This is a genomic window from Sporosarcina gallistercoris, from assembly GCF_014836415.1.
GTDB lineage: Bacteria > Bacillota > Bacilli > Bacillales_A > Planococcaceae > Sporosarcina > Sporosarcina gallistercoris.
Genome location: NZ_JACSQY010000001.1, coordinates 288,357 through 403,699, shown reverse-complemented (window position 1 = coordinate 403,699; position 115,343 = coordinate 288,357). Strand labels below are relative to the sequence as shown.

The following is a 115,343-nucleotide window of genomic DNA, read 5'->3' as shown; positions in this document are numbered from 1 at the left end:
ATTCATCTGTCTGAGAGATCCTGAGAAAAAGTTTTTCATTGTCAATAATCGAGTACAGCCGAAAGAAGATGGAAATGAAGCCATCACACGTCTGCAGTATGCGATGAGGAAGTTCTTGAACAAAGAAACAACCTTGTTAGGGGCACTTCCTGAAGACGCTGCAGTCCATAAATCGGTGGTGGCACAACAGCCTTTCGTTAAACTTTACCCAAATGCACCGATTTCCCGAAGAATGAATGCAATTGCTGCTAACTATATTTCTTCAGGAACCGATATAGATAGTAAAGAGGGCAGTACGTTCCTTGGACAACTCAAAAAACTATTTGCGAGGGGACGTGGGTGATGGTGGTCGAAAACCTTTCCAAGAGAGTACTTATTGCTGATGACTCAGCCTTTATGCGCAAATTAATATCTGAAATCATCTCCTCCCATCCGTCACTTGAAGTGGTCGGTACGGCAAGGAACGGACAAGAAGCAGTCGACAAAGCTCGCCTGTTAAAACCGGACGTGATGACTCTGGATATTGAAATGCCGGTTCTGGATGGCTTAGGGGCACTTCAGCAGATTATGAAGGAAAATCCGTTACCAGTCGTTATGCTTTCGAGTACCACCAAAGAAGGCGCCGAGAATACGATCCGTGCTATGGAATATGGCGCTGTGGATTTCATTACCAAGCCTGGTGGAGCAATATCACTCAATTTACGTGATAGTGAAAAGGTTATTATAGAAAAAGTATTGGATGCATCCCAAATCGATATGGTTAAAATCCTTCCCCGCAGAGCGAATGCAACAATGTCCAACCCTTCTGTAGCGACAACTGGAACAAAATTGACGGTTTCACCAAAACGTTTGTTTGTTTCTCCTACTGAAGGAGCACTCCCACGCTCTGCGGTAAAGCAATTCATCATCATAGGTACATCGACAGGGGGACCAAGAGCACTCCAGCAAGTGCTTGTTTCACTTCCTGAAAATATCGGTGTCCCCATTCTAATTGTTCAACACATGCCTGCCGGATTCACGAAATCACTTGCAGATCGTTTGAACAGTTTAAGCGGCATCACTGTTAAAGAAGCTGAAAACGGAGAGCTCATTGAGAAGAATACAGCCTATATCGCACCAGGCGGCAAGCATATGAAAGTGGCCCGTGTAGGTGTGAGCTTCGCCATTCGGCTGGATGACCAAGATGCACCTCGTATGGGGCATAGACCAGCTGTCGATGTCTTACTCGAATCCGTGTCACAGTTCCCCGAACTCCAATTTGTAACTGCAATTATGACCGGGATGGGACACGATGGATTGCAAGGGATGAAAATACTTAAAGAACACTGCACTACGTTCACGATTGCTGAGTCTGAAGAAACGGCTGTAGTCTATGGCATGCCGCGAGCTATACAAGAAGCAGGACTCGCTGACATTTCAGCAAATGTACAAGATATCGGTAAGTTACTTTTAGAGCAGGTAAAGTCTTAAGGAGGCATTTTGATGGATACAAATCAGTACTTGGAAATGTTCCTGGAAGAGAGTAAAGAGCATCTCCAGGCGTGTAACGAACAATTACTAGAACTTGAAAAGAACCCGGATGATCTTGCGATTGTCAACGAAATTTTCCGAGCTGCACATACCCTTAAAGGGATGTCGGCAACGATGGGTTATGAAGACATTGCGAATCTGACACATAAGATGGAAAATGTCCTCGATGCAATCCGGAATTCCAAAATCCGTGTGACTTCTGAGATCCTGGATGTCGTGTTTGAATCTTCAGATGCACTTGAAGAGATGGTCATCGATATCGAAGAGGGTGGAAGCGGTAAAAAAGATGTTGAGAAATTAGTGATGATGCTTAACCAAATTGAGGCGGGCAAATCGCCATTGGAAGTTGTAGAAGAAAAAATGGTGGAAACAAAACCTGAAGAGGGAACGGCTGGACTCGTTTATGATGACTTTGAACAAACAGTAGTTTCCCAGTCTATTGAACAAGGTTTCAATGCTTTTGAACTTAAAGTCATACTGCGTGATGATTGCCTGCTGAAAGCGGCTCGTGTATTCATGGTATTTGAAATCCTCGAAAAATCCGGGGAAATCATTAAAACCTCCCCTACTGTCGAACGGTTGGAGAATGAAGAATTCGATAGTCAATTCACGGTCGTGATCGTTACCAAAGAAGATGCAGAAGTGCTACAAGCAAAAGTGCAGAAAGTATCTGAACTTGAACACGCTGAAATTCGTCCAGTCCAATTCCTTTCGTCCCATTCCGAGGCAGCCGTTACAACGGAAACAGCCGTTACAGCACCTGTTTCACAACCTGCCAAGCAGGCGGTTAAAAAAGAACCTGCTAAAGCCGAACCTGTTGCCAAGCGCTCTGGCAATTCCCATTCTGCCAACAAGACGATAAGGGTCAATATCGATCGCTTGGATGTGCTCATGAACCTATTCGAGGAATTAGTTATTGATAGAGGACGACTCCAGTCCATCGCTACGGAATTACAAAATGCTGAACTCAATGAAACAACGGAACGGATGACTAGAATTTCAGGAGACTTGCAAAATATCATTTTAAATATGCGAATGGTTCCTGTCGAGACGGTATTCAATCGATTCCCTAAGATGGTTCGCCAGTTAGCGAGAGATCTTGATAAAAAAATCAACCTAGAAATCATCGGGGCTGAAACAGAATTAGACCGTACTGTCATTGATGAAATCGGGGACCCTCTAGTCCACCTCATTCGGAACGCATTGGACCATGGAGTTGAAAGCCCGGCAGATCGCATTGCGGCGGGGAAACCTGAAGAAGGTACTGTTACGTTACGCGCATACCACTCCGGTAACCATGTCTTCATTGAATTAGAAGATGACGGGGCAGGCGTGAATCGCTCACGTGTGCTCAATAAAGCGATTGAGCGTGGCATCGTTACTGAAGAGATAGCAGAGACATTAACGGACAAACAAGTAGCAGAGCTTATTTTGTCTTCAGGCTTTTCAACAGCTGAAAAACTTACAGACGTCTCTGGACGCGGTGTAGGTCTGGACGTTGTTAAAAGTACGATTGAATCATTAGGCGGTCATATTTCGATTGACTCTAAAGAAGGCCAAGGCTCATTATTCCAAGTACAGTTACCGCTTACGCTGTCAATCATTTCAGTGATGCTGGTACAACTCCAGAAAGAGATTTTTGCAGTTCCTTTATCATCGATTATTGAAACTGCTATCATTCAAAATACGGATATTTTGAATGCACATAATCAGCGTGTCATCGACTTCCGTGGGAAAATTGTTCCACTCGTTGACCTTCGTGAGATTTTCGATACAGGACTTCCCGAACAGCCAGAAGAATTAAAGTCTGTCGTCATCGTTCGTAAAGGTGAAAGCCTAGCTGCACTTGTCGTTGACTCATTCATCGGCCAACAAGAAATTGTACTGAAATCACTCGGTAACTACTTACAGAGCGTTTTCGCACTATCTGGTGCTACAATCCTCGGAAACGGCCAAGTTGCACTAATAGTAGATTGCAACGCGCTCATAAAATAAGTAGGAGGGAATCCAATGACAGCTGTAACTGAAAATAAGGTTATGAAAACAATTGTATTTCAATTGCTCGACAAAGAGTATGCGATTGAAGTGGATGTTGTCCAGTCCATCGAGAAATTATTGCTCATGACAATCACGCGAATTCCAGGTGTGCCTTCATATGTTAAGGGAGTCATTAATTTACGTGGAATGGTGACGCCTATCGTTGATTTGCGGAATCGTTTTGACTTACCTGAAATGGAGTACAATGACAACACACGCATCATTATCGTGAATCTCGAAAACTTCGATGTAGGACTCATAGTGGACGATGCCAATGATGTAATTGACATTCCTGCAAACGTTCTAGAAGCGCAGCCGGAAGTGGTCGGTTCCGTAGAATCTGAATTTGTGGCAGGTGTTGCAAAGATTGAGAAACGATTACTCGTTATGCTCAACTTGGATCATGTACTGCGTCCAATTAGGAACGTGAATACGGATGAAAACTGATTTTAACATATCTGATATGCATTTAGATGTTCTCAAAGAAATCGGTAACATCGGGGCAGCACATGCGGCCACGTCTCTGTCCGAACTGCTTCAGCGTAAAATCGACATGCACGTCCCGAAAGTTGCGCTTGTATCATTTGACGATATGTTCGAACTTGCAGGAGGCAGTGAAAACGTAGTTGTCGGGATTTTCCTGAGGATTGAAGGAGACTTATCCGGAAGCATGTTTTTTGTGCTTCCGATCGAATCTGCTAATCGTTTTATTCGCCGCTTAGTAGGGGATGACCAATTTGACTTCTCTGCTCCGGACTCGACGGGGGAAATCGGAGTTTCCGCCATGCAAGAACTAGGCAATATTCTATCCGGATCGTATTTATCTGCCTTGTCCGACTTCACCGGTTTGAAGATTTATCCGACAGTCCCTTCGTTAAGTGTCGATATGGTTGGTGCTATTGTCAGCTTTGGCCTCATAGAAGTATCCCATTACAGTGACGAAGTCATCGTGATCGATACGAAGATTGTAGAAGACGAAAACGATAAAAGTGTGGATGGGCACTTCTTTTTACTCCCTGATCCACCATCTTACATCACGATCTTCCAATCATTAGGTGTAATGTGATATGGAAATGGTGAAAACAGTAGTCCGGGTCGGGATTGCGGATATGAATATTGTCCGGGAGCCAAACACCATTCGGACATCAGGTCTCGGTTCATGTGTTGGTGTTGTGTTGTATGATGAACGCCGGAAAATTGCTGGAATGGTGCACGTCATGTTGCCGGACAGTTCACTTGGTAAAGGGGATTCCATCAATGTGGCGAAATTTGCAGATACGGGCATTTATTCTCTAATGGAACAACTGAAAGCAGAAGGAGTCCGGCCGATGTCTTTGAAAGCGAAGATTGCTGGCGGATCCCAAATGTTTCAATTCGGCTCAGGGGATACCGTACGTATCGGTCCTCGAAATGTGGAAGCGGTGAAAAAAGAGCTTGCTAGACTTTCCATACCGTTGGTTGCTGAAGATACCGGAGGATCCAATGGCCGCACAATCGAATTCGATCCTGGAGTCGGAGCACTACAAGTCCGTACGGTGAACGCAGGTACAAAGGAAATCTAAAACGATGGCGCAGTGGTTTCAGTAAGTGAAACTACTGTTTTTTTATATGAAAATATGATTGACGTCCACTGTCTTTACTCCTAAAACTTTGATATAATGATTAGTAAGATCGTGTAGAAATATACATTGTTGCACGGAAGCGAGGGATTCTATGTCAAAAAAAGACATGACGGAGGAGACATATTGGGACCTATGGTTAAATAAAAGAGATCCTGATGCCGGAGATGCGCTCGTCCGTAAATATATGCCGCTCGTAAATTACCACGTCCAGCGTATAGGTTCCGGGTTACCGCGTAATGTTTCCAGGGACGATGTCAAAAGCCTTGGGTACCAAGGATTATTTGACGCACTCACTAAATTCGATCCAAGCAGGGACTTGAAATTCGATACATACGCTTCGTTTCGGATCCGTGGCAGTATTCTTGATGGATTACGGAAAGAGGATTGGCTGCCGCGTTCCTCGAGAGAGAAATCAAAAAAATTAGAAGAGAAAATCAGCAAACTGGAACAAAAACTGATGCGGACAGCGACACCTGAAGAGATTGCGGAGCATTCGGGGATACATGTATCTGAAGTTTATCAGACAGTCCAGGAGCATTACTTTTCAAGTGTCCTATCGATTGATGAACGGATGAATGATGACGAAGAAGATTCGGGGAAAAGTTTTATTTTGAAGGATGAAAAGACTGTAACTCCTGAACAGCACTCGGTTAAACATGAATTATTGGGAGAAATGATTCAAAAAATCAAAGACTTGAATGACAATGAACAACTTGTGCTGAGTCTGTTTTATTCCGATGAAATGACACTTACTGAAATTGGCGAAATTCTAAACTTATCGACGTCACGTATTTCACAAATCCATTCGAAAGCACTTTTCAAGCTGAGAAAAATTTTGCTGCCTGAAGTGCTGGATCGGGGGATACTATGAGCTTGAAATCGATAGAACTCCAAATTGCGATCCCGAAAACTTTTGATGCAGGGAAACTGACAGAACAAAAAAATCAGCAGTCCATGCTCAACCATCAGCAAGCGGCAGTTCAAACAGACCAACAAGTGATGAAACAGCGCAATACAGTCATCGAATCGGCTGAGTCCGAAAAAACCAGGAACTCAAGAGACTCTTCAAGTGAAGAAAAGTCAGAGGACAATGACCACCAGAACGCTTCTCGGCAAGAGAAACATAAACACGCAAGCCACCCTTATAAAGGTGGCTTCGTAGACTATACAGGGTGATGAAATGACAGCATTTTGGATTGCGGCACTTTGTGTACTGCAGATCGTTGGTTTCTATCTGATCGCTTTGCTGTACATGAGAATTTCAAAATTGGATAAAACCGAAAAGAGACAACAGCAACTTATGAAAGAAATGGAAGATAGCCTGGCGCTCTATATAACTGAAGTAAAAGAAGAAAACGATCGTTTAATCGATCAACTTACAAAGTTGCAGAAAAAACCGCAACCTGCTGAAATTCAATCTGAAGTTAAAGAATCACCGATTCCACAAGAGGATGAAGTGGCTGCAACGGCTGTTTACTTTACTCCTAAGCCACCCACTTCGAAAGTTTTGGATTCATACCGGTCCCAGCAGCAATCTAGGGGTGCAAACACTACGGATCGTTTCGCGGAACCGAAACAGGAGACTGAATTCGAAACGGTATACCGATTACATGATGAAGGATTATCGATGGATGAAATCGCAAGCCGGCTTAAAAAAGGTAAAACGGAAGTGGAGCTCATTTTAAAATTCAAAAGATAATTGTTGCATAAGTAATTAGGCTTGTGTTATATTAGAAAGTGGTATTACTACACACGTATATGGACGTATTGAGATGGTGCCGAAAGGTCGCTCGGCGGATGAAGTATGCGGAGGAATCCAACCAAACAGGAGGAAATAATTATGTCAGTAATTTCAATGAAACAATTGCTTGAAGCTGGTGTGCACTTCGGACACCAAACACGTCGCTGGAACCCTAAAATGAAGAAATTCATTTTTGTTGAGCGTAACGGAATCTACATCATCGATCTTCAAAAAACAGTTAAAAAGCTTGAAGAAGCTTATAACTTCATGCGCCAAGTCGGTGCTGACGGCGGAAAAGTACTTTTCGTTGGTACAAAGAAACAAGCACAAGATGCTATTAAAGAAGAAGCGGAACGTGCAGGCATGTACTACATCAACCAACGTTGGTTAGGTGGTACGTTGACAAACTTCGGTACTATCCAGAAGCGAATCAGCCGTATGAAACAAATTGAGAAAATGGAAGAAGACGGTACATTTGATGTTCTTCCTAAGAAAGAAGTATCTCAACTTAACAAAGAACACGATCGTCTTGTGAAATTCCTAGGCGGTATCCGTGATATGAAATCAATCCCAGACGTAATCTACGTTGTAGATCCACGTAAAGAGCGTATCGCTGTTGCGGAAGCTCATAAATTGAATATCCCACTTGTTGGTATCGTTGATACAAACTGCGATCCTGACGAGATTGACTACGTCATTCCTGCAAACGATGATGCAATTCGTGCGGTCCGCCTTTTGACAAGCAAAATGGCTGACGCTTTGCTAGAATCTAGACAAGGTGAAGACGAAGAAGCTGCTCAAGCAGAACAAACAGAAGCAGTTGCTGCAGAGTAACTGGAAAATCAAAGACGATAAGCGGCCAATCCCCTTATCGTCTTTTTTAGAGAAATCATCTAAAATCGTTAACTATTACTAGGAGGAATACAACATGGCAGTTACAGCTCAAATGGTAAAAGAACTTCGTGAAAAAACAGGCGCGGGTATGATGGACTGTAAAAAAGCGCTAACAGAAGTCAACGGTGATATGGACGCAGCACTTGACTTCTTGCGTGAAAAAGGTCTTTCTAGCGCAGCTAAAAAAGCAGATCGTATTGCCGCTGAAGGAACAACAACGATCGAAGTTTCCGGAAATGATGCAATCATCCTTGAAATCAACGCTGAAACTGACTTCGTTGCTAAAAACGAAGGTTTCCAAACGTTGGTTAAAGAAATTTCGGCTCACCTGCTAAAAACAAAGCCTGAAACTGTAGAAGCAGCTTTAGCTTCAACTATGGACAATGGTCAAGTTGTGGCAGATTACATTTCTAATGCAATCGCAAAAATTGGTGAGAAAATCAGTCTTCGCCGTTTTGAAATCCGTACAAAAACGGATAATGATGCATTCGGTGCTTACCTTCACATGGGTGGCCGTATTTCCGTTCTTACAGTACTTGAAGGTTCTAAAGACGATGAAGCAGCAAAAGACGTTGCAATGCACATTGCTGCTATGAACCCTAAATACATTTCACACGACCAGATTTCTGAAGAAGAAGTTGAGCATGAGCGTAAAATCCTTACTGAACAAGCTCTTAACGAAGGCAAGCCTGAAAACATCGTTGCTAAAATGGTTGAAGGACGTCTTCGTAAGTATTTCGAAGAAATCTGTGTACTTGACCAGGCGTTCGTTAAAAACTCTGATCAAAAAGTTGGAGAATTCGTTACTTCCACTGGTGGAAAATTAACAGAATTCATTCGTTACGAAGTAGGCGAAGGAATCGAAAAGCGCGAAGACAACTTTGCTGACGAAGTAATGAGCCAAGTAAACAAAGGGTAACTAATTTAACTCATACTAATGGTAGGGGACACATTTTGTGTTCCCTATTTTTAAGAAAACCAAGAAGATGGGGGATACATATGAACACACCTACCTATAAACGGATCGTGTTGAAACTGAGCGGGGAAGCTCTCGCTGGAGAACAAGGATTTGGTCTTTCCCCGGAAATCATTAAATCCGTTGCGATTCAAGTGAAAGAAGTGCTGGATCTTGGCGTTGAAGTAACAGTCGTAGTCGGTGGCGGAAATATTTGGCGTGGTAAAGTCGGCAGTGAGATGGGCATGGATCGCACGACTGCAGACTATATGGGAATGCTGGCTACGGTCATGAACGCATTGGCACTTCAAGACGCGATTGAAAAGTTAGGTGCTGAGTCTCGTGTCATGTCCTCAATCGACATGCGTCAAGTAGCAGAACCGTACATTCGTCGGAAAGCTATCCGGCATCTTGAGAAGAAACGCGTTGTCATTTTTGCTGCAGGTACTGGAAATCCATATTTCTCAACAGATACTACAGCAGCACTTCGAGCAGCTGAAATTGAAGCGGACGTCATTCTAATGGGTAAAAACAATGTAGATGGAGTCTATTCTGCTGATCCGATGATTGATAACACTGCTGTGAAATACGATCAATTGACGTACCTTGATGTGATTAGCAAAGGTCTGCAAGTGATGGACGCTACAGCTTCAACACTCTGCATGGACAATGATATCCCACTCGTAGTATTCTCGATTATGGAAGAAGGAAATATAAAAAAGGCTGTATGCGGAGAAACAATCGGTACAGTCGTCGGGAGGAACTAAATATGCCAAAAGCAGTTATGAATCAGACAACCGAAAGAATGGAAAAAGCTATCAGCTCACTTGGACGGGAACTTGCCTCAATTCGTGCAGGCCGGGCAAATGCTTCCCTACTCGATCGTATTTCAGTTGAGTATTATGGTGCACCGACACCGCTGAATCAGATGGCTGGAGTCTCTGTACCTGAAGCTCGTCTTATGGTCATTCAACCCTACGATAAGACAACTTTGGGCGATATCGAAAAAGCGATCTTGAAGTCGGATATCGGAATTACACCTTCAAATGATGGAAATGTCATTCGCTTAGCAGTACCAGCGTTGACTGAAGAGCGTCGTAAAGAACTTGTTAAAGAAGTTAAAAAAGACGCGGAAGAATCAAAAATAGCAATTCGCAATATCCGTCGTGATGCTAATGAAGAGTTGAAAAAACTCGAAAAAGATGGCGAAATCACCGAAGATGAATTACGCCGTCATAACGATGAAGTCCAAAAGCTAACCGATACGTACATCTCTAAAATCGATAGTATTGCCGAGGACAAAGAAAACGAAATTATGGAAATCTGAACATGAACTTTCTTTTTCGCTGGACGTCCTAACTTTAGGACGTCCTTTTTAACATGCAAGTTCTCCTGTATTTTGTTAGGATAAAGAGGATGAAGGATTTGAAACGTCGTCGAGTGGAGGAAAAATAATGTTCGATAAACTACTGCGAAAGAAGACGACGGCTGTCCCGTCGACATTACAAGAGCGGGTCACGATTGCGAAAGAGAAACCGATGCCAACTCATGTCGCCATTATAATGGATGGAAATGGAAGATGGGCGAAACAACGGAAACTTCCTAGAATTGCAGGTCACCATGAAGGGATGAAAACCGTTCGGAAGACCACTCTTTTTGCCAACGACCTAGGCATTCGGGTTTTGACGTTATACGCATTTTCAACAGAAAATTGGAAGCGTCCTAAACGCGAAATCGATTTTCTCATGAAGCTTCCAGGTGAATTTTTAAGTACGTATTTGCCGGAGTTAGTTGAGAATAACGTGAAAGTGGAAATGATCGGTAGTTCTGAACTATTGCCTGCCCATACAAAAGAAGCGATTCAGAAAGCGATGGAAGCGACAGCGGATAATGATGGAATGATCCTGAATTTCGCAATGAATTATGGAAGTCGTTTCGAAATTGCCGAAGCAGTAAAGAATTTAGCCCACCAGCTTTCAGAAAATCTTATTCAACTAGATGAACTAACTGAAGAGAACGTTTCGAGTGCGATGATGACCGCTCATCTACCGGACCCTGACCTTCTCATCCGAACGAGTGGGGAAGTCCGTCTGTCCAATTTCATGCTCTGGCAGTTAGCCTATGCAGAGCTTGCATTTACTGATGTACTTTGGCCAGACTTCAATGAGGCCAACATGCTTGACATTATAGAGGATTATCAAAAACGAAGTAGACGGTTTGGAAGTCTTGAAGGGGATGAAATCAAGTGAAACAACGGATACTAACTGCTATTGTAGCAGCTGCAGTATTCATTCCATTTGTTGTGATTGGAGGAATTCCATTCACCATTTTGGTCTATGCAATCGCAACAATCGGACTGTATGAACTGTTGAAAATGCAATCCATAAAATTACTTTCTGTCGAAGGTATCCTATCGTGGTTATTGGCAGCAGTTCTATTATTGCCTAACCCACTAGCGCTGCGTTGGCTTGGAACAGCTGGCTATACGAAATTAGAAGCCGCTTTTATCATTATATTGCTCTTATTGATCTATACTGTTCTTGTGAAGAATCGTTTTACGTTTGCCCATGCGTCCTTTTTGGTGATGTCAGCTTTTTATGTAGGTATGGGATTTTACTATCTCACAGCTACTCGTGATGCTGGTTTAGTGTTCATCATCTATGCGCTTGTCATTGTATGGACAACTGATTCTGGAGCATATTTTATCGGCCGTAAACTAGGAAAGAGAAAGCTGTGGCCGGATATTTCACCAAACAAGACAGTTGAAGGTTTTGTAGGAGGGATTTTGAGTGCTGTAATTTTCGCGGTACTATTTCAGCTTATACAGCCTGTCACGTCTACATTCCTCATCTTGATCGGTGTCACAATCGTTGCATCGATTATTGGGCAGCTTGGAGATCTTGTTGAATCGGCGTTAAAGAGAAATTATAACGTAAAGGACTCGGGAAAGTTACTGCCCGGACACGGCGGCATTTTAGATCGGTTTGATAGTTTGTTATTTGTTTTGCCGCTTCTTCATCTATTGCACTTTGTTAGTTAATGGAAAGGGATGTTTTTGATGAAAAAAAAGATCAGCCTTCTTGGTGCTACAGGTTCCATTGGTCTGCAAACACTCGAAGTGATTGCAGCTCACTCAGATCGATTTGAACTTGTAGCATTTTCTGCTGGGCGTAATATTGAGAAAGTGAGAGAAATTGCCGCTTCCCATAAGCCGCCACTTATATCCGTAATGGAACAAAAGGATGCCGAAACCCTGCAAAGTGAGTTTCCTTCTATACGCTTCCTTTATGGTGCTGAAGGATTGAAGGAAGTTGCAGCAAACACAGGCGCGGATGTTCTATTGAATTCTGTAATCGGGAGTGTGGGGCTTCAACCGACACTAGCCGCTATTCGTCAAGGGATTACAATTGCAATTGCAAACAAAGAAACACTTGTAGCAGCAGGTGATATTGTAATGGCAGAAGCAAAACGATATGACGTTTCTGTTTTACCCGTTGATAGTGAACACTCCGCTCTGTTTCAAGCGTTGAACGGTGAACAATCCAAATCCATCAGCCGTCTCATCTTGACAGCTTCTGGAGGAAGCTTCAGAGATTTAACACGTGACCAGTTAGCCAACGTTACATTGAAGCAAGCGCTCGCTCACCCGAACTGGTCGATGGGCAATAAGTTAACCATCGACTCAGCTACGATGTTCAACAAAGGGCTTGAAGTGATTGAGGCCCACCACCTGTTTAATATGCCTTATGACCAAATCGATTGTCTGTTACACAAAGAAAGTATCATCCACTCCATGATAGAGTTTGAAGATACAAGTGTCATGGCGCAATTAGGCTCTCCTGATATGCGTGTGCCCATTCAGTATGCATTGTCTTATCCTGAGAGAATTCCTATGGAAAATCCGCAACGCCTTAAACTTGAAGATATTGGAAAGCTGCATTTCGAGAAACTGGATCTAACTCGTTTTAAGGCTCTCGCTCTAGCTTACGAAGCGGGACGTATTGGAGGAACAATGCCAACTGCAATGAACGCTGCAAATGAAATGGCTGTGAGTCAATTCATGGCGGGACGTATTCCTTTCGTTCAGATCGACGAGTTGGTAGAACGAGCAATGGAACAGCATCAACCAATCCAAAAACCTGATTTGGAAACCATACTAGAGACGGATAAGCAAACTCGTAAAATTGTCCATTCCATGATAAAATAAGTTATTTAGTACAACAGCCAAGTAAGCTGAAAAGGTGGGTATAAATGGAGAATGTTATCTCGTTTATAATTATTTTTGGCTCATTAGTCTTTTTCCATGAGTTCGGACATTTTCTTTTTGCAAAAAGAGCTGGAATCATGGTTCGGGAATTTGCAATTGGAATGGGACCAAAGATAATCGGTATTCAAAAAGGTGAAACACTTTACACGGTGCGGTTACTCCCGCTTGGCGGATATGTACGTATGGCAGGCGAAGATTTTGATACAGTGGAATTGTTGCCTGGTTATCGTGTAGGATTAATATTAAACCCTCAAGACGAAGTGACTAAGATTTATTTGAATTCAAATGTGTCGAATCCGGATGTCTTATTTCTTGAAACAGAAGAAGCGGACCTCAATGATAAATTGTTTATAAAGGGGTATGATGACGAAGGAAGTCTCGTTCGTTTTTCAGTATCCAGAACTGCTGTAATATACGAAAAAGGACAGAAGACCCTGATTGCTCCAAAAGATCGCCAATTCGACTCGAAACCTTTGATGGGGAGATTCCTGACGATCCTGGCAGGACCGGTCTTTAACTTCATACTGGCGTTTTTTATCTTTGTTGCACTCGGTTTACTGAATGGTGTACCAACAAACGAACCTATTATTACGGAAGTTCAAGCAAACAGCCCAGCTCAAGCAGCAGGTATTGAAAAAGGTGACTTTGTTAAATCCTCTAATGGTGTAGAGGTGAACACTTGGAATGAATTCACAGAAACGATTCAAGATAACGCCGGGCAAACAATAAATCTAGAAGTTGAACGTGATGGAGAACTTGTCACTTTACAAGTAACGCCAAAAGAAATGAAAGAGGCAGGGCAAAAACAAGGTCAGATCGGTGTTTACTACACAAGTCCAGTGGAGAAAAACCCATTGAAAGCCATTGCTTATGGTGCACAGCAAACTTGGTTCTGGATTGCGAAAATAATTGAACTGCTCGGCATGCTGGTTACAGGTCAATTTACGCTAGACGCATTATCTGGGCCGGTAGGTATATACAAAGCTACAGAGGAAGTTGCGCAGTATGGTATTTTCAATCTCATGAATTGGGCTGCCGTATTGAGCATTAACTTAGGGATAATGAACCTTCTACCGCTTCCGGCGCTAGATGGCGGACGGTTGTTGTTCTTCTTGTTTGAAGCATTGCGTGGAAAACCGATTGATCGACAAAAAGAAGGTATGGTTCACTTTGTAGGAATTATGCTGCTCATGTTACTCATGCTTGTCGTAACATGGAATGATATCCAAAAGTTCTTTTTCTAGAAATGATGATCTTTTCGATCAGAGAGTAACGGAGGCGACGCACCATGAAACAATCAGGTGTATTCATACCTGCTGCTGAAACTTCAAGTAACTGTCTGGCAGATCAGCTTCTCACTCAATCAGGTTATGTCCAGGAAACATCTGAAGGGATGTATGCCTACTTCCCATTAGCAGGAAAAGTTTTGGAAAATATTAAACGTGTGATCAGGGATGAAATGGAGTCAGCGCGGGTTCTTGAAGTGGATCTCCCGTATGAACAATTCCAACACGCGACAGGAAAATCAGATGAAATGATTTTACTGTCTTTCATTGCAAAAGAAATCATAAGTGCTGAGCAATTACCGATTTCGGTATTTCACATAAAACAGCACGTCAGGGAGGAGCGGAGCCCTCTTCAAGATTCCAGTCTTCTGTATGCTAAAGAATATTCGCTGATGAGTGGATATTCTTTTCATACAGACACCGTTGAAGCGAAAGAAAATGGCGAGACACTTCTCTCGGTCTTTTCAACGATTGTGAATAGGGTAGGAATCCCCTATCAGGTGATCGAATCCCAAAATGAAAATGGAAGAATTGAATACGAGTTCATCGCCTTTACCGGGTGTGGCAAAGAAACATTTGCACAAAGTACGAATTCTACTTATACGTCAAAAGCAGAGCTTGCAGAAGCTGTCCAAGAAGAACTTGAGGAACCGAAAAAACTGAAAAAAGCTGAGAAAATTAGTGGGCTTGGTAAAGAAATCGTTCCTCTTGCTGAAACGCTTGGGTTAGACTGCTCACAAACCATCCAAACATTCCTGTATGACATCGATTCAGAGCCAACACTCATTCTAGTCCGTGGAGATCACGAGCTGAATGAGAAGAAATTGAAGAAATTATTCGGTACTTCCGCTATCAGGTTATTAGATTCGGAAGAAATGGAAAAAGTGTTAGGTGTTGAACTGAATTCGATGGGACCAGTACAACTACCTTTTGGTTTGCCAGTTTATGCTGACTATGGTATATCGTCCATTGTGAATGGAATTTGTGGAGCAAACGAAAAAGATACTTTTTTGGTGAATGTGAACCCGGATCGTGATTTTGCAGTCGATCATTACGTGGATATTCGTGTAGTGAAAGAGGGAGATACTTCCCCTGACGGAAACGGTACGTTAACATTTCGTCAAGGTGTTACATTTGCGCGGATTATTGAACCGGAACCAGTATTCAGTAAAATCAATGTTGCTAACAAGGAGCCTCTGGAAATATTAACGGGGTATTATTATATGGATTTGACGCGTCTATTCGCAGCAACTGCTGAACATTACAGTGATTCACTCGGATTGAAATGGCCGATACAACTTGCGCCATATGACCTTCATTTATTGATTGAAGATATTGAGGATGAAAATCAGCAGCAGCTAGCTGAAGAAATTCACTCTGTCATGAATGGATATCGGTACCGTGTGCTATTCGATGATCGAAATGTAAGCGCCGATAGTAAGCGTAAAACATCAAATCAGTTAGGTGTTCCTGTGAAGATCGTAGTTGGGGATGATGCTGCCGATGGGATGGTGGAAGTCACTTATCGGACGATGGGTGAGGCAGTCAGCATGCGGAAAGAAGAAGTGACAGAAAAGCTTCAGGAATTTTTCAGAACAGAGTAAAGACACGGGAAGGCCGATTTTCGGTCCTTCCCTTCTTTTTACGGAAAAGGAGAGACGTATGGACGCTAAAAGAAAAATGTCAATGTTGCTCCAGCAAATTGGACTGACGGAAGATGCGTTTGTCATCCATTTTCAAGATGCAGAACTGGAACGTATTGATATCTACAAAAAATCCAGGGTGTGGCAATTCACTGCAACTCTGGAAAAACCATTGCCTTTTGATGTGTTCCAGCTATTCCGAAAACGAGTTGAACAAGCCTTCGCCAATATTGCTGCGATCCGATTGCAAATCAGTACGAAAACAGAAGTGCATGAAGAGGAAACGATTCTTGCCTATTGGCCAGCAATTATGGATGAGTTAGGTGATGTATCTCCTCCCATACGGGAAGTACTTACTGCGCAAAAACCGGTGTTATCTGGTGATAAAATCACGGTTTGTTGTGTCAACGATGTGCAGCAACGGACATTGAAAAATAAGTATGGTCAACTTATTTCAAATGTGTATGAGTCCTTTGGATTTCCAAGGATCTATCCTGAGTTCATAATTTCCGATGCCCCAGTCGAAGAAGAGCAGGCACGCGTCGCATTTTTCGAAGAGCGTAAAGCGGAAGAGGTCGCCTATGCCCAAAAAGCCTTAGAAGCGATGCAACAACGGGAAACTACTAAGAAAGATGGCGGGAGCGCACCAGTTGGTCCGATTTCTTTCGGTACGCCGATCCGTGCAGACGAACCACTCCTAGAGATACAACAAATCCAGGATGAAGAACGTCGTGTGACAATCGAAGGATATGTGTTCGATGCTGAAGTGAGAGAACTGCGCAGCGGACGGTCATTGCTAACCTTGAAAGTAACGGATTACACAGATTCCATCCTAGTGAAAATGTTCTCCCGTGACAACGAAGATGCGGACCTGATGAAAGCACTCACGAAAGGAAAGTGGGTGAGAGCTCGCGGAAGTATTCAAAATGATACTTTCGTCCGCGACTTGATCATGATGGCTCAAGATATTATGGAAGTTGCTCCAGTAGTAAAGAAAGACAAAGCCCCTGAAGGAAGAAAGCGTGTTGAATTGCATACACATACGAAGCTGAGTCAAATGGATGGAGTCTCTTCTGCAGGAGCACTCGTTGCGCAAGCGGCCAAATGGGGTCACCCTGCGATTGCAATTACTGATCACGCGAACGTCCAAGCTTTCCCGGATGCTTATAATGCAGGGAAGAAGCATGGCATAAAAGTCTTGTTTGGCTTAGAAGCGAACCTTGTGGATGATGGTGTACCAATCGTATACGACGAACAGCATCGGTTTCTTGAAGAGGATACGTATGTGGTCTTTGACGTTGAGACAACAGGACTGTCTGCTGTGTATGACACAGTGATCGAACTTGCTGCAGTGCGTGTCAAGAATGGAGAAATCGTAGACAAGTTTGAACGTTTTTCCAATCCTCATCATCCTTTGTCGTCTACAACGACTGAGTTGACAGGCATTACCGATGATATGGTGAAAGACGCGCCGGAAGTTTCAGAAGTGATGGTGGATTTCATTGAGTTCATTGGTGATTCCATTCTAGTCGCACACAATGCTTCGTTTGATATGGGCTTCTTTTACGAGTCCTGTAAGAAATCCGGCATTGAAACAATGGATTATCCCACAATTGACACATTGGAATTAGCTCGTCTTCTGTACCCGGATCTCAGAAATCACCGTCTCAATACATTAGCTAAAAAGTTCGATATCGATTTGACCCAGCATCACCGGGCCATTTACGATACGGAAGCGACTGCTCATCTGTTTGTCAGACTGATGAAAGATGCCGCTGAAAAAGGCATTACGTGGTTGGACGACTTCAACAAGAACGTCGGTGAAGGGGACGCTTATAAGCGTTCAAGACCGAATCATTGCACGCTGCTTGCTACGAGTGATGAAGGATTGAAGAATCTATTTAAGCTCGTCTCTTTCTCTCATATGGATTATTTTTATCGAGTACCAAGAATTCCAAGGTCGTTACTCGTGAAATACCGAAAAGGGCTTCTTGTCGGTTCGGGGTGCGACAAAGGTGAAGTATTTGAAGCACTTATGCAAAAATCGATCGAAGAAGCAGAAGAAGTGGCTGGATTCTATGATTATTTGGAACTTCATCCTAAACCAGTCTATAATCACCTGATTGAACTGGATCTCATTCGCGATGAATGGAACCTTGAAGATATTATGCGTAAAATGATTAAACTTGGTAAAAAGACCGGTCTGCCCGTAGTAGCGACTGGAAATGTGCATTATATCGAAGAAACAGACGCTGCCTATCGGCAAGTATTGGTTCGTTCTATGGGCGGTGCGAATCCGATGAACCGTCATGAACTCCCTGCTGTCCATTTCAGGACGACAGATGAAATGCTTGAGGAGTTTGCATTCTTAGGACCTGAGACAGCAGAGCAAATCGTGATAGATAATCCACTTGCTATTGTCGACAGGGTCGGAGATGTCAAGCCGATCAAAGACGACCTTTATCCACCTGAAATCGAAGGTGCGGATGAAGAAGTGCGTCAACTCACGTATACAATGGCACATAAAATCTATGGTGAGACGTTACCGGAAATTATAGAGGCTCGCATCGATAAGGAATTGAAATCGATTATCGGAAACGGTTTTGCGGTGATCTATTTAATCTCTCATAAGCTCGTTAAGAAATCATTGGATGATGGGTATCTAGTAGGGTCGCGTGGTTCGGTAGGTTCTTCACTTGTCGCAACAATGATGGAGATTACTGAAGTGAACCCAATGCCGCCCCATTATGTATGTCCAGCGTGTAAGCAGTCCGAGTTCTTCTCGGATGGGTCCGTAGGTTCTGGTTTCGACTTACCGAACAAAAATTGTCCGTCATGCGACATCCCTTATACAAAAGATGGACATGATATCCCGTTTGAAACGTTTCTTGGATTTAACGGAGATAAGGTGCCGGATATCGACTTGAACTTCAGTGGTGAATATCAAGCGAAGGCACATAACTACACGAAAGAACTGTTCGGGGAGGATTATGTGTACAGGGCTGGAACGATTGGCACGGTCGCGGAAAAAACGGCTTATGGCTATGTCCGGGGATATATGAACGACAATGCTATCAATTTGAGAGGTGCTGAAATTGACCGCCTTGTTCAAGGGTGTACAGGTGTTAAACGGAATACCGGTCAACACCCTGGCGGCATCATCGTTGTCCCGGATAATATGGAAATCTATGATTTCACGCCAATTCAATTCCCGGCAGATGACGTCGGCTCGAGTTGGAAAACAACTCACTTCGACTTCCACTCCATTGATAATAATTTACTGAAACTTGATATTTTAGGGCATGATGATCCGACGATGATTAAGATGCTGGAAGATTTGTCGGGGATGGATCCTAAAACGATTCCGCCGGATGATCCTGGTGTGATGGCGTTGTTCAGTGGGACAGAATCACTCGGCGTAACAGAAGAGCAGATTAACTGTAAAACCGGGACACTCGGAGTACCGGAATTCGGTACTCGATTCGTCCGACAGATGCTTGAAGAAACGAAGCCATCAACGTTTTCGGAGCTCATCCAAATTTCCGGGTTGTCTCATGGAACCGACGTATGGCTTGGCAATGCACAGGAACTGATTCAGAACAAAACGTGTGTGCTTGCTGAAGTAATCGGTTGTCGTGACGATATTATGGTGTACTTGATCTATCAAGGGCTGGAACCGGCGATTGCATTTAAAATCATGGAGTCTGTTCGTAAAGGTAAAGGACTGACACCTGAATTTGAAGAGGAAATGAAGAAAAACAAAGTTCCGGCATGGTATATCGCATCTTGTAAAAAGATCAAGTACATGTTCCCGAAAGCACACGCCGCAGCTTATGTACTAATGGCATTGAGAATCGCTTACTTTAAAGTGCACCATCCAATTATGTATTATGCAACGTATTTCACCGTCAGGGCGACGGATTACGATTTGGCGACAATGATTAAAGGATCGGCGTCCATCAGAGTGAAAATCAAAGAAATCTATGACAAGGGATTGGACGCATCACCGAAAGAAAAAAGCTTGGTGACTGTCTTGGAGATTGCATTGGAGATGTGCGAACGCGGATTTACATTTGCAAAACCGGACTTGTACAAATCATCGGCTACTGAATTCATCATCGAAGGCAATACACTGATTCCGCCGTTCAACGCCATTCCATCACTCGGTACAAACGTTGCGAAAACAATTGTAGAGGTCAGGGATGATGGTGAATTCCTTTCAAAAGAAGATCTTCAGCGTCGAGGACGTGTATCCAAAACCATTACGGAATATATGGATGCGCTTGGGTGCTTGGAAGGAATGCCGGAAATGAATCAGCTTTCATTGTTCTAACTAATAGTCCCAACTCTTTGTTGAACAATTGGCTGGAATCGAGACCGGGATAAAGCATGCATTCGCAACGGAAGTCAACGTGTTCTACTGCGAGCATTTTGATAATTTGCGCGGGCTATGAACGTATGGTATAATGGAAACAACTTTTGCTATAGTCTTACGCGAAAAGAGTGGGATTCCCCGCTCTTTTCTGTTGTCTGCCGTTATTATGCAAGCAAATTACAACCTGCAAGGGAGGGGTAAGATGAGTAAAATTACAGAGGAAGTCGAAACATTAGTACTCCCGATTGTTAAGGAGTTAGCGCTTGAACTAGTCGACATCGAGTTCTTGAAAGAAGGAAGAGATTGGTTCCTACGCGTCTACATCGATACGCAGGAAGGCAATATCGATATAATGCAATGTGCACAAGTGAGTGAACGTCTAAGTGAAGAACTGGATCGTACTGATCCGATTCCACAGAATTACTTTTTGGAGGTTTCTTCTCCAGGCGCAGAACGACCGCTTAAAAAAGAACAAGATTTTGAAAAGGCGGTTGGTCAGTACGTTTATATAAAAACCTATGAGCCGGTTAAAGATATGAAAGAATTTGAAGGGCACCTGTTAGTCAATGAGCCAGATGCTATTGAACTTCAAATCCGTATTAAGACCCGTACATTGACAGTCAGAATCGAGAAGCAAAAGATTGCCGTCGCAAGATATGCAATCGACTTTTCTGCATAATTGAATAATCAGGAGTGATGAACATGAGTAGTGATCTTCTCGATGCATTAACTGCATTAGAAAAGCAAAAAGGGATTTCTAGAGAGGTACTTGTGGACGCTATAGAAGCGGCCCTCGTAACTGCGTACAAACGCAACTTCAATCAAGCTCAAAACGTGCGTGTTGACTTGAATTTGGGTGTAGGCACCATTAAAGTCTTTTCGCGTAAAGATGTAGTAGCAGAAGAAGTGGAAGAAGATCGTCTGCAAATTTCGCTTGAAGATGCATTGCTGATCAATCCGGCGTACGAAGTTGGTGACATAGTGGAGCAAGAAGTGACGCCTCGCGACTTTGGTCGTATTGCTGCGCAAACTGCGAAGCAAGTCGTTACTCAACGTGTCCGTGAAGCAGAACGCGGTCTTATCTATGAGGAGTATATCGACCGTGAAGACGACATCGTCAATGGGATTGTAGAGCGCTTTGATGCACGTAATCTGTATGTAGGCTTAGGGAAAGTGGAAGCAGTACTTCCTATGACTGAGCAGATTGCATCTGAAAAGTACAATCCGCATGACCGCATCAAAGTGTACATTACAAAAGTGGAGCGCACTTCACGCGGACCGCAAGTGTTTGTTTCTCGTACACATCCTGGACTGTTACGCCGTCTATTTGAAATGGAAGTTCCTGAAATCTTTGAAGGAATTGTAGAAATCAAATCGATTGCAAGAGAAGCGGGCGACCGTTCAAAGATTTCCGTCTTTACGACGAACGAAGAAGTGGATCCTGTCGGTTCTTGTGTGGGTGCACGTGGAGCTCGAGTACAATCCATTTCCAATGAACTTAACGGTGAAAAAGTGGATATCGTCGAATGGTCAGAAGACCCGGTTATCTTTGTTGCGAACGCTCTAAGCCCTTCCAAAGTATTGGACGTTCAAGTTAAGGAAGAGGATCGTTCCACAACTGTTGTCGTGCCGGATTACCAATTATCGCTAGCGATTGGTAAGCGAGGTCAAAATGCACGGTTAGCTGCCAAATTGACTGGCTGGAAAATTGACATTAAGAGTGAAACAGATGCCCGTGAACTAGGGATCTATCCACGATTCGAAGAAGAACAAACGCACGCTGAATTCGTTGATGAGTCTGAGCTAGTAGATGTCTATTCAGATGAAGAGACATCACTTGACTCGACGGAAGAATCCGAAGAACTCGATACAGAGTCAATCGACTTGTATCAAGACGATCAGCAATAAGAAGTGACGAAAGGGTGCATACGCATGGCAGTCAATAATAAAAAAGTGCCGTTGCGCAAGTGTGCAGCTACCGGCCAAATGTTTCCTAAGAAAGATATGTTCCGCATTGTCCGCACAAAAGAAGGCGAAATCTCAGTCGATTTGACTGGCAAGAAGTCTGGTCGCGGAACCTATGTATCGAAATCTGAAGCAGCTGTGGAAAAAGCGCAAGCGACTCGTGCTATTGAAAGTCAATTGGGCAAAGCTGTTCCGGAACAAGTGTATGCGGATCTGTTGCATGCGATCCGGAGAGAGGCCATTAAATGATTTCTAATGAAACTAAGATTTATCAACTGCTAGGATTAGCAGCTCGAGCAAGGAAACTGACAACAGGTGAAGAACTTGTAGTTTCCGAAGTGCGGGCACAAAGTGCAAAACTTGTTATACTATCAGAAGACGCATCTGACAATACGAACAAGAAACTGTCGGATAAATGTAATAGCTACAACGTTGAGAAGCATGTTTTCGGGAGCCGCGAAGCACTCGGGCATGCAATCGGTAAAGAGTCGCGGGTCGTCCTCGCGGTAACGGACAGCGGTTTTGCTAAAAAGCTGTCCTCGCTCCTCAACGAATTATAACGGGGGTGGGCTAATGACGAAAATACGTGTACATGAATACGCGAAGAAGGTTAACAAATCAAGCAAAGAAGTCATTGAAGAACTAGGTAAAATGAATGTGGATGTTACAAACCATATGTCGATGATCGATACTAGCTCTGCAGAAAAATTGGATAAAAAGTTTTCATCTGCGAAAAGTGCTCCATCGAACAATCAAAGTACTCCTCGTGCACAAGGGCAGAACACGAATCGTACACAAGGCCAAACGGGTAATCGTCCACAAGGCCAAGGTGGCAATAGCCGTCCTCAAAGTCAAACAGGCAATCGTCCGCAGGGCCAAGGCGGAAACCGTCCACAAGGTCAAACAGGAAACCGCCCACAAGGACAGACGGGTAGCCGTCCACAAGGACAAAACAGCAACACTCGTCCGCAAGGTCAAACAGGCAGCCGTCCCCAGGGGCAGAACAGCAGTCGTCCGCAAGGGCAATCTGCCAGCCGTCCACAAGGGCAAAGCAGCAGCCGTCCAGCAACGGCTGGTGGCCAGAGCACTCCAGCTTCAAGTGGACAAAATCGTCCTAACCAAGGACCATCTTCCCAAAACCGTCAAGGCGGAGGCGGCAATCGACGAGGCGGACGTCCGCCGGCGCGGGGCATTAACCAAGGACGACGCAGACATCGTCCTGCGAACCCGATGCCTAGAGTGGAAAAGCCGTTACCTGAAAAAATCACATTTTATGAAACTCTTTCTGTTGGAGAACTTGCGAACAAGCTAGGTCGCGAACCATCAGAAATCATTAAGAAGCTATTCCTTCTTGGTGTAATGGCTACTATTAACCAAGAGCTGGATAAAGATGCAATTGAACTCATTTGCGCAGAGTACGAAGTGGAAGTGGAAGAGGAAATCCGCATCGACGTAACAGATCTTGAAATTTATTTTGAAGATCCTGAATCAGATGAGGAATCAGTTGAAGATGATACAAAAGCAATCGAGCGTCCTCCTGTTGTTACCATTATGGGACACGTTGACCATGGTAAAACAACATTACTCGATTCCATTCGGAACACGAAAGTCACTCAAGGTGAAGCGGGTGGTATTACGCAGCATATCGGGGCTTACCAAATCAATTCCGGAGGTAAAAAAATCACGTTCCTCGATACACCTGGACACGCAGCATTCACAACAATGCGTGCACGTGGTGCAAAGGTTACTGACCTTACCATCCTAGTCGTAGCTGCTGATGATGGCGTTATGCCGCAAACAGTCGAAGCGATCAACCATGCCAAAGCTGCTGAAGTTCCTATTATTGTAGCAGTGAATAAGATGGATAAGCCTACAGCTAATCCGGATCGTGTCATGCAAGAATTGACAGAGCACGGGTTAGTCTCTGAAGCATGGGGCGGAGATACAATTTTCGTTCCGATTTCAGCATTAAAAGGTGAAGGGATCGATCAGCTGATTGAGATGATTCTTCTTGTCGCTGAAGTTGCTGAATTGAAAGCGAATCCTTCCGTCCGTGCTAAAGGTACGGTCATTGAAGCACAGCTTGACCGCGGCCGTGGTGCAGTAGCATCGTTACTCGTTCAAGATGGGACCCTTCGCATCGGCGATCCGATTGTTGTCGGAAACACATTTGGTAGGGTCCGTGCGATGATCAATGATGTAGGTCGTCGTGTGAAGGAAGCCGGGCCATCTGCTCCGGTTGAAATTACAGGCCTAAGCAACGTCCCTCAAGCGGGTGACCGTTTCGTCGTCTTCAAAGATGAGAAAACTGCTCGTCAAATCGGTGAAAGCCGTGCTGTCGAAGCGATTCAAGAACAGCGTACTGAAAAGACGCGTGTTACATTGGATAACTTGTTCGATCAGATGAAAGAGGGCGAAATGAAAGAATTGAACCTGATTGTCAAAGCAGACGTTCAAGGTACTGTGGAGGCAATGGCAGCTTCATTGATGAAGATTGACGTAGAAGGCGTCAATGTTAAAATCATCCATACAGGTGCTGGAGCAATCAACGAATCCGATATTTCGTTAGCAGCTGCATCCAATGCAATCGTCATTGGATTCAACGTGCGTCCAGACGTCAATGCAAAACGTGCTGCCGATGAAGAAGGCGTGGATATTCGTCTGCACCGTGTCATTTATAAAGTTGTGGAAGAAATCGAATCCGCAATGAAAGGCATGCTTGACCCTGAATTCGAAGAAAAAGTCATCGGGCAAGTGGAAGTTCGTGAAACATTCAAAGTCTCTAAAATCGGTACAATTGCCGGAAGTTATGTAACTGATGGTAAGATCACAAGAGATTCTGGCGTTCGTATTTACCGAGACAATATCGTCATTTTTGAAGGAGAACTCGATACGTTGAAACGCTTCAAAGATGATGCAAAAGAAGTCGCTAAAGGGTATGAATGCGGAATCACGATTAAGAACTTCAATGATATTAAAGAAGGCGATATCATCGAATCCTACATCATGCAGGAAATTAAGCGCGCGTGATTGTTTACGCAGAGTGTTCGTTCATCATTCCAATGGCGGCTTCTCTGAAAGATAAACGGTCCGTGCTTAAACGGATGATAGATCGTGTTAAAAATGGGTATAATGTTTCTATCTCTGAGTTGGATCATCAGGATCTTTGGCAACGGACTACGCTTGGCGTCGTTGCGGTTGCCTCTTCTACGGAAGCTGCTGAACGTGAAATCCATCGAGTTCAGCGATTTCTTGAGTCCAATCCGGAATGGGAACTAACTGCAATACAAATCGAGTATCCAGGATAGTGAAGCGGGGTGAAACTCCATGTCAATGCGTGTTAATCGAGTCGCAGAACAAATGAAAAAAGAACTCGGTGATATTATAGGCCAACGTTTGAAAGATCCTCGCATTGGTTTCGTCACAGTGACCGATGTGGAAGTAACGGGTGATCTTCAACAAGCGACAATCTATATTTCTGTTCTCGGTAAAGACTCTGAGAAAGAAGCGTCACTAGAAGGGCTTAAGAAAGCAAAAGGATTCATCCGCTCTGAGATCGGAAAAAGAATCCGTTTGAGAAAAACACCAGAGATCGATTTCGCGTTTGATGAATCCGTCGCATACGGCAACCGAATCGAATCACTTCTTCGAGATGTGAAAGAAGACGAGTCGGGCAATTAAACAAAAGGGATCGGTATCCAAATGGATTTCCGATCCCTTTTTCTTTTTACATAGCTTATGAAACAACATCTAAAAGGAGGCGCTGAAATGGACGGAATCCTGCCGCTGTGGAAAGAAAAAGGGATGACCTCACATGATTGTGTTTTTAAATTACGGAAAATCCTCCGCACGAAAAAAGTGGGACATACCGGTACGCTTGACCCGAATGTAGAAGGTGTTCTTCCGATTTGTATCGGTTCAGCCACTAAAGTTGCATCATATATTACGGATTCTGGCAAAGAGTACATTGCTGAAGTGTCGATCGGAACAGCGACTGAAACGGAAGACGCTGATGGAACCGTAGTTGAGAAGAATCTATCGGAGAAAGTGATCACCCGTAAACAAGTATTGCAAGTATTAAGTTCTTTAACCGGCCATATTACACAGATTCCTCCTATGTATTCTGCAGTTAAAGTGAATGGAAGAAAATTGTATGAGTATGCAAGGAAAGGAATCGAAGTGGAGCGTCCAGAACGCAGCGTACACATTCATGAAATCGATTTGCTCAGTGAAGATGAGCAGTTCCAAGGAATCGAACCTCGCTTCACCATTAAAGTCCGTTGTGGAAAAGGGACCTACATACGTACACTTGCGGTCCAAATTGGAGAGCGTCTTGGCTATCCTGCCCATATGTCACACTTAGTCAGGACAGCTTCAGGGTCATTTGTGCAAAATGACTGTCTCACACTTGACGAAGTCCGCAATATGCAGGAATCAGGTATCCTCGAACCGTTTTTACGACCTTTGGAAACGGCTTTGGACGACATCGTTGAAGTGCACGTGGAAGACAATGCAGAGTTACTGACAAAGATTTTAAACGGTCAAGTCCTTCCGCTTCATCCGATATTCGATACAGAGCCCGAAGCAGTATTTTCCGAACATGGTAGAGCCATTGCAGTATACGCACCGCATCCAGAGAAGGCCGGACTCATGAAACCTGTGAAAATGTTCCTTGCGAATAGAGGAGAAGAGGGTGAAAATGTTGGAAACAATTGAATTGCAAATTGATCTGGGAGTTCCGCAGATTTCAGACAAGGAATTCTCATTAGCCATCGGTTTTTTCGATGGCTTGCACAAAGGCCATCAGACGGTCATACAACGAGCGATAGACACTTCGAAAAAACTGGGTATTGCCCCAGCAGTCATGACATTCAATCCGCATCCATCTCATTTGTTTGCTAGTGGAAATGGAAAGATTGGTTACATCACTCCTTTGGAAGAAAAACAGCGGATCTTGAGTGACATGGGAATCGATACGTTATTTATCGTTACATTCGATCAAAACCTTGCCGATTTGACTCCTGAAGAATTTGTTGTACAAGTGTTGAAAAAATTGAATGTGCGTCATGTAACAGCTGGGTTCGACTTCACTTTTGGTGCTAAAGGAAAAGGGGATATGGAACAGATGACTTCGTTATCAAAAGGAGTTTTTGGCACAACGAGCGTCGGAAAAGTAGCTGATGGTGATGAAAAAATTTCGTCCACACGCATCCGTAAATTACTGGCGGACGGGGATGTAGCAAAAACTGCAGCATTACTTGGCAGACCTTTCCGTTCCATCGGCATAGTAGTCGATGGGGACAAACGTGGAAGACAGCTTGGTTTTCCAACAGCAAATATGATTCCAAGTGAAGAAGTCATAGTGCCACAAAACGGCGTCTATGCAGTGCAGTTCACAGTTGATGGAACTCGTTATGACGGAGTTTGTAACATCGGTGTAAAGCCTACCTTCGACCATCCCGATGAAGCACGTAAAACAATCGAAGTGAATGTTTTCGATTTTGAGGGAGATCTGTATGGCAAACAGGCTATTGTTGACTGGATCGATCATATCAGGCCTGAACAGAAATTCGATTCAATCGACATGCTGATCAATCAAATCGCCGAAGATAAAGAAACAGCAAAAAAGATTCTTGCTAAAAAAGTCTAAGGTTGCAGTCATTTGTCGTGCATGCTATGATAGGGGAGTGTACAATGTACACGAACCTTTCCTTGGCTTAGCGATTCACCAACGCATGCTTGGGACTTGGGGATATTAAAGAATGGGAGGTGACTAGGATGGCTATTACACAAGAGCGTAAACATGAATTGATCAACGAATTCAAAACTCATGAAAACGACACAGGGTCTGCAGATGTTCAGATCGCTATCCTTACTGAAGAGATCAACAACTTGAACGAGCACTTGCGTACACACAAGAAGGATAACCACTCACGCCGCGGTCTTTATAAGATGGTCGGTACACGTCGTCGTCTTTTGAGATACTTACGTGAAACAGAAGTTGCACGTTACCGTGATCTAATCGCTAAACTCGGCCTACGCCGTTAATATTGACAACCGAAAAAGCGGGCTTTGCCCGCTTTTTTCTATGCAAACGGATGCCAGTGTAACTATTGGAATTCGTATATCCCATCACTTAATGAAATATTTCGCAAACCCTTGCTTAATTTGATACACTATTACGTAATACATACTACGTATTCAATGGATGTAACTCGAGAGGAGATCAATCATGACAGAACACAAAAAGTTTACAATGGATTGGGCTGGCAGAGAGCTCACCATCGAAACAGGGCAACTCGCTAAGCAGGCAAACGGGGCTGTTCTCGTACGTTACGGAGAAACGACAGTACTCTCTACTGCGACAGCTTCTAAAAAACCGAAAGCATTGGATTTCTTCCCTCTTACCGTGAATTATGAAGAGCGTCTCTATGCTGTTGGTAAAATCCCTGGAGGATTTATCAAACGTGAAGGACGTCCCTCTGAAAAAGCGATTTTGACGAGCCGACTAATTGACCGTCCAATACGTCCACTATTTCCAGATGGATTCCGTAACGACTTGCAAGTCATTTCACTCGTGATGTCTGTGGACCAAAACTGTTCATCGGAAATGGCGGCAATGTTAGGATCATCTCTTGCAATTTCTATTTCGGACATTCCATTTGATGGCCCGATTGCAGGTGTTCAAATCGGCCGTGTCAATGGAGATTTCATCGTGAATCCTACTCAGGAACAACTGGAAGCAAGCGAACTCGATTTAGTAGTCGCTGGTACAAAAGACGCGATTAACATGGTGGAAGCAGGCGCGAAAGAAGTATCTGAAGATATTATGTTGGAAGCGATCATTTTTGGGCATGAAGAAATTAAAAAGCTCATTGCTTTCCAAGAAAAAATCATCGCTGAAGTCGGCAAAGAGAAGATGGAAATCGAATTGTTCGAACTCGATCAGGATCTTGTTGCTACGATCAAAGAGAGCTGTAACAGTGATTTAGTACAAGCAATCCAGACTGAAGAAAAACATGCGCGTGAAGAAGCGATCACTGCTGTGAAAAACGAAGTGATTGCTCGTTACGAAGAGAACGAAGCGGATGATGCGACAATGAAACAAGTCCGGAACGTTTTGGAGAAGCTTGTTAAAGACGAAGTACGGCGTCTTATCACGGATGAAAAAATCCGTCCGGATGGTCGGGGACTTGAAGAAATCCGTCCACTTTCATCAGAAACAGGCATTCTTCCTAGAGCCCATGGTTCAGGTCTATTTACACGTGGACAAACTCAAGCGCTTAGTGTGTGTACATTAGGAGCGCTCGGCGAAGTGCAAATTATTGATGGCCTTGGACTTGAAGAAACGAAACGGTTCATGCATCACTACAACTTCCCGAACTTCAGTGTTGGAGAGACAGGACCGATCCGTGCGCCAGGACGTCGTGAAATTGGACATGGTGCGCTCGGTGAACGTGCATTGTCTACAATTATTCCGGATGAAAAAGACTTCCCTTACACGATTCGTCTTGTAGCTGAAGTACTCGAGTCCAATGGCTCCTCATCACAAGCTTCAATTTGTGCATCTACAATGGCAATGATGAATGCGGGTGTTCCAATCAAAGCTCCGGTTGCAGGGATTGCAATGGGACTTGTGAAAAAAGGAGACAACTATTCGGTGCTTTCTGATATCCAAGGAATGGAAGATCACTTGGGAGATATGGACTTTAAAGTAGCCGGTACTTCCGAAGGGATCACTGCGCTTCAAATGGACATTAAAATCGAAGGTCTTTCACGTCAAATTTTGGAAGAAGCGCTGACTCAGGCTAAAATCGGACGTATGAAGATTCTAGGTCATATGCTCGAAACGATTGCCCAGCCTGCACAAGAACTATCAAAATATGCTCCTAAGATCATAATGATTCACATCAATCCAGACAAGATCCGCGATGTGATTGGACCAGGCGGAAAAGTCATTAACAAGATCATTGAAGAAACCGGTGTGAAAATCGATACTGAACAAGATGGTACGATCTACATTTCGTCTCCGGATTCTGAGATGAACGACAAAGCGAAGAAGATGATTGAAAACATCGTCCGTGAAGCAAAAGTCGGAGAATATTACATGGCAAAAGTGAAACGCATTGAAAAATTCGGTGCATTCCTTGAGTTATTCCCAGGAAAAGATGGTTTGCTCCACATTTCCGAAATCCAGGAAGAACGTACAAAAGCTGTGGAAGACGTAATGAAATTGGGAGACGAATTATTCGTCAAAGTCATTGAAATCGACAACCAAGGCCGCGTTAACCTATCCCGTAAAATTGTTATCAAAGAAGAAAAAGAAAAAGCGGAACAACAAGGCGAGTAATTTCATTCGCAGAAGCCTCCCTCCCACAGTTGTGAGAGCGAGGCTTTTTTGTTTACGTACAAAAGGGAGGCAACACAATGGTTACCATTCAAACACTGGATAATGGCGTGAGAGTTGTTAGTGAATCCATTTCTCATGCTCGTTCTGTATCGCTAGGAATATGGGTTAAAGTAGGATCTGCTGAAGAGTTGGCAAGTGAGGAAGGCATTGCACATTTCATTGAGCATATGCTCTTTAAAGGTACTGCGTCACTTACCGCAAAAGAAATCGCGCAGCAATTTGATCGTTTTGGTGGAGACATCAATGCATTTACAACAAAAGAAGCAACTTGTTTCTATGCTACCGTTTTAGAAGACCGCGCAGAAGACGCAGCACGGATTTTAGCGGATATGCTATTAAATTCCAAATTGGATGAACAGGAGATGGCAAAAGAAAAATCCGTTATTATCGACGAACTCGCATCTGTTGAAGATTCACCTGAAGAAGATGCGGATGAACGATTATGGGCACTCATGTATCCAGACCACGCTATCGGAAAACCGATCGGTGGTACATCTGAGCGTGTCCAGTCTTTCACAAGGCAGGACCTTGTCTCCTTCATGGATTATTTTTACACACCTGATCGGATTGTTATCTCTGTTGCGGGGAATTTTAATGACTCCCTTCTGCAGACAATCGGGCAATTATTTGGTGATTTCAGCAAACCGGTTCCAAAAGAGGAACGTCGAACAATAGAATCGGCCAACTTTATAAGTGGTGAAGGACGGAAAGAAAAAGATATCGAGCAGTCACATCTATTTTTGGGCTATCCTGGTCTCCCTCTGAAGCACCCTGACATATACAGCTTAGCGTTGCTCGATAGTATTCTTGGAGGCACAATGTCATCGCGTTTGTTCCAAGAAGTAAGGGAGGAAAAAGGGCTGGCGTATTCGGTTTACTCCTATTATGCTTCTCATGCTAGAGAAGGGGCATTCGTTATTGGGTGTGCAGCTTCTCCAGAAAATGAAAAACTGTTATTTGAAACGGTCCAATCTGTGATAAAGGAAATCATCGAACATGGAGTAACTGCAGACGAGCTCAGTAATGCGAAAGAACAAATGCGGGGAAGCTACTTGATCGGGTTGGAGAGTACTGAAGCAAGAATGCACCGCAATGGTAATAACGAATTGATCCTCGGTGAGCACCGCTCGGAGGAAGAAATCATTGCTCGGATCCAAGCTGTTACGGCAGAAGATATAGCAGCGATGGCAAAATCTTTGTTAGGAAACAAACCTGCAATCTCCGTTCTGTCTCCGAATCAGAACTAATCAAACGGATTGTCAGCTTTTCACATGTTGAATCATAGACTGGTGGTAAAGAGACTAGGAGGAATGCATGTGTTATTGTCTGAACTCGCTCAAAAAGAGCTGATTCAAGTGGAAGAAGGTATCCGTTACGGATTTTTAGCGGATACGGATTTGTTATTCGATCGCTCAAGCGGTGCGATCATTGGATTTGAAATACGTGATCGTGCGAGTAAAATTCCGTTTCTCCAAAAGAAAGAAACATCAAAGCAATATATTCCGTGGAGTGAGATTGTATTGATTGGCGAACATCGTATTTTATTTGGCCGCACTCATTTCCTGGAAGGGGCAGATTTTGATGAGTGAAGCGCGTTGGCTGTTGATTGGTGCTGATCGACGAATTGAAGAATCTGCACGTCTGTTCATAGAAAAAGGGTTGGATGTTACTGTTCACTTAAATGATGAAGTATCAGATGAGCTTACCGACAAGATTGCCAAGATTCATCCCACTCATATCGTGTTCCCGATACAAGGGTTGAAAGGAATACTCGACACACAGCGATTACCTGAAAGGACCCTGTTTTTTACAGGCATTCTATCTGAAATCCAGGAAATCGAAATAAAGTCGGCCGGGCATATCGTATCCAGCTATTTGAGTGATGAACGATTTGTTTGGAATAATGCCCGACTTACGGCAGAAGGTTTCGTAAAAGACTTTTATCAGGAAACGAACACCCCGATCGCAAACACCCATTTTCAAATTGCTGGTTTTGGAAGAGTAGGAAGAATGCTTGCGCACGTACTTCAGGCAGCAGGGGCGGAACTGACGATTTTTGCGCGTTCAGAAGCTCAACTCGGTGAAGCCGAAGCGTTGGGATTTGCAGTGGAGAACTTATCGCACGATATTGATTTTAAACCGGGATATTTAGTCAATACCATTCCAGCTCAATGGCTTACGCTGCAGCCAGAAGATTCTCTGCGTGTGTTTGATCTGGCATCTAAGCCCGGGTGCCTAAAGCCCGGAAAGTCCTCTGCATACTATACGTTACACCTCGGACTGCCAGGTAAACACTTCCCGCAAAGAGCGGCAAGCTATTTGGCAGATACAATTTTGAGGATGTGCAGAGGAAAGGAGTAAAAAAATGCTTGAAAACAAACGTATTGGCCTCGGGATTACAGCGTCCCATTGTACGTACGAAGAATTGTTACCGATGATTACGAAACTTCAAGACGCGGGTGCGACGGTAGTGCCTATCATTACTCATTCTGTCCTCACAGCAGCTACCCGATTCGGTACTGGAGAAGAATGGATCGAAAAGATTGAGCGGGCAACGGGAGAAAAAGTTATTTCTTCGATTGCAGGCGCTGAACCTTTTGGGCCATCCACTCCCGTCGACTGCATGATTATCGCTCCACTCACAGGGAATTCGATGAGCCGTTTTGCGAACGCTGCCACGGATTCTCCTGTTCTCATGGCTGCAAAAGCTACGTTACGAAATCATTCACCTGTACTTTTAGGAATCTCAACGAACGATGCCTTAGGGTTGAATGCCGCAAACCTAGTCAAACTCTTGAACATGAAAAATGTGTTCTTCATCCCATTCGGTCAAGACGATCCCTTCAAAAAACCGAACTCACTCATTAGCGATTTTTCATTAATTGTTGAAGCGGCAGCTGCTGCAATTGACAAGCGACAGCTTCAGCCTCTTTTAATAGTACATTCTTCTGGGAAATAAACCTCCCGATTATTCATTGTTATGGTATAATTCCTGCAATACGAAATATTGGTGTTCTCATTTAACGAGACATCGTGTTAGATAAGGAGAATCATTATGCAGACTTATACGATTGCGATTGTTGGTGCGACAGGTGCAGTAGGTGCCAAAATTCTTGATAAACTTATTGAACGGAAGTTTCCGTTTCGTTCAGTAAGGTTGTTAGCATCTTCACGTTCAGCAGGAACAGTTATTCAAGCGGGTGGAAGATTATTCACGATCGAGGAAGCGAAACCAGAGTCATTCAATGGCGTCGATTTTGCTTTTTTCAGTGCGGGTGGGGCTATTTCAGAGCAATTAGCAGCTGAAGCCACTCGTCGAGGAGCGATTGTGATCGATAATACAAGCGCGTTCAGAATGGATGCTGAGGTTCCACTCGTGGTCCCTGAAGTGAATCCGAAAGCATTGGATACCCACAACGGGCTGATCTCAAATCCGAACTGTTCAACAATTCAGATGGTCGTTGCCCTGAATCCTATAAAAGAAGCATTCGGCATTAAGAAAATCCTCGTATCTACGTACCAGGCGGTTTCTGGTGCAGGAGCGGATGCCATTTTAGAGTTGAAATCCCAAAGTGGACAATTTGACAGCAGAGCGGAAAATTCAGCGTCACAGCTGCCGAGTGCAGGTGCCAAACGGCATTATCCTATAGCGTTCAACGCGATTCCGCAAATCGATTCTTTTGATGACATGGGGTATACGAAAGAAGAGTGGAAAATGATCAAAGAAACAAAGAAAATTTTCAATGATCCTTCCATCGCCGTTTCTGCCACGTGCGTAAGATTGCCAGTCGTCACAGGGCATTCTGAATCGGTTTATGTGGAGATTGAAAAAGAAGGAATTTCAGCTGAGGAATTCAGCCGGGCGATTGCAAAAGCACCAGGCGTAGTCATCCAAGATAATCCTGCAACACAAACGTACCCAATGCCGCTTTTTGCAGAAAACAAGGACGATGTCTATGTTGGACGCATCCGGAAAGATCCAGATCATCCTAGAGGCTTCCACTTGTGGATTGTCGCGGATAACTTGCTGAAGGGCGCTGCGCTGAATTCTGTTCAGATCGCAGAACAGCTCCTGAAGAACCGCGAAGCACAAAACAACTAGATAACTGTAAAGGAATGGTGCGAGTGAAGTTAGGTTCGATTGGTACAGCGATGGTCACACCGTTCAACGAAGATGGTAAAATTGACTATGAAGTGACAACACTTCTGATAAATCACTTAATCGATAACGGAACAAATTCGCTCATTGTCAATGGAACGACTGGAGAATCACCTACTTTGTCAGAAGAAGAAAAAGAGCGGTTGCTCGTTCATACGATTTCGATCGTGAATGGACGGATCCCTGTCATTGCTGGTACAGGAAGCAATGATACCCAAGCTTCCATACGGGCGACGAAACGAGCCGAACTGCTTGGTGCAGACGGTGTCATGCTTGTCGTCCCTTATTATAATAAGCCCGATCAAAACGGAATGTACGAACATTTTAAAACAATTGCAGAAAATACATCACTTCCGATTTTGCTTTACAACATCCCTGGGAGGTCGGGGGTGAATCTGTCCGCAGAAACAGTGATTCGATTATCAAAAATAACGAACATTGAAGCAGTGAAAGAAGCGAGCGGAGACTTGGCACAAATGGCTGCAATTATTGAAGGAACAGACGATACTTTTAGTGTCTACAGCGGGGATGATGCGCTAACATTACCGCTGTTGGCAATTGGGGGAGAGGGAGTCATTTCTGTATCTTCACATATTGCAGGACTTGAGATGCAGCGTATGATCGCCGATTTTCGTAATGGGAACACCGCCAGTGCTGCGACACATCACCAAATACTCATGCCTCTCTTTCATGCTGTATTCTCAAAACCTAATCCGGTCCCCATTAAATATCTTTTGAAAAGGGCTGGTCTTCCGGTGGGAGATGTACGACTTCCTCTTGTCGGAATTGCAGGTGAGGATACTTATTTGAACCTTACAATGCAAACGTTTAAACAACAATTCGATTCGAAAAGGGAATAGCCGGCGAGACTGCCGGCTTTTTTTGTTTGTGCAGAACTGCTCCGTCAAGTATAATGAGAACTAGTCGTTTAGCGCGGGAATTTTTTATAGGAGGAAACAATGTGACTAAAGTCAAAAATGAAGTAATTAAAGTCATTCCGCTTGGCGGAGTGGGAGAATTAGGGAAGTCGATGTATGTGGTAGAAATCGACGATGAATTATTTGTTGTCGATGCGGGCCTGATGTTCCCGGAGGAAGAAATGCTGGGAATCGATTTCGTAATTCCGGATATGACGTACCTCGAAGAAAACAAAGATCGTGTCAAAGGGATTTTCTTAACACACGGACATGAGGATGCAATCGGAGCAATTGCGTATTTACTTCAAAAGGTACAAGCTCCAGTTTACGGTTCGAAACTAACACTTGCTCTTGCGAAAGAGCATTTGAAAGTGATGCCTGCCCCTACTAATGTGAAGTTCTTCGAAGTGTCTACGAAGAGCCGCATGAATTTCAAACAGACATATGTGACGTTTTTCAATACGACTCATAGTATTCCAGATGCACTTGGCATCGTGTTCCATACGAGTGAAGGAGCAATCGTTCACACTGGAGAGTTCAAATTTGACCAGGCGGCTAAAGGGCCTTATAAGCCTGATCTTGGGAAAATGGCAGCTCTTGGCGAAGAGGGTGTATTCATTTTAATGTCCGATTCAACTGAAGCTGAGCGTCCTGGTTATACAACATCGGAAACTGTAGTCGAAAACCAACTATCAAAGACTTTCTATGGTGCTGAAGGAAGAATTCTAGTGGCAGTCTACGCTTCGAATTTTCTTCGGATCCAGCAAGTATTAGATAAGGCTGCTGAGACAGGTAAGAAAGTGGCTGTTGTCGGGAAAAGCTTGGAAAGCTATTTTGAAGTCGGTGTAAAACTAGGTTATTTGAATGTGGGCGAGGATATCGTTGTTTCTGTGAAAGATATCGGGAACTATGACGATAGCGAAGTCGTTATTATCTTAACGGGCAACCAAGGTGAACCGTTGGAAGCACTTGAAAAGATTGTTCGTAAACATCATCGGGATATCCGTATTAAAGAAACGGATACGGTATTGATAACTGTGACGCCGTCACCAGGATCGGAAGTCTCCGTCTATTCAATGATGAACGAACTTGCGAAAACAGGGGCAACGGTATTGACGTCAGCCCGCAATGTCCATGTTTCAGGGCACGGCAGTCAGGAAGATCTCAAAATGATGCTCAATCTGATGCAGCCAAAGAACTTCATTCCGGTGACGGGTGAATACAGAATGCTGATTGCACACTCGAAACTTGCACAAGAGGTCGGTATGCGCAAAAACCAAATCTTCATTGCCGATAAAGGCGATATCGTTGAATACAAGAATGGTAAGATCCGTATGAGCGGCCGTGTTACTGCAGGAAATATCTTGATTGACGGAATTGGTGTAGGAGACGTCGGGAATATTGTCTTAAGGGATCGTAAACTCCTATCTCAGGATGGAATCTTTACAATCGTCATTACATTAAGCCGCAAGCAAAAGAAGATTGCAGCAGGGCCGGAGATTGTCTCCCGTGGATTTGTCTACGTTCGTGAATCCGAAGAGTTGTTAGAAGAAGCATCCAATCTGATCCGTAAAATTGTAGAAAAATATGTGAATAAAGAAACGTTTGAATGGACAAACATTAAACAAGAGATCCGAGACACCCTCAGCTCTTATTTGTATCAGCAAACGAAGAGACGACCAATGATCATTCCAATTATTATGGAGTATTGATCAAAAGATTCTACTAAAGGATTTCCTTGCCGTCAGGCAGGAAATCCTTTTTTCGCAAAAAGGAGGTACAGTATGTCTAAGAAAGTCTCAAAAAAGAAAAAGAAACGGGCAGCCAGTAAGAAAAAAGGGAAATCCCCTTTAAATCCGCTTTTATTCGAAGTAATCGGATTAGCGATGCTTGCACTGGCTGTCATCATGATTTTTGAATTCGGAGTCGTAGGGAGAGGACTAGGCTCATTCGGTAGATTCCTATTCGGAAATTGGCATGCAGCTTTGCCGTTCATCCTGATTGTCCAAGCGTTACTGTTTATGGTGAAACGAGGAGAACTTGGTTGGAAAAACCGGATTGTCGGAGGAAGTCTCTGCATACTCGCAAGTCTGCTCTTATTCAGCCATATTTTGTTATTCAAAGAACTGTCTGCTAGCCGTGTCCTCATGACAGATTCTGCACTCAAGGAAACATGGAAAGTACTTATCTCAAATGGAGGGATTAGTACTAGAAGTGGAACGCTTGGAGGCGGCATGATTGGAGCCGTCCTATTTGCGATGTTCTATTCGCTCTTCGATTCTGCAGGTGCTACAGTCGCAGGCGTATTGCTGTTATTGACAGGGCTGATTCTCATCTCAGGGAAAGCGCTGGCGCCCTATCTTGCTGAGTGGTTTCCCCGTGCATTTTCATCAGTTAAACAGAAGTTGAAAGGCATTAACTTGAGGACTGCACCTAAAGCGGTACCGGAAAAGAAACCAAAACCAACTCGTGCCACACGCTCAAGCAAGCACCAGAAGGAAAATAGTCAAGAAAGTGAACCAGTATTGCGTCCTATGATTACCGTTCCTGAAGAGGACGAACCCTATGTTCAGCCGATCATATCAGCATTCAATGAGCGGAATGATGAAGTGGAAACGCCAGCTGCAAAAGATACGGAACCTTTACCGCGTTCAGACATGCAGGAAACTGATACTGTGGAAGTATCCAAAAATCCCTACCAAGGTGTTTCTGGGGAAGAGGAGAACGAATCGTATCAATTGCCATCGTTCAACTTATTAAAACAGCCACCTGAAAATGACCAATCAGGAGAATACAATGCAATTCAAGCGAACGCGCAAAAGTTGGAGCGGACATTTCACAGTTTCGGTGTCAAGGCACGTGTTACACAAGTCCATTTAGGACCTGCTGTAACTAAATATGAAGTACTGCCGGATACCGGCGTGAAAGTGAGCAGGATCGTCAGTTTGGCGGATGATATTGCGCTGGCATTAGCAGCAAGTGGAATCCGGATTGAAGCACCTATTCCTGGGAAATCTGCCGTAGGGATTGAAGTTCCGAATACATCAGTTGCAGTCGTCAGTTTACGGGAAGTGTTGGAAGCGAAGGAAAATAACCGGCCCGATTCTAAACTGCTTATTGCATTAGGACGGGATGTTACGGGAGAAGCGATGCTCTCGGAATTGAACAAGATGCCGCATGTGCTTATTGCGGGAGCCACTGGCAGTGGTAAGAGTGTTTGCGTAAATGGAATTATCATAAGCATTATTATGAGGGCCAAACCCCACGAAGTGAAAATGATGATGATAGATCCTAAAATGGTTGAATTGAATGTCTACAATGGGATCCCCCATCTATTGGCTCCTGTCGTCACTGATCCAAGGAAAGCGGCGCAAGCGTTGAAGAAAGTCGTGTCTGAAATGGAAAGACGCTATGAGCTGTTTTCCCATACAGGTACAAGGAATATCGAAGGCTATAACTCTCATATTGACACATGGAATGAAGAAAATGAGGAAAAGCATCCGAAAATGCCCTATATCGTCGTCATTGTGGACGAGCTTGCAGATTTGATGATGGTTGCATCCAATGACGTGGAAGATGCGATCACACGACTCGCTCAAATGGCGAGAGCTGCAGGCATCCATTTGATAATCGCAACACAGAGGCCTAGTGTAGATGTCATTACTGGAATTATCAAAGCGAATATTCCATCCAGAATTGCATTCGCGGTCTCATCTGCAATCGATTCCCGGACGATTCTCGATAGTGGCGGCGCGGAAAAACTTTTGGGCAGAGGGGATATGCTCTTCCTTCCGGCTGGTGCTTCCAAACCAACGCGTGTTCAAGGGGCTTTCGTTTCTGATCGGGAAGTGGAAGCTGTCGTCGACTTTGTCATACAACAACAAAAAGCGCAGTATCAGGAAGAGATGATCCCTTCAGAAATCGATGATGTGCCTCAAGATGAAGAAACAGATGAGCTTTATGACGATGCGGTGCAATTAGTAGTGGAAATGCAAACTGCTTCTGTTTCCTTATTACAAAGACGTTTTCGTGTAGGGTATTCACGAGCAGCACGTATTGTCGATCAGATGGAAATGCGCGGTGTTGTAGGGCCGCCTGAAGGCAGTAAGCCGAGACAAGTTTTAGTAGGAAAAGATTCAGCAGACATGTAGCACAGGAATTTGTCAGATTCAGGACAATAAGCAAGGATTGAAAATGTTTTTTTTGAAACGATGTTTATTTTCTCTTCATTAAATGTTATAGTATGGGTGAATAGAACGATGTTAAACATCAGAGGTCTGACCTCGGCCGGAGGGAGATGGGTTGATGATAAAGGCAGACCAAAGACATTTATATGTCCAAGTCATCGAGCATATTAAGCAGGACATTGAAGCCGGCGTGTTTAAAGAAAATGAAAAATTCCCTTCGGAGTTTGAACTGGCTAGGACGTTAGGTGTAAGTCGTGCGACATTGCGGGAAGCGCTCCGTGTATTGGAAGAAGAGAAAATCATTGTTCGTAAACACGGAGTGGGGACGTTTTTGAAAGCGCGTCCATTATTCACTTCAGGTATTGAAGAGCTATCTAGTGTTTCTTCCATGATCCGTGCAGCCGGTATGGAACCCGGAACGATTTTCCTTGAAGTTTCCGACACACTTGCAACTGAAGAGAGTATGGAAAAGTTCGATTGCCACAAGGAGGACTCCATTGTTACAATTAAAAGAGTTCGAACCGCAGACGGTGAACCCGTCGTATATTGTGTGGACCAAGTAAACAAAAAGAATCTTCAAACGGAAGCGACAGCTCTGATGAAGCATTCGATTTTCGATGCGCTGGAAAAGAATGGGGAAATTCACATTACCCAAGCGATTGCGCATATTGAACCTGTAGGATACGACCAAGAAGCATCTTCCATACTTAGGTGTGGTGTGGATGTCCCATTGCTTGTATTGCTACAAAAACACTACACGGAAACTGGTGAAATGGTCTTGTATTCCAAGAACTATTTTCGAGCTGACAAATTCAGCTTCCATGTGGTCCGGAAACGGGTATAAGGCGATTTCGCCATAATCATACCAACATATAAATGGGGAGGTCACAAAATGAGTAAACGCAGATTTGGTCTTGCACTGTCCCTTGTACTTGCTGCAGGTACAGTTTTGGGAGCTTGTGGTTCAGACAAAGAAGAAAGCAAGGGTAGTGACAAAGGTTCATCTTCTGACGGAGGCAATGCATCTGAATTCTCTCTAGCAATGGTCACGGATGTCGGCGGTATTGACGACAAATCGTTCAACCAATCCGCTTGGAAAGGTATTCAGGATTTCGGTTCTGAAAACAGCTTGAAAAAAGGCGACGGAGGATTTGACTACTTGCAATCACAAAGTGATGCAGACTATACAACAAACCTTAACGCGCTCGCTCGACGTGATTTCAACTTGATCTTTGGTGTTGGATTCCTTATGGAAGATGCAATTGATACAATTGCTCAACAGCAAAAAGATACTGAGTTTGCAATCATTGATGGTGTTGTTGAACAGCCAAACGTAGCAAGCGTACTCTTTAAAGAACAAGAAGGAGCTTACCTTGCAGGTGTTGCTGCAGCTCTAATGACTAAATCCGATAAAATCGGTTTTGTTGGTGGTATGGAAATTCCGGTAATCGAACGTTTTGAAGTTGGTTTCCTTGAAGGTGTTAAAGCCGTTAAGCCGGACCTGAAAGTAGACGTTCAGTACACAGGTGCATTTGATAAAGCGGAACTAGGTAAAGCAGCTGCAAACCGTATGTATTCTTCAGGCGTAGATATTATCTTCCACGCAGCTGGCGGCAGCGGTAACGGTGTATTCAGTGAAGCGAAAGAACGTAAAACAGCTGACAAGGATGCATATGTATGGGTAATCGGAGTTGACTCTGACCAGTACGACGAAGGTCAAGTTGGAGACGATAACGTAACATTGACTTCAATGTTGAAGCGAGTTGACAACGCAGTAAACGATATCGCTAAGCTTTCTAAAGAAGGGAAATTCCCTGGCGGCGAAACAAAAGTTTACGGGTTGAAAGATGAAGGTGTAGCACTTGCAGATTCACGCGGTGCGATTCCTGAAGACGTACTTGCTGAAATCGAGAAGTACAGCAAAGATATTTCCGATGGTAAAGTCGAAGTTCCAGGTGAAAAGTAAGAGGACTCTCAATGAGAAGAATGAGGGCCGGTTCATACCGGCCTTCGTTATTTTTGTATACATAACCAAAAGGGAAAATACTTAAATTGCCAGACTAAAAGGTTCTTTTTGGAATCTTTTATTGTGTTAATTTAACAAACTAAATTAGTAGAAACTATAAGCAAGGAAGTGAGATCAGTGGAATACGTCATCGAGATGCTGAATATTAAAAAGAAATTCGGCACTTTCTATGCGAATAATAATATTACTCTTCAGTTGCAAAAAGGCGAGATTCATGCGCTTCTCGGCGAGAATGGTGCAGGTAAGTCAACATTGATGAACGTATTATTCGGTCTATATCAGCCAGATGGCGGAGAGATTAGAGTCAAAGGAAAAAAAGTGGACATCACAGATCCTAATGTAGCAAATGATTTAGGCATCGGGATGGTTCACCAACACTTTATGCTTGTTGAGAATTTAACAGTGACTGAAAATATTATCCTCGGCAGCGAACCTACCAAAATGGGTATGCTTAACATCAAAGACTCTGCAAAGAAAGTAGCGGAAATTTCGAAGCTGTACGGATTGGATGTTGACCCGCATGCAAAGATTGAAGACATATCGGTCGGGATGCAGCAACGTGTTGAAATTCTGAAAACACTTTATCGCGGAGCGGAAATTCTGATTTTTGACGAGCCGACAGCATCCTTGACGCCACAGGAAATCGATGAATTAATCAGAATCATGCACAAATTGATCGAAGAAGGAAAGTCGATCATTCTCATCACTCACAAACTGCAAGAAATCATGTCAGTTTCAGATCGTGTAACGGTCATCCGCAAAGGGGAAGGAATCGGAACGGTTACAACTGCTGAATCGAATCCTGAAGAACTTGCAACGCTAATGGTTGGACGTCAAGTGACGTTTAAAACAGAAAAAGGTCCATCTCATCCTACAGAAGAAATTTTGAAGATTGAAAACTTGGTCGTGACAGATTATCGCGGTATTGAAAAAGTGAAAAACTTGAACCTTTCCGTTCGTCGGGGTGAAATTGTCGGTCTAGCTGGAATTGATGGCAACGGCCAGTCCGAGTTGATCGAAGCGATTACAGGACTCCGGAAAGTGAAATCCGGGAAAATCATAATGGGCGATAAAGACGTTACGAATAAGAACCCTAGACAAATTACCGAAAACGGATTAGGTCATATCCCGCAAGACCGTCATAAACACGGACTTGTCTTGGATTTCAGTGTCGGATACAATGCGGCATTGCAGTCTTATTATCAAAAACCGTATTCTTCTAATGGTCTTATGAATTACAAGGAAGTAACAAAGCATGCGAACAAACTAATTTCGGATTTTGATGTTCGGACGCAAGGTGAACACGAGCTTGCTCGTGCTCTTTCCGGAGGAAATCAGCAGAAGTTGATCATCGGCCGCGAAGTGGACCGGAACCCTGATCTGCTGATTGCAGCACTTCCTACAAGGGGTCTGGACGTAGGTGCAATTGAATTTATCCACAAACGGCTAATTGAACAACGTGATCAAGGGAAAGCGGTTCTTCTAATTTCGTTTGAGCTTGATGAAATAATGAATGTATCCGATCAGATTGCTGTTATTTATGATGGCGCAATTGTCGACACGGTAATTCCTGCTGAAACGAGTGAACAAGAACTCGGTCTGTTCATGGCAGGACATAACAAAAGTGAAATTGTTGAAGGCAGTGACGGTGCTGTATTGAAAGAAGGTGATGACAACCATGTCTAATCGATTAATAAATGTGCTCGTTCCCGTAATTTCAATTATTCTCGGATTACTAGTCGGAGCGGTTGTCATGCTTGTTAGTGGCTACGATCCAGTGGCTGGTTATAGTGCGCTTTGGAACGGTATTTTTGGAGATTCCTATGCAATCGGGGAAACCATTCGTCAAATCAGTCCATATATCCTTGCTGGACTAGCGGTTGCGTTTGCTTTCCGGACCGGCCTATTCAATATCGGAGTGGAAGGTCAGCTAATCGTAGGTTGGTTTGCAGCGGCATACGTCGGTATGGCTTTTGAATTGCCGAAGATCATCCACTTGCCACTTGCATTGTTAGCGGCTGCAGCGGCAGGAGCTCTTTGGGGACTGATTCCAGGTATACTGAAAGCAACATTGAAGGTCCACGAAGTAATCGTCACGATTATGATGAACTATATTGCATTGCATTTAGTCAATGCACTTATTAAGGTTGTAGCTGATGGCGGATTTAAAACGGATAAAATCCAAGATACCGCATCACTACGATCAGATTTCCTTTCTGAGCTAACAGATTTTTCAACGCTTCACTACGGGATCTTTGTAGCACTCTTCATGGTATTCATCATGTGGTTCATCCTGGAAAGAATGAAGCTGGGATACGAATTGAAATCAGTAGGATTCAATGAAAATGCTGCACAATATGCAGGTATGAGTGTTAAAAGAAATATTGTGATGGCCATGGTCATTTCAGGAGCGTTCGCTGGTCTAGGCGGCGCGATGGAAGCCCTTGGAACATTCGGTAACATGTCTACACGTGCAGGATTCACAGGAATCGGCTTTGACGGAATTGCAGTTGCTTTGTTAGGTGCAAATACTCCACTTGGCGTAGTTTTCGGAGCAAGCTTGTTCGGTTCGCTTAAATATGGAGCAAACAATATGCCGAATGCTGCTAATATCCCGATTGAAATTGTATCAATTGTCATTGCGTTAATCATCTTCTTTGTAGCATCTGGTTATGTTATCCGCGTTGGATTACAACGAATTGGCAAGAAAAAGGAGGCGAAGTAAGATGGGTGGCTTTCTCGATATACTATATTTCATCGTTCCAATATCGATTGCTTACGCTGCGCCTCTAATTTTCACCGCGATTGGCGGTGTGTTCTCTGAACGCTCGGGTGTCATCAATATTGGTCTCGAAGGACTGATGGTGATGGGGGCGTTCGTAGGAATCGTCTTCAACCTGTTTTATGTAGATACGTTCGGAGCGTGGACGCCATGGGTGTCAATTTTAGCTGCAATGCTCGTATCGGCAATTTTCTCCCTCATGCACGCAGTCGCTTCGATTTCTTTCCGTGCCGATCAGGTCGTATCGGGTGTTGCGATTAACTTGCTAGGGATAGCAATTGCTTTGTTCTCAGTAAAAATGATTTATGGAAAAGGACAGACTGACTTTATCCAGAAAAAAATACCGCGGTTCAATATTCCTTTTCTGCAGGACATTCCGGTAATTGGACCCATGTTCTTCAAGTCAGTTTATGGTTCCTCCATTTTAGCTGTTGTCGTTGCAATCCTTGCCTGGTTTATCATCTTTAAGACGCCATTCGGTTTGCGTCTCCGTTCTGTAGGAGAACACCCTATGGCAGCGGATACGATGGGGATTAAAGTCAAACGGATCCGTTATATTGCCGTGATTATTTCCGGCGGACTCGCTGGTATGGGTGGCGCTGTCTATGCACAAACCATGACAAATGATTTTGGACACGCGACAATCAATGGTCAAGGATTCATGGCATTGGCTGCTATGATCTTCGGAAAGTGGCATCCGATCGGTGCGATGGGAGCAGCGTTGTTCTTCGGCTTTGCTCAAGCACTTGCTATCAGTTCTTCCGGCATTCCATTCATGGAAAATGTGCCGTCTGTATTCTTGTATATTTTGCCTTACGCACTTACGATTATTGCGCTTGCTGGATTTATCGGAAAAGCGAATGGACCAAAAGCCCTTGGAGATCCATACATCAAAGGATCCCGATAATCATTTACTGCCCGAATTGTCCGTCCTAGGACTCTTCGGGCAGTTTTTTGATGAAACCATTCACTTGTATGAGAACGTTTGGAAATGTATAGTGAAGTTGGAAAGAAGCATACTACTTGAACACGCAAATTGCGTGAGAATCATACCATATACTTATCCTAGAGATCGAGGTGTTTTTTTGCATGTTCCATAAAACAGAACTTCAATCTGGCGTGAATTTGTACACACGTCAAACTGCGCAGTTTAAAACTGTAAGTGTAGCCATTAAATTCACAGCTCCTTTGACAGAAGAAAGTGCAGCGGCGCGTACAGTACTTGCCAATGTGCTGGAGGATTCATCTGCACAATACCCGACACGGACAAAATTGCGGCAAGCGCTGGAAGAACTATATGGCGCTGTATACTATACAGACACAAGTAAAAGAGGGAACGAGCATATCTTTACGATTTATGCGGAGAGCGTAAACGAAGAGTATTTGCGCAATCCCGATGTCCCTGTCTTCGAGCAGCTACTCACACTCGTTACAGAGAGTTTGTTTAAACCGAATTTGAACGATGGCGTTTTTGACGGAGCAATAGTAGAAAGAGAAAAACAGACAGTTATTGATCGTATTGGATCCGTCTATAATGATAAAACCCGGTATGCAAACAAGCGGATGCTTGAACTGATCCGCTCAGGGCAGCCAGCATCACTATCCGCTTCCGGAACGGAAAAAGCGGTCTCGGCTATAACTAAGGAGTCTTTAAAAACAACGTACGATCAGATGTTGAACGAAGATACGATCGACATTTATATTCTTGGAGACGTAGATACAAAACAGTTGACAGAGCGTGCACAAACACTCTTCCCTTTTACACAAAGGACCCGCAAATCCATGCCTGCTGAAGCTGGGAAACAGGACGGGTATGTCCCGACTGTCAAACATATCCGTGAAAAACAAGATATGAAGCAAGGTAAGCTGAATATGGCATTCAGCACTCCTGTAGGTTTCAAGCATCCCGATTACCCGAAAATGCAGATGATGAACGGCGTATTAGGTGGATTCGCCCATAGTAAGTTGTTTATCAATGTTCGGGAGAAAGAGAGCCTTGCTTATTATTGTTCAAGCTCATATGCGTCTCATTATGGATTGCTTTATGTCATGTCAGGAATTGATGCTGAACAAGAAGAAAAGACAGCTGCGCTGATTGATCAACAGATCGAAGCGCTTAGAGATGGGGATATTTCCGACTTGGAAATTCGCCAAACGCTTGCGCTATTGTCAAACAGCATCCGTAGTTCATTCGATTCTGCTAAGGGGCAGATCGAAATTTACGACCAGTATAAGTTATTGGATGAAAACTTTACTGCAGATAAGCTTATTGAAGAATGGGAGCGCGTAACGAAAGAGGATATCCAGCAAATGGCTGCGGTACTGACGAAAGAAATCACATATCTTCTTTCCGGAAGGGAGGCAATGGACCATGAATAAAATTCATTTTGATCAATTGCAAGAAACACTCTATCATCAGAAACTTGATAATGGGCTTGACGTGTATGTTCTGCCGAAAGAAGGGTTCTCAAAGACGTATGTGACGTTTACAACGAAATATGGTTCCGTGGACCGGTCTTTCATTCCTCGTGGCGGTAAAGAACTTGTAACGGTGCCTGACGGGATTGCACACTTCCTCGAGCACAAAATGTTTGAGAAAGAAGATGGAGATGTGTTCCAGCAGTTCAGTGAAAACGCAGCTGCAGCGAACGCATTCACTTCCTTCACCCGGACATCGTATTTGTTTTCATCGACATCCGAGTTATATGAGAATACGAAGACGTTACTCGACTTTGTCCAACAACCGTACTTCACCGAAAAAACGGTTGAGAAGGAAAAAGGGATCATCGCTCAAGAGATTACCATGTATGATGACCAGGCGGATTGGCGACAATACTTTGGTACTATCGAAAACTTGTTTGAAAATCATCCAGTCCGTATCGACATTGCTGGAACTGTGGAAACGATTCAAGACATTACAGCGGAGCATCTATATGAGTGTTATGAAACATTTTATCATCCATCCAATATGGTGTTCTTTGCCGTAGGGAACGTGGACCCTGATAAAATGCTGAAGTTTGTAGAGCAAGATCAGCAAGCGAAAACATTTGAAGCACCGGAGCCTGTAGTTCGCAGTTTCCCGGATGAGCCTGATCACGCTGCCAAAAAACGTAGTGAACTGTACATGGACGTAGCCAAACCTAAGTTAATGGTAGGAACAAAGTGCCGTCATACCGATATGTCTGGAAAAGAAATGCTGGTCCGGGAATTGGCATCTGATGTGACGCTGGATATATTGTTCGGAAGATCTTCTGAGTTCTATACGAAAGCCTATAATGAGGGCTTGATCGATGAAACGTTCTCTTATGAGTTCAATCTGGAAAACGGATTCGGTTTTGCAGCGATTGGCTCTGATACTGAAAAGCCGGAGGAGTTAGAAAAGCTGATAATAAATGTTCTTGAGGATGCGAAAAATAACTGGTCCATTACAGAAGATCAGCTTGAGAGAATTCGCAAAAAACGAATCGGATTATTTATGAGAGCCTTGAATTCCCCTGAGTATATCGCAAATCAGTTCACGCATTACAACTTCAATGAGATGAACTTGTTTGACGTCGTCCCGGTATTGGAAGGGTTAACAACAGATCAGCTGAAAGCTGCCTTTGAGGATCTTTATTATGAAGATGGTCAAACGATTATGACAATCCATCCTTCGGAGCAATCGAAGTGAGTACTCGACGCCGTGCCCTTGTGCTCGGTGCGTCTGGTGGAATCGGCGAAGCTATCTGCAAAAAGATGGCATCAGAAGGCTGGTCTTTGTACATGCACTACAATAGTGGGGATGATATGATTCAACAGCTTCAAAAAGAGCTAACCGCAAACTATCCGTCCAGTGATTTTCAATATGTCCATTCAGATTTTGGTCAGTTAGGGGCAGCTGAACGTCTGGCTGCCCAGTTGACTGATGTGTCTGCTATTATTGTAGCGAATGGGCAATCGATGCTGAAACTCTTATCAGAAACAACGGAACAAGATATGGAGTCGTTATGGCGAGTGCACGTCCAAAATCCAGTCCGTCTGATTAGTTTACTTTCTGCTGGGTTGCGTTCTTATACAAGATCGTATATCGTCTTTATCGGCTCGATATGGGGCAACACGGGAGCAGCGGGTGAAGTGATGTACTCAAGTGTCAAAGGTGCCCAGCATGCGTTTGTGAAAGCTTATGCAAAGGAAGCAGCGTATGGCGGAATACGCGTCAATGGAATTGCACCTGGCTGGATTGAAACAAGGATGAATGAAGAAATTCCGGAAGATGAGAGACAAATGGTCATGGAAGAGATTCCGCTAATGGTCCCTGGAAGACCTGAAGAAGTAGCCGATCTTGTCGTTTTTTTAACGAGTGGCAAGGCTGATTATATGACTGGGGAGATCCTGAAGTTGAATGGCGGCTGGTATATCTGACCAGTTCATGGTCAACCGGATCTCCTTGTTTTAGTTTTTCGCTTTCACTCATGGACTAATTCAGCTATTATAGAAACTAAGCTGTTGTTTTTTGCGTCCTATCCAATGAATGGTGAACAGACGAAGGAGGGATTCCGTTGGGTGAGTGGTATCTGGAATACAAATTACAAGTGAATCGTCCCGGTCTTTTGGGAGATATTGCTACACTGCTTGGGATGCTCCGAGTCAATATTGTCACTATCAATGGAGTGGATGGCGATACACGTGGTATGCTTGTGCGGACAGAAGACGATGACCAAATCAGACGGTTTGAATTGATCGCTTCAACCATGGAGCAGATTGAAATCCGTAAAATCAGGGAACCGAAGCTGCGGGACGTTCTCGCTGTACGGCACGGACGGTACATCCAGCGTACAGTCGATGAACGGAAGACTTTCAGATTCCTCCGAAGCGAGTTAGGAGTTCTTGTCGACTTCATGGCGGAAATCTTTAAAACAGAGGGCCATAAGCTTGTCGGGATCAGAGGAATGCCGCGGGTCGGCAAAACTGAATCTGTCGTCGCTGCCAGTGTCTGTGCAAACAAAAAGTGGATTTTTCTTTCGTCCACGATGATTAAACAGACGGTCCGCAACAGTTTAATGGGTGATGAATTTTCAAAAGATAATATTTTCATTCTAGATGGTATTGTTACGAGGAACGCGGAAGATGAACGTCATATGCAATTAGTTCGTGAAATGATGCGACTCCCTTCAACTAAAGTTGTTGAGCATCCTGATATGTTCGTCCAACACTCGGAATATTCAATCGAAGATTTTGATTACATTATCGAACTGCGTACAACACCCGATCAGGAGATTACATACGAGGTCATCCAAAACAACGGATTGACTTCTGGCCGTGATGGCGCGGGCGGCTTAGGGATGTTCAATTTTTAAAACAGGCAGGTGATAAAGTTGTCCGGTTTAGGCGATCGCCTTAAAGAGGCGAGAAAAGCAAATGGATATACCTTGGATGACTTACAAGCAATTACTAAGATTCAGAAACGGTATTTGGCTGGAATTGAAAACGAAGACTACAGTATGATGCCAGGCTCTTTTTATGTGCGGGCATTCATTAAGCAATACGCTGAAGCGGTTGGGTTGGAAGCACAAGAAATGTTGTCATTGTACCGTGAGAACGAATCTTCGGAACAAATGAAAGAAGAGGAAATTCAACGCAGTGCTCCCCAGTTGTCACAAAAAGCAGGTTACATGAAATCTGGCAGAATGAATGAAGTTCTTCCTAAAATCATTACCGCCCTGTTCATCATCGTCATTCTTGCTGTCGTTATATTTCTTTATAAACACCAGGCGAATACTCCGAAACCTGAAGAATTAGAGACATCCGATGAGATTACAGTTGATAACAACAAACAAGATGAACCTAAAACTGATGTGAATAAAGATGAAGAGGGTAAAGATACTTCGGCTAAAGATGATGAGCCAGAAGAACCGGAAGAGAAACCTGAGGAAGTACCAGCACCTGAACAGACGCTTACACAGGGCGCTGTAAACGGGCCAACAACAACGTTTGCGCTGGAGAAATCAGACACCTTCACATTGTCCATCAAAGTGAAAGATGGCGGAGAATCATGGATCGGCGTTACCAATCAAAACGGTCAGGAACTTCTACCCAATGGCGCGCGTGTCATGAAAAACGGGGAAACAGAGGAACTCGATTTGACAGACCAACAGTCTGCCAGAGTTCGTGTAGGGCGAACTCAATTTACAGAAATTCTTGTAAATGGAGAGCCGCTTACTTACCCGAATGATACGGTCACTCAAAATATTATTATTGAATATAAAAAATGAAAATAGTCATCTGCGAAGATGACTATTTTCTTTAAGCCCTGCTGAAAGGCAGGGCTTTTCAAAGAGTAAATCTAACGAAAAGAGGGTGCTTAAAACATGAACTTGCCGAATAAAATAACCGTTTCGCGCGTTTTGCTAATTCCTGTATTCATCGTATTCATGTTAGCTGACTTCGGTATGGGGAATCTTACTATCGGAGGAACTGAACTATCTATAGAACAATTCATAGGGGGACTGCTATTCATTTTCGCTTCTGTAACGGATTGGCTGGATGGATACATTGCCAGAAAACATAACTTAGTTACCAATATGGGGAAGTTCTTGGATCCCCTTGCAGACAAATTACTTGTCTCTGCGGCATTCATCATCCTGGTTGAATTCGGATTAGCACCTTCATGGGTTGTCATTATTATCATTAGCCGTGAATTTGCGGTTACCGGATTACGGCTTCTATTAGCAGGTGAAGGGGAAGTAGTAGCTGCAAATCAGCTAGGGAAAATTAAAACAGTCACTCAAATCCTGGCGATTTCATCGCTGTTGTTGAATAATATCTTCTTTGAAGCCATCAACGTTCCTTTTGGCACAATCATGTTATACATTTGTCTCTTCTTTACAATATGGTCGGGATTGGATTATTTCATGAAGAACAAGCACGTTCTTACGAAATCTATGTAAAGGGGCAGATCGATTATGCGAGCAGAAATCATAGCGGTCGGATCAGAGTTATTGCTCGGTCAAATCACCAATACAAATGCCAAATTCATATCTGCTGAACTTGCTGATATCGGAGTGGATGTACATTATCAAACTGTCGTTGGTGATAACCCCGCACGCTTGGAAGAAGCAATCCGGATTGCTGAGGAGAGAGCGGATCTCATCATCTTCTCGGGTGGACTAGGACCGACTAAAGACGATCTGACAAAAGAGACCATTGCCAGACATATAGGGGTTGAACTGGAATCCAACAATCAGGCGTTGCTGTCGATACAAGCTTACTTTAAGCGGACAGGAAGACACATGACAGAAAATAATAAAAAACAAGCCTTAGTCCTGGAAGGCTCGACAGTCTTGGAAAACCGGTTCGGGATGGCGCCTGGTATGGCGATTTCAGCAAATGAAAGAACGTACTTGCTATTGCCCGGTCCACCGCATGAACTGGAACCTATGTTCAGGGATGAAGGCATTCCATACTTACAGCGTCTTTCAGGCATTCAGGAAATAATTGTTTCTACTGTTGTGAAATTTTTCGGGATCGGTGAAGCGGAACTTGAATACAAAGTGCAAGGCTTATTGGCCTCCCAGACGAATCCGACCATCGCTCCTCTTGCTTCAAAAGATGCGGTCACGCTTAGGGTCACAGCTAAAGCCCGTACAGCAGAAGACGCCCGCCAATTAATCGAGCCGGTTCTATGTGAACTGCATAACCAAGTTGGCGAGTTCATATATGGAACGGATGACGATACGCTGTCTTCCAAAGCTGCTTCTTTACTAACGGGGGCGGGTCTCACGATTTCGGCAGCAGAAAGTTTAACGGCCGGACTCTTCACATCATTGCTTGCAGAAGAACCAGGGATCAGCGCCTCGTTAAAAGGCGGCATGACAGTTTATGATATAGAGGCGAAAACGAAGCAACTCGGAGTCGATTCACAACTGTTAGAGACCTATGGTACAGTCAGTGCTGAATGCGCAGAAGCGTTAGCAGAGAAAATCCGTGACCGGTTCCAAACGGACATCGGCATCGGTTTAACAGGTGTTGCAGGACCGGATACACACGATGGACAGCCTGCAGGAACGATTTGGATTGGGCTTTCTTACAAAAAGAAAACAGAGTCCTACAAACTTAGATTATCAGGAGCTCGAAACACCAATCGTTTACGCGCAGCGAACTTTGCCCTTTATTATCTCATTCGTAAATTGGAATCTGAAAAGAGTTGAATTAGAAATATCGCTTCGATTCTCAATTAAAATTCAAATATCGAGTGATTTCTCAATTAAAATGAGGATTTTCAATTAAAAATAGAATACTCGTTCGCTTTTTTCTTGTTTATTTTTCTCATAAGGAGTATAGTAGAGACAGATAGAAAACACCTTGAAGGAGGAATCATTTTTGAGCGAACGTAAAGCGGCTTTAGATCAAGCACTTAAACAAATAGAGAAACAGTTTGGAAAAGGCTCTGTCATGAAGCTCGGTGAGAAGACCGATAGAGAGATTTCCACATCATCAACTGGTTCATTGGCACTTGACTCAGCATTAGGAGTTGGCGGGTATCCTAGAGGACGCGTCATTGAAATCTACGGACCTGAGAGTTCAGGTAAAACAACTGTTTCACTTCACGCAATTGCAGAAGTACAAGCTGCAGGTGGAACAGCTGCTTTTATCGACGCGGAGCACGCGCTGGATCCTGTATATGCCCAAAAACTTGGAGTGGATATCGATGAGCTCCTATTATCACAACCGGATACAGGAGAGCAAGCATTAGAAATCGCTGAAGCTCTCGTACGAAGTGGTGCAGTCGAGATCATTGTTATCGACTCTGTAGCGGCTCTCGTTCCGAAAGCGGAAATTGAAGGGGAAATGGGAGACTCACACGTAGGTCTGCAAGCACGTCTGATGTCCCAAGCATTACGTAAGCTTTCCGGCGCTATTAACAAATCGAAAACGATTGCTGTCTTCATTAACCAGATCCGAGAAAAAGTTGGAGTCATGTTCGGTAACCCTGAAGTTACACCAGGTGGACGTGCCCTTAAATTCTATGCATCTGTACGACTTGAAGTCCGTCGTGGGGAAGCTATCAAACATGGTAACGAAATCATGGGTAACAAAACTAGAATCCGTGTTGTAAAAAACAAAGTTGCTCCGCCTTTCCGTACAGCTGAAGTGGACATCATGTATGGAGAAGGAATTTCAAAAGAAGGCGAAATCGTCGATTTAGGTGTTGAAGTGGAAGTCGTTCAGAAGAGTGGAGCTTGGTATTCTTATGAAGGCGAACGCATGGGCCAAGGCCGTGAAAATGCAAAGCAGTTCTTAAAAGAAAACCCAGCAATCCGTTCGGAAATTTCAGATAAGATCCGCAGCAGCTATGGACTTACTAGTGATAACTACGTAATTGCCGCACACGAGTCAGAGGATGACGATGAATTAGAGTTGTTTGAAGAAAAGGAATAACAAATTACTGCATGGTCCTGAGCCGGCTTTCCTCATTGAGGGAGTGCCGGCTTTTCAAATGGATTTCACATCAATTGAGCTCCCACTCTGCATTAGAGAATCATAGTCTCATCGCTTCTCCCGTCTTGACATGGGAATATGACACCGATACAATTAGAGTTGTATAATTCTCACCATTTGAAAAGAATTTGGCGGTATGTTGAAAGTTGATGTACAAGCCGACTGAAAATGAAAAAATAAGCAAGAGGAGGTGACCTGAATGGGTACTATTATCATCTCCGCTTTGCTCGGTCTCATCGTCGGTGCAGTTGTTATGTTTGTTTACAACAAAAACGTGAATGAATCAAAAGTGACAGGTGCTAAGCACTCCGCCGCATCAATCGTTGAAGAGGCGAAGCGCGAAGCGGAGGCATTGAAAAAAGAAGCACTTCTTGAAGCGAAGGATGAAAATCACAAATTGCGCGTTGAGGCAGAAACGGAAATCCGTGAACGAAGGACAGAACTTCAGAAACAGGAAAACCGGTTATTGCAGCGGGAAGAGAATATGGACCGCAAAGATGATTCTCTCAACAAGCGAGAAGCAAGTCTGGAGCGTAAAGATGACGCGCTATCCGGACGACAACAGCATATTGAAGAGATGGAACGCAAGGCGGAAGAGCTGGTTGCTACGCAGCAGACTGAGCTTGAGAAAATTTCAGCTTTGACACGTGATGAGGCAAAACGTCTGATCCTGGATGATGTGGAAAGAGAACTTACTACAGATATCGCAGTGATGACAAAAGAGTCCGAACAACGTGCGAAAGAGGAATCCGAAAAGAAAGCACGAGAAATCCTGTCTCTAGCTGTCCAGCGATTCGCAGCAGATCATGTGGCTGAAACGACAGTATCCGTCGTCAATTTGCCTAATGATGAAATGAAAGGGCGAATCATAGGCAGGGAAGGGCGGAATATCCGTACTCTCGAAACTTTGACCGGAATTGACCTGATTATTGACGATACACCAGAAGCGGTTATTCTATCTGGTTTCGATCCAGTCCGACGAGAGATTGCAAGGCTGGCACTCGAAAAACTTGTAGCTGACGGAAGAATTCACCCAGCTCGAATCGAAGAGATGGTGGACAAGGCTAGACGTGAAGTGGACGAGCTCATCCGTGAAACGGGAGAGCAGACAACTTTCGATATCGGTGTCCATAATTTACATCCCGACCTTATTAAAATTCTAGGTCGCTTGAAATTCCGTACTAGTTATGGGCAAAATGTATTGAAACACTCTACAGAAGTTGCGTACCTTGCTGGATTGTTAGCAGCGGAACTCGGCGAGGATGTTACGTTAGCACGTCGTGCCGGTTTACTTCATGATATTGGAAAAGCGATTGATCATGAAGTGGAAGGCAGCCACGTGCAAATCGGTAAAGAACTCGCAGTCAAGTACAAAGAACATCCAGTTGTCATTAACAGTATCGCTTCTCACCACGGTGACGAAGAAGCAACATCGGTTATTGCTGTACTTGTTGCTGCAGCAGATGCATTATCAGCAGCGCGACCGGGTGCACGAAGCGAAACACTTGAAAACTACATCAGACGTCTCCAGAAACTGGAGGAAATCTCCGAGTCTTACGAAGGCGTTGAGAAATCATTCGCGATTCAAGCAGGTCGCGAAGTTCGAATTATTGTACGTCCCGACATCATTGATGATATTACAGCCCATCGACTTGCTCGTGACATTCGTAAACGGATTGAAGAAGAGTTGGACTACCCAGGGCATATTAAGATTACGGTTCTCCGGGAGACCCGATCGGTTGAGTACGCAAAATAAGGGAAAAGGCTTCCTGCTGCATGCTGGAAGCCTTTTTCTTTTTGGAAATGAGGAAAAGAAATGAAAGTGTTATTTATTGGAGATATCGTCGGTTCGCCTGGAAGAGATATGGTTTTTGACTACCTTCCCCGTTTGAAAAGAAAATACGAACCAGATGCAGTGATCGTCAACGGTGAAAATGCTGCGTCGGGAAGAGGGATTACAAAAGCCATTTTTGACGATTTGCTCCGTGCTGGAGTGGATGTTGTCACAATGGGAAATCATACGTGGGATCACAAAGAGATTTATGATTTCATCGACGAAACGGATTCACTGATCCGTCCAGCAAACTTTTCAGAAGAAGCACCGGGTCAAGGAATGACTTACATTGACCGCGGTGGCGTCCAATTGGCTGTCCTGAATTTGCATGGACGTACATTTTTACCGCCACATGACGATCCGTTCAAAAAAGCAGACGATCTCATAAAAGAAGCGAAGGAAAGAACCCCTCTTATTTTTGTCGATTTCCATGCAGAAGCAACGAGTGAAAAAATTGCAATGGGCTGGCACCTTGATGGGCGTGCGTCTGCGGTTGTTGGGACACACACCCATGTCCAAACTGCGGATAGTCGGATTCTTCCAGAGGGAACGGCCTATATTACAGATGTAGGCATGACAGGTCCATACGACGCAATTTTAGGTATGAAGAAAGAAGATGTCATTTATCGATTCCAGACAAATATGCCTGTCCGTTTTCAAGTGCCTAAACAAGGAAGAGCTCAATTGAACGGCGTCATTATTGACATTGACAATCAGACAGGACGTGCACGTTCCATAGAACGGGTGATGATCAATGAAGATTCACCGTTTCAGTCTTGAATTGAGCGTCTAATTGTTCCATCCCCTTCATAGGATAGTGCATGGAGAACTGCATTCCATACACTTTTTCTTACAAGGAGGAAATACCATGAATCCATTAAAAGTATCATCTCGCTCGAATCCTAATTCAGTCGCAGGCGCTCTCGTTGCAGTCATTAGAGATCAAGGGTTTGCTGAAATGCAGGCTGTAGGTGCAGGTGCCTTAAATCAGGCAGTGAAAGCAGTCGCGATTGCACGTGGCTTTGTAGCTCCAAGTGGGAGTGATTTGATATGTGCACCGGCTTTTGCAGATATTGAAATTAATGGAGAAGGCCGGACTGCCCTGAAATTATTCGTCGAGAAAAGAACGCGACAGCAAGCGTTATGAAACCGAAACTGTGGAGTATTTTCCTCCGCAGTTTTTTTCTGTGACAAATGGGGGACAATCCCTTATGTTCGTATACAGATGTCAATCCCTTCAGTATAATGAAGGTACCTACTGTTTGGTTTCGACTAGATGAACAGAATCAAGAGAGGGGCTCATCACATGAACGAAGAACAACGGCTTGCGGGGCAAGCACCTACGACAACAGAAAAAGACTACAGTCAATATTTCCAATCCGTCTATACGCCGCCATCTTTAAAAGAGGCTAAAAAGCGAGGCAAAGAAGAAATTTCTTATCATGATGATTTTATGATTGATGAACAATTTCGCGGAATGGGAATCGGACGCAAGTTTTACATACGGACATATGGCTGTCAGATGAACGAACATGATACCGAGGTCATTGCCGGGATTTTAGTAGGGCTTGGGTATGAACCGACAGATACAGTCAAGGATGCGGATGTCGTTCTCTTGAATACGTGTGCAATCCGAGAAAATGCCGAAAACAAAGTGTTCGGTGAACTTGGACATTTGAAGCCGCTTAAACTTGAACGTCCAGATATGCTGATCGGTGTATGTGGATGTATGTCACAAGAAGAATCAGTAGTCAATAAGATCCTCAAAACGTACGATCAAGTAGACATGGTCTTTGGAACGCATAATATCCACCGGCTGCCTGAAATTTTACGCGAAGCATACTTATCAAAAGAAATGGTAGTAGAAGTATGGTCAAAAGAAGGCGATATCATTGAAAACCTTCCTCGCGTACGAAAAGGGAACATAAAAGGGTGGGTCAATATCATGTACGGTTGTGATAAATTCTGCACCTATTGTATCGTTCCTTACACGCGCGGAAAAGAACGCAGTCGTCGGCCGGAAGATATTATTTTGGAAGTCCGTCAGTTAGCTGCAGCTGGCTATCAGGAAATCACCTTACTCGGTCAAAATGTCAATGCTTATGGAAAAGACTTTGAAGGCGAGAACTATCGATTAGGGGATCTGATGGACGAACTCCGCAAAATCGATATTCCCCGAATCCGTTTTACGACAAGTCATCCGCGTGATTTTGATGATCATCTCATCGAAGTACTCGCTAAGGGCGGCAATTTAGTGAATCATATTCACTTACCGGTTCAATCCGGCTCGAGTGAAATCTTGAAACTGATGTCTAGAAAATATACAAGGGAGCACTTCTTGGAACTCGTTTCGAAGATTAAACGGGCAATACCGGATGTCACGTTAACAACGGATATCATTGTCGGATTTCCAAATGAAACCGAAGAACAATTCCAAGAAACCATTTCGTTGTATAATGAGGTTGGGTTTGACATGGCCTTCACTTACATCTATTCTCCTAGAGAAGGAACACCAGCTGCCAAGATGGAAGATAATATTCCACTGGAAGTGAAGAAGGACCGACTTCAGAGACTGAACAAAGTCGTCAACGATTTCTCAGCGGCTGGGATGAAACCCTATCAAGGCAAAATCGTGGATGTGTTAGTGGAAGGGGAAAGTAAACGCAATAAGGAAGTACTCTCTGGCTATACCGAAAAAAGTAAATTGGTGAACTTCAGGGCGCCAGCGAATGTCATAGGTAAAATTGTTCAAGTTCGTATTACAGAAGCGAAGTCTTGGTCACTTGACGGAGAATTTATCGGAATAAAAGAAAAGGAAAAGGTGATGTTATAATGGAAAAACTATATACAAAAGAAGATATTATCGAAAAGTCAAGAGAGCTTGCGCATATGGTCGCAAACACGGAGCAAGTGGAATTATTCAAGAAAACGGAAGCGCATATCAATGAAAACAAGAAAGTGCGAGAGAAGATTGCAAGCTTGAAGTCACTACAAAAGCAAGCCGTCAATTTCCAGGAGTACGACAAAGAACGTGCCCTTGGCATTATAGAGAAGAAAATCGAGCAGATCGAAAATGAAATCGACGAGATTCCACTAGTTCAAGAATTCAAGCAATCTCAAAATGATGTAAATGATTTACTGCAACTGATTGCTAATACGATTTCCAATCGGGTAACTGACGAAATCATCGAGTCTACAGGTGGGGATGTACTAAAAGGCCAAACTGGATCTTACGTACAAAGCACACAGCATAAGCCTTTATCCTAACTTTCAAGTCGGGGGAGAAAAATTCTCCTCCGATTTTTTCACTTTCTGGGCTCCTGTTGCATAGGATGTAAAGAAGTCCACGAAGGAGGAAGAAAACTGAAGAATCTACGACAAGTCGTTACGAAGGCAGTGATTGCAAAAGGGAAGCAGCGTACAGAAAAGGAAGTCACGCTCCTTCCGCCAAACCGCCCTTCCAGTATTCTTGGCTGCTGGGTCATCAATCACACCCATAGTGCCAAAAAAACTGGCTCATCCATTGAAGTAACCGGTAAATTTGATGTCAACGTCTGGTACTCTCATCACGATCATTCCAAAACTTCAGTATTCACGGAGACAGTGACGTACAAGGACAAAATACGTCTGCGCTATCGGGATGAACCCTCGTCTTCAAAAGAAGAAATTCGCGTCGAAGTGCTGCAGCAACCTAATTGCACAGAGGCAATCATTTCGGATTGTAAAGAAAAATTCCTAATCAAAGTGGAACGGGAGCTCGTGGCGGAAGTGATCGGTGAAACAAAGGTCATGATTACAGTCCATCCAAATGACTTTGAAGAAGAGTGGTCCTTCGATGATGAATCCTCACACCATCAGAGCCATGCAAACGAAGGCGGTTCAAGAGCAGCAAAAGACAATTCGCAGTTTTAAAGCCGAAGCTTGTTTTCGGCTTTTTTTCTTTTTTAAGGAATGAAAGCTACAGCTCTTTCGTAAACGATAGCAGCGATCTTCTGTTATACTTAAGGAATACTATTTAGGCTGTGAGGGAAATAGAATGACAACACATACACCAATGATGCAACAATATTTACAAATAAAATCTCAATACGAAGACGCCTTCCTCTTTTTCAGATTAGGTGACTTTTATGAAATGTTTTTTACGGATGCGACGGAAGCATCTCACATACTTGAAATTACATTAACAAGCCGTGAAGGGGGAGAATCTGGAAGAATCCCAATGTGCGGGGTGCCTTACCATTCTGCTCAAGGCTACATAGAAACACTGGTCGGCAAAGGTTACAAAGTTGCGATTTGTGAGCAAACGGAAGACCCGAGACACGTTAAAGGAATTGTGAAACGGGAAGTCGTAAAAGTCATCACACCGGGGACAATCACTGAAGGTAAAAATATCGACGCACACTCCAATCATTTCATAGGATCATTCGATCGGATTTCTGAAAACGTTTGTGCGTTTGCATATGTGGACCTGGCAACCGGTGAAGGTACAGTGGAACACATTCAAGGTGACGAAAGTGCGCTTGCTGCTGCAGTGGAGTCTCTTGGTATGAAAGAAGCAGTTGTCGATGAACAAATGCAGCTAATGCTCGGGGATATCAGTCAAAATAAAGGAATTGTCTTATCTCTTTGTGACCGGGAACTTTACGAACCTCATGGAAGAGAACTCTTCGAAGCGATACCAGAAATGGCAACAGGTGCGTGTCAACGTCTTATCGCCTATCTTCAGCAAACACAAAAGACAAGTTTGGAGCACTTGCAGCCCTTTAAGTTTCTAGCCCGGGAATCCAAATTGACGATTGACGCCAACTCCATGCGGAACTTGGAGCTTGTGCAATCGATCCGTTCTGGAGGGAAAGAAGGAACATTATTCTGGTTGCTTGATGAAACCAATACCGCTATGGGTGCACGTAAATTGAAAACTTGGATTCGCCAACCGCTCGCAGACCGCTTAGCAATCGAGCACAGATTGGAAACGGTTGCCGAGCTGATCGATGCATACTTTTTAAGAGACGATCTAAAGCAAGCTCTGCGTGAAGTGTATGATTTGGAGCGATTGGCAGGAAGGATTTCAATGGGAAGCGCGAGTGCCCGAGACCTTGCACAGTTACGCAATTCACTTCGAACAGTTCCTGCTTTGAAACAACAGCTAGCAGAATCCGGCCACTCTAATTTAGTGGAGTTTTCAAAGCGGATCCATCCATGTGAAGGCCAATGTGCAGTGCTGGAGTCGTCTATTGCTGAGGCACCCCCTCTTTCAGCAAAAGAAGGAGGCGTCATCAAAGATGGATACAATGACAAGCTGGATACGTACCGGGATGCCTCCAGGAACGGTAAACTCTGGCTTGCTGAACTAGAACAGACAGAACGGCAGAAAACCGGTATTAAAGGATTGAAAATCGGCTACAATCGAATTTTCGGCTACTTCATCGAAATTACGAAATCCAATTTGCATCTTGCGGATTTGACACGCTATGAACGTAAACAGACATTGGCAAACGCTGAGCGCTATATAACACCGGAGCTGAAAGAAAAAGAAGAACTGATCCTAAGTGCAGAATCCGAAAGTCTGGATCTCGAGTACACATTATTTGCGGAAGTACGGGAACAAATGAAGCAAGGGATCGAACAAATCCAGCAACTTGCTTCTGTACTAAGTGAATTGGATGTTTTGCTCGCGTTCGCTGAAATCTCGGAATCACAAAGTTATGTGAAACCCATTTTCTCAGAAGATAAGTCGCTTGATATCCGAAACGGGAGACATCCAGTCGTCGAAAAAATGATGGACCACTCGCTTTATGTACCGAACAGCTGCAAGTTAGCTGATGATGCCAACATGCTATTAATCACCGGTCCTAACATGTCTGGTAAAAGTACTTACATGCGACAAGTCGCGTTGACGGTAGTCATGGCACAAATCGGTTGTTATGTTCCTTGTGAGTTTGCATCACTGCCGATCACTGACCAAATTTTCACGAGAATCGGTGCTGCGGACGATTTGGCATCAGGACAAAGTACATTCATGATGGAAATGCTGGAATCTCAACAAGCGATATTGCATGCCACAGATCGAAGCCTATTGCTGTTCGATGAAATCGGAAGAGGAACCTCCACATACGACGGTATGTCATTAGCGCAAGCGATGATGGAATACATTCATGACAAAATCGGTGCCAATACACTGTTCTCAACACACTATCATGAATTGACCGCTCTCGATGAACAATTGGACAGACTTGCGAATGTCCACGTTGCAGCTATGGAACAGGAAGGGAAGGTCGTATTCCTTCATAAAGTGATGGCCGGTCCGGCAGATAAAAGTTACGGAATCCACGTTGCAGAACTTGCGGGCTTACCGTCTGATTTACTACAGCGTGCGAGGGAATTATTGGAAGGCTTTGAGAACCAAAAAACTACTGAAAATATCCAACTTCCATCGAGTGAACAAATAAGTTTCTTTGACTTACAATCCGAAGAACCAAGTTCTATGCAATCTGTTGAAGAAATAGAAATTCTTAAGAGTCTGAAAGCTATGGATTTAGCAAATACGACACCGCTTCAAGGGTTGCAGCTACTATTTGAACTAAAAGCCAAACTGAAGTAAGGAAGGAGTGAACCGATGGATATCATTAAGGTGATGGACGAACCATTAGCAAATAAAATTGCCGCTGGAGAAGTTGTAGAACGACCTGCATCCATCGTGAAAGAGCTGATTGAGAACTCAATCGACGCAGGGAGTACAACGATTGAAATTACATTGGAAGAAGCAGGATTGACGAGTATCCGTATAACGGATAATGGAAAGGGTATGACAACGACAGATGCAGTTCGAGCGTTTGAGCGGCATGCAACGAGTAAAATCGATAATGAGCATGACCTGTTTAGGATCCGTACGCTTGGTTTTCGCGGAGAGGCGCTTGCCAGTATCGCAGCTGTTTCGAAAGTGCATCTTTGGACGTCTGACGGAGTTAGCGGTACGGAAGTGGATATTGAAGGCGGAAAGGTCATGAATCATCGTGCGGCATCCCTCCGTCAAGGAACGGATATTACAGTGTCACAAGTATTCTTCAACACACCTGCTCGATTGAAATACATGAAAACCATCCAAACTGAACTAGGTCATACGATTGATCTAGTTAATCGACTTGCAATCAGCCACCCGGATATTGCATTCCGTTTAGCTCATGGTCAGCAACTATTATTGAAAACGTCAGGATCGGGTAACTTGCAGCGCGTATTATCCGATGTATACGGGATTACGGTAGCTAAAAAAATGATTCCTTTTCAGGCTGAAAATTCAGACTACAAAGTGAGTGGTTATGTGACGTTACCTGAAATGACACGAGCGTCTAAAAACTACATGACCGTCTTGGTTAATGGCAGATGGGTTAAAAGTTATGCTGTGAATAAAGCTGTTTTGGAGGCATTGCATACGTATTTGCCGATTGGCCGGTTTCCAATCATTGTATTGCGTGCAGAAGCGGATCCATATCTGACTGATGTCAATGTTCATCCTTCAAAGCAATACATTAAAGTGAGTAAAGAAGGAGAACTTTTAGCTGCGGTGCGTGAAGGTGTCCATGCGGCAGTGAAGAAAGCGATCATTGTTCCCGACGCAATCGTGAAGGAGAAGAAAAAAACCATTACACCTAGCGTGCAGGAATCGTTTTGGAAGCATCCCGAACGCAGAGCGGAACCAGTACAAAGTTTTCAAACGACAAGTAATTATCCTCCCCGACAACAGCCTTCTTGGACAGTCGGAGAGCAATCCTCAAGGGAGGATTCGACAATCGACCCGGACGGACAGGCGCAAACTGTTGAGGCCAGCGAAACAGCTAATGCTGATGAAGAATTTGTTTCATTCGGTAGTCAAGAGGAAGTTGCAAAACCTCTCGATCACTCCGAACCGAAATCATCATTTCCGAAGCTTTTACCCGTGGGACAAGTCCACGGTACCTATATCGTGGCACAAAATGAGGACGGCTTTTATATGATTGATCAGCATGCTGCACAGGAGCGCATTAAGTATGAGTATTTCCGTACGAAAATCGCAGAAGTGGATCATGAAGAACGTCAAATGCTGTTAATGCCTTTGATTTTCCATTACTCAGCAGATGAGCAACTGAAGATAGAAGAACGGCTGGATGCATTAGAGGATGTAGGCATTTTCCTTGAACAATTCGGACCTTCCTCATACACCGTAAAAGAATACCCTTCCTGGTTCCCTGCTGCTGAGGCCTCTTCGATTATTGAAGAAATGATTGAACAAGTTTTGCATACCCGGCAAGTGAACATTGCAAAATTACGGGAAGACACGGCAATTATGATGAGTTGTAAAAAATCCATTAAAGCGAATCATCATTTGACTATGGAGGATATGAACCGCTTACTGGATGATCTCGGAAAGTCGGAAAATCCGTATACATGTCCCCACGGCCGACCTGTATTAATTCACTTCACAACGTATGAACTTGAAAAAATGTTCAAGCGAGTGATGTAAAGGAGGAGGAATGGAGATGGACGAACAGCTACTTACGATGTCTGATGGCGCTATACTTGATACCTATACTTTGAAACCTTCTGGAACTCCGCGCGGACACATGTTTCTTGTTCATGGCATGGCCGAGCATATAGGTCGATATGAGTTAGTGATGAACGAGCTTGCGCAAGCGGGATACGTTGTAACAGGTTTTAATCAGCGAGGTCACGGCCCGCGAGCACAGGATTATGACCAACTTGGTGATTTCGGAGATGGAGTTACGTTTGATCGATTGGTTGAAGACGTGCTTGAAGTGATGGATGCCTTAAAAGTGGAGAATCCTGACTTACCTCGTATCTTGTTCGGGCACAGTATGGGATCGTTCGTTGTACGTCGTTTTTCACAAAAATATGGAGCTGAAATTGACGCGCTCATTTGTTCAGGAACCGCTGGAAAACCTGGCTTGACAAGAGTAGGCGGAAGTCTATTAGCTTCCATCTTATCCATCAAGGATGGTCCCGATGCACCGAGTGACCTTCTCGATTCCATTGGTTTTGGCGGATATAACAAAAAAGTCGCTAACCCGGAAACGAAGTTCGATTGGCTTTCTACAGATCGACAAACCGTACATGATTATATTGAAGATCCCCTTTCAGGTGCGGTATCCACGAATCGTTTTTTTTACGTCTTATTTGACGGATTAAAACGAATCAGTACGACATCCGCTTATGGATCCGTTCCTAATAAACTGCCTATACTTTTGTTTGCAGGGACAGAAGATCCTGTAGGAAATATGGGGAGTGGAATTTTTGAGGCAGCAAAAATGTACACAGATGCTGGCGTTGAAAACGTCACAGTGCATCTCTTGGAAGGCGTAAGACATGAAGCTTTGCAAGGACCTTCCAGAGAACCAGTTTTGAATATGATGAAGCAGTGGGTGGAGAAACTATGAATCATTCAGCGGATGTAATAGCGATTGCGGGTCCGACAGCTTCAGGAAAGACCGCCCTTGCAGTGGGGCTTGCTCATTGTCTTGGTGGGGAAGTGATAAATGGGGATGCGATGCAAGTCTATCGAGGTCTGGATATTGGAACAGCTAAAATCACCTCGGACGAGATGGAAGGAATTCCACATCACTTGTTTGATATCAAATCTCCGACAGATATGTTTTCGGCAGCGGAATATCAGCAAATCGTCCGTGAAAAGATTTCAGAGATCCAATCCCGTGGAAAACTTCCTATACTAGCTGGGGGCACTGGATTATATATGCAGTCCGTGCTTTTTGACTACCGGTTCACAGAAGCAGCCGCCAATCTGGAAGTACGGAGCCGCCTAGAAGACGAGCTCGAAACACTAGGTGCTAAGCGTTTATATGAACGCCTGCTTCAACGAGATCCCGTGAGCGCTGAGAAAATTCATCCGAACAATCACCGGCGACTCATAAGGGCTTTAGAAATCCTGGAAGTGAGCGGTGAGACGAAAGCGAATCACGAAGCGGATCAAGGGGCAACACCGATGTATCGTTCTTTCATAATCGGACTCGAGCTGCCAAGGGAGCTCCTATATGAACGGATTGACCGGCGTGTCGACCTCATGCTGGAAAAAGGATTATATGATGAAGTGAAAGGTTTATGGGAACAAGGGATTCGTGATGTGCAGGCCGTTCAAGCGATTGGCTACAAAGAATTGTATCAAGCAATTGAGGGCACGCTGCCTATAGTGGAAGCTATTGAACTCATTAAAAAGAATACACGCCATTATGCTAAACGACAGATGACTTATTTCCGCAACAAGCTTGAAGTCAATTGGTATGACGCCACAATTGAGAAAAAACAGCTAGTTCAGAAAATATGTGACGAAGTAAAGGGATTTCAGTTGCAAATAGCGAATACAAAAAGCAAGCATTAATTGCGAATAAGAACTGTGGGGGGAAGCAAGATGGCAAATGCCAATATGCAAGATACGTTTCTGAATTCACTCAGAAAGAATAACACGTTTGTAACTATTTTTTTGACAAATGGTTTTCAGTTAAAAGGGATGATTAAGTCGTATGATAACTATACAGTTCTCTTAGAATCAGACGGCAAGCAACAACTCATTTATAAGCACGCAATTTCAACATATGTTCCCGCAAAACCGGTTATCCTGAAAGATGAGCAATAAAAAAAAGGCCATGATGGCCTTTTTTATTTTGTCAATAAAGAGCGCTGAGGCAGCTGCCAGTGAAACTTGATGGATAACATCCGTAAAGCCGCTGTAACGACTAGGAGAACATAAAGGGCAGCATCATGTATATACGTATCAAATCCTACAATCAGCCCAGCCAGTGCAGCCCATACCGCATATATGTCACTTTTAAAGACGAGAGGCTGGCGTCCTGCAAGTAAGTCACGAATGACTCCTCCTCCTGCACCAGTTAGAACCGCAGCGGCTACTACAGCAAACAGGGACATTTCCATTTCAACAGCCATTAAGGCGCCTTGGATTGCAAAGGCGGCCAGCCCGACTGCATCAAAATAAGATCCCCATCTATTCCACGTCTTCAGTAAATATCCTGAAAAGAAAAAAATGACTGCTATGAGGATTGAAGCAACTGTAAAAAACAGTTCCTGTCCCCATAGGACCGATACGGGCACCCCGATAAATACGTTACGGACTGCTCCACCGCCAAATGCAGTTACCATTCCTAAAATATAGACTCCAAACATATCAAAATCTTCTTCCATCGCCACAATCGCACCTGATATCGCAAAAGCAGCTGTACCGATCAGACTAAACACATCCCATGTCACTTCAAAGATCCCCCGTTCAACACGTTTTAAGAGTAACTGAATGCGTCTTCCGTTTACCGAAAGCGTTCTACCTGCTAAAATGGACAATGAACCTAAGGTATAGATTGGAGCATCCTGAATGAGTATACAGCAATTGAACGATGAAATCTTAAATCGTGCAGAAAAAATCGAAACCGAGCTACAACCTTTTGCAAAAGCTACAGAACGCATCGCCTTTTTGAACCAAAAGAAAGTGTTGGCGGCGTTTAGAAAAAATCAAGTGAGTGACTTTCACTTAAGCGGTTCCACGGGATATGGATATGATGATGCCGGCAGAGAAGTGCTTGAGCAATTATACGCCGATGTATTCGGTACGGAAGCAAGTTTAGTACGCGGTCAAATCATTTCAGGAACTCACGCGATCGCAATCAGCCTTTTCGGCGTTTTGCGTCCAGGAGATGAATTGCTTTATATCACAGGGAAGCCCTATGATACATTGGAATCGATCGTATCAGGAGGGGGGCAAGATACTGGGTCTTTGCGGGACTTCAACATTGGCTACCATCATGTGGATTTGCTGGAAGATGGAACTGTCGACTTTGAGGAGGTGGAACGACGAATTACTCCTCACACAAAAATGATCGCGATTCAGCGCTCAAGAGGATATGCTGATCGACCATCGTTCACAGTATCTGAAATTGCTGACATGGTGCAGAGAATAAAAGCGAACCATCCCGAAATTATTATATTTACAGACAACTGTTATGGTGAATTCGTCGAAGAGCTGGAGCCGACTGATGTAGGCGTGGATCTTATGGCAGGATCATTGATTAAAAACCCAGGTGGCGGTCTTGCTCGCACGGGAGGGTACATTGCTGGCAGAAAAGATTTGATTGAAAAATGTGGGTATCGTATGACGTCACCTGGTTTAGGTGCTGAAGCAGGCGCATCGCTTGATACGTTGCGGGAAATGTACCAAGGCTTTTTCTTAGCCCCCCATACCGTGAGCCAAGCTGTAAAAGGTGCTCAATTCACTGCAGGAATGCTTGAATCCTATGGGCTTGTGACATCTCCTCATTTCTCTGTCCAACGTACAGATTTAATTCAATCGGTCTCGTTCCAAAATGCAGAGCAAATGATTGCATTCTGTCAAATGATCCAAGCGAACTCGCCGATCGATGCACACGTTAGCCCCGTACCATCTTATATGCCAGGCTATGCAGATGATGTGATCATGGCAGCAGGTACTTTCATCCAAGGTTCCAGCATCGAGTTGACAGCTGATGGCCCTATACGTCCGCCTTACACTGCATACGTCCAAGGCGGTCTCACTTACGAACATGTAAAAGTAGCTATCCTCTCTTCGATCGAACGCCTGATCGAACTTGAACTGATCAAGCCATAAGGCGGATGAGGGAGTGGCTGTGAATGGATTGTAAAGTTGAGCAAGTGCTCATAAATCACGGAAACCGCTCATAAACTCGAGAAACCGCTGATAAATCATGAAAAGTGCTCATAACCATACTCAGCCCTGCCGAGCAGCATGACCTCCACCAACTATAAAAAACTGCGTATCCGTCATCAGCTGATGACGGATACGCAGTTTTTATTTACAAAATTAGTGGATCGTCCGATAAACACCGACGACCTTACCGAGAATCGATACATTCTCAATGATTATAGGATCCATTGAAGAGTTTTCTGGCTGCAAACGGAAGAAGTCTTTTTCTTTAAAGAAACGTTTCACTGTTGCTTCATCTTCCTCAGTCATTGCAACCACAATTTCCCCGTTGCTGGCAGTATGCTGCTGTTTCACGACAACGCGATCACCATTTAAAATACCAGCTTCAATCATACTGTCCCCTACAATTTCCAACATATATAAGTTATCCTCCGAAGTCCCGAATGTATCTGGAATCGGAAAATATTCTTCGATATTTTCAATTGCAGTAATGGGAATACCTGCTGTTACTTTACCGACCAAAGGAACATGAAGGACGCCTGTTTTTAACTCGTCCATTCCATCCTGATCCAAAATTTCGATAGCGCGGGGCTTCGTGGGGTCACGTCTGATGAGACCTTTGCTTTCCAGTCTAGCTAGATGGCCATGAACAGTTGAGCTGGAAGCAAGTCCGACAGCTTCACCAATTTCCCTGACGGAAGGCGGGTACCCCTTTTTTTGAACTTCGTCTTTAATGAAAGTCAGGATATCCTCCTGTCTTTTGGAGATCTTTTTCAATATGTTCACCTCTTCACTTTTTTTGCAGCGGACGTTGCTCTGCGGGATGTTTCTATGAAAATAGTATAACAGGTGTTCGTACGCATAGCAAACAAAGGTTCTAATTTTTAGTGTTGACATACAAACCTTTGTTCGCATATAATAAAAACATAGAACCGAACGTACATTCTGAAAGGGGAAATCATCCATGGTACTAATTAAGAAAAATAAAAATATCGTAGCTGCATTCGTATTGTTTTCAGCACTTACATTCGTCCTAATCCACAAACTTTCTGTTCCACAAGACATTATAGAAGTAACTGTCGTTGAAGGGGATACGCTTTCTGAACTAGCAGAACGCTATGCAGGAGACACGGCTCCTGATCGTTGGATGCGGGAAGTGGCGACACTGAATAATTTAACTGATTCTGATATTATTGCAGGGGAAGACCTCAAATTGCCTGCTCATATCGATTTGGAGGTTGACGACACTCGCCTTGTTCTGGCGGAGGAGGAGAGATAATGGGCAAAAGAGGCAATTGCGTCTTGTATTGTAGAGTAAGTACAGAAAAAGATACTCAAGAGCTTTCACTCTCACGCCAATATGAAGAACTGACAACGTTGGCGGAGACATTGGATTTTAACATAGCTGCATCATTTTCTGACAAACACAGTGGATATGAATTGGATCGGGATGGTTTATTGGATCTATTGGACCTTGTCAAAGAGGACTCCATCGATGCTGTTCTCATTCAGGACGAAACCCGACTCGGCAGAGGTAATGCACGTGTTGCAGTTTTACATCTCCTTGCAAAAACGAATACTTCCGTCTTTACGAATCATGACAATGGCCCATTGGAATTGAACGAAATGGACTCCATGCTTCTTGAGATACTAGCGATAGTTGAGGAATATCAGCGTAAGCTGCACAACGCTAAAATTAGACGGGGGATGAAACGGGCGGTTGAAGCAGGATACCGGCCTCAACGTAATTTACGCAATCAAGGTAATACGGAAGGCAGAGAACGTGTTGAGGCACCTGTTTACGAGATTGTTTCATTGCGTGAAAAAGGACTGACATTCGAAGAAATCACTTCTGTCCTTAAAGGACTTGGTCATCACGTGAGTAAGGCGACAGTACATAGGCGGTATCAAGAACATATTGCACAACAGGAAGGCTAATTGGTTGCACTTCCTTCCGATTTTGTTTACGTTCTTATTGACGAAGTCGAACTGGAGGGAACGTTATGTTAGAAGAAAATAAGATAAAACGTATTAATGAACTTGCCAAAAAGGCGAAAACATCAGGTCTTTCCATTGAAGAAGCGAAAGAGCAATCCCAGTTGCGCAGTGAATATTTGAAAACTTTCCGTTCCACAATGAGAGACACCATCGAAAATGTTAAAGTGGTGGACCCTGATGGAAATGATGTAACTCCTGAAAAAGTGAAAGAAGCTCAAAACAAGAAGTTTCTAAACTAAGCACTACACCATTCTTTCTGACCGCAGTTTGTATTCCTGCGGTTTTTTCATTACAATGAATGAGGAATCTAGTTTAAATAACAGAATTCGAAAGGGTGTAATTACCGATGACCAACACTATTGATCAACTGGCGATTAATACGATCCGGACTTTGTCGATCGACGCTATCGAAAAGGCAAATTCGGGCCATCCAGGCCTTCCTATGGGTGCTGCACCAATGTCGTATGTACTTTGGACACAGCATATGCACCATAATCCATCAAACCCATCTTGGTTTAACCGGGATCGTTTTGTATTATCGGCGGGGCACGGCTCGATGCTGCTCTATAGTATGCTCCATTTAAGCGGTTATGATCTGCCGATGGAAGAGCTGAAAAACTTCCGTCAGTGGGGATCTAAAACACCAGGCCATCCTGAATACGGTCATACAGCTGGAGTCGAAGCGACTACAGGACCGCTAGGACAAGGTATCGGAATGGCTGTCGGTATGGCAATGGCTGAAAAGCACCTTGCGGCCACGTACAATAAGCCAGGTTATGAGATTGTCGATCATTATACGTATGCTCTTTGCGGTGATGGAGACTTGATGGAAGGTGTGGCAGCTGAAGCAATTTCACTCGCTGGTCACCTGGAATTGGATAAACTCATTGTTCTCTACGACAGTAATGACATTTCACTAGATGGTGAACTGGATATGTCTTTCACAGAGAAAATACAAAAACGTTTTGAATCCTATGGATGGAATTACATTCATGTTGAGGACGGAAATGATACAGCTCATTTGTCTGAAGCAATTGAACAGGCTAAACGTAATACGGGCGGCCCGACACTGATCGAAGTGAAAACTGTCATCGGATATGGCTCGCCTAACAAATCGGGTAAGTCGGATGCTCATGGCGCACCTCTTGGTGAAGATGAGATGAAACTGACAAAAGAAGCGTACAAGTGGACGTTTGAAAAGGATTTCCACGTACCTGAAGAAGTGTATGAGACATTCAAGACTTCTGTACAGAAACTTGGTGTGGAAGCTGAATCCGAGTGGAACAAACTGTTCGATGCTTATGCGAATGAGCATGCCGAACTTGCCACACAATTGAAAAATGCTATTGATGGAACAGACAAAGCTGCAGTAGAAGAGCATCTGCCTGTTTATGAAGCAGGCAAGTCCGTTGCAACGCGTTCCGCTTCAGGTGATGCCATCAATGCGATTGCGAAGGCTCTTCCATCATTCTTCGGAGGCAGTGCAGACCTAGCGGGTTCTAATAAAACTGCTATCAAAGGAGCAGGAGACTTCCTTCCTGGTAGTTTTGAGGGTCGCAATATTTGGTTTGGAGTCCGCGAATTCGCCATGGGTGCTGCTTTGAATGGAATGACTCTTCACGGTGGTCTGAATGTATATGGAGGAACGTTCTTCGTCTTTAGTGATTATGTACGTCCTGCAATCCGTCTATCTGCCTTGATGGGCATTCCTGTAACCTATGTATTCACTCATGATAGCATTGCTGTAGGTGAGGATGGCCCTACACACGAACCAGTTGAGCATTTGGCTTCTCTTCGTGCAATGCCAGGCCTGTCAGTGATTCGACCTGCTGACGCTAATGAAACTTCAGCAGCTTGGAATTTAGCTGTCACTTCAACGGACAAACCGACAGTTCTTGTACTGTCCCGACAAAACTTGCCGGTACTTGAAAAGTCAGCAGAATTTGCATCCTCAGGAGTCAGCAAAGGTGCGTATACCGTATCTCCGTCTAAAGCTGATAAGCCGGAAGCAATCTTGATTGCTACAGGTTCCGAAGTTAGCCTTGCAGTTGATGCACAAACTGTACTGCTTGAAAAAGGGATTGATGTCTCAGTTGTCTCTATGCCTTCTTGGGACCGTTTTGAAGAGCAGGATGCAGCGTACAAAGAACAAGTACTTCCTAAAGCAGTTACAGCACGTCTTTCACTTGAAATGGGTTCATCCCTAGGCTGGCATAAATATGTCGGAAATGATGGTGACGTCCTTGCGATCGATACGTTCGGAGCAAGTGCGCCAGGAGAAACCGTCATGAAAGAATACGGATTCAGTGTCGAAAATGTTGTTACAAAAGTATCTACTATGCTAGGTAAATAAGTTATGAAACTACGTAAACAGAGGCGAATTCAGCCTCTGTTTTTATTGTTTACACAACCCTTTATTTTTTATGCGGCCTGAGTTATCAAAGTTTCCATTGATTTATTTAAATAATTTGACATTTCGACATAAATAGTGATGTTCCATTCCGGGAAATGACAGCCTTTGCGGAAACCCTCCTGTACGATAATGTAAAGGAGTGGTCATACATGCGAACATATGGAATTTATAAAATCAAAGAAATGTACCAAACATTTGTCCTTGGACGTGAAAGGCTGCTATATGATTTACTGAGAGCAGATGGACGGGAGAATCACTTACAGGAAGTCCGATATTTATGCGATCGATTAGAAATTAGAGATGTAGAGCAAGCAATTATGAGTGAACTCGGAAAGAACTTCCATACGGTGGAAGCTGGAGATATGAAGTATACACTGACGCATCCATTGAAAGGCACGATTGATATCGGATTTTCCTCCCATGCTTTACATGCGGTTTGTCACGGGTCCCGAATGCTCGATTTAGATTTGTTCGTGGCCCTCTCCAGTGTGGAAGACCGATATTTCGCAATCATGGATGAAGCTGGCGAGTGGGGCTGGCTAAAACCGGTAAGGTATACATCTTCTCCATTAGAATCTCAATATGTATTCGTTTGATTAATCGCTTGTCGGAAAATATAATGTTAAATCCACTTATTCTGCAGCAGAAAACGTGAATCTGCTAACTGGGACGTTGCGTACTGGGGTTCGGATGCTGTATAATCCTTCTTGGTGGAAACACTTGGACTATTGCAGTAGGGGAGGTAGTACGTATGACTGTTTGGTGGATCGTTGGAATTATTGTTGCACTCGCAGCAGGAGTTGCCCTTGGTTTCTTCTTAGCTCGTCAATATATGATGAAGTATTTGAAAGATAACCCACCGATTAATGAAGATATGCTCCGAATGATGATGATGCAGATGGGGCAGAAACCTTCTCAAAAGAAAATCAATCAAATGATGGCTCAAATGTCTAAAGCATCTGAAAAAGATGCTAAGAAAAAGAAAGAAAAGCGTTGATATAATACGTGATTACGGCACTATGTCTGATAAAAATAACAACACCCGTTCAATGTAGTGACATTGAACGGGATTTTTTAATTCAAAAATCCATATTTCCTTAAGAATCGTTTGACCGTTGCTTCATATTCTTCCGGATTTTCATTAAAAGAACGGGCATGTGCACCTTTCGGGAAAAGTTTGATGGATTTATCCCCGTTTTTATGCGCATATAATTCTTCCGTCATGCTAGGCAGGATGAAATCATCTTCCAAACTATGAATGAAAAGCATCGGGTGCTCAACCTGAGCGATGACTTGTTTCGGCGATACCAAAGAAGTTGTATACCCATCCCGGATTTTTAGAAAGATGTTAGCGATTCGAATGACCTTCGCCGTCCGCAGCGGTGTAGTCGTTTTCAATATATGAAAAACCTGATCCGTGAAATCTGAAAAAGGGCAATCAGCTATATAAAAATCTGCTTCTTCCGGATAGGTCCCCGCTGTTAAAATCATCGTTGCTGCTCCCATTGACTCGCCGTGGATTCCGAGCAGTGCTCTTCGGCCTATACGCTCACGGACTGCTTGAATGATTGCTCGTAGATCCATTTTTTCATAGAACCCGAAACTCGTCGTTTTCCCGCCTGACTCACCATGACGCCGATGATCATAAACGACAGAATTGAATCCGAGACGTTCGAACATCCGTGCAAACTTCATGGAATTAATTTTGTTTTCAGTGACACCGTGGCAAATAATCACCGTTCTTGTAGTATCGAGCGGACGCAGATAGATAGCATGAAGTAAATAACCGTTAGGCGATTGAATGCGCATTGTCGTTTTCGGAACTGTCTCATACCAGTGCGCATCGAATCGCCTCGCGATGGATTCCCGTTTTAATACAACCTCTGCATCTTTGATTTTGAGAAACATCAAACGATTGGTAGCTAGGATGCCAAACGCTGTGATTACAGCAGTCGTAATGAATGTGACCCCACCTGTGATTGCAAGCAGTCGCTTTCTCAATAGATTCAGCTCCTTAAATCCTTCCGTTTTCATACAAACGGTACATGCCGGTCTCGATAGGGCGCGACACATGCGGCGCGATTATCTCAACTGCTTCACACACTTGTTTAACGTCGATACCTGTGGAGATACCTAGCGAATCGAGCATGTTCACCACATCTTCGGTCGCTACATTTCCTGTGGCACCGTCAGCAAATGGACATCCGCCCAATCCTCCAGCCGCCGTATCGAAACGATCCACTCCTGCTTGTAAAGACGCAAAAATGTTTGCGAGTGCCATTTTTCTGGTGTCGTGGAAATGAGCAGTTAGCAGAACTGAAGGAAATGATTGACGAAGTCGCGTGAAAAGCTCGTAGCTCTCGACAGGATTGGCCATCCCGACCGTATCTGCCACACTAAGTTCGTCTACTCCTAAAGCGACAAATTGTCTGCAAAGTTCGATACAGTCATCCACTTCGATTTTCCCTTCATATGGGCAATAAAATGCAGTAGAAATACAAGCGCGGACAAAAACACCTTCTTCTTTTAGCTTCAATAGAACAGGAGTTAGCGTCTCGACACTCTCAGCAGTCGTGCGGTTAATATTTTTCTGATTGAATGTATTACTGACACCTACAAAAACTGCGATGCTTTTAGCACCCGAATCTTGAGCGTATGCTACACCTTTCGCATTCGGTGCTAAGACAATCGAGCGTTCCGCTAAATCAGCCTGCTCCATAATCTCTCGTGCATCGCTCATTTGAGGTACCCATTTAGGGGATACGAATGAAGTGAGCTCCATTTCTGTGACGCCGGCTTTCTTTAATTGACGGATAAATTCGAGTTTTACATTTGTTTCAACCTGATTCTTCTCATTTTGCAATCCATCCCGTGGTCCAACCTCGATAATTGTCACTTTTTTTGGTAAACTGAACATACTATCCCTCCTACAGCCTATTCTAACGGACTGTAGCAGATGCAGGCAATTCATATGTGGGAATGTTCTGTATTTCATAAGGGGCGAGTCACGTAAACACAAATAGGGGGAATCACAATGCCAGAACAAATCGTAATTGCGAGTGCTGTTAGAACACCGATCGGCTCATTTTTAGGTACATTGAAGAATGTGAGTGCTACAGAATTAGGCGCTCTTGTCATTAAAGAGGCCGTAAACAGGGCTGGGCTGTCAGGATCAGATGTGGATGAAGTCATTATGGGGAATGTGCTTCAAGCAGGTCTAGGCCAAAATCCGGCTCGCCAGGCATCGATGAAAGCTGGACTTCCTGAACAGGTGCCAGCGATGACGATCAACAAAGTCTGTGGTTCTGGTTTGAAAGCCGTCCAGCTTGCACGGCAGGCGATTTTATCAGGTGATGCAGAAATTATCGTTGCGGGCGGAATGGAAAGCATGAGTCAGGCTCCATTTGTTTTGAAGAATGCACGTGAAGGTTTTAAGATGGGCGATCAGAAAATGGTAGATACTATGATTTCTGACGGTCTTTGGTGTGCATTCAACGATTATCATATGGGCAATACTGCCGAAAACCTGTGTGATCGTTACGAGTTATCACGCGAAGAACAAGATGAATTCGCTGCAAACTCACAGAAAAAGGCATCAGCGGCTCGCACTGCTGGAAAGTTCATAGATGAAATAGTTCCAGTTGAAATACCGGTACGGCATGGTGAACCTATCGTGTTTGAAGAAGACGAATATATTAAAGAAGGTACAACTGCTGAGAAACTTGCCAAACTTCGTCCAGCGTTTAAAAAGGATGGAAGTGTGACTGCTGGCAACGCTTCCGGTCTGAATGACGGAGCTGCTGCATTAGTGATCATGTCTAAGTCCAAAGCCGATGCACTAGGTATCACACCGCTTGCTACCATTACTGCGAATGCAAATGCAGGTGTCGATCCAGCAATAATGGGAATAGGGCCAGTACAAGCAGTGTCAAATGTATTGAAGCGTGCAAATCTCGCTTTAGAAGACATGGACTTGATAGAAGCGAACGAAGCCTTTGCAGCGCAATCGCTTGCCGTCGATCGCGAATTGAAGTTCAATCCCGAAAAATTGAATGTCAATGGCGGGGCCATCGCACTCGGACACCCTATAGGTGCTAGCGGTGCGCGAATTCTCGTGACATTGTTACATGAAATGAAAAGACGCGGCGCAAAACGTGGTCTAGCTACATTGTGCATTGGCGGCGGTCAAGGTGTAGCGACGATTGTCGAGCGACCGTAAGAAGAAAAGAGGAGAACAACAAATGGCGAAAAAAAGAAATCATCAACGTCCGGAAAGTAAACCGAAAGATGATGGAGCACTCCTTCTAGCAGATGCATTAGGGGAGGATGTGCTTTCTAAACTGAAAATCGCGAAAGAAGAACTTACTCAAGTGGAAGCCAAAGCTGAAGAAGCTCGCAAGGAGCTGGCCATCAAAGAGAAAAAAGAACGGGAAGCAAATAAAAGCTTTGCTGAATTACTGGACGAATACGAAGGGAAAACACGTAACTATTAACGAACAGAACCGCATGTGATTTTTACGTGCGGTTTTGTCAGTAAAGAAAGAAGAGATGAAATGATTATCCGTGATGTCATCATTCGGAAACTGGAAATGACGATGAAGAACCCATTTTCAACAAGCTTCGGAACGATGCAGACCCGACAATTCCTAATAATTGAAGTAGTCGATGAAAAGGGGAATAAAGGCTTTGGAGAGGGTGTTGCATTTTCCATTCCCTGGTATACAGAAGAGACCACAAATACTTCCATACATATGATCCGGGATTTCTTAGTTCCGATGTTAAAAGGAAGGACGATTCAACATCCCGACGAAGTGAATGGAGTTTTCAAATCCATTCGGAAAAATAATATGGCGAAAGCAGCGGTGGAATGTGCAGTATGGGATTGCTGGGCAAAACGTCAAGGGATCACACTAACAGAAGCAATCGGTGGAAAGAAAGAAAAAATTGACGTTGGGATCAGCATAGGACTTCAATCGGATTTCCAAGCGCTTGCTGAACGGATCCACCAGAGTTTGGAATCAGGATTTAAACGGATAAAGGTGAAAATAAAACCCGGACACGATATGAAGTTACTCTCGGAAATCCGTGAACGATTTCCTGACGTCCCACTTATGGCGGATGCCAATTCCGCTTACACATTGGATGACTTGGAGCTTCTGAAAAAGCTGGATCAGTTCAACTTGTTGATGATTGAACAGCCTCTTGCATCAGATGACATCGTGGATCATGCGACGTTACAAAAGCAAATTCGAACACCTATTTGTTTAGATGAAAGTATCCTATCTGCTGAGGATGCACGAAAAGCGATTCAGCTCGGTAGCTGCGGTGTCATTAATGTCAAAATAGGTCGTGTCGGAGGGATGACAGAGGCAAAACGTATTCATGATATTTGCCAGGAATCAGGAATTCCAGTCTGGTGTGGAGGTATGTTGGAAGCCGGTATAGGGCGAGCGCATAATATCGCACTCACCACATTACCGAATTTCACACTTCCTGGAGATACAGCAGGTTCCTCTTCGTATTGGGAGCGCGACATCATTTCTCCAGAGATCACAGTGGAAGATGGGACAATCACGGTATCTCAATTGAATGGAATCGGCTACGAAGTGGACTTGAACGAAGTAGAACGTCATACCACCCAACTTTTTGAAATTCGTCTGTAAAAGAAATACACATATTTTTTCTGTTTTTGTCCATACTGTCTGTAAACAGATATGGAGGAGAGACAAATGAAGAAATTTTGGATGGTATTCGCTGCCTGCTTACTGATGCTTTCGCTTGCTGCATGTGGTAAAAAAGATAAAAATACGGAGAATCAAACGAATGATACTGGGGTTGTAGAGAATGAAAATGATACGACGACAGATATGGACGGAACGAACGATGACACTGCTGATGATAATACCTTAAATGATCAAACTGTGGAGAATGCAGATGAAATTGCAGATGCTGTCGCAAGCTTGGAAGAAGTCGATCATGCAAGCGTTCTTAAGATGAACAACAGTGCATATGTGGGGGCAACACTTAAAGAAGGTGCTACAGCCACCAAAGAGCTGGAGGATAAAATTGCGGATAAAGCCAAAGAAGCAGGGGCAGATACTGACAAAGTATATGTATCCACAAACCCTGATTTCACGAAACAGATTGATGATTACAGTGATAAAATCCGAAATGGCGAACCTGTCGAAGGATTATTTACTGAAATCGGTGACGCCTTAAAGCGAATGTTCCCAGACGCTCATTGACCAAAAAAACAACCCGTCACTCAAATGTGACGGGTTGTTTCATTACATTGTTTTTACATATGATGGCGAAAGCTCTGTTATCCATTGAAGTGTATCTTCTTCATCGCCTAGTTGTATTTTCGTTAGCGTATCATAGATTTTCTTAGAGAGTGTACCCGTTTTACCATCATTTATAGTCATGATATTACCATTCCAGTTCAATTCACCGACTGGGGAAATTACAGCTGCTGTACCTGTTCCGAAAACTTCTTCCAGTTTACCGGCTGCATGTGCTTCAGCTAATTCTTGCATGGATATTTTGCGTTCTGTCACTGGGATGTCCCAGTGTGCCAGCAGCTGAATAATGGATTTACGTGTAATCCCTTCCAAGATACTCCCATTAATGGCAGGGGTGATGACTTCACCGTCGATCTTGAAGAAAATGTTCATACTTCCTACTTCTTCTACATACTTTCGCTCTACACCATCGAGCCACATGACTTGTGAATAGCCTTGTGCACTTGCGGTTTCTTGTGCTTTCAATGCAGACGCGTAGTTTCCAGCTGTTTTCGCACCGCCCGTACCGCCTTTGACAGCGCGGACAAATTCATTTTCCACTAAGATTTTAACAGGATGGATCCCTTCCTCATAGTAAGAGCCGACTGGAGATAGGATAATATAAAATTGATAAGTGGTCGCCGGAGCAACGCCTAAGAAAGCTTCCGTTGCAATGACGAAAGGACGAATGTAAAGGGAATTCCCTTCTAACTTAGGGACCCATTCTTCCTCAACTTTCAATAATTCAAGAAGTCCTTCGATTGCTTTCGCTTCATCCACTTGAGGCATGCAAAGTCTGTCTAATGAACGGTTCAGTCGTTTGAAATTTTCCTCGGGGCGGAAAAGACGAATGGAATCATCTTTTGCACGATATGCTTTCAACCCTTCGAATACTGTCTGGCCATAGTGGAATACGATGGCAGCAGGATCGAGAGAAATCGGTGCGTAAGGGACAATACGATGGTTTTGCCAACCAATCCCTTTGAAGTAATCTGCGATGAACATATGATCTGTGAAGTGCCGCCCAAATACAAGATTCTCTTCGTTCGGTTTTTCTTTACGGGAATCGGTAAGGTTGAAATCAATCTTAGATGTCGTCATGGCTTATTTCCCCTTTTCAAATAAAAGTAACTTGCAATTGATATATCGAATACTGCCATTATACGCCATTCTAATCAAAATGAAAGAATAGTCCGTATATTAATTTTATTACAATTTTGAAAACGATTACAGAGTCCTTGGTTTGAGGAAACTTGGCGACCGTTGTACACTGTAATTGAGAATAGGAGGGAACGCAGTTGGAACAGATCATTATAATAGGATCCGGAATCTTAGGATCATCCACAGCGTACGAACTTGCAAAACGTGGGGCCTCTGTAACAGTAATTGACCGAAATGATCAGGGAAGTGCGACGAGAGCAGCAGCTGGAATTATTTGTCCCTGGTTATCTCAACGCAGAAATCAGGACTGGTACAAACTTGTCCGGAACGGTGCTAAGCATTATAAAACCCTCATTCCTGAACTTGAAGCGCTCGGGGAGACCGAAACAGGTTACCGTCAAGTAGGGGCAATCAGTTTGTTTGCAGAGGATAGTAAACTTCAAAAAGCATACGAACGTGCGCTCACAAGAAGGGAACAAGCACCTGAAATCGGTGACATAGTAAAACTGACTCAAGCACAAACTAAGCAGTATTATCCTCCGATTGCGGAAGGATTTCAATCGATATACATATCCGGAGCTGCTCGTGTCGATGGACGACAACTTCAACAAGCATTGATCCGTTCTGCAAAACATTTCGGAGCAGTATTTCTGGAAGGAAGTGCAGAACTCCATAAAGACACAAACGGATCCATACAAGTTGTCTGTAACGGACAGATTCATGACGCTGACAAGATTATATTGACAACAGGTGCATGGCCTCCTGTATTTGGTCCACTCAGTATTCGTCTGAACGTTCGTGGTCAGAAAGCGCAAATTGTGCATATGGATCCACTCGATGAAAACAGTTCGAATTGGCCGGTTGTAATTCCACCGGGCGATCAGTATCTACTGTCACTTGATGACGGGCGAGTGATCGCTGGTGCGACACATGAAGATGAACATGTGTTTGAACCGACAGTCACGGTAGGCGGAGTTCAAGAAGTGTTATCAAAAGCCCTGAACGTGGCTCCAGGTTTGGAACATGCTGAATTGGTGGAAGTACGGACCGGGGTTCGTCCATTTACTCCAGGATTTTTACCTATCATTGGTCAATTACCTGAACATTCTTCTGTTTTAATCGCAAATGGACTAGGAGCATCCGGACTAACAGCCGGGCCTTATTTAGGGAGATTGCTAGCACAGCTGACTCTAGGTGAAGAGATGGAGCTCGATCTGTCACCGTATTCGGTAGAGCAAGCCATTGAACATCTTTAAAAGAATCCGCTAACATTTTTCGGGTTTCAGAATAGGTCTTGTTTTCTTGTTAGAGCATGCTATACTAAAGTCAAAATCGAATACATTCACTCATATAATGGCGGAAATATGGTCCGCAAGTTTCTACCGGTTTGCCGTAAACAAACTGACTATGAGGGCAACGGACTTGAGTAAATCTGGAGAACGACTACGGATTTTCGCTTGTTTACATCTGGTGAATGATTAGCCGTGATGACCTTTGCTCCACTCATAGATATGATTGGATGCGCGGGTCATACGGCTTTTTTGTATGTCCGCCATATCATTGAGGAGGAAATGCAATGCAACTGTTAAAAGATAAGATTATGAAAGAAGGAAACGTGTTACCAGGAGATGTCTTGAAAGTCGATTCCTTTTTGAATCACCAAATAGATGCCGAACTGATGCAAGCAGTAGGTAATGAGTTTGCAGAAAAATTCGCAGATGCAGGCATCACCAAAATCTTAACATTGGAGTCATCAGGGATCGCTCCTTCAGTTATGGCGGCTCTTCAGCTGAAAGTTCCAGTAGTGTTTGCACGTAAGAGAAAATCATTGACTCAGAACAGCAATCTATATAGCGCTTCTGTTTACTCCTATACAAAACAGGAATCCAACGAAATTTCGGTATCTGAAGCACATATCAATTCACATGATACATTGCTGATCATCGATGATTTTCTTGCAAATGGACAAGCGGTTCTGGGGTTATTGGAAATTGCAGAACAAGCAGGAGCGGCTACTGCAGGAGTGGGAATTGTTATAGAAAAAGGATTCCAACCAGGCGGCGCAATGTTGCGGGAAAAAGGACTTCGTGTAGAATCATTGGCAATTATTGAATCACTTGAAAACTTGCAAATCACTTTCAAGGAGGCTGTCGAACAATGAAAACGACGCTTCTAGGAATCCAACATCTATTAGCGATGTATGCGGGTGCCGTTCTCGTACCGCTCATAGTAGGCGGCGCAATCGGGCTTACACCCACTCAACTCACCTATCTCGTTTCTGTCGATATATTAATGTGCGGTGTCGCCACTCTTCTGCAAATTATGACAAACCGTTATTTTGGTATTGGACTTCCTGTTGTGCTCGGTTGTACGTTCACAGCTGTATACCCTATGATTGATATCGGGACAAAATTTGGATTATCTGCAATTTATGGATCGGTCATTGCATCCGGGGTTATTATTGTGCTCATAAGCGGATTCTTTGGTAAGCTTGTCAAGTTTTTCCCACCAGTCGTTACAGGTTCCGTCGTAACAATTATCGGAATTACACTAATTCCAGTTGCAATCAACAACATGGGTGGTGGACAGGGGGCAGCTGATTTTGGCTCAACTACTAATATCCTGTTGTCTTTCGGAACACTTGCATTCATTGTTCTCGTATACCGCTTTTCCACAGGATTTTTACGGGCGATAGCTATCTTAATTGGCCTGGTTGGTGGAACTATCGCAGCGATGTTCATGGGTGTAGTGGACTTCTCAGCTGTGGGTGAAGCATCCATGTTTCACGTAGCTCAACCGTTTTTCATCGCAACACCAACATTCCATTGGCAGCCGATTTTAATCATGACAATTGTTGCAATGGTATCTCTCGTCGAGTCAACAGGAGTATATTTTGCACTCGGTGATATTTGTGAAAAAGACATAAAATCTAAAGATCTTGCAAAAGGGTATCGTTCAGAAGGACTTGCATCTGTTATTGGAGGAATCTTCAACGCATTTCCATATACGACATTCTCTCAGAACGTCGGCCTTATTCAAATGTCTGGCGTGAAATCGAGAAAAGTTCTCGTGATAACAGCAGGCATGCTAATTGGATTGGGGTTCATGCCGAAAGTCGCTGCACTGGCTACGGTTATTCCAAACGCTGTTCTTGGTGGAGCGATGGTTGCAATGTTCGGCATGGTCGTTTCCCAAGGTATCAAAATGCTAAGCACGGTAGTTGTTAAATCACAGGACAATGCGATGATCGTTGCCTGTTCAGTTGGAATCGGACTAGGTGTGTCCGTCGTGCCGGAATTATTCGCAAAACTACCTGAGGGCATTCAACTGCTTACAAGTAATGGAATCGTTGCAGGCAGCTTAACGGCAATTACGTTAAATATTATTTTTAACATGTTACCGAAGAGAAAGCAGAAAAAAGTCGTTGTGTTAACTGAGCAAGAAGCGTAATAAAAGAGAGTGGGGGCTCAATTCAGCCTTCCACTCTCTTTTATACTTCAGTACCATATTCAAATCCGATGTTGGTCATATTTGTGCAAAGCGAGAAAATTAGTCAGGGAATCTACTGTCTCCCTACTAACTGGTGTCTCGTATGCGAGAACGGAATCCATCAGCTGTTCACGCGTCCGAGCACCGACTAATGTCGTCGCGACGGTAGCGTTTTGAAGACAAAACTGAATGGCGGCCGCGTGGAGATTTGTAGTCCTTTCCGTCAAGTTATATACGACCTCACTTAGTGCAGGTTGTTCATATTCAACAAACGAGTCGGTTTGAACCACACGTTGCTTCGCTTCAGCTGTCAGAAGACCTTTTGCAAGTGTACCTCGAGCGATAATAGAAGCGTTGTGGTCTGCAATCATCTGAAACCATTCTTCAGGTCGACGATCGAGCATATTATATTGCATCATGATGGAAATAGCATTACTTTCATTCAAAAACCGCTGTATCACATTCGGCCGGATTGATGAAATTCCATATTGTCGTATAATGCCCTCTTCTTTTAACCGCTCAAAAGCTTCAATCACTTCACCGGCATTGTCTTCCATCGTTCCGCCATGGAGCTGATATAAATCGATGTAATCTGTACCAAGCCTTTTTAGACTTGCTTTCACACCCTCCATTATATGTTCTTTTGAAGCATCCCAATGCCATGTTTTCCCGTCTGGGTTCATCTTATTACCGACCTTTGTAGCAAGAACGATTTCCTCTCTGCGATTGCGGATTGCATATCCGACAACTTCTTCATTTGCACCGCCATCATACAAATCTGCAGTATCAAAAAACGATATACCAGCGTCTAGGGCAGCTGCTACGACATGATCGACCTCATTTCTGTCAGTTGGCAGTGACATACATCCCAGTCCAAGCTCAGAAACAGAAAGACCGCTATTACCGAGTTCTCTTGTCTTCATCCAAACACCTCCATAATTCCCATGGTATACTGGACGAAACAAGAAGGAAAGTGGGGGACCTTATGAAGAAATTCGAAGAACGAACGGTGGCAAGTGAAACGCTATTCAATGGGAAAATTATTGAACTGCGTGTGGACGAAGTCGAACTGCCTGACGGCAAACGGGCAAAGCGAGAGCTTATCAAGCATCCTGGAGCCGTCGCAATTATCGCCATTACAGATGAAGGCAACATCGTTCTGGTTGAACAGTTCAGAAAAGCTCTTGAACGGACCATCATCGAAATTCCTGCCGGGAAAATAGAGCCCGGAGAAGATCCTGAGAAAACTGCGATCCGGGAGTTAGAAGAAGAAACAGGATACCGAGCGAACGAATTGACATATGTCCAGTCTTTTGCGACTTCCCCTGGGTTTGCAGACGAAATCATTCATCTCTATTTAGCGAAGTCTTTGGAAAAAGTGGAGAACCCTATTGCAGGTGATGATGATGAATTCATCAATCTTCAAGAATGTACTGTTGAAGAAGCTGAGGAAATGATGAAAGATGGAAGGATATATGATGCGAAAACTGCTTTTGCTGTGCTGTATACAAAAGAACTCCTGAAAAATTGAACTAATTATAACCGGACAAGCATAGAGTAGTACAAACTATTCGGAGGTGCTTGTCTATGGTTCGTTCGTTATCGTTCTTGCAATTGTTTGTGATACTCGCAGTAGGTTACATAGGCGGCGTGTTACTCTATCGAGGCATTCCTGAAGCGGATTTTACATTTCTAGTTCAGCTTTACGATAGCCGGGCAGCGCAAAACAGTTCCGCTTCTTTACTCATTCAACTAGCAACGGTTCTTTCTTTTTACGTTTTGGCAATAGTCCTGTCTTTGTCCAAGAGAACCAGATTGTTCGTGATGCTAGTAGGCGCACTGAAAGCTGTATTATTCGGGCTTGCCTCATCTCACATTCTTGCCGGCGGAGTGAATATGCTCGCTTATACAGGATGGTGGTTTCCGTTTAAATTGCTAGCGACTTTTCTTGTGTTGCTATTCTGTTGGACGCTCTCACCGCCTTTTTTCACTCGCAAATCGGTTAAGAGAACCAATAACCTCAGAATTCCCCTTATGATTGCCGGGGCGGGAGTGGTCCTTTTCTTTGCAGACAAAGCTGTATACAGTATCTTAGGAGGTTAAAGGCGCTATAGGGCGGTTTCCTTTCTATTGTCATAACGAATGACGGTTTGCTATAATAGAATCATTCTTGAGGGGGGCGTCCTATGGAAAGCCGTATTGAACGCATAAAAAAACAATTACATGGGGCCAGCTATAAATTGACGCCTCAACGGGAAGCTACAGTCATGGTGCTTTTGGAAAATGAGGCAGACCATCTAAGTGCAGAAGATGTGTTTTTGCTCGTTAAAGAAAAAGCTCCAGAAATAGGTCTAGCAACTGTTTATAGAACACTAGAATTGTTAACAGAATTGAAAGTCGTAAACAAAATTAATTTTGGAGATGGCGTTGCGCGTTATGATCTGCGTAAAGAAGGGGCTGCGAGGTTCCACCATCATCTAATATGCATCGAATGCGGAGCAGTCGATGAAATTCAAGAAGACCTTCTCGGTGAGGTAGAAAAAGTCGTTGAAAAACGGTTTGGATTTACAGTCAAAGATCATTGGCTCACCTTCCACGGGATTTGCAAACGTTGTAAATCCGAGGGGGATACAAAGGGAAAGTGAGAGAGGGCGGCAGCATGCTGTCCTCTTTTAGCGTTTCTGTTGAAAAAGGAGGGAAGGAGTCTGTGTCTGCAGCCTAACGCTGTGGTATCAGACAACCGAATCATGTGACAGACTTGCAATTCGCTCTTCAAGATTACTTGCACTTTTTAAAGGTCGAACGGCAGTTGGCAGACAATACGATCTCTTCTTACAAACGGGACTTAACCGCATATACGGGCTGGCTAGCATCGAACCTCACACCAGCAGATACGATTGACCAACAACAGATTACAAACTACTTACACCAGTTGAAAGAACAAGGGAAGTCCTCAAGGACCATTTCCAGACACATCTCATCCATCCGTTCCTTTCATCAGTTTATGCTGAGGGACAAAGTATCAGACACAGATCCTACGGTGCACCTGGAACAGCCAAAGCTGGAAAAGAAATTGCCGCGTGTTCTTTCCGTATCTGTTATTGATAAGCTCATCCAATCAGTTGGCATAGCGACCCCGCAAAGTATCCGGGACACTGCCATTCTTGAACTGTTATACGGAACAGGAATGAGGGTAAGTGAACTAATAGGGATGAATGCGGATGACATCAATTTAACGATGGGATTTGTCCGCGTTTTCGGTAAAGGGAGTAAAGAACGGATCATACCTTTAGGGAACACTGCAGTGAAAGCGTGTACAAACTATCTTGAACTCGTAAGACCGGAGTTTGTTTCTTCTAGTGGAGAAAAAGATGCGCTCTTCTTAAATGCCAGAGGAGGGCGGCTGACACGTCAGAGCATATGGAGTCTTTTGCAAGAAGTCTCAAAAAAATCGGGGTTGACTCAAAAGTTAACTCCTCACATGTTGCGTCATTCGTTCGCCACACATCTTGTTGAAAATGGCGCGGATCTTCGGGCTGTACAGGAAATGCTCGGACATGCTGATATTTCAACGACTCAAATATATACACATGTCAGCCGCACGCGACTGAAGGATGTGTACAGTCAGTTTCATCCAAGAGCATAATCATATAATTTTAGGAGGCAATTCAAATGACTACACAACCATTTAAAAGAATTCACTTGATCGTTCTCGATTCGGTCGGTATTGGAGAAGCGCCGGACGCACATTTGTTTGGAGATGAAGGAGCTGATACGCTCGGTCATATCGGAGAACATATGGAGAACGGTCTGCATATGCCAAACCTCGCTCGGATGGGCTTATCCAATATTAAAAAAATACAAGGTGTTCCTGAAGAGCAGGCTCCTATCGCACTGTACGGTAAAATGCAGGAAGCCTCTGTCGGTAAAGATACGATGACCGGACATTGGGAAATGATGGGTCTTAATATTGAACAACCATTTAAAGTCTATCCAAATGGATTTCCCTCTGAACTCATTGAAGAGTTGGAAAAACGGACAGGCCGTAAAGTGATTTGTAACGAACCGGCTAGCGGGACGGCAGTTATTGAAGAGTACGGAAAAGAGCATATGGAAACGGGAGCGCTCATTGTGTACACCTCTGCTGATCCGGTCCTTCAAATTGCAGCACATGAGGATATTATTCCGATTGATGAGCAATATCGTATTTGTAAAATTGCCCGCGAACTGACACTTCAGCCGGAATTTCTAGTTGGTCGTATCATTGCGCGTCCATTTATCGGAGAACCTGGAAACTTTACACGAACTTCGAATCGTCATGATTACGCGCTTAAACCATTTTCGCCTACAGTTATGAATGCATTACAAGACATCGGAAAAGATGTGGTTGCAGTGGGTAAAATTTCGGACATCTTCAATAATGAAGGTGTGACTAAAGCGGTGCGTACAAAGAGTAATATGGACGGTGTCGATAAGCTTCTAATTGAAATGGATACGGATTTTGAAGGATTGAGTTTTACAAATCTAGTGGATTTTGACGCGCTGTTCGGACACCGTCGTGATCCGCTCGGTTATGGACTGGCACTCCAGGAATTTGATGCAAGGATGCCTGAAATAATGAGCCGTTTGAAACCCGATGATTTGCTGGTCATCACTGCTGATCATGGGAACGATCCGGTTCATGAAGGTACAGATCATACCCGGGAATTTGTTCCGTTACTCGTGTACTCTCCGCGTTTTATAAGTGGTGGTACGCTTCCGCTACGTAAGACTTTTGCAGATATCGGAGCAACTATTGCGGAGAATTTTGAAGCGAAAGCGCCGGAATTCGGAGAGAGCTTTTTACAATCATTAATAGAGAAGGCACGGTGATCAGAATGAGAATGGTCGATGTGATTCAGAAAAAAAGAGATGGAGAGAAATTGTCTGAAGAAGAAATTCGTTTTTTTGTCAATGGCTACACCGATGGCTCTATCACCGATTATCAAGCGAGCGCTTTTCTGATGGCTACGTACTTTTCGGACATGGATGCAGAAGAGCAAGGCTACTTGACGATGGCGATGGTCAATTCCGGTGATCAGATCGATTTATCGGCAATTGAAGGCATTAAAGTCGACAAACATTCTACAGGAGGCGTTGGAGATACAACGACGCTGATCCTGGCACCACTCGTAGCTGCGTGTGGAGTGCCTGTTGCCAAAATGAGTGGACGAGGGCTTGGACATACAGGGGGGACGCTTGACAAGCTGGAAGCAATTGAAGGATTCCATGTCGAAATTACGGAAGAAGAGTTTGTGAAACAAGTAAACGATTTAAAGTTAGCGGTTATTGGACAAAGCGGTAATTTAACACCTGCCGATAAAAAGCTTTATGCTCTCCGTGATGTAACCGCAACAGTAGACAGCATTCCGCTCATTGCAAGTTCCATTATGAGTAAAAAGATTGCAGCAGGTGCGGATGCGATTGTGTTGGACGTGAAAACCGGTGATGGTGCGTTCATGAAAACGACTGAAGATGCAGAAGCACTTGCCCGGTCGATGGTAGCGATCGGTAGAGAAGTGGGTCGTAATACAATGGCTGTTATTTCAGATATGAGCCAACCACTTGGATATGCGATCGGGAATGCTCTGGAAGTGAAAGAAGCGATCGATACATTGAACGGTGAAGGACCGGAGGATTTAACGGAGTTGTGCCTTGTTCTAGGGAGTAAAATGTTAATTGCCGGTGAAAAAGCAAAAGATACAAAAGACGCTCGCAATCAGTTGAATCAGGTTATTCAAGACGGCTCTGCACTTGAGTTGTTTAGTAAGTTCCTTGAAGCACAAGGAGGAAATCCTGAAATAGTGAAAAATCCGGAGTTATTGCCGAAAGCTGCATATCAAATTGAAGTGAAATCGACAACAACTGGTTTTATAACAAAGATGGAAGCGGATGAAATCGGCGTTGCAGCTATGCTTCTCGGAGCTGGCAGAGCAACGAAAGAAGACGATATCGACTTGGCGGTCGGCATTGTCCTGAAGAAAAAAATCGGGGATGCTGTAAAATCAGGGGAGACGATTGCTGTCATTCACTCGAATACAGAAAACATCCTACAGACGGAAAGTTTACTGCTCGATCATATTCACATTGCACAACATGCTCCGGAACGTCCTAAACTGATTCATAAAGTGATGGATTGAAAAATGGACAGCTAAAGTCATACATGAGTAAAGCACCGATCACGATTTCTGTGAACGGTGCTTTTTTTGTTACCGAAAATAGAATAGTCGTCTAAAGACTGCCAATTTTGGACATGCTCCCTGTAAGTCCTAATGTCGGTTCATGTTACGTGGACACTAGTTTTGACTAGTTTTGTCACGAAGAAGGGTTCCGCGTTCCCTCCGTTGAATAGTTGGCGAGAAGGAGGGATTAACGATGACAGATATAGCAATTACAAAAAATGGCATCATTGTTGTGACGTTGCGCGGAGAATTAGGGAATCATGAAGCCAATCGCATCCGAACACAAATTTCATCGGAAATCTTTAGTGGGAAAGTGCATGGTGTTATATGGGATCTGACGCATCTTGGATTTATGGATAGTTCGGGGATTGGATTGATTTTAGGGAGAATGAGAGATCTTTCTCCGCAAAATGGCGAGACTCTCATATTGAATCCCTCTGGCACAATGGAGAAGATTTTTCAATTCTCAGGTCTTGGCGAAGTGGTGAGGCATTGCACCGTAGAAAAAGCTATAGGTGAAATCGGAGGGGTTTTACATGAACAATGAGATGACATTGTCATTTGTCGCAATTGAGGAGAACGAAGCATTGGCTAGAATGACGATGACGTGTTTCATAACACCTTTAGATCCGACGATTGAAGAGTTATCCGAATTTAAAACAATAGTGTCTGAAGCTGTGACGAATGCAATTATTCATGGATATGACTGTGATGGGAAACGAGAAGTGACTATCCATGCGAAAATCGAAGATAGCAAAGTAACGATGACTGTTTCGGATGAGGGGAATGGGATATTCGATGTGGACCAGGCGATGGAACCGATGTTTACAACGAAACCATTACTAGAAAGATCCGGGATGGGGTTTACGATCATGGAAAGTTTTGCTGACAATTTGTCGGTTGAATCTGCTATTGGACAAGGGACTGTCGTACGGTTTGAAAAAACATTTTCTCCGGTCACGGAAAAAAGCAGAATGAGGTGACCTATGGAAATGTCTGTTGAAAAAAACGGAGCACTTCTATCCCAAGAGGAAATGCGCATGCTGATTCAACAGTCCCAATCAGGCGATAAGGAATCCCGCAGACGTATGGTGGAGGGGAATACACGCCTCGTCTGGTCAATTGTTCAGCGGTTCGCTTCGCGTGGTGCAGACTTGGAGGATCTGTTTCAAATCGGCTGTATCGGTCTCATGAAATCGATTGATAAATTCGATCTATCCTACGAAGTAAAGTTTTCGACATACGCAGTGCCGATGATTGTAGGAGAAATACAACGGTTCCTTCGGGACGACGGAATGGTGAAGGTGAGCCGTTCGATTCGTGAACTCAGTTTTAAAATCAGACATGCGACAGATAGTTATGTCAAAGAACACGGGACGTCCCCCTCAATATCCGAGCTAGCAGAAACACTGGAAGTAACGATTGATGAAATCATATTGGCGTCTGATGCCTTACGCGATCCAGCATCGTTACATGAGCAGTTATATGACAGTGACGGCGATAGTTTGACTCTGATGGACCAGCTCAAAGACGACCGTTCTACGAGGCTGTTTGACCATATTCCGTTAAGGGATGTCGTCTCAAAACTAAATAAACGAGATCAGACAATTATTTACATGCGATATTACTTGGATTGCACCCAGAGTGACATTGCAGAAAGGATTGGGATTTCCCAAGTCCAAGTATCACGTCTGGAAAAGAAAATACTATCTCAGCTGAAAACATGGATGGGTGCCAGTGTAGAAGAGACGTTAGATAAAGCGAGGGCTGATCGGTAAATGAATCCATTATTTACATCTAAGACGGAAGCAGAAGCTTGGTTTGTCGATAAGTTTGGAACAGGCGAAACATTTGATGCCACTTTACGGGAAATTCATTTATGGGAAATGCCTGTTCTCCTACTGTATATCAACGGGCTAGTTGACGGGCAGACCATCACCACGTTATTAACCGAAATGCAAGATGCAGACAGAGGGGATGAAGCTTCTCACCATTCAGGTGAGAAGCTGCTCTCTTACTTCCCTTATCACGCAGTGGAGCAGCCTAAAAGTCGTGATGAATTTCTAACATCGATATTGAGTGGACTCGCGGGATTTGTGACCGAGGATGGTTTCACTTTTCTCATTGATATTAGAAGTTATCCAGGGAGACAGCCGGAAGAGCCGGATAATGAAAAAGTAATCCGTGGATCGCGGGACGGGTTTACGGAAAATATTCTTCAAAACACAACGTTGATCAGACGAAGATTACGGACACCTGAACTACGTTTTGAAATGCATAAAGTATCTGCAGTCGGGAAAACAGATGTGGCTATTTCCTATATCAAAGGAGCGGTCAATGAAGATATATTGGACGGAATCCGTAAAAGAATGGATGAAATTGAAACAGATGGCTTAACGATGACGGATAAGTCCCTAGAAGAGTTTTTATTCAAGCAAAGGTTTAATCCGATGCCATTTGTTCGATACACTGAACGACCTGACATTTGCGCAGCGCATCTGTTGGAAGGTCATATTGCTCTTGTAGTCGATACTTCTCCATCTGCTATCCTCGTGCCGACCACCATTTTCGATCATATGCAACATGCGGAGGAATATCGGCAGGCGCCCTTCATTGGGACATTTGTTAGGATGATCCGCATGGCCGGGGCGATTTTCAGCCTTCTATTACTGCCATTTTGGTATTTACTCGCAACGAACACACAACACATTCCTCAATTTTTGCATTATATTGGTCCGGATGATCCTGGCGCAGTTCCATTGTTTGTCCAGTTGTTACTTGCCGACTTAGGAATAGAAGTGTTAAGAATGGCGGCCATCCATACACCCACTCCCATGACAACTGCCATGGGACTTGTTGCAGCCGTTGTTATTGGACAAGTGGCTATAGACGTGGGACTGTTTACTCCGGAAGTCGTTTTGTATGTGTCAGTCAGTGCCATTTTGACATTTTCAATCCCTTCTTATGAATTGAGCATCACCACTAAGATTTTCAGGATCGCCTTACTTATTGCGGCTGCAGCAGCCGGCGCACCAGGGTTTTTCATAATGCTTGCGGTATTGTTCTATTACCTAAGCTCAATGAAGCCGCTGAATGTTCCATACCTATGGCCGGCGCTGCCATTTTTTCCGAAAGCGATGCTTCGAGTAATCTTGCGCCAACCGGTGACTAAAGACACACCAAGACCTTTTATCACCCACTCTCCTAGTAGGAATCGAATGCCGTAAACAATTGCCTGTCCCTAAAAGTTGTGATAAATTTGTCCATAGACAACTCCTTCTGCATTCAAAAATTGTATAAGGAGATTAATCGCAACTATTCGAGTGGAGGCGTACCCGATGGACTTATACGGAACTCAAAAAGTGAACGACAAAGGGCATTTGATCATAGGCGGCTCAGACGCCATTGACCTTGCACATGTGTATGGTACACCGCTCGTTGTTTACGATACTGCGTTATTTCGTATGCGGGCGGCAGGATTTCAAGAAACATTTAAAAAAATGGGGATCCGTGCTCAAGTTGCCTATGCGAGCAAAGCGTTTTCTTCGATTGCAATTTATGAATTGGCAGCTGAGGAAGGGTTATCATTGGATGTTGTTTCAGGCGGAGAATTGTTCACTGCAGCAAAAGCCGATTTCCCTAGGGAACGCATTCACTTTCATGGCAACAATAAAAGCTATATGGAATTGAACTATGCTTTTGATGAAAAAATAGGCTGTATTGTCGTCGATAACTTTTTGGAGCTGTCCATGGTGAAAGAAATCGCATCTACCCGAAAACAGCAAATGAACATCTTGCTGAGAGTCACGCCAGGTGTTGAGGCTCACACGCATGAGTTCATTACAACGGGACAAGAAGACTCCAAATTCGGATTTGACTTGAAAAACGGTCAAGCGGACAAAGCATTTGAACTCGCTTATGACGCACCCTATTTACAATTATTAGGACTCCATTGTCATATAGGGTCTCAAATCTTTGAAACAGATGCATTTACTCATGCTGCACAGGTACTGATGGAAAAAATGCAAGCGTGGAAAGAAACGCATTCTTTTGTTTGCACCGTGCTGAACTTGGGTGGAGGATTCGGTATCCGCTATACGGAAGAAGATCAGCCACTGGAACCTTCTCAATATGTAGAAAAAATGGCGGAAGTTGTTCTTGAACTATCGAAGAGTTGGAACTATCCGCTTCCGGAAATCTGGATAGAGCCGGGCCGGTCGCTTGTAGGAGATGCAGGGACAACACTTTATACAGCTGGCAGTGAAAAGGAAGTGCCAGGAGTACGCACATACATTGCAGTGGACGGAGGCATGTCTGACAATATCCGTCCGGCTTTATATGATGCAAACTATACTGCGGCTGTCGCAAATCGGATGACAAGTCCTCACGATAAAACCGTTACGATAGCGGGCAAGTGTTGCGAATCCGGCGACAAGCTCATTGTCGACGCAAAACTTGCAGACGTGACCGAAGGAGATATCCTCGCTGTGTTTTGTACAGGAGCTTATACGTATTCTATGGCAGGAAATTACAATAGACTTCCTAGACCTGCCGTCATATTTGCTGAAGAAGGGCATCATCAGCTCGTCATCCGTCGAGAGACGTACGAAGACATCACTCGATTAGACCTTTCCTTGCAACAGAAGGTGAGGAAAGAATCGTAATGAAAAAGCGGAACCTACTCTTGTTTTTAGGAATTGTCATCATCGCGTTAGGATGGGGAGCTCTCTATTGGTATATTGTTGTACCGATTATCGATCCCCGTTAAAACTGAGTTGATAAATGATGGACATTCCTGTAAAATCGAGCAGACAGTATTATTGAAAGTGAAGGGATACCCATGAAACTTGTTCGTTACAAGAAAGCGTATCATAAAATAGCAATGGGATTTCTTTCATATAGCTCAGGTGATCAACCTGTCAAACAACTGCAAGAAACGATGACACGCTATGAGACGGATGATAGCTGGGAAATGTATTTAGTGAAGGAACAAGAAGATCTCATTGGAATTGTCGGTGCTGAAGTTGCAGAACATTCTTTTGTCGTACAACATCTTTCCATCAATCCCTCTTTCAGGGGGCAAGGTATTGGGAAAGAGATGGTCGTCAAACTGCAAGAGGAATTTCCAGACAAAACGCCCTATGGGAATGAATATACGGATGCATTTGTCAGTAAATGTGTTCTGGAAGAAACAAGAGCGGAACGCTAGTGTCCGCTCTTCTTCTTTTCGTTGCGAAGTTTTAGAATATCACTTCTGTCACGACGCATATGTTTATGAATAACGTCTTCGCTGCCTGCTGGGAGTAAAATGAGTTTTTGTTTGGCAAAGTGGACTAATTCAATGAGCTGATGAGCTTGAATAACGATTTCGATGGCACAAAAAGAATGTCCCGATGAAATTTCTTTCTTTGCAAGTTCGACATCTAGAAGAAGTCGATCAAATTCGATCATTTCTTTATATTCATCATAGATGGGCGAAAGAGAGTTAAATCGTTGAAGTGCTTTGTCGATGGTCCGGAAAGCTCCATTCAGATTTCCTCGTCTCCAGTGATACATCCCTGTAGACAACAGTATGTAAGCAGTGAGTGGGTGTGACTTTGAGTACCCAGGAATCGACTTCCAATATTCTTCTAATACCTCATGGCCCTCGAAATAATCTTGATTGTCATTAAAATATACTAGGAACTCCACGAAGAGCGGATGAAAATAAGGGTGCATACAATCACTCCTTTCCATTAGTCCATCTGCTGTGAGCAGAAAAGGTGAAAAAATGTCTTATAATGTAAAACTAGAAGCATTCGAAGGTCCACTCGATCTATTGCTGCACTTAATTAACCGATTGGAAATAGATATTTATGACATTCCAATGGCGCAGCTGACAAACCAATACATAGAACACTTACATGCGATGCGTGTACTCGAACTCGATGAGCTCAGTGAATACTTGGTTCTTGCCGCCACCTTGATAGAAATCAAGAGCAAAATGCTGCTCCCTGTGCACGAAGGCGATGTATTTGATGAGGACGGGCAAGAGTTCGATATGGAAGAAGATCCACGTGAAGAACTGATTGCCCGTATTCTTGAATACAAAAAGTATAAAGAAGCGGCAGTCCAACTGAAAGAATCGGCGGATGAACGTGCTGTTCACTACACGAAACCACCTACAGAAGTGGAATCGTATGGAGGTGTAACTCCGATCGATCCAGGTGATGAACTCAACGTGTTCGACCTTCTCGGTGCTTTCCAACGCATGCTGCAACGCAGGAGACTGAAAGCGCCTATGTCTGCCAGTATAACAAATAACGAAATTTCTGTCGGCGATAAAATGGATGAAATCATGAGTCATGTTGAACGTAAGGGTGGCAGTTGTGATTTTGAAGAGTTGTTTGAAGAAGGAGATATGAATGGTTTGATCATCACATTTCTGTCCATTCTTGAACTGATGAAACGACTCGATATCATTGTGGAACAACACGGGAATTTTGACACATTAAAGATTCGAATGCAAATGGAGGAACAATCGCATGATTGAACATGTCAAGCTAGCAGCCACTATAGAAAGTTTGCTTTTTGTAGCAGGTGAAGAGGGGCTGTCGTTAAAACAACTTGCTGCATTGACTGTATCCACTGAAGGTGAAGTGACCGATGCTTTGGAACAATTGCTCCAAGGATACGAAGAACGTAACACAAGTGGGATTACATTGCGTCAGTATGGAGGGGTCTTTCAGCTTGTCACAAAAGCGGATCACGCGGAGGATATCAAACGGTTGTTTGAAAATCCTCCATCCAAAATGATGACGCAAGCTGCACTGGAAGTGTTAGCAATTATAGCGTACAAACAGCCAGTCACTCGAATTGAGGTGGATGATGTGCGGGGTGTCAAATCCGAACGCGCCATCCAGACCCTTGCTTCTAAAGGATTCATCATGGAAAAAGGGCGTTTAGAAGCGAGCGGGCGCCCGATTCTATATGCAACAACATCGTATTTCCTAGATCGTTTCGGTCTGAATTCGTTGGAAGATTTGCCACCGCTACTCCAAGAGACAGAAGATGATGAAGACACGGACTTATTCTTAACGAAGTTTCAGGACATATTAGAAGCACAAGAAGAAGGAGGAAACAGTGTTTGAAAAGAGTGCTTGCTATAATGATGCTATGTGTTTCGATTGGATTCATGCCTATTCCTTCAGCTACAGCTGCCGTAAATTCATCATGGGTGGTCATCGATGCTGACAACGGGAGGATATTGGATGGAGCCAACCCGCATGATCAACTGCCGATTGCGAGCTTAACAAAAATTTGGACGGCACTGACGTTTATTGAATCCGGAGCACCTCAAAAAGAAACCGTGATTTCACCTTTGGCAGCATCCGCGGAAGGATCATCGATATACTTGGAGCCGGGGAGTACGGTTTCAACAGATGAGCTGCTTCACGGGCTCATGATGCGTTCCGGAAATGATGCAGCCATGGCCCTTGCTGAACATGCTGGTGGATCCGAGGAAGGTTTTGTCCAACTCATGAACGAGCAAGCGGATCTTTATGGACTAAAGGATACGCACTTCACCAATCCCTCAGGTCTTCATGATGAAAAACATTTGTCATCCGCATATGATACAGCAATGATGCTCTACTTTGGGATGAAAAATAAAAAATTCAAGAAGATTGCATCTACGGAACACTATACTAGGAAGGGGACGCAACCAGGGGTTTGGGAAAACAAACATCGGCTCATTACTTCAGACACGGATGCGGTTGCGGGGAAAACCGGTTTCACGAAAGCGGCAGGCAGGACGTTAGCAACCTACTTTGAAAAGAACGGCAAAAAAGTAATTGTCGTGACGCTGAATAATGGGAATGACTGGAATGTCCACAAATCATTGGCTTCCCAAGTTTTTAACGAGTATACAATTGTGACAGTCGCTAAAAAAGGCGAGTATGCAGTACTGCCTGGTATCACAGCGTATCTGAAGAAACCAATAAAGTTGTTGCTCAATCAGGAAGAGAAGAGTAAAGTTAGTTCAGTCATGCGGATTCCGCGAAGTGATGCGCACTCATCATTTGGCCAATGGATAGTCTCACTGGATCAAGAACAAGTGGTGACTTCGGAAGTTGAACTTAAACGTGAGTGAAATCTTTTGAATTAAAAAGATGACTGAGAACGTTGATAACTTTTGCAGCAGAGGACTAGTTAACGCCTCTGTTTTTTTCTTTTTTAGCGAAAAAAGTTGGTCGTCCATGGAAAAAGGGTGAATTCCTTAAGTAGTGCCCTTTTTAGGCCGTCTTCTTTTCATTTGTATAAAAATATGACATAATTTTTGAGACTGAAGAATGAGGTGACGGAAATGGAAAGACTACAAAAAGTATTAGCAAGAGCTGGTGTTGCATCCCGGAGAAAAGCCGAGGGGTTAATCCTGGAAGGAAAAGTGAAAGTGAATGGTTCCGTGGTGACTGAACTTGGAACAAAAGTTTCGAATGCAGATAGAGTGGAAGTTGAAGGGGTCCAAGTTGTGAAAGAGACATTCGTCTATTACCTGCTTTATAAGCCGAGGGGTTATATCTCGACCGTCCATGATGAGAAGGGGAGAAAAACGGTATTGGACCTTCTACCTGGCGTTGAGGAGCGTATTTTCCCTGTTGGGCGTCTGGATTATGACACATCGGGTGTCATCATCATGACGAATGATGGAGACTTTTCCTACACAATGACCCATCCTAAGTTTGGTATCCGAAAACAATACATTGCAAAAGTGAAGGGCATCCCAACTCGGGAAGCACTGAAAAAGCTTGAGCATGGAATTGAATTGGAAGACGGATTGACCGCTCCTGCAAACGTGAAAATGCGGTCAATGGATAAAAAAGCGCAAACCGCACTTATTGAAATCACAATCTCTGAAGGGAAAAACCGTCAAGTTCGCCGCATGTTCGATGCCATTGGATGTCCAGTTGTGAAATTACGCAGGGAATCGTTCGCCAACCTGACCACTATAGGACTGAATGCAGGTGAGGCACGCGAATTGACGACCCATGAAGTGAAACAACTGCGTGTTCTTGCGGAAACCGGTAAAATCGGCTGACTCGTGACACAAATGTTTCACAAAGCCTTCATCAACAGAGCCGATTAAAATACACATCTTTGTTATAATGAAGGATGCTATGTATGATTCGAATCACCAAATTTCAGAAGGGAGTGAAGTGGCTAAGATGGACAAAAAGAAAAAGCGCTTGATCATAAGAGGAGCGATTTTACTCATCTTAACGGCGGCTATTATCTTTGCACTTACTTCTAAGAAAGAAACAAAAGTGCTTGCAGTCGGGGATAAGGCGCCGAACTTTGAACTGCTGGATATGAACGGAGAGAAAGTGAAGCTCTCTGACTATGAAGGACAAGGTGTGTTCCTGAATTTCTGGGGAACGTGGTGCCCTCCTTGTAAAAAAGAAATGCCATATATCGAAAAGCACGCAAAAGAATTCACGAAAAAAGGGGTACAAGTCCTTTCTGTGAATATCGGAGAATCGGAATTTAAAGTGAATACGTTCATAGACCAATATGGACTCACATTCCCTGTTTTGATCGACAAAAACAAAAGTGTGAGCCGGAATAGCTATAACGTGGTCCCGCTTCCGACAACCATGCTGATTGATGAAAATGGCGTCATTAAACAAATTGTCACCCGTGAAATGAGTGAAGCTGAAATTGTGTCTCTTATGGAGAGCATTCAACCCGAATAAGGAGCATGGTATCCAATGAGCAAAATTAAATGCCAGTGCGGTCACGAAAATCCTTTCGGAACCGTCCTATGCGAAAAGTGTGGCCGACCGCTTACAGACGAAGCGCAGAATAGTAAAATGGTCGACATGCGTTATGAAGGTTCTGCCAGACGTTCGCAAACTTATAAGAAATCCATTATCGATAAAATTTGGAACTTCTTTTCAAGTGTGAAAATCGGTGTCAGTATCATTGTTGCTGTTTTATCGACATCAGCAATCGGCACGATTTTCCCTCAAAAATTTTATGTTCCGGTAGATGGAAATGATCCATCTGCGTATTTGGAGTACTACGAGCGTCTTTATGGGACGGTCGGTAAATTATATTATCAGCTTGGATTTTATGATATGTACAACAGCTGGTGGTTCAAAATCTTAATCGGTATGCTCGGTACGTCCATAATTATCGCTAGTTTAGACCGGGTCATCCCACTTTACAAGTCACTCAAAAAACAACGGACAAAACGTCATCCTTCGTTCATGAAACGTCAACGGATCTATGGGGAAAGTGAAATCACGGATGCTGATGAATCTCTTATAAATGCTGAAAAAGCATTGAAAGATTTACGTTACAAAGTGAAAGTGGAAGATGGCGCGATTCTCGCAGAGAAAAACAGGTTTGGCCGTTGGGGTCCGTACGTCAACCATACAGGACTTATCATATTTTTATTAGGTGTGCTCATGCGCGGCATTCCAGGATTTTATGTCGATGAGACGATGTGGATCCGTGAAGGGGAAACGCGTGAAATTCCAGGAGCCCCAGGATATTTACTTGAAAATGTCGACTTCTCTGTAGAAACGTATTCGAAAGATGAAGCAGATGAAGTTTTCGGTGAAGCACTTGAGAAAAATGGCGCCATCGTGAGTGAATTCAAATCTGATGTTAAACTTTATAAAGAAAAAGAAGGTTCTTTACCGGGTTCTTCAGATGTAGAGTTCATAAAAGAATATCCGATCATTGTCAACAAACCATTGAAATTCGATGGATATAGCATTTTCCAGATGGATTACAAAACGGGTGAATTGAAAACGATGACGTTCACATTGGTGAACAAAAAGACCGAACAGTCTTTGGGTGAATTCACAATAGACTTGAACGAACCAGCGAAAGAATACGATCTTGGAAGTGGATCTTCAATTGAACTCATGGAATACTATGCGGATTATGATGGCATTGTGGATGGACAACCATCTTCAAAATCTCCGATCCCGAATAACCCAGCATTCATATTCAATATGAAGACACCTGAACATCCGGATGGCGAAAAGAGCTTCGTTGCGATCCGACAAACGTTAGAAGTTGAACCGAATGACTATGAAGCCAAGTTCCTATCTGCAGAAACGAGAGATGCTTCAGGTCTCACAATCCGTAAAGATAAAACGATTTACATTCTTTTGTTAGGCGGAATTATCTTTATGATCGGTGTCATCCAAGGATCTTATTGGCAACATAGAAGAATTTGGATCCAAAAAGGAACGGGTTCTGAAATGCTGATTGCAGCGCACACAAACAAAAACTGGTATACACTCAAAAAAGATTTGGATAAAGTGAAAGAAGTAGCTGCTCTTCCAACGTATACCGATAAGCAGGACAAAGAAGCTGTCACTGATACGACGGAAGGAGAGACAAACTAATGGATTACTCTGCATTAAGTGCGAATTTACTGCTAGTATCATTTATCGCCTACCTAGTCGGCACCTTCTTTTTCGGAGGGGCGGTCAAGGGTTCTAAAACGGAAAAAACCTATAAAGATAGCATGTGGGGGAAAATCGGGATTGTTGTTACAATCATAGGTTTTGTTTCTCAATTAGGTTATTTCATCACCCGCTGGATTGCGTCAGGACATGCTCCTGTCAGTAATATGTTTGAATTTACCACTGCATTCAGTATGATGCTTGTCGGATCATTCATTCTCATTTTCTTCATCTACAAAACACCATCGCTCGGGTTGTTTGCGCTTCCGATTGCGATTGTCATTATTGCATATGCGAGCATGTTCCCTAGAGAGATCACACCACTCATTCCAGCACTGAAGAGTTATTGGTTAACGGTACATGTCATCACCGCAGCTCTTGGTGAATCGATTCTTGCGATCAGTGCGGTTGCAGGACTGATCTATCTTGTGAAGAACGTAGATTTAACGAAGAAATCCAAAGAACGTTTTTGGCTGGAAGCGGTCATGTTCACTGTCGTTCTAGTCCTTGGATTTGTGTTATCTTCTACAGCGTTCAGTATCGCAGGGTATGAGTCAGAGTTCACGTATGTGGACAAAAACGGTAAGTCTTTAGAAATCACCTATAATATGCCCGCGTTATTTGGGATGAATGATTACGAGCAAGTGACTGCGGAAACGATGAAGCCTTGGGCTGAGATGCCAGCAATCGTGAATGCTAAAACACTCACTACATTTGTGTGGTCATTATTTACGGGGATCATTCTCTATATACTAATCAGACTCATTTTCCGACGACCGATTGCAGCACTTTTGCAGCCATTTGCTAAGAAGGCTAATTCTCAATTGATGGATGAAATCGGCTATCGATCTGTCCTTATCGGTTTCCCTGTCTTTACACTTGGAGCGCTCATTTTCGCTATGATCTGGGCACACGAAGCGTGGTCAAGAATGTGGGGCTGGGACCCGAAAGAAGTATGGGCTCTTATCACTTGGCTGTTCTACGCAGCATTCTTGCACCTTAGACTATCTCAAGGATGGGAAGGCAAGAAATCGGCATGGCTTGCCGTTGCCGGATTTGTCATCATCATGTTCAACTTAGTAGCTGTCAACTTGATCATTGCAGGTCTACACTCATACGCATAACGGAAACTGTGCAGCCAACCCGCTGCACAGTTTTTTAATATCTTTTTAACGATCAGTGTTTTATTATCCTTAAATTATACTAACGAGAATATTTCTCTTATTAAAAAAGCCATGAACCCTTGGTGCTAAAGGATTCATGGCTTTTTTGATAAAATTTTATCGTATGGAAAAGGCGACTAACGCTAAAACTCTTACAGTAACTTTTACAAAGCCTGTAACTGCTACTGCTGCGGACTTCACAGTAAACAAAGGTGCTGTTAAAACTAACATTGCTGGAGTTACTATGTCAGCTGATAACAAAACGGCAATGATTGAGCTTACTTCTAAGTTAACAGAAGGCGAATATACTGTTAAGGTTGCTCAAAAAGACAAAGACGCTCTAACAGGTAGTGTTACTGTTCAAAACGAAAAAGTCACTGCTATTGAAGTACTATCTGATCAAGCTCCAATGGCTGATGGAAACAAAGCAACTGCTGCATATCAGGTTACAAACCAATATGGTGAAGACATCACTAAACTTTATGGTGCATCATTAGTCAAAACTGTAACTGGAGCAGCTAACGGCGCTACAGTGAAATCAGATGGTTCAATAGAATTTAATCTTGTTTCAGGCGCGAAACTTGATGACAAAATCAATATTACTCTTGTAGATGGAGCAACTGGTGTTTCCACTACAAAACAGCTTACACTTTCAAATAAGTCCGCTGCTGCTAAAGCAACAGTAGGTGCATTGTACAATAAAGATGGTAAAGAACTAACTGAAGGAACAACAGACTTCTCTAAAGATAAGTTTTACCTTCCAGTTACTGTCGTAGATCAGTATGGAAAAGAAGTTACTAGTGCTACACGTGCTAACAACGAGCTTGTAGTTACAAACACAAATCCAGCAGTCGTTGATTTCTTAGGTACTGCGGATAACAAAATCAAAGAAGTAACAATTGATGGTAAACAAGTATTAGCTCTAGAGGTTTCTAAGGCAGGATTGGCAGGGACTTCAAATGTCCTATTTATTTCTAAGACTACTGGTGCAAATTCTACAGCAACAGTTACGGTTAACGAAGGACTTAAGTTTAACTCTGTAACATTAAGTTCTCCATCAGAATTAGTAACTGCTAAAAAGGACATCATGTTCCCGTTGATGGTTACTGATACTAAAGGTAATGAAATTAAAACTAAAGCTGAGTTAGCTAAAGTAAAAGATAACATTACTACTTCAGTTGGTGAAGTTGTAGAAGTTAAGGATAAAGGTTTGTTTGTAAAAGTAACTCACAATGCTGTACCTGGTGCTAAAGAAGTAAATGTAACAAAAGACGTACCAGTAACAGTTGTCGTTACTACAACTTCTGGTAAAGTTTCAACACAAACAGTAACACCTAAAGCAGAAGCAGTTGCTACTGTGATTACAGGTCTTGACAAGGACATCAGAACTGCACTTCTTTCTAACGACACTACAGGTTCAGTGATTAGTAACACGGACCTAATGGTTGAAGATCAGTATGGTCAAGTTATCACTGATGAAGATATTCTTAAAGACCTTGAATTCCAAGTTACTGCTCCTTCCGCTACTACGTTTACATTAGCAAATGATGCTAGTGCAAATAAAAAGTGGACTGTTAAGCCTGTAGTTGGTACAGAAAAATCATCTGAAGTATTAACATTCAAGTTAATTAATGGTGCTGCTCCAGTGGAAGCAAGTGCATTTACAAAAGCTTTCACAGTTGTAAAGAACTCTGATTTCGCTTCATTTAAAGTAGAAGATCTTTCACCTATCTACGTTAATGCTGATAACGAAGTTGTTGCTGCATATAACACTGAGAAAATGGTTGTGAATGCGACTACTGCATCAGGCGAAGTTGTTAAACTTGTTGAAGATAAAGACTTCACAGTAACTGGCAAACCAGCTAACGGAGCTAAAGTTAACTTCGAATCTAATGCAACAACTGCTAAAAAGAATGTAACTATTACTATTAATGCTACTGGAGAAACTCTAACAAAAGAAATCACGTATTCTAATGTAGCTCCAAAAGTTGCAGATGTTAAGATTGTTACAAATACTAAAGCTCCTGCTATGGTTGCAGGTACTGAAAAGCTAGTAGAAGTTAAAGACATTGAGTGGACTAATGCAGCTGCATTTGATATTGAAGCTTTAAAATCAAAAGTTGACTTTATTGTAACTGACACTTATGGTGTTAGCGTTGCAGCAAATGAAACAACTGGTGTAAAAGTTACACTTGCAGATGGTTCAACTCCTGCAATTGATGCAACTCTAACATTTAACAAAGTATCTGGTGATTTGATCTTTGATAAAAATGGTGCATCAGATGCAAGTGTAAAAGAATTCACAGCTAATTCAGTATTCAATACAGTTGTTAAGTTTAGTGGCGTTGCTGCTAACCCATTAAAAGTTACTGCTACTTTGAAAAATACTCCAACTGCAGATGCAGCAGCAGCTAACGCTTCGATTTCGGCAGCTAAAGCAAACCTTGCAACACCTACAATCTCAGTTGCTGGAGATAATTTGGGTTCTTTACCAACTACTGTTGGAGACACAGGAGTTACAGTAGCTTGGACTTCTGCAGCTGGAACTTACGTATCTAATGCGGGTGCATTTGTAAGTGGTCCAGGAAGTGAAGTATTAACAGCAACAATTACAAAAGCTTCTGGTACACAGCAAACTAAAGCATTTACAGTAACTACTGACGCATCAAAAATCACGAACATTGTTGTAACTCCTTAATAAAAATAAACGAAACGTTACTATATAAGCTAGTTCGCTAGTGAAATTAGTGGAATATGCCTCATGGAATTGCTTTAATTAGTAGTTTTCCATGAGGTTTTATTCTAACTGTTATGTTCCAATTATTCGGTGTAATTCCGGATCTTGCTAAACAGTCTTTATGCATGTGCCTAATCCTCCTGGATCCAGTGATGCGCTGAGTAAATACGCAAAAGGGATTAAGTCAGGTAAAGTCGTACTCGGTAGTGCCGAGGCGGGGCTCCATAAAAGACAACTATGGTCAGGTAGACGAATCCATGTAGGCAGGGTGAGGTAGTGAGTGTCGCGAAATTAAGCTAGGGGTTCGGTACTCATCCTTCCATATGAAATGATGGAATGGAGATCAGTGAAATTGACTGTTAACCTGTTCTTTCTCTCTCCTGGATAGTGGAGATCTAAGGTTGTCAAAACCAGGGATGGACGTAGCGGAACGTTTGAAGTCTTAATAGGCTAGGTGATTCAGCGCCAGCGATCCTATTAAGACGGCAGCCGGTTCATAGTAGTGTGGATAGTTGACCGTTTGTACTTATAAGGTAACTTATAAGGAGGGTAAAACCAACAGGAGCGAAGGAACCTAGTCAGTGGTACGTATTCAAAAAGCTTATTTCCCTAAAAATGTAGCTTTCCAATAGAATAGTAGGGCCAATCACTTAGATGTGATTGGCCCATCTATTTGTAATTTATATAGGTATATTTTAACAGATTCAAAGGTATCATTAAAATCCAAGGGAATTGGCAGGAAATGAATGCAACTGTTGATGGCACGCCGTATGCGATGAAAGTCGCTTGTCCGGTGTAGGCCCTAATCGAAAGCTACTGGAATGTAGTATAAGAAGGGAATAGCTTAAATGCAAGTGCTTTGAATACGGCAGGAACGTATTCAGGTATCTATGAAGTTACAAGTAACTCAACATATGGACCAGCAACTTCGACAACTTTAAATGGTAATTTATATGTCAATTCTGATGCTACTTTAAAGAATCTAGTAATAAACGGAACTGTTTATGTGAATCCAGGTGCAAATGGGACGGTTACTTTAAATAACGTAACAGCTACTAATATTGTAGTTTTATCTGGTGCGACTAACAGTATTCATCTAAATAATGTTACTGCAGATAACCTGACTGTGAAAAATGATGATAGTGTTCGTATCGAATCAAATTCTGGCACAGCAATTGCAAACACAGTCGTTCAATCAGGTGCTATTTTAGATGCTAATGGTGGTTCATTCGGTACGATAGAATTAACACCGACATCCTCAGAATCGATTGAGTTGAGAGGTAACCTAACAGGAAGTGCAATTAATGTTACAAAGCCAAATGTTGTTCTTAATGTAGCAGCTGGTGCGGTGGTTGGAACATTAACAATTGATGCAGCTGCGACAGGCACAACTGTTGATAATGCAGGAACGATCTCAAATGTAACAGCTAATGCTCCTGTTGACGTAACAGGAAATGCTCCTACTACTTCAACAGGAAATGTTCAAACTGGACAAAGTGAGGAACTTAAAAATAAGACAGTCACTGGTATTGCTCTAAGCGGTGAGAAGCTCGCAATTACATTTAGTGACGATGTAGATACTACAAACATCACTAATGCTGAAAGCTTTTTAAATGAATATCTTCAGTTCCAGGTTACTCGCGTATACCGTGCTGATGGGGCTATTAAAAAAGATAATGGTACGCCTGCTACACAAGCAGAAGCAAAAGATCTTACAGCAAGTGAAGTCAAAACGGTTCTCGGTAAAGTGAAAGATACAACACCGGAATCAGGCTGGTCTACTGCAATTGATTGGAGTAAGGTGAAATTCAGCAATGATACTGACAAGAATGTTGTCTTGTTGACAGTTGAAAATGATTTAATCAGTGCATCAGATTTAATCGATCCTGCTAAGATCAACTCTGGTAATGCAAAAGACCCTTTAAAAGGATACAAAATCACTGTTTATAAAAAAGGTGATACATCTACTAGATACAAGTTGCAGTTGAATACTATTAATCCATTTGTAGTAACTACAACTAAATTTATTAAAGAATAACTGAATACGCGTGCCTGTGCACTTAATAACTCAGACACTAATCAGGAAACTTGATTGGTGAATGGATGAGTCCTCTAATCGAGTAATCGGTTAGAGGGCTTTATGTGCTGGACAGAAAATTGACATATTCAAGGGGATTTGATTCTCTTCACCGATGGTATTAACAACTTGTATCCCGAAAGAAGGATAAGCAATGGGAAGCTGCATATGTTTAACTTACCGGATAGATTTATGAGAAACATATAAAATTATTCATGCATCTTGAGTCTTTAATAAAAAGGAGAATGTAAATGGCTATTGAATTAACTATATATTTAACAATGCAAGGCAGAAAGAAACCAGTTAAGATGAAACAAGATTATCATGGTAACTTGGAAGAATTGTCAGTAGGCGGTAAAATAATGGTGAATGCAATTACATGGAATAAATTTGATGAAGAAGTAGCAGTTAAACTGTCTTGTGATATTACAAAAGTTGAAGACGATAATATTTATGTACAAGTAGATGAAAACGGTGAAAAAGACTATAAGGATGCGAGAGAATCTGGACAAGAAGTCGAAATAATAGATTTTGAGGAGTATAGAAAAAATAAGTGTAGATGAAATTAATAGATAATTTGTCGGAATGTGAATCTGTTAGCTCATAAGGTGAGTCAGGAGTTTAAATAAATATGGAAATCTGATGGGCCATCTACATTATCAAGGTGATTGAGCGAATCAAGATGTAAATGTTCTATGAAAGACAGAGATAAGATAGCATGTTATACTGGAACCATACCTAGTGTCATTGTGTCTTAGGTAAACTGGTGGTTGTATAACATCCGTTTCAAATGCGATTCGCACAATAGGTAAAAATAAACCAACCTTATACTTGCAGGCTCAGAGGCGGTTTATTTTTTTTGCCGGAAAACAGACACTATCTATGTATTGGTATGTTATTTTGCTGTTGGCTTGCTAACACCAGGATCCCTGTAGTTTGCCTCTATTTCGATACGTCTCCTTCTACATACAAAACCATATAACCTACGAGCCCTTTAACCAATCAGTTGGTTGAAGGGCTTTTTGCTATTCTTGCCTGACAACTGTTGCACAAGGAAAGCCTCCCTTGGAAAGAGCTTCTTATAACACCTCGAAAACCTCAATAAAAGCAATCATCCACAGTAAAGTGCATTCCTCATATATAAATCATTTAATAAAACTCACGTTAGTATAAATACCGAAATAATAGGTCATATTGATAGTAACGAAGATGGCGAGATGAAAAGAGGTGAAACAAACTGAGTGAAACGAAAATCTATTGGGAAAGTAGCGCTGGCCATTTACTAGAAGAAACACGACAAACATTAAATGAGTATTTACTCAGTCTGAAGTTAGCTGATAAGGCGGTAGCAACCATTGAGAAGTATCGAAGGATTATCGAAGCATTCTTTCAACAGTGTACGATTCCGTTAGAAGAGATTACGAGCGACGATGTGTTAACGTGGTTAACTACTATGTCGGAAGGAAAGAAACCGCGCACGATTGATTTGTATCTATCCGCCGTCTCTTCATTTTTCAGCTTTTGTTTAGAAGAAGAGTACATGGAAATCACGGTCGTGAAAAAACGGTGGCGACCTAAAATTCCTCACTCGTTGCCGAAGTACTTGGACGAATTTGAATATGCTCGTGTGAAAGTGAGTGCTGAACAGCTATCGATTCGAAATCGGGCCCTGTTGTTATTCCTGTTTTCCACGGGCTGCCGTGTCTCAGAAGTCGCTAGTTTACACGTTCAGGATATTGATTTTAACAAACGAAAAATGGATGTCACGGGGAAAGGACGAAAAATAAGACAGATTTATTTTTCTGAAGAATGTGGACTTGTCCTTCAAGACTATTTGGAAAGACGTTCAGCTAAACCCTCAGATCCGTTATTCATGAATAAATTTGGCAATGGTCTTCAAGTACAAGGGATTCGAAAAGTGTTGAAAAAAGTAGGTGGTGAAGCTGGACTCGTCCAATCCTTCCATCCGCATATGTGCCGGCATACATTTGCGACCAACATGCTCGCGAGAGGAGCCGATTTACAGTTCATCGCAGACGTGTTAGGACATGCGGACCTCAACATCACACGGATCTATGCACAAATCCCAACGGAAGAGATGCTGTTAACCTATCAAAATATTATGGGGTGAAAAACATGAATCAAGAAGTCATTAAACAGTTCTTTTTAGATAACCACAATCAATTTAGTCCAGAAACCGTTCGTGCGTACAAGTTAGCGCTCTCTCAATTCTTCAACGTGTGCGGAAAAAGCGTGGAAGAAGTAAAAGCGAGAGATATCCGGAACTGGTTAGAAGTCATGACGAATGATGGACTTCAACCACGTAGTATCCAACTTAAGCTCGTCGCGCTAAAATCCTTCTACCGTTATTGTATGGAAGAAAACAAAATTAATAAGAACCCGACTTTAAAAGTCGTTACACCGAAAAAGGTCGATTCTCTTCCTTACTACCTATCAAAGCGACAACTGGCCATGCTGCAGGAGCACACAAAGGACAATATAAGAGATCGTGCAATTATTGAAACATTGTATGCCACGGGGGTACGAGTAACTGAATTACTGAATATTAAACTGGAAGATATCAAATGGGAAACGAGACAGATAACGATTCGAAAAGGAAAAGGAAATAAAGGTCGAATTGTCCTCTTTAGTCATGCCTGTGCAGAGCGATTGGTACGGTATATCGAAATGAGGAAGTATGAGGGTGACTACCTATTTTCAAATAAAAGAGGACAACCCATCAGTCGAGACTTAGTTCAAACGAAGTTTCGCGAGTACTCAGGAGCCCTCGGTTTCAAAGTTAGCCCGCACACATTACGGCATACATTTGCGGCAAACTTAGCGGAAAAAGGAATGGATTTTACGTCTATTCAAGAATTAATGGGTCACTCCAATATCAATAGTACTAGAATCTATACGCGTTTAATGAACCCTGAACAGAAGAAAAAGTATGATCAATACCAACAGTAAGAAATAGGAGGTGTAGAGATGGCAGGACATTGGGAGGTGAATTGTAAAGGACTGGTGGAAGACACTCACATCGTCCTCAATTTATATTTAAAGAGCTTAAAAGATAAGGATCTTAGTAGGGATGCTGTGAGGCGCTACCGAACTACTTTACAATCCTTCTTCTTAGCTCACCGGGTTTCTTATAAATCGATTACTAGAGATGAAGTCGAGGCGTGGCTTACCCAACAACGAGCGCAAAAAAAAGAGCGAACGGTGAAAGATTATCTAAAAACACTGCGTGGTTTTTACAACTTTTGTGTCCAGGAAGGACATTTAGACAACTTTCCGCTCAATCCGAATTTACAGGAGATATCTACCCCAGATTATTACTGGGAATTGAAAACCAATCTCCCGAATCCAGACAATCAACTGATTGTGAATCAGTTCTTGCTTCATATGAAAACGCTAGGAAGAACTGAGCATACGATTGTGGCGTTGCGAACCTATTTACAAAGGATTTTCAAGGAAATCGATCAATCGCTTCGTCAGCTAACACTGGAAGAAATTGAACAAAGGGTGATAGATACGCATCAACAACGCAGCGAATCGGCGAGGAATGGGATGTGGAGTACACTTCGGTCTCTCTATGAGTATTGTTGGGAGAATGAAATTTTGGAAGACACACCGCTCCGTAATAAAAGGAAGTTTGCCGAAGCCACCGATCTCTACTGGGAAGTACAAGGTCGCTTCTCCATTAAGGAGAACAAGGACGTGATCAATGCGTTTTTATTGTATTTGAAGAATAAGAGGCGAACGAAAAAAACGATTGTTGAATATGGGATTGTGCTGCACCGATTTTTTGGTTCGAATCCTCTTCATTTTTCACAAGTGGATCGGAAGCAGATTGACGAATGGTTTTCTCTTCAAGATCCGGACTGGAGCATTCGAACCATCAACAACTACAAGCAGGTGCTACGTTCATTTTATTTCTTTTGTGTCCGTAAGGAGTATATGGCGAAATCGCCCATCGACTTATTCTGGGTGGAGAAAAATGCGTCAAAAAAGTACTGGGTGACGGATAAGGTGTTTCGTAACCCAACCAACAAGGAAGTCGTAAATGAGTACTTGCAGTCGATGAAAATTTCGAATATGAGTGAACTGACGATTATTCTCTATAAACGAGCGCTAGAAATATATTTTGTACGGAAAGAGGACGACTTTTCAACTGTTTCTTTTGATGAAATCTTGCAATGGGTCATCCACCAACAAAAAATCGTTCAAGCCACGACGGTGAACGGTCGGTTATCCATCCTCTCTTCTTTTTTCACGTTTTGTGTGGAGGAAGGCTACATGGAGTGTGTTCCCATCAAGAAGAGGTGGTATATGCGGGAACCCAGGCCGATACCTAGGTATCTCGAAAAAGGAGAGCTGGCTAAAGTACGCCAACATGCTGAAAAAGAACTCCTTCGGAATCGAATTATCGTAGAATTCCTTCTCTCGTCAGGATGTCGCATACGTGAACTCCATCTACTGGATAAAAAGGATGTGGACATAGATACACGAACTGCCCGCGTGATGGGCAAAGGAGGAAAAATCCGCGAGGTGCATTTTTCCGTAACGTGTGCACTCTTATTGGAACGGTATGGGGAGATGGAGGAGGTAAAGGAAGAAGAACATCCTGCCTTATTGGTGTCAAGAACAGGAACGAGGCTCGGCATGTCCCGGATGCGAAAAATCATTAATCAACTTGGGAAGTCTGCAGGAATCACAGGCTCGCTATACCCGCATCGCTTCCGTCACACATTTGCGACAGAGTTATTAACCAAAGGAGCTGAACTAGATTTTATCGCCGATGAACTTGGGCATGCGAACTTAGAAACGACGAAAATTTATGCACGTATTCCGAAATGGAAACTAATCCGTTTATATAGAAGGCATATGGGATAAGAAAGAGGGGAAAATCATGTCGATAGACACTATTGAGCAATTCCAAAAAGATTATCAGCTTCGATTGGCACCTCGCACCATCCGGGCTTACCAAAGTAACATTCTCCAATTTTTCGAACAGACGGGGATACCGTTTCAAGAGATCACCCGAAAGGATATTCGAAACTGGTTGATGTGGTTAGAGGAACAAGGGTACACACCCACGACCATCTACACGAAGTTAATCGGGGTCAAAACCTATTTTAAGTATTGTTTGGAGGAAGGCTGGATTGCCACCAATCCCGCAGCACGTATCCCGTACCCGAAACTCCCTGACAAAGTGCCAATTTACTTGACGAAACCTGAACTCACACAACTTCGTGCCTGTGTCCAACATAGTTTGTTGGAACGCGCCATCGTCGAAATGTTTGTCTCGACAGGGATACGAATGGGTGAGTTAGTCGCAATGAAAAAAGAAGACATCAATGAAACAGATCGAAGTATTCATATCCCGGATGGCAAAGGGAACCAAGGGCGAATCGTATTGATTAGTCTTGAAAGCCTTCAGTATGTTCAAGCATACTTAGCGAGTCGGACCGATGAATTGCCGTATGTATTCGTTAATCACAACGCAACCAAGCGAATACGCCATCAAAAGATCAATGCGAACTTCCAAGTCTATTCCGAACAGTTGGGGTTTCATGTACATCCACACATGCTGCGGCATACATTTGCAGCACACCTTGCCCAAAAAGGGATGCCAGGCGAAGCGATTCAACAGTTGCTTGGGCATCAAAGGCCAGCGACCACTCAACTGTACGCCCGATTGTTTAACCACGCCCGAAAAGAAATGTATGACAAATGGATGTAACCTGGCGATGCAAACAGGGGTACATCCATTCTGGTTCCTACACCCTCATTCTTCGTCCCCTTCATTCGTACATATTGATAAACTTTCTGCAACAGTAGCAGTATAAGTAGTTAGCCTATATGTTGAAGCGATTACTAAATTGATCGCTTCTGATAATACAGCTACAGAGAGCGGAATTGCAGTAGATGTGGCTCTTGCTACCAATGATACTTTGACAATTGATGTACCTGTAGCAAGTAATGCTAAGGACGGCTGGGCGTGCGGATGATGAGCAAATAAACAGTTGACCGTTTCGAAGATGAATTAGCTATTCTTTTAGATCGGGAAAATGAAGAGAAACAACTCCTTGTATTAAAAGAGCATTTGTCTTCTGAAAGTAGAGAAGGAGATATAATCCAATTATCTTATCACGAAAAACAGATGAGATTGACAACATAGAAATCTTTAAAGTAGATACTCAATCAGTGAAGCAAAAAGCTGAGCAATTACTATAGAAACTACTAGACATTAATAAATGAAAAGAGGGGGCAGATGACACCTCGCTTTCATTTCCTACATTCTGCCGACCAATTTAAAAATTCAAGTCATTTCAAAGTAATTTGCAATATGCTTTGAATAGCGCTAAATCGGCGTTGCACTTTAAATCTATCAAACACATACATTATTACCTTAATAAGTTAAGGGTCATTGGTTCTAGCCTAGTAGGAATCATTGGATGCTAAACCCTATGAAATATCGTTGGAATAACGACTTCTCTCAAAGAACAGACCTATTAGGCAGGATTCCTAGTGTCTATTATTCTATATCAAAGTTCCCGATTAGTGGTCAATTTTTTAATAAATTCCAGCGAAATCTTTAAAATATCGATCGATTTTCAAATGCCTTTTTATATGATCTACGAATAAATATTAGGGGTTTTTATGTTCCGATTGCCCAATTTTTTTGCACTTTTATATTTACAAGGGCTCATCTAAGGAAGTTCTTTTCTCATCTCTAAAGGTATGGGACACCTGCTCTCAATTAAGAAACTGCGCTACGCTATATTACTTATTTAACAGGTGAATTACTACCATTATTTTCCCTTATTGTTTATTTAAAAAAACATAGTAAATTATTTAGCTAAAAGGTATAATCTTCTCTGGGATAAAAAAATATATATTCCAGAAAGGAATAAGTTATGAGAAATAAGAATTTATTTAAGAAATGGCTTATATGTTTAATTATAATTTCGTTAATAGTTACATATATTCCGTTTACCAATTTTGTAGTACATGCTGAAGTTCAAGTTCAGCAACCAGAAGAAAGTAATCAAATTGACAGTTCAGAAAGAGAGGATATAAAGAGTTTAAGAACAGAAAATTCTAAAACATTTATAAATGATGATGGAAGTTACACCTCGAAAATTGCTCAAGAATCTATCCACTTCAAGAACGAAAAAGAGGAGTGGGAAGAAATCGACAATACGTTGACAGAAAGTTTAGATAATAAAACGTATGAAAACAAGGCTAACGAATTTTCTGTTAATGTAAACAAGTCATTCAATAAAGAGGGTGAAAATGTAAGTGTACAAGATGGAGATAAGATGTTCAATCTTGGATTAGAACCCATTAACGGTGTTAATAAGAAGACCTCACTTCGTTCATTCGCACCCGATACTCCTTCCGAAGGAGTTGTCAAAGAAGAAACAATAACATATCCAAATGTGTATAGTCACATAGATATCCGTTATTCCATTGGATCGGATCGTATTAAAGAAGATATTATCTATAAAGAAAAGCC

The 115,343-nt window shown here is 43.3% G+C and carries 111 protein-coding genes, 1 pseudogene and 1 riboswitch (2 of these 113 cut by a window edge); of the genes and pseudogenes, 105 read left to right on the top strand and 7 right to left on the bottom strand.

Annotation, left to right across the window (positions count from 1 at the left end):
- From H9659_RS02030 to hfq, 62 genes are all read left to right on the top strand, one after another.
- Positions 1–343, top strand: partial view of a MinD/ParA family protein gene (locus tag H9659_RS02030; RefSeq protein ID WP_191688239.1) — the end only. 524 nt of this gene lie to the left of the window's left edge; the window shows 343 of its 867 coding nt (coding positions 525–867); the start codon falls outside the window, past its left edge; it ends in the stop codon at positions 341–343.
- Positions 343–1,470 (top strand): protein-glutamate methylesterase/protein-glutamine glutaminase, encoded by a 1,128-nt coding sequence (locus H9659_RS02025; RefSeq protein ID WP_191688238.1) that lies wholly within the window; start codon positions 343–345, stop codon positions 1,468–1,470. The genes H9659_RS02030 and H9659_RS02025 overlap by 1 nt, the downstream gene beginning before the upstream one ends.
- A 12-nt stretch (positions 1,471–1,482) precedes the next feature.
- The gene (locus H9659_RS02020) at positions 1,483–3,525 is read left to right on the top strand and encodes a chemotaxis protein CheA (RefSeq protein WP_191688236.1); all 2,043 of its coding nucleotides are present in this window, start codon (positions 1,483–1,485) and stop codon (positions 3,523–3,525) included.
- 15 nt (positions 3,526–3,540) lie between these two features.
- Positions 3,541–4,014 (top strand): chemotaxis protein CheW, encoded by a 474-nt coding sequence (locus H9659_RS02015; protein WP_191688234.1) that lies wholly within the window; start codon positions 3,541–3,543, stop codon positions 4,012–4,014.
- On the top strand, positions 4,004–4,633 hold the full coding sequence (locus H9659_RS02010) for a chemotaxis protein CheC (RefSeq protein WP_191688232.1): 630 nt from the start codon (positions 4,004–4,006) through the stop codon (positions 4,631–4,633). The genes H9659_RS02015 and H9659_RS02010 overlap by 11 nt, the downstream gene beginning before the upstream one ends.
- A 1-nt stretch (position 4,634) precedes the next feature.
- Positions 4,635–5,129 (top strand): chemotaxis protein CheD, encoded by a 495-nt coding sequence (locus H9659_RS02005; RefSeq protein ID WP_225217591.1) that lies wholly within the window; start codon positions 4,635–4,637, stop codon positions 5,127–5,129.
- 151 nt (positions 5,130–5,280) lie between these two features.
- A complete protein-coding gene (locus H9659_RS02000) occupies positions 5,281–6,060 on the top strand; it encodes a FliA/WhiG family RNA polymerase sigma factor (protein WP_191688231.1) in 780 nt (259 codons plus the stop codon).
- A 2-nt stretch (positions 6,061–6,062) separates the two neighbouring features.
- A complete protein-coding gene (locus H9659_RS01995; RefSeq protein WP_191688230.1) occupies positions 6,063–6,365 on the top strand; it encodes a hypothetical protein in 303 nt (100 codons plus the stop codon).
- Positions 6,366–6,369: 4 nt separating this feature from the next.
- The gene (locus H9659_RS01990; RefSeq protein ID WP_191688229.1) at positions 6,370–6,888 is read left to right on the top strand and encodes a hypothetical protein; all 519 of its coding nucleotides are present in this window, start codon (positions 6,370–6,372) and stop codon (positions 6,886–6,888) included.
- Positions 6,889–7,029: 141 nt separating this feature from the next.
- The gene (rpsB, locus tag H9659_RS01985; protein ID WP_191688228.1) at positions 7,030–7,764 is read left to right on the top strand and encodes a 30S ribosomal protein S2; all 735 of its coding nucleotides are present in this window, start codon (positions 7,030–7,032) and stop codon (positions 7,762–7,764) included.
- Positions 7,765–7,858: 94 nt separating this feature from the next.
- Positions 7,859–8,743: a translation elongation factor Ts gene (tsf, locus tag H9659_RS01980; RefSeq protein WP_191688226.1), complete on the top strand. Its 885-nt coding sequence runs from the start codon at positions 7,859–7,861 to the stop codon at positions 8,741–8,743.
- Positions 8,744–8,823: 80 nt separating this feature from the next.
- The gene (gene pyrH / locus H9659_RS01975) at positions 8,824–9,546 is read left to right on the top strand and encodes a UMP kinase (RefSeq protein ID WP_191688224.1); all 723 of its coding nucleotides are present in this window, start codon (positions 8,824–8,826) and stop codon (positions 9,544–9,546) included.
- A 2-nt stretch (positions 9,547–9,548) separates the two neighbouring features.
- Positions 9,549–10,106 (top strand): ribosome recycling factor, encoded by a 558-nt coding sequence (frr, locus tag H9659_RS01970; RefSeq protein ID WP_191688222.1) that lies wholly within the window; start codon positions 9,549–9,551, stop codon positions 10,104–10,106.
- Positions 10,107–10,233: 127 nt separating this feature from the next.
- A complete protein-coding gene (locus H9659_RS01965) occupies positions 10,234–11,028 on the top strand; it encodes an isoprenyl transferase (RefSeq protein ID WP_191688221.1) in 795 nt (264 codons plus the stop codon).
- The gene (locus H9659_RS01960) at positions 11,025–11,819 is read left to right on the top strand and encodes a phosphatidate cytidylyltransferase (protein WP_191688220.1); all 795 of its coding nucleotides are present in this window, start codon (positions 11,025–11,027) and stop codon (positions 11,817–11,819) included. The genes H9659_RS01965 and H9659_RS01960 overlap by 4 nt, the downstream gene beginning before the upstream one ends.
- Before the next feature lie 18 nt (positions 11,820–11,837).
- Positions 11,838–12,986 (top strand): 1-deoxy-D-xylulose-5-phosphate reductoisomerase, encoded by a 1,149-nt coding sequence (locus tag H9659_RS01955; RefSeq protein WP_191688219.1) that lies wholly within the window; start codon positions 11,838–11,840, stop codon positions 12,984–12,986.
- Between the two features lie 44 nt (positions 12,987–13,030).
- Positions 13,031–14,290, top strand: a complete 1,260-nt coding sequence (rseP, locus tag H9659_RS01950; protein ID WP_191688218.1) for an RIP metalloprotease RseP — start codon at positions 13,031–13,033, stop codon at positions 14,288–14,290.
- A 44-nt stretch (positions 14,291–14,334) separates the two neighbouring features.
- Positions 14,335–15,936, top strand: a complete 1,602-nt coding sequence (locus H9659_RS01945; protein ID WP_191688217.1) for a proline--tRNA ligase — start codon at positions 14,335–14,337, stop codon at positions 15,934–15,936.
- 58 nt (positions 15,937–15,994) lie between these two features.
- The gene (locus tag H9659_RS01940; protein ID WP_191688216.1) at positions 15,995–20,308 is read left to right on the top strand and encodes a PolC-type DNA polymerase III; all 4,314 of its coding nucleotides are present in this window, start codon (positions 15,995–15,997) and stop codon (positions 20,306–20,308) included.
- A 244-nt stretch (positions 20,309–20,552) separates the two neighbouring features.
- Positions 20,553–21,029, top strand: coding sequence for a ribosome maturation factor RimP (rimP, locus tag H9659_RS01935; RefSeq protein ID WP_191688215.1), 477 nt, complete (start codon positions 20,553–20,555; stop codon positions 21,027–21,029).
- A gap of 23 nt (positions 21,030–21,052) precedes the next feature.
- Positions 21,053–22,258, top strand: a complete 1,206-nt coding sequence (nusA, locus tag H9659_RS01930; RefSeq protein ID WP_191688214.1) for a transcription termination factor NusA — start codon at positions 21,053–21,055, stop codon at positions 22,256–22,258.
- A gap of 24 nt (positions 22,259–22,282) precedes the next feature.
- Positions 22,283–22,564, top strand: coding sequence for an RNase P modulator RnpM (gene rnpM / locus H9659_RS01925; protein ID WP_191688213.1), 282 nt, complete (start codon positions 22,283–22,285; stop codon positions 22,562–22,564).
- The gene (locus H9659_RS01920; RefSeq protein ID WP_191688212.1) at positions 22,561–22,875 is read left to right on the top strand and encodes a YlxQ family RNA-binding protein; all 315 of its coding nucleotides are present in this window, start codon (positions 22,561–22,563) and stop codon (positions 22,873–22,875) included. The genes rnpM and H9659_RS01920 overlap by 4 nt, the downstream gene beginning before the upstream one ends.
- A gap of 13 nt (positions 22,876–22,888) precedes the next feature.
- Complete coding sequence (gene infB, locus H9659_RS01915) at positions 22,889–25,345, top strand: translation initiation factor IF-2 (protein ID WP_191688211.1); 2,457 nt, start codon at positions 22,889–22,891, stop codon at positions 25,343–25,345.
- Positions 25,342–25,623, top strand: coding sequence for a DUF503 domain-containing protein (locus H9659_RS01910; protein WP_191688210.1), 282 nt, complete (start codon positions 25,342–25,344; stop codon positions 25,621–25,623). The genes infB and H9659_RS01910 overlap by 4 nt, the downstream gene beginning before the upstream one ends.
- A 19-nt stretch (positions 25,624–25,642) precedes the next feature.
- Entirely contained in the window at positions 25,643–25,996 is a 354-nt protein-coding gene (gene rbfA, locus H9659_RS01905) for a 30S ribosome-binding factor RbfA (protein ID WP_191688209.1), read from the top strand.
- Between the two features lie 87 nt (positions 25,997–26,083).
- Positions 26,084–27,031, top strand: coding sequence for a tRNA pseudouridine(55) synthase TruB (gene truB / locus H9659_RS01900; RefSeq protein ID WP_191688208.1), 948 nt, complete (start codon positions 26,084–26,086; stop codon positions 27,029–27,031).
- The gene (locus H9659_RS01895; RefSeq protein ID WP_191688207.1) at positions 27,015–27,965 is read left to right on the top strand and encodes a bifunctional riboflavin kinase/FAD synthetase; all 951 of its coding nucleotides are present in this window, start codon (positions 27,015–27,017) and stop codon (positions 27,963–27,965) included. The genes truB and H9659_RS01895 overlap by 17 nt, the downstream gene beginning before the upstream one ends.
- Before the next feature lie 128 nt (positions 27,966–28,093).
- Entirely contained in the window at positions 28,094–28,363 is a 270-nt protein-coding gene (rpsO, locus tag H9659_RS01890) for a 30S ribosomal protein S15 (protein WP_191688206.1), read from the top strand.
- A gap of 184 nt (positions 28,364–28,547) precedes the next feature.
- The gene (gene pnp, locus H9659_RS01885) at positions 28,548–30,665 is read left to right on the top strand and encodes a polyribonucleotide nucleotidyltransferase (RefSeq protein WP_191688205.1); all 2,118 of its coding nucleotides are present in this window, start codon (positions 28,548–28,550) and stop codon (positions 30,663–30,665) included.
- A 77-nt stretch (positions 30,666–30,742) separates the two neighbouring features.
- Positions 30,743–31,972: a M16 family metallopeptidase gene (locus H9659_RS01880; protein WP_191688204.1), complete on the top strand. Its 1,230-nt coding sequence runs from the start codon at positions 30,743–30,745 to the stop codon at positions 31,970–31,972.
- A gap of 63 nt (positions 31,973–32,035) precedes the next feature.
- A complete protein-coding gene (locus tag H9659_RS01875) occupies positions 32,036–32,314 on the top strand; it encodes a YlmC/YmxH family sporulation protein (protein ID WP_225217590.1) in 279 nt (92 codons plus the stop codon).
- Positions 32,307–33,086, top strand: coding sequence for a dipicolinate synthase subunit A (locus H9659_RS01870; RefSeq protein ID WP_191688202.1), 780 nt, complete (start codon positions 32,307–32,309; stop codon positions 33,084–33,086). The genes H9659_RS01875 and H9659_RS01870 overlap by 8 nt, the downstream gene beginning before the upstream one ends.
- 4 nt (positions 33,087–33,090) lie before the next feature.
- On the top strand, positions 33,091–33,684 hold the full coding sequence (locus H9659_RS01865) for a dipicolinate synthase subunit B (protein WP_191688201.1): 594 nt from the start codon (positions 33,091–33,093) through the stop codon (positions 33,682–33,684).
- 96 nt (positions 33,685–33,780) lie between these two features.
- Positions 33,781–34,827: an aspartate-semialdehyde dehydrogenase gene (locus H9659_RS01860; RefSeq protein WP_225217589.1), complete on the top strand. Its 1,047-nt coding sequence runs from the start codon at positions 33,781–33,783 to the stop codon at positions 34,825–34,827.
- Positions 34,828–34,841: 14 nt separating this feature from the next.
- A complete protein-coding gene (gene dapA / locus H9659_RS01855; protein WP_225217588.1) occupies positions 34,842–35,744 on the top strand; it encodes a 4-hydroxy-tetrahydrodipicolinate synthase in 903 nt (300 codons plus the stop codon).
- Positions 35,745–35,845: 101 nt separating this feature from the next.
- Complete coding sequence (locus tag H9659_RS01850; protein ID WP_191688199.1) at positions 35,846–37,513, top strand: ribonuclease J; 1,668 nt, start codon at positions 35,846–35,848, stop codon at positions 37,511–37,513.
- 72 nt (positions 37,514–37,585) lie between these two features.
- Positions 37,586–39,952: a DNA translocase FtsK gene (locus H9659_RS01845; RefSeq protein WP_191688198.1), complete on the top strand. Its 2,367-nt coding sequence runs from the start codon at positions 37,586–37,588 to the stop codon at positions 39,950–39,952.
- Between the two features lie 151 nt (positions 39,953–40,103).
- Positions 40,104–40,832: a GntR family transcriptional regulator gene (locus H9659_RS01840; protein ID WP_191688197.1), complete on the top strand. Its 729-nt coding sequence runs from the start codon at positions 40,104–40,106 to the stop codon at positions 40,830–40,832.
- Between the two features lie 48 nt (positions 40,833–40,880).
- Positions 40,881–41,954, top strand: coding sequence for a BMP family lipoprotein (locus H9659_RS01835; RefSeq protein ID WP_191688196.1), 1,074 nt, complete (start codon positions 40,881–40,883; stop codon positions 41,952–41,954).
- A 177-nt stretch (positions 41,955–42,131) separates the two neighbouring features.
- Positions 42,132–43,700, top strand: coding sequence for an ABC transporter ATP-binding protein (locus H9659_RS01830; RefSeq protein WP_191688195.1), 1,569 nt, complete (start codon positions 42,132–42,134; stop codon positions 43,698–43,700).
- Positions 43,693–44,739 carry an ABC transporter permease gene (locus H9659_RS01825; protein WP_191688194.1) on the top strand — a complete coding sequence of 349 codons (1,047 nt, stop codon included), beginning with the start codon at positions 43,693–43,695 and terminating at the stop codon, positions 44,737–44,739. The genes H9659_RS01830 and H9659_RS01825 overlap by 8 nt, the downstream gene beginning before the upstream one ends.
- Position 44,740: 1 nt before the next feature.
- Entirely contained in the window at positions 44,741–45,703 is a 963-nt protein-coding gene (locus H9659_RS01820) for an ABC transporter permease (RefSeq protein ID WP_191688193.1), read from the top strand.
- Between the two features lie 182 nt (positions 45,704–45,885).
- On the top strand, positions 45,886–47,175 hold the full coding sequence (gene yfmF / locus H9659_RS01815) for an EF-P 5-aminopentanol modification-associated protein YfmF (protein WP_191688192.1): 1,290 nt from the start codon (positions 45,886–45,888) through the stop codon (positions 47,173–47,175).
- Positions 47,168–48,466 carry an EF-P 5-aminopentanol modification-associated protein YfmH gene (gene yfmH / locus H9659_RS01810; protein ID WP_191688191.1) on the top strand — a complete coding sequence of 433 codons (1,299 nt, stop codon included), beginning with the start codon at positions 47,168–47,170 and terminating at the stop codon, positions 48,464–48,466. The genes yfmF and yfmH overlap by 8 nt, the downstream gene beginning before the upstream one ends.
- On the top strand, positions 48,463–49,197 hold the full coding sequence (gene ymfI, locus H9659_RS01805; RefSeq protein WP_191688190.1) for an elongation factor P 5-aminopentanone reductase: 735 nt from the start codon (positions 48,463–48,465) through the stop codon (positions 49,195–49,197). The genes yfmH and ymfI overlap by 4 nt, the downstream gene beginning before the upstream one ends.
- Positions 49,198–49,334: 137 nt before the next feature.
- Positions 49,335–50,132 carry a DUF3388 domain-containing protein gene (locus tag H9659_RS01800; RefSeq protein ID WP_191688189.1) on the top strand — a complete coding sequence of 266 codons (798 nt, stop codon included), beginning with the start codon at positions 49,335–49,337 and terminating at the stop codon, positions 50,130–50,132.
- A gap of 18 nt (positions 50,133–50,150) precedes the next feature.
- Positions 50,151–51,047, top strand: a complete 897-nt coding sequence (locus H9659_RS01795; protein WP_191688188.1) for a helix-turn-helix domain-containing protein — start codon at positions 50,151–50,153, stop codon at positions 51,045–51,047.
- Between the two features lie 96 nt (positions 51,048–51,143).
- Positions 51,144–51,722 carry a CDP-diacylglycerol--glycerol-3-phosphate 3-phosphatidyltransferase gene (pgsA, locus tag H9659_RS01790; protein ID WP_191688187.1) on the top strand — a complete coding sequence of 193 codons (579 nt, stop codon included), beginning with the start codon at positions 51,144–51,146 and terminating at the stop codon, positions 51,720–51,722.
- A gap of 15 nt (positions 51,723–51,737) precedes the next feature.
- Complete coding sequence (locus H9659_RS01785) at positions 51,738–52,982, top strand: competence/damage-inducible protein A (protein WP_191688186.1); 1,245 nt, start codon at positions 51,738–51,740, stop codon at positions 52,980–52,982.
- A 172-nt stretch (positions 52,983–53,154) separates the two neighbouring features.
- A complete protein-coding gene (gene recA / locus H9659_RS01780) occupies positions 53,155–54,213 on the top strand; it encodes a recombinase RecA (protein WP_191688185.1) in 1,059 nt (352 codons plus the stop codon).
- Positions 54,214–54,472: 259 nt separating this feature from the next.
- On the top strand, positions 54,473–56,029 hold the full coding sequence (rny, locus tag H9659_RS01775; protein ID WP_191688184.1) for a ribonuclease Y: 1,557 nt from the start codon (positions 54,473–54,475) through the stop codon (positions 56,027–56,029).
- 60 nt (positions 56,030–56,089) lie between these two features.
- Complete coding sequence (locus H9659_RS01770; RefSeq protein ID WP_191688183.1) at positions 56,090–56,887, top strand: TIGR00282 family metallophosphoesterase; 798 nt, start codon at positions 56,090–56,092, stop codon at positions 56,885–56,887.
- Between the two features lie 88 nt (positions 56,888–56,975).
- Positions 56,976–57,254, top strand: coding sequence for a stage V sporulation protein S (locus H9659_RS01765; RefSeq protein WP_025784978.1), 279 nt, complete (start codon positions 56,976–56,978; stop codon positions 57,252–57,254).
- Positions 57,255–57,413: 159 nt separating this feature from the next.
- The gene (miaB, locus tag H9659_RS01760; protein ID WP_191688182.1) at positions 57,414–58,940 is read left to right on the top strand and encodes a tRNA (N6-isopentenyl adenosine(37)-C2)-methylthiotransferase MiaB; all 1,527 of its coding nucleotides are present in this window, start codon (positions 57,414–57,416) and stop codon (positions 58,938–58,940) included.
- A complete protein-coding gene (locus H9659_RS01755) occupies positions 58,940–59,374 on the top strand; it encodes a RicAFT regulatory complex protein RicA family protein (RefSeq protein ID WP_191688181.1) in 435 nt (144 codons plus the stop codon). The genes miaB and H9659_RS01755 overlap by 1 nt, the downstream gene beginning before the upstream one ends.
- A gap of 96 nt (positions 59,375–59,470) precedes the next feature.
- Positions 59,471–60,019, top strand: a complete 549-nt coding sequence (cotE, locus tag H9659_RS01750) for an outer spore coat protein CotE (RefSeq protein ID WP_191688519.1) — start codon at positions 59,471–59,473, stop codon at positions 60,017–60,019.
- A gap of 124 nt (positions 60,020–60,143) precedes the next feature.
- The gene (mutS, locus tag H9659_RS01745) at positions 60,144–62,708 is read left to right on the top strand and encodes a DNA mismatch repair protein MutS (protein WP_191688180.1); all 2,565 of its coding nucleotides are present in this window, start codon (positions 60,144–60,146) and stop codon (positions 62,706–62,708) included.
- 15 nt (positions 62,709–62,723) lie between these two features.
- A complete protein-coding gene (gene mutL / locus H9659_RS01740) occupies positions 62,724–64,604 on the top strand; it encodes a DNA mismatch repair endonuclease MutL (protein ID WP_191688179.1) in 1,881 nt (626 codons plus the stop codon).
- Positions 64,605–64,620: 16 nt separating this feature from the next.
- Positions 64,621–65,535, top strand: a complete 915-nt coding sequence (locus H9659_RS01735) for an alpha/beta fold hydrolase (protein ID WP_191688178.1) — start codon at positions 64,621–64,623, stop codon at positions 65,533–65,535.
- Entirely contained in the window at positions 65,532–66,491 is a 960-nt protein-coding gene (miaA, locus tag H9659_RS01730) for a tRNA (adenosine(37)-N6)-dimethylallyltransferase MiaA (protein WP_191688177.1), read from the top strand. The genes H9659_RS01735 and miaA overlap by 4 nt, the downstream gene beginning before the upstream one ends.
- 30 nt (positions 66,492–66,521) lie before the next feature.
- Positions 66,522–66,746 carry an RNA chaperone Hfq gene (hfq, locus tag H9659_RS01725; protein WP_191688176.1) on the top strand — a complete coding sequence of 75 codons (225 nt, stop codon included), beginning with the start codon at positions 66,522–66,524 and terminating at the stop codon, positions 66,744–66,746.
- Between the two features lie 23 nt (positions 66,747–66,769).
- On the opposite strand, the gene H9659_RS01720 is transcribed toward hfq, so the two are convergent.
- Positions 66,770–67,375 carry a trimeric intracellular cation channel family protein gene (locus H9659_RS01720; RefSeq protein WP_191688175.1) on the bottom strand — a complete coding sequence of 202 codons (606 nt, stop codon included), beginning with the start codon at positions 67,373–67,375 and terminating at the stop codon, positions 66,770–66,772.
- A 118-nt stretch (positions 67,376–67,493) separates the two neighbouring features.
- Between H9659_RS01720 and H9659_RS01715 the strand changes: the two genes are divergently transcribed.
- Positions 67,494–68,759 (top strand): methionine gamma-lyase family protein, encoded by a 1,266-nt coding sequence (locus tag H9659_RS01715; RefSeq protein WP_191688174.1) that lies wholly within the window; start codon positions 67,494–67,496, stop codon positions 68,757–68,759.
- 213 nt (positions 68,760–68,972) lie between these two features.
- On the opposite strand, the gene lexA is transcribed toward H9659_RS01715, so the two are convergent.
- The gene (lexA, locus tag H9659_RS01710) at positions 68,973–69,593 is read right to left on the bottom strand and encodes a transcriptional repressor LexA (RefSeq protein ID WP_191688173.1); all 621 of its coding nucleotides are present in this window, start codon (positions 69,591–69,593) and stop codon (positions 68,973–68,975) included.
- Between the two features lie 187 nt (positions 69,594–69,780).
- Here lexA and H9659_RS01705 point away from each other — a divergent pair, with 187 nt between their 5' ends.
- From H9659_RS01705 to H9659_RS01680, 6 genes are all read left to right on the top strand, one after another.
- Positions 69,781–70,095: a LysM peptidoglycan-binding domain-containing protein gene (locus H9659_RS01705; protein ID WP_191688172.1), complete on the top strand. Its 315-nt coding sequence runs from the start codon at positions 69,781–69,783 to the stop codon at positions 70,093–70,095.
- A complete protein-coding gene (locus tag H9659_RS01700; protein ID WP_191688171.1) occupies positions 70,095–70,754 on the top strand; it encodes a YneB family resolvase-like protein in 660 nt (219 codons plus the stop codon). Before H9659_RS01705 ends, H9659_RS01700 begins: the two co-directional genes overlap by 1 nt.
- A gap of 65 nt (positions 70,755–70,819) precedes the next feature.
- Positions 70,820–71,053: a DUF896 domain-containing protein gene (locus tag H9659_RS01695; protein ID WP_191688170.1), complete on the top strand. Its 234-nt coding sequence runs from the start codon at positions 70,820–70,822 to the stop codon at positions 71,051–71,053.
- A gap of 107 nt (positions 71,054–71,160) precedes the next feature.
- On the top strand, positions 71,161–73,167 hold the full coding sequence (gene tkt, locus H9659_RS01690) for a transketolase (protein WP_191688169.1): 2,007 nt from the start codon (positions 71,161–71,163) through the stop codon (positions 73,165–73,167).
- A gap of 209 nt (positions 73,168–73,376) precedes the next feature.
- Entirely contained in the window at positions 73,377–73,823 is a 447-nt protein-coding gene (gene sirA, locus H9659_RS01685; RefSeq protein WP_191688168.1) for a sporulation inhibitor of replication protein SirA, read from the top strand.
- Between the two features lie 155 nt (positions 73,824–73,978).
- A complete protein-coding gene (locus H9659_RS01680; RefSeq protein ID WP_191688167.1) occupies positions 73,979–74,224 on the top strand; it encodes a YneF family protein in 246 nt (81 codons plus the stop codon).
- Positions 74,225–74,301: 77 nt separating this feature from the next.
- On the opposite strand, the gene H9659_RS01675 is transcribed toward H9659_RS01680, so the two are convergent.
- Both H9659_RS01675 and H9659_RS01670 read right to left on the bottom strand, forming a co-directional pair.
- Positions 74,302–75,228: an alpha/beta hydrolase gene (locus tag H9659_RS01675; RefSeq protein ID WP_191688166.1), complete on the bottom strand. Its 927-nt coding sequence runs from the start codon at positions 75,226–75,228 to the stop codon at positions 74,302–74,304.
- A 13-nt stretch (positions 75,229–75,241) separates the two neighbouring features.
- Positions 75,242–76,144: a hydroxymethylglutaryl-CoA lyase gene (locus H9659_RS01670; RefSeq protein WP_191688165.1), complete on the bottom strand. Its 903-nt coding sequence runs from the start codon at positions 76,142–76,144 to the stop codon at positions 75,242–75,244.
- A 117-nt stretch (positions 76,145–76,261) separates the two neighbouring features.
- Here H9659_RS01670 and H9659_RS01665 point away from each other — a divergent pair, with 117 nt between their 5' ends.
- The 4 genes from H9659_RS01665 (at position 76,262) to H9659_RS01650 (ending at position 79,472) form a co-directional block, all read left to right on the top strand.
- Positions 76,262–77,446: an acetyl-CoA C-acetyltransferase gene (locus H9659_RS01665; protein ID WP_191688164.1), complete on the top strand. Its 1,185-nt coding sequence runs from the start codon at positions 76,262–76,264 to the stop codon at positions 77,444–77,446.
- A gap of 22 nt (positions 77,447–77,468) precedes the next feature.
- Positions 77,469–77,720: a YqkE family protein gene (locus tag H9659_RS01660; protein ID WP_191688163.1), complete on the top strand. Its 252-nt coding sequence runs from the start codon at positions 77,469–77,471 to the stop codon at positions 77,718–77,720.
- 60 nt (positions 77,721–77,780) lie between these two features.
- Positions 77,781–78,890: an o-succinylbenzoate synthase gene (gene menC / locus H9659_RS01655; protein WP_191688162.1), complete on the top strand. Its 1,110-nt coding sequence runs from the start codon at positions 77,781–77,783 to the stop codon at positions 78,888–78,890.
- A 66-nt stretch (positions 78,891–78,956) separates the two neighbouring features.
- A complete protein-coding gene (locus H9659_RS01650) occupies positions 78,957–79,472 on the top strand; it encodes a YhcN/YlaJ family sporulation lipoprotein (RefSeq protein WP_191688161.1) in 516 nt (171 codons plus the stop codon).
- A gap of 42 nt (positions 79,473–79,514) precedes the next feature.
- Here the strand turns inward: H9659_RS01650 and H9659_RS01645 are convergent, their stop codons facing one another.
- A complete protein-coding gene (locus H9659_RS01645; protein ID WP_191688160.1) occupies positions 79,515–80,609 on the bottom strand; it encodes a branched-chain amino acid aminotransferase in 1,095 nt (364 codons plus the stop codon).
- 197 nt (positions 80,610–80,806) lie between these two features.
- On the opposite strand from H9659_RS01645, the gene H9659_RS01640 reads away from it, so the two are divergent.
- From H9659_RS01640 to H9659_RS01630, 3 genes are all read left to right on the top strand, one after another.
- A complete protein-coding gene (locus tag H9659_RS01640) occupies positions 80,807–81,925 on the top strand; it encodes an NAD(P)/FAD-dependent oxidoreductase (RefSeq protein ID WP_191688159.1) in 1,119 nt (372 codons plus the stop codon).
- A gap of 70 nt (positions 81,926–81,995) precedes the next feature.
- Positions 81,996–82,097: riboswitch (purine riboswitch) on the top strand.
- A gap of 148 nt (positions 82,098–82,245) precedes the next feature.
- Positions 82,246–82,830 (top strand): xanthine phosphoribosyltransferase, encoded by a 585-nt coding sequence (locus tag H9659_RS01635; protein WP_191688158.1) that lies wholly within the window; start codon positions 82,246–82,248, stop codon positions 82,828–82,830.
- The gene (locus H9659_RS01630) at positions 82,827–84,119 is read left to right on the top strand and encodes a nucleobase:cation symporter-2 family protein (protein ID WP_191688157.1); all 1,293 of its coding nucleotides are present in this window, start codon (positions 82,827–82,829) and stop codon (positions 84,117–84,119) included. Before H9659_RS01635 ends, H9659_RS01630 begins: the two co-directional genes overlap by 4 nt.
- A gap of 59 nt (positions 84,120–84,178) precedes the next feature.
- Here H9659_RS01630 and H9659_RS01625 read toward each other — a convergent pair whose 3' ends face one another.
- The gene (locus H9659_RS01625; protein WP_191688156.1) at positions 84,179–85,081 is read right to left on the bottom strand and encodes an aldo/keto reductase; all 903 of its coding nucleotides are present in this window, start codon (positions 85,079–85,081) and stop codon (positions 84,179–84,181) included.
- Between the two features lie 62 nt (positions 85,082–85,143).
- Between H9659_RS01625 and H9659_RS01620 the strand changes: the two genes are divergently transcribed.
- From H9659_RS01620 to H9659_RS01565, 13 genes are all read left to right on the top strand, one after another.
- Positions 85,144–85,689 (top strand): NUDIX domain-containing protein, encoded by a 546-nt coding sequence (locus tag H9659_RS01620; RefSeq protein ID WP_191688155.1) that lies wholly within the window; start codon positions 85,144–85,146, stop codon positions 85,687–85,689.
- A 56-nt stretch (positions 85,690–85,745) separates the two neighbouring features.
- Positions 85,746–86,261 carry a hypothetical protein gene (locus H9659_RS01615; RefSeq protein ID WP_191688154.1) on the top strand — a complete coding sequence of 172 codons (516 nt, stop codon included), beginning with the start codon at positions 85,746–85,748 and terminating at the stop codon, positions 86,259–86,261.
- Positions 86,262–86,344: 83 nt separating this feature from the next.
- Positions 86,345–86,803, top strand: a complete 459-nt coding sequence (fur, locus tag H9659_RS01610) for a ferric iron uptake transcriptional regulator (RefSeq protein WP_025784947.1) — start codon at positions 86,345–86,347, stop codon at positions 86,801–86,803.
- Positions 86,804–86,907: 104 nt separating this feature from the next.
- Entirely contained in the window at positions 86,908–87,804 is an 897-nt protein-coding gene (xerD, locus tag H9659_RS01605) for a site-specific tyrosine recombinase XerD (protein ID WP_191688153.1), read from the top strand.
- 26 nt (positions 87,805–87,830) lie between these two features.
- Entirely contained in the window at positions 87,831–89,030 is a 1,200-nt protein-coding gene (gene deoB / locus H9659_RS01600) for a phosphopentomutase (RefSeq protein ID WP_191688152.1), read from the top strand.
- 5 nt (positions 89,031–89,035) lie between these two features.
- Positions 89,036–90,337, top strand: a complete 1,302-nt coding sequence (locus tag H9659_RS01595; protein WP_191688151.1) for a pyrimidine-nucleoside phosphorylase — start codon at positions 89,036–89,038, stop codon at positions 90,335–90,337.
- 235 nt (positions 90,338–90,572) lie between these two features.
- Positions 90,573–90,926 (top strand): anti-sigma factor antagonist, encoded by a 354-nt coding sequence (locus H9659_RS01590; RefSeq protein ID WP_191688150.1) that lies wholly within the window; start codon positions 90,573–90,575, stop codon positions 90,924–90,926.
- The gene (gene spoIIAB, locus H9659_RS01585) at positions 90,916–91,362 is read left to right on the top strand and encodes an anti-sigma F factor (protein ID WP_191688149.1); all 447 of its coding nucleotides are present in this window, start codon (positions 90,916–90,918) and stop codon (positions 91,360–91,362) included. Before H9659_RS01590 ends, spoIIAB begins: the two co-directional genes overlap by 11 nt.
- Positions 91,363–91,365: 3 nt before the next feature.
- On the top strand, positions 91,366–92,157 hold the full coding sequence (locus tag H9659_RS01580) for a SigF/SigG family RNA polymerase sporulation sigma factor (protein ID WP_191688148.1): 792 nt from the start codon (positions 91,366–91,368) through the stop codon (positions 92,155–92,157).
- Positions 92,158–93,606 (top strand): spore germination protein, encoded by a 1,449-nt coding sequence (locus H9659_RS01575; RefSeq protein WP_191688147.1) that lies wholly within the window; start codon positions 92,158–92,160, stop codon positions 93,604–93,606.
- Positions 93,607–93,717: 111 nt separating this feature from the next.
- Positions 93,718–95,043 carry a diaminopimelate decarboxylase gene (gene lysA / locus H9659_RS01570; protein ID WP_191688146.1) on the top strand — a complete coding sequence of 442 codons (1,326 nt, stop codon included), beginning with the start codon at positions 93,718–93,720 and terminating at the stop codon, positions 95,041–95,043.
- Positions 95,043–95,147, top strand: coding sequence for a YdgA family protein (locus H9659_RS15350; RefSeq protein ID WP_225217586.1), 105 nt, complete (start codon positions 95,043–95,045; stop codon positions 95,145–95,147). Before lysA ends, H9659_RS15350 begins: the two co-directional genes overlap by 1 nt.
- 72 nt (positions 95,148–95,219) lie before the next feature.
- Positions 95,220–95,588: a GNAT family N-acetyltransferase gene (locus tag H9659_RS01565; RefSeq protein ID WP_191688145.1), complete on the top strand. Its 369-nt coding sequence runs from the start codon at positions 95,220–95,222 to the stop codon at positions 95,586–95,588.
- Here the strand turns inward: H9659_RS01565 and H9659_RS01560 are convergent.
- Positions 95,585–96,097 carry a DUF309 domain-containing protein gene (locus H9659_RS01560; protein WP_191688144.1) on the bottom strand — a complete coding sequence of 171 codons (513 nt, stop codon included), beginning with the start codon at positions 96,095–96,097 and terminating at the stop codon, positions 95,585–95,587. The genes H9659_RS01565 and H9659_RS01560 overlap by 4 nt on opposite strands.
- Positions 96,098–96,149: 52 nt before the next feature.
- Here H9659_RS01560 and H9659_RS01555 point away from each other — a divergent pair, with 52 nt between their 5' ends.
- From H9659_RS01555 to H9659_RS01480, 16 genes and pseudogenes are all read left to right on the top strand, one after another.
- Entirely contained in the window at positions 96,150–96,911 is a 762-nt protein-coding gene (locus H9659_RS01555; protein ID WP_191688143.1) for a segregation/condensation protein A, read from the top strand.
- Positions 96,904–97,509: an SMC-Scp complex subunit ScpB gene (gene scpB, locus H9659_RS01550; RefSeq protein ID WP_191688142.1), complete on the top strand. Its 606-nt coding sequence runs from the start codon at positions 96,904–96,906 to the stop codon at positions 97,507–97,509. Before H9659_RS01555 ends, scpB begins: the two co-directional genes overlap by 8 nt.
- Positions 97,510–97,514: 5 nt before the next feature.
- Positions 97,515–98,510 (top strand): D-alanyl-D-alanine carboxypeptidase family protein, encoded by a 996-nt coding sequence (locus H9659_RS01545; RefSeq protein ID WP_318240680.1) that lies wholly within the window; start codon positions 97,515–97,517, stop codon positions 98,508–98,510.
- A 213-nt stretch (positions 98,511–98,723) separates the two neighbouring features.
- Positions 98,724–99,455: a pseudouridine synthase gene (locus tag H9659_RS01540; RefSeq protein WP_191688141.1), complete on the top strand. Its 732-nt coding sequence runs from the start codon at positions 98,724–98,726 to the stop codon at positions 99,453–99,455.
- Positions 99,456–99,582: 127 nt separating this feature from the next.
- Entirely contained in the window at positions 99,583–100,110 is a 528-nt protein-coding gene (gene resA, locus H9659_RS01535; RefSeq protein ID WP_191688517.1) for a thiol-disulfide oxidoreductase ResA, read from the top strand.
- Positions 100,111–100,125: 15 nt separating this feature from the next.
- Positions 100,126–101,781: a cytochrome c biogenesis protein ResB gene (gene resB / locus H9659_RS01530; protein WP_191688140.1), complete on the top strand. Its 1,656-nt coding sequence runs from the start codon at positions 100,126–100,128 to the stop codon at positions 101,779–101,781.
- Positions 101,781–102,965 (top strand): c-type cytochrome biogenesis protein CcsB, encoded by a 1,185-nt coding sequence (ccsB, locus tag H9659_RS01525; protein WP_191688139.1) that lies wholly within the window; start codon positions 101,781–101,783, stop codon positions 102,963–102,965. The genes resB and ccsB overlap by 1 nt, the downstream gene beginning before the upstream one ends.
- Positions 102,966–103,101: 136 nt before the next feature.
- On the top strand, positions 103,102–105,702 hold the full coding sequence (locus tag H9659_RS01520; protein ID WP_191688138.1) for a hypothetical protein: 2,601 nt from the start codon (positions 103,102–103,104) through the stop codon (positions 105,700–105,702).
- An 898-nt stretch (positions 105,703–106,600) separates the two neighbouring features.
- A complete protein-coding gene (locus H9659_RS01515) occupies positions 106,601–107,779 on the top strand; it encodes an autotransporter outer membrane beta-barrel domain-containing protein (protein ID WP_125102818.1) in 1,179 nt (392 codons plus the stop codon).
- A gap of 290 nt (positions 107,780–108,069) precedes the next feature.
- On the top strand, positions 108,070–108,381 hold the full coding sequence (locus H9659_RS01510; protein WP_125102819.1) for a hypothetical protein: 312 nt from the start codon (positions 108,070–108,072) through the stop codon (positions 108,379–108,381).
- A gap of 689 nt (positions 108,382–109,070) precedes the next feature.
- On the top strand, positions 109,071–109,949 hold the full coding sequence (locus H9659_RS01505; RefSeq protein WP_318240679.1) for a tyrosine-type recombinase/integrase: 879 nt from the start codon (positions 109,071–109,073) through the stop codon (positions 109,947–109,949).
- Between the two features lie 5 nt (positions 109,950–109,954).
- Positions 109,955–110,788, top strand: coding sequence for a site-specific tyrosine recombinase/integron integrase (xerA, locus tag H9659_RS01500; protein WP_125102821.1), 834 nt, complete (start codon positions 109,955–109,957; stop codon positions 110,786–110,788).
- An 18-nt stretch (positions 110,789–110,806) separates the two neighbouring features.
- Positions 110,807–112,714, top strand: coding sequence for a tyrosine-type recombinase/integrase (locus H9659_RS01495; protein ID WP_191688137.1), 1,908 nt, complete (start codon positions 110,807–110,809; stop codon positions 112,712–112,714).
- Positions 112,715–112,730: 16 nt separating this feature from the next.
- Positions 112,731–113,564 carry a tyrosine-type recombinase/integrase gene (locus H9659_RS01490; RefSeq protein ID WP_039041492.1) on the top strand — a complete coding sequence of 278 codons (834 nt, stop codon included), beginning with the start codon at positions 112,731–112,733 and terminating at the stop codon, positions 113,562–113,564.
- 291 nt (positions 113,565–113,855) lie between these two features.
- Positions 113,856–114,002 (top strand): annotated as a pseudogene (locus H9659_RS15715) (hypothetical protein); the annotation flags it as partial.
- A gap of 739 nt (positions 114,003–114,741) precedes the next feature.
- Positions 114,742–115,343, top strand: partial view of a DNRLRE domain-containing protein gene (locus H9659_RS01480; protein ID WP_191688136.1) — the start only. 4,312 nt of this gene lie beyond the right edge of the window; 602 of the gene's 4,914 nt are visible here — the first part of the coding sequence; it begins with the start codon at positions 114,742–114,744; its stop codon lies beyond the right edge, outside the window.

Excerpts from the sequence above, each read along its gene's own strand:
- pgsA (WP_191688187.1), top strand. The coding sequence starts at position 51,144 with ATGAACTTGCCGAATAAAATAACCGTTTCGCGCGTTTTGCTAATTCCT.
- deoB (WP_191688152.1), top strand. The coding sequence starts at position 87,831 with ATGACTACACAACCATTTAAAAGAATTCACTTGATCGTTCTCGATTCG.
- rimP (WP_191688215.1), top strand. The coding sequence starts at position 20,553 with ATGAGTAAAATTACAGAGGAAGTCGAAACATTAGTACTCCCGATTGTT.
- H9659_RS01495 (WP_191688137.1), top strand. The coding sequence starts at position 110,807 with ATGGCAGGACATTGGGAGGTGAATTGTAAAGGACTGGTGGAAGACACT.
- H9659_RS01620 (WP_191688155.1), top strand. The coding sequence starts at position 85,144 with ATGAAGAAATTCGAAGAACGAACGGTGGCAAGTGAAACGCTATTCAAT.
- spoIIAB (WP_191688149.1), top strand. The coding sequence starts at position 90,916 with ATGAACAATGAGATGACATTGTCATTTGTCGCAATTGAGGAGAACGAA.
- rnpM (WP_191688213.1), top strand. The coding sequence starts at position 22,283 with ATGGCAGTCAATAATAAAAAAGTGCCGTTGCGCAAGTGTGCAGCTACC.
- H9659_RS01835 (WP_191688196.1), top strand. The coding sequence starts at position 40,881 with ATGAGTAAACGCAGATTTGGTCTTGCACTGTCCCTTGTACTTGCTGCA.
- lysA (WP_191688146.1), top strand. The coding sequence starts at position 93,718 with ATGGACTTATACGGAACTCAAAAAGTGAACGACAAAGGGCATTTGATC.
- H9659_RS01615 (WP_191688154.1), top strand. The coding sequence starts at position 85,746 with ATGGTTCGTTCGTTATCGTTCTTGCAATTGTTTGTGATACTCGCAGTA.
- nusA (WP_191688214.1), top strand. The coding sequence starts at position 21,053 with ATGAGTAGTGATCTTCTCGATGCATTAACTGCATTAGAAAAGCAAAAA.
- H9659_RS01560 (WP_191688144.1), bottom strand. The coding sequence starts at position 96,097 with ATGCACCCTTATTTTCATCCGCTCTTCGTGGAGTTCCTAGTATATTTT.
- H9659_RS01700 (WP_191688171.1), top strand. The coding sequence starts at position 70,095 with ATGGGCAAAAGAGGCAATTGCGTCTTGTATTGTAGAGTAAGTACAGAA.
- scpB (WP_191688142.1), top strand. The coding sequence starts at position 96,904 with ATGATTGAACATGTCAAGCTAGCAGCCACTATAGAAAGTTTGCTTTTT.
- H9659_RS01945 (WP_191688217.1), top strand. The coding sequence starts at position 14,335 with ATGAAACAATCAGGTGTATTCATACCTGCTGCTGAAACTTCAAGTAAC.
- H9659_RS01510 (WP_125102819.1), top strand. The coding sequence starts at position 108,070 with ATGGCTATTGAATTAACTATATATTTAACAATGCAAGGCAGAAAGAAA.
- H9659_RS01595 (WP_191688151.1), top strand. The coding sequence starts at position 89,036 with ATGAGAATGGTCGATGTGATTCAGAAAAAAAGAGATGGAGAGAAATTG.
- H9659_RS01520 (WP_191688138.1), top strand. The coding sequence starts at position 103,102 with ATGGCTTTTTTGATAAAATTTTATCGTATGGAAAAGGCGACTAACGCT.
- H9659_RS01645 (WP_191688160.1), bottom strand. The coding sequence starts at position 80,609 with ATGACGACATCTAAGATTGATTTCAACCTTACCGATTCCCGTAAAGAA.
- rseP (WP_191688218.1), top strand. The coding sequence starts at position 13,031 with ATGGAGAATGTTATCTCGTTTATAATTATTTTTGGCTCATTAGTCTTT.
- yfmH (WP_191688191.1), top strand. The coding sequence starts at position 47,168 with ATGAATAAAATTCATTTTGATCAATTGCAAGAAACACTCTATCATCAG.
- miaA (WP_191688177.1), top strand. The coding sequence starts at position 65,532 with ATGAATCATTCAGCGGATGTAATAGCGATTGCGGGTCCGACAGCTTCA.
- pnp (WP_191688205.1), top strand. The coding sequence starts at position 28,548 with ATGACAGAACACAAAAAGTTTACAATGGATTGGGCTGGCAGAGAGCTC.
- H9659_RS01540 (WP_191688141.1), top strand. The coding sequence starts at position 98,724 with ATGGAAAGACTACAAAAAGTATTAGCAAGAGCTGGTGTTGCATCCCGG.
- H9659_RS01860 (WP_225217589.1), top strand. The coding sequence starts at position 33,781 with ATGCAGACTTATACGATTGCGATTGTTGGTGCGACAGGTGCAGTAGGT.
- H9659_RS01580 (WP_191688148.1), top strand. The coding sequence starts at position 91,366 with ATGGAAATGTCTGTTGAAAAAAACGGAGCACTTCTATCCCAAGAGGAA.
- H9659_RS01845 (WP_191688198.1), top strand. The coding sequence starts at position 37,586 with ATGTCTAAGAAAGTCTCAAAAAAGAAAAAGAAACGGGCAGCCAGTAAG.
- H9659_RS02020 (WP_191688236.1), top strand. The coding sequence starts at position 1,483 with ATGGATACAAATCAGTACTTGGAAATGTTCCTGGAAGAGAGTAAAGAG.
- dapA (WP_225217588.1), top strand. The coding sequence starts at position 34,842 with ATGGTGCGAGTGAAGTTAGGTTCGATTGGTACAGCGATGGTCACACCG.
- H9659_RS01680 (WP_191688167.1), top strand. The coding sequence starts at position 73,979 with ATGACTGTTTGGTGGATCGTTGGAATTATTGTTGCACTCGCAGCAGGA.
- H9659_RS01820 (WP_191688193.1), top strand. The coding sequence starts at position 44,741 with ATGGGTGGCTTTCTCGATATACTATATTTCATCGTTCCAATATCGATT.
- H9659_RS01955 (WP_191688219.1), top strand. The coding sequence starts at position 11,838 with ATGAAAAAAAAGATCAGCCTTCTTGGTGCTACAGGTTCCATTGGTCTG.
- xerA (WP_125102821.1), top strand. The coding sequence starts at position 109,955 with ATGAATCAAGAAGTCATTAAACAGTTCTTTTTAGATAACCACAATCAA.
- H9659_RS01765 (WP_025784978.1), top strand. The coding sequence starts at position 56,976 with ATGAATCCATTAAAAGTATCATCTCGCTCGAATCCTAATTCAGTCGCA.
- truB (WP_191688208.1), top strand. The coding sequence starts at position 26,084 with ATGGACGGAATCCTGCCGCTGTGGAAAGAAAAAGGGATGACCTCACAT.
- H9659_RS01555 (WP_191688143.1), top strand. The coding sequence starts at position 96,150 with ATGTCTTATAATGTAAAACTAGAAGCATTCGAAGGTCCACTCGATCTA.
- H9659_RS01875 (WP_225217590.1), top strand. The coding sequence starts at position 32,036 with ATGCATGTGTTATTGTCTGAACTCGCTCAAAAAGAGCTGATTCAAGTG.
- rpsB (WP_191688228.1), top strand. The coding sequence starts at position 7,030 with ATGTCAGTAATTTCAATGAAACAATTGCTTGAAGCTGGTGTGCACTTC.
- frr (WP_191688222.1), top strand. The coding sequence starts at position 9,549 with ATGCCAAAAGCAGTTATGAATCAGACAACCGAAAGAATGGAAAAAGCT.
- rbfA (WP_191688209.1), top strand. The coding sequence starts at position 25,643 with ATGTCAATGCGTGTTAATCGAGTCGCAGAACAAATGAAAAAAGAACTC.
- mutS (WP_191688180.1), top strand. The coding sequence starts at position 60,144 with ATGACAACACATACACCAATGATGCAACAATATTTACAAATAAAATCT.
- H9659_RS15350 (WP_225217586.1), top strand. The coding sequence starts at position 95,043 with ATGAAAAAGCGGAACCTACTCTTGTTTTTAGGAATTGTCATCATCGCG.
- H9659_RS02025 (WP_191688238.1), top strand. The coding sequence starts at position 343 with ATGGTGGTCGAAAACCTTTCCAAGAGAGTACTTATTGCTGATGACTCA.
- H9659_RS01630 (WP_191688157.1), top strand. The coding sequence starts at position 82,827 with ATGAAAACGACGCTTCTAGGAATCCAACATCTATTAGCGATGTATGCG.
- rny (WP_191688184.1), top strand. The coding sequence starts at position 54,473 with ATGGGTACTATTATCATCTCCGCTTTGCTCGGTCTCATCGTCGGTGCA.
- H9659_RS01660 (WP_191688163.1), top strand. The coding sequence starts at position 77,469 with ATGGCGAAAAAAAGAAATCATCAACGTCCGGAAAGTAAACCGAAAGAT.
- rpsO (WP_191688206.1), top strand. The coding sequence starts at position 28,094 with ATGGCTATTACACAAGAGCGTAAACATGAATTGATCAACGAATTCAAA.
- H9659_RS01705 (WP_191688172.1), top strand. The coding sequence starts at position 69,781 with ATGGTACTAATTAAGAAAAATAAAAATATCGTAGCTGCATTCGTATTG.
- ccsB (WP_191688139.1), top strand. The coding sequence starts at position 101,781 with ATGGATTACTCTGCATTAAGTGCGAATTTACTGCTAGTATCATTTATC.
- H9659_RS01565 (WP_191688145.1), top strand. The coding sequence starts at position 95,220 with ATGAAACTTGTTCGTTACAAGAAAGCGTATCATAAAATAGCAATGGGA.
- H9659_RS01670 (WP_191688165.1), bottom strand. The coding sequence starts at position 76,144 with ATGTTCAGTTTACCAAAAAAAGTGACAATTATCGAGGTTGGACCACGG.
- tkt (WP_191688169.1), top strand. The coding sequence starts at position 71,161 with ATGACCAACACTATTGATCAACTGGCGATTAATACGATCCGGACTTTG.
- H9659_RS02010 (WP_191688232.1), top strand. The coding sequence starts at position 4,004 with ATGAAAACTGATTTTAACATATCTGATATGCATTTAGATGTTCTCAAA.
- infB (WP_191688211.1), top strand. The coding sequence starts at position 22,889 with ATGACGAAAATACGTGTACATGAATACGCGAAGAAGGTTAACAAATCA.
- H9659_RS02015 (WP_191688234.1), top strand. The coding sequence starts at position 3,541 with ATGACAGCTGTAACTGAAAATAAGGTTATGAAAACAATTGTATTTCAA.
- H9659_RS01770 (WP_191688183.1), top strand. The coding sequence starts at position 56,090 with ATGAAAGTGTTATTTATTGGAGATATCGTCGGTTCGCCTGGAAGAGAT.
- H9659_RS02005 (WP_225217591.1), top strand. The coding sequence starts at position 4,635 with ATGGAAATGGTGAAAACAGTAGTCCGGGTCGGGATTGCGGATATGAAT.
- H9659_RS01650 (WP_191688161.1), top strand. The coding sequence starts at position 78,957 with ATGAAGAAATTTTGGATGGTATTCGCTGCCTGCTTACTGATGCTTTCG.
- fur (WP_025784947.1), top strand. The coding sequence starts at position 86,345 with ATGGAAAGCCGTATTGAACGCATAAAAAAACAATTACATGGGGCCAGC.
- H9659_RS01940 (WP_191688216.1), top strand. The coding sequence starts at position 15,995 with ATGGACGCTAAAAGAAAAATGTCAATGTTGCTCCAGCAAATTGGACTG.
- yfmF (WP_191688192.1), top strand. The coding sequence starts at position 45,886 with ATGTTCCATAAAACAGAACTTCAATCTGGCGTGAATTTGTACACACGT.
- H9659_RS01880 (WP_191688204.1), top strand. The coding sequence starts at position 30,743 with ATGGTTACCATTCAAACACTGGATAATGGCGTGAGAGTTGTTAGTGAA.
- H9659_RS01990 (WP_191688229.1), top strand. The coding sequence starts at position 6,370 with ATGACAGCATTTTGGATTGCGGCACTTTGTGTACTGCAGATCGTTGGT.
- tsf (WP_191688226.1), top strand. The coding sequence starts at position 7,859 with ATGGCAGTTACAGCTCAAATGGTAAAAGAACTTCGTGAAAAAACAGGC.
- menC (WP_191688162.1), top strand. The coding sequence starts at position 77,781 with ATGATTATCCGTGATGTCATCATTCGGAAACTGGAAATGACGATGAAG.
- pyrH (WP_191688224.1), top strand. The coding sequence starts at position 8,824 with ATGAACACACCTACCTATAAACGGATCGTGTTGAAACTGAGCGGGGAA.
- H9659_RS01735 (WP_191688178.1), top strand. The coding sequence starts at position 64,621 with ATGGACGAACAGCTACTTACGATGTCTGATGGCGCTATACTTGATACC.
- H9659_RS01965 (WP_191688221.1), top strand. The coding sequence starts at position 10,234 with ATGTTCGATAAACTACTGCGAAAGAAGACGACGGCTGTCCCGTCGACA.
- H9659_RS01755 (WP_191688181.1), top strand. The coding sequence starts at position 58,940 with ATGGAAAAACTATATACAAAAGAAGATATTATCGAAAAGTCAAGAGAG.
- mutL (WP_191688179.1), top strand. The coding sequence starts at position 62,724 with ATGGATATCATTAAGGTGATGGACGAACCATTAGCAAATAAAATTGCC.
- H9659_RS01895 (WP_191688207.1), top strand. The coding sequence starts at position 27,015 with ATGTTGGAAACAATTGAATTGCAAATTGATCTGGGAGTTCCGCAGATT.
- hfq (WP_191688176.1), top strand. The coding sequence starts at position 66,522 with ATGGCAAATGCCAATATGCAAGATACGTTTCTGAATTCACTCAGAAAG.
- H9659_RS01625 (WP_191688156.1), bottom strand. The coding sequence starts at position 85,081 with ATGAAGACAAGAGAACTCGGTAATAGCGGTCTTTCTGTTTCTGAGCTT.
- H9659_RS01590 (WP_191688150.1), top strand. The coding sequence starts at position 90,573 with ATGACAGATATAGCAATTACAAAAAATGGCATCATTGTTGTGACGTTG.
- H9659_RS02000 (WP_191688231.1), top strand. The coding sequence starts at position 5,281 with ATGTCAAAAAAAGACATGACGGAGGAGACATATTGGGACCTATGGTTA.
- H9659_RS01870 (WP_191688202.1), top strand. The coding sequence starts at position 32,307 with ATGAGTGAAGCGCGTTGGCTGTTGATTGGTGCTGATCGACGAATTGAA.
- H9659_RS01825 (WP_191688194.1), top strand. The coding sequence starts at position 43,693 with ATGTCTAATCGATTAATAAATGTGCTCGTTCCCGTAATTTCAATTATT.
- H9659_RS01695 (WP_191688170.1), top strand. The coding sequence starts at position 70,820 with ATGTTAGAAGAAAATAAGATAAAACGTATTAATGAACTTGCCAAAAAG.
- resB (WP_191688140.1), top strand. The coding sequence starts at position 100,126 with ATGAGCAAAATTAAATGCCAGTGCGGTCACGAAAATCCTTTCGGAACC.
- H9659_RS01490 (WP_039041492.1), top strand. The coding sequence starts at position 112,731 with ATGTCGATAGACACTATTGAGCAATTCCAAAAAGATTATCAGCTTCGA.
- H9659_RS01665 (WP_191688164.1), top strand. The coding sequence starts at position 76,262 with ATGCCAGAACAAATCGTAATTGCGAGTGCTGTTAGAACACCGATCGGC.
- resA (WP_191688517.1), top strand. The coding sequence starts at position 99,583 with ATGGACAAAAAGAAAAAGCGCTTGATCATAAGAGGAGCGATTTTACTC.
- H9659_RS01635 (WP_191688158.1), top strand. The coding sequence starts at position 82,246 with ATGCAACTGTTAAAAGATAAGATTATGAAAGAAGGAAACGTGTTACCA.
- H9659_RS01715 (WP_191688174.1), top strand. The coding sequence starts at position 67,494 with ATGAGTATACAGCAATTGAACGATGAAATCTTAAATCGTGCAGAAAAA.
- miaB (WP_191688182.1), top strand. The coding sequence starts at position 57,414 with ATGAACGAAGAACAACGGCTTGCGGGGCAAGCACCTACGACAACAGAA.
- H9659_RS01575 (WP_191688147.1), top strand. The coding sequence starts at position 92,158 with ATGAATCCATTATTTACATCTAAGACGGAAGCAGAAGCTTGGTTTGTC.
- H9659_RS01920 (WP_191688212.1), top strand. The coding sequence starts at position 22,561 with ATGATTTCTAATGAAACTAAGATTTATCAACTGCTAGGATTAGCAGCT.
- H9659_RS01785 (WP_191688186.1), top strand. The coding sequence starts at position 51,738 with ATGCGAGCAGAAATCATAGCGGTCGGATCAGAGTTATTGCTCGGTCAA.
- sirA (WP_191688168.1), top strand. The coding sequence starts at position 73,377 with ATGCGAACATATGGAATTTATAAAATCAAAGAAATGTACCAAACATTT.
- H9659_RS01865 (WP_191688201.1), top strand. The coding sequence starts at position 33,091 with ATGCTTGAAAACAAACGTATTGGCCTCGGGATTACAGCGTCCCATTGT.